Below are 110,250 nucleotides of genomic sequence, written 5' to 3' on the forward strand. Positions count from 1 at the left end.
ACGACGGCAACCTGGTCCTCACGATGATGGTCACCGTCACCTCGCTCCACGACACCCTGCGGATCGAGGTCACCGGTCACGCACTCGGCCCCGTCCACGGCCTGTTCACCACGAAGCCGAAGGCGAAGACCAAGGAGGTCGCCAAGACCGTCCGCTTCTGGGAGACGAAGGAGATCCAGCAGCCGCTGCTGACCACCAACGACATCGTGCGGCTCGCGGTGCGCGCCCCGCTCACCTGGTACCCGCCGGTCCTGGACTTCCTCGGCGGCAAGATGACGCTGCCCGAGCCCTTCGGCCTGCGGCACGTCTGGGCCGGGCCGCCCTGGAAGAACCGCTTCATGGCCGACGACGCCATCCGCATGGCCACGCCCGTGCTCCGCGCCGTCCACGCCGCGACGCTCAAGGTGCTCGACGAGCACAACGTGGACACGGAGCGCTTCACCAACCGCTCGCTGTTCCTCAGCGCCGGCGTCCAGGACCCGGGTCCGAAGAAGGCCGACGTCTACGACGCCTGACCCGGGTCCTCTCGTACGGCGCCCGGCGGGTCAGAGGGTGGCCGGCCAGGCGTCGGCCAGCATCTTCCGGGTGTCGGCGAGGAGCTGCGGCAGCACCTTGGTGTGGCCGACGACCGGCATGAAGTTGGTGTCCCCGCCCCAGCGGGGCACCAGGTGCTGGTGCAGGTGCGCGGCGATGCCGGCGCCCGCGACGGCCCCCTGGTTCATGCCGATGTTGAAGCCGTGCGCGCCGGACGCCGCCCGCAGCGCGACCATCGCGCGCTTGGTGAAGGCGGCGAGTTCGACCGTCTCCGCCTCGTCGAGGTCGGTGTAGTCGGCGACGTGCCGGTACGGAACGACCATCAGGTGACCGCCGTTGTACGGGTAGAGGTTGAGCACCGCGTACACGCTCTGGCCGCGTGCGATCACCAGCCCGTCCTCGTCGGACTTCGACGGAATGGAGCAGAACGGACAACCGTCCTCGGCCCCTGGCCCGGTCGGCTTGTTCTCGCCCTGGATGTAGGCCATCCGGTGAGGCGTCCACAGGCGCTGGAACGCGTCCTGCGTCCCCACTCCGATCTGCTGTTCCGGCTCAGTCGTCATGCTGAGCAGCATATTGCGTCGTCCGTTCGGAACGTGTCGCCGGGGCGGAAGATCCACGCAGCGGCCATGCTGATCCGATGAGAGAGAGGCCGCTGATCCCGCCCGCGCAGGAACGCTGGGACGACCGGATGGAGATCCCCCTGACGGTGACGGCCCTGGTCTATCTCGCCGCCTACGCGGTGCGGATCCTCGGCCACGGCCTGGCGGGGCCCCTGCGCGACCTGTGCCTCGCGCTCACGTACGCGGCGTGGGCGGTCTTCATCGTCGACTATGTCGTACGGGTCAGGCTGAGCGGTCTCGGCCTGTTCCGCTTCATGCGCCATCACTTCCTCGACACGGTGGTCGTGGTGCTGCCGCTGCTGCGCCCGCTCCGGGTGGTGAGCGTGTACGACCGGGTGCAGCGCCGCCACGACAAGCCCCGGCTCACGCTCTACGCCCGGGTCATGGCGTACGCGGGGATGACGGCGAGCCTGCTGGGCTTCGCGGGGGCGCTGACCGTCTACCACTACGAGTACGGCGCCCCGGGCGCGACGATCCGCACCTTCGGGGACGCGGTGTGGTGGGCGTGCGCGACGCTGGCGACGGTGGGGTACGGGGACGTGACCCCGGTGACGCCGATGGGCCGCCTGACGGCGGTGGGCATGATGGGCGTGGGGCTTGCCCTGCTCGGCGCGGTGACGGGTTCGTTCTCGTCCTGGCTGATCCAGGCGTTCACCCGGGAGGACGAGAGGGAGGACGGGAAGAGGCCCCCGGGGGGTTCCCCGGGGGCCTCCTGAAGGCTCAGGCCGTCAGACCTGGACGCGGTCCTCGACGACCTTGGCGAGCTTGGCGATCGCCTCGTCGACGGGGATGCCGTTCTCCTGCGAGCCGTCGCGGTAGCGGAAGGAGACGGCACCGGCGGCCATGTCCTCGTCACCCGCGATGATCATGAACGGGACCTTCTGCTTCTGCGCGTTCCGGATCTTCTTCTGCATCCGGTCCGAGGAGGAGTCGACCTCCACGCGCAGGCCCTGCTTCTTCGCCTTGGCGGCGAACTCGTGCAGGTAGTCGACGTGCGCGTCGCCGATCGGGATGCCGGTCGCCTGGACCGGGGCCAGCCACGGCGGCATGGCGCCCGCGTAGTGCTCCAGGAGCACGGCGAAGAACCGCTCGATGGAACCGAACAGCGCGCGGTGGATCATGACCGGGCGCTGCTTGGTGCCGTCCGGCGCGGTGTACTCCAGGTCGAAGCGCTCCGGCAGGTTGAAGTCGAGCTGCACGGTCGACATCTGCCAGGTGCGGCCGATGGCGTCCCGCGCCTGCACGGAGATCTTCGGGCCGTAGAACGCGGCGCCGCCCGGGTCGGGGGTCAGCGGGAGGCCCTGCTTCTCGGCGACCTGCTGGAGGACCGCGGTGGCCTCCTCCCACACCTCGTCCGAGCCGACGAACTTCTCCGGGTCCTTGGTCGACAGCTCCAGGTAGAAGTCGGTCAGACCGTAGTCGCGGAGCAGGTTCAGGACGAAGGTGAGGGTCTTGTCGAGCTCCTCCGCCATCTGCTCGCGGGTGCAGTAGATGTGCGCGTCGTCCTGGGTGAAGCCGCGGGCCCGGGTCAGGCCGTGGACGACGCCGGACTTCTCGTACCGGTACACGGTGCCGAACTCGAACAGGCGCAGCGGCAGCTCACGGTAGGAGCGCCCGCGCGCGTCGAAGATCAGGTTGTGCATCGGGCAGTTCATGGGCTTGAGGTAGTAGTCCACACCCTCGTCGAGCTGCATGGGGGGGTACATGCCCTCGGCGTACCAGTCCAGGTGGCCCGACTTCTCGAACAGCTTGCCCTTGGTGGCGTGCGGCGAGTAGACGAACTCGTAGCCCTCCTCCTCGTGGCGCTTGCGCGAGTAGTCCTCCATGACCCGGCGGATGATGCCGCCCTTGGGGTGGAAGACCGCGAGGCCGGAGCCGATCTCGTCCGGGATGGAGAAGAGGTCCAGCTCGTTGCCGAGCTTGCGGTGGTCGCGCTTCTCGGCCTCGGCCAGGAAGTCGAGGTGCGCCTTCAGCTCGTCCTTCGACGGCCAGGCGGTGCCGTAGATGCGCTGGAGCATCGGGTTCTTCTCGCTGCCGCGCCAGTAGGCGGCCGCGTTGCGCATCAGCTTGAACGCCGGGATGTTCCGGGTGGTGGGCAGGTGCGGACCGCGGCAGAGGTCCTTCCAGCACAGCTCGCCGGTCTTGGCGTCGAGGTTGTCGTAGATGGTCAGCTCGCCGCCGCCCACCTCGACGTTCGCCCCGTCGTCGGTCGACGCGGAGCCCTTGATGCCGATGAGCTCCAGCTTGTACGGCTCGTCCGCGAGCTCCTCGCGGGCGGCCTCGTCGGTCACCACGCGGCGGGCGAAGCGCTGGCCGCGCTTCTGGATCTCCTGCATCTTCTTCTCGATGACCTTGAGGTCCTCGGGAGTGAAGGGCTTCTCGACGTCGAAGTCGTAGTAGAAGCCGTCCCGGACCGGCGGGCCGATGCCCAGCTTGGCCTCGGGGAAGAGCTCCTGCACGGCCTGGGCCATGACGTGCGCGGTCGAGTGGCGCAGGATGTCGAGACCGTCCGGGGAGGAGATCTCGACGCCCTCGACGACATCGCCGTCGCGGAGCTCGTACGACAGGTCCTTCAGCTCGCCGCCCACGCGGGCGGCGATGACGGTGCGGTCGTCGGCGAACAGGGCGCCGGCGGTGGTGCCCGCGCTCACCGCCCTCTCCTCTGCCTCCGAGGCGGACTGGACGGTCACACGGACATCAGACACGGGTACTCCATACATAAGGGCGCAGGCAGACACGAGGTGCCGGCGCCGGCGACGCGCGGCAGAGACGAGGTGCCGCGTCGTCACCGATCTTACCGAGCGGTTCGCGCCGCCCGCGAAAGGGTTTCGCCCCGTGGTGCGCTCAGCCCCGTGGTGTGCCCGCCCCGTGCTGTGCTCACTCCTCCTCCGGGCCGCATGCCTCCTCGAAGAAGTCGAGGTTCTCGTGGAGGGCCTTGAGCAGCCGGTCCCGTTCCGTCTCGTCGACCTGGACGGGGACGACCCCGGAGGCGTCGGTGAGGCGGCGGAAGCCGCCCCGGCTCTCCAGGCGGCCCACCACCCGGATCGGGAGGCCGACGAGGTGGGCGTGGCCGGCCGTGCGGTACGCCTCCTCGTCGAGGGCGACCCGGACGTGCGGGACCTCCGCGCCGCCGAGCACCCGGAGCCGTACGATCCCCTCCCCGCGCGGCCCGGAGCGGCGCATGCGGACCACGGCGCCGGTGAGCCGGACGGGGACGGAGGGCTCGTCGGTCAGGTAGCGGGCGCTCGCCTCCCGCAGCGCGGGCAGGTCGCCGGGCGAGAACTCGACCGGTTCGGGCCGGGCGGCGCAGCCCTCGGGCGCCCCGGCGGCCGGGGCCCACTCCAGGGCGACGCGGGCGCCCTCGCTGCCCCGGACGAGGGCGACGAGCGCCTCGGTGAGCTCGCGGCTGACGCCCGCCTCGACGGCGGTGTCGAAGGCCTCCATGCCGCCGGTGGCCCGCTGGTAGTCGACGGCCTCGCGGGCCGCGTACAGCGCGTGGTAGAGCCGGACGGCGATCGGGCGGCCCGGTTCGACCGGCAGGAAGGCGGTGAGGCCGCGCCCGCCGGGCGCCGCGCCGACGACGACGGTCTCCAGGGAGGCCTGGGCGGCGCGCCGGTGCCGGGCGCCGTAGTAGCCGGCCCGGCCGCGCACGGCGAGCGCGCCGGCCAGGAGGAGCTGGCGGGCGGCGGACCTGAGCTGTTCCTGCACGGTCCAGGGGACGGTGCCAGCCGGGCCCGGGGGCACGTCGCGCCACCAGCGGATCTCGTCGCTGGGCACGGACAGGCCGGTGAGGACCTCGCGGGCGGAGGGCGTGGCGCTGCGGGCGAGGGCGGTGAGCGCCTCGCCGAGCAGGTCGTCGCAGTCCGGGAAGGCGCGGCTCTCCGGGACGAGGAGGCTCGTGCCGGTGCCGCTGCCGGGCGGGGTCCAGCGGCTGTAGCGGCCGACGGCGCCGCCGCGCCGGCGCCAGCCGTGGCGGGCGAGCAGGGCGCCGAGGACCCGCGGGTCGACCCTGCCCGGGTCGGGCTCGCCCTGGGTGTCGGCCCAGGGTCCGATGGGCGGGGCGGGGATGCCGGTCCAGGGTCCGGGGGTCTCGCCGGGCGCCGGGTGGGGCCGGTAGGGCGGGGGGACGGGGCCGCGCGCGGCCCCGTCCCCCTCGTCCCCGAACCCGGGTTCGTCGATCGGTCGGTGCATCAAGGTCTCCCTCCCACGCCGACCCGGGTCATGATCTCGCAGAGCGCCCGGTCGTCGAAGATCCGCGCCGTCGGGATGCGCACGGTGGTCCGGCGCCGTCCCGTGACCGGGTGTCCGGCCAGGTTGATCCAGTAGCAGCAGTGCCGCAGGTCCAGCCGGTCGTGGCTCGCTCTCAGCCAGTCCTCCTGCGACCTCGGGACGAGCATCACGACCAGGATCTTGTGCACGGACACCGGCGTCCGGGCGAGTTTCACCAGGTGGTCGTTGTCGAGGGTGAAGGAGAACGCGCTGCCCGGCGGGCGCGGCGGTATCTGGTAGGTGCACTTGAGCTGCACCTTGATGGTCACTTCGTCGTCGACGGTGTGCCCGGGAGCGCTGTGGCTCACGTGCCAGTCGATGCCGTTGTCCGGAAAGGGCTGGGACAGCGAGCAGCCGGCCGCGGCGGCGACGGCGTGCAGGTATCCCACCTGAAGGGTCTCCATGCAGGCGGTGGTGGCGAGTGAGCCGCGCGTCGGTGCCGTCCGCTGGGGCGGCAGCCCTCCCGACTCGGGCTGGGCGAGCGCCATGTCTTCTTCCTTCCCCGTCCCTTGTGTTGTGACCGGTCCGCGTACGACGCAAACAGTCCGGGTATCACCGTTTCGGGGCAGGGGGTTGGCCATCTGCCGCGGGTGTGCAGGGAGTTCGGGGATGTCGATGCACTGGTACGAAGGGCCCCTGGCCGCTTTCGACACGGAGACCACGGGAGTTGACGTCGAGGAGGACCGGATCGTCTCGGCCGCCCTCGTCGTCCAGGACGCGGAGGGGGCGCGTCCGCGGGTGACGCGCTGGCTGGTCAACCCCGGCATACCGGTGCCGGAGGGGGCCACGGCGGTCCACGGCCTGACGGACGAGCACCTCCAGCGGAACGGCCGGTGGCCGGCGCCCGTGATGGAGGAGCTGGCGCGCGCGCTGGCCGAGCAGTCGGCGGCGGGGCGGCCGCTGGTGGTGATGAACGCGCCGTTCGACCTGACGATCCTGGACCGCGAGCTGCGCCGGCACCGGGCCTCGTCGCTGGGGAACTACACGGCGGGCAGCCCCCTGACGGTGCTCGACCCGCGGGTCCTGGACAAGCACCTGGACCGCTACCGCAAGGGCCGCAGGACGCTGACGGACCTGTGCGCGCACTACGAGGTGGAGCTGGCGGGCGCGCACGACGCGGCGGCGGACGCGGCGGCGGCGATGGACGTCGTACGGGCGGTGGCGCGGCGCTTCTCGTCCCGTCTGGAGCGGCTGACGCCCGGAGAGCTCCACACGCTCCAGGCGGTGTGGCACGCGGCGCAGGCGCGGGGGCTCCAGGCCTGGTTCACCCGGCAGGGGACACCGGAGACGGTGGACCCGTCATGGCCGCTGCGGCCGGAGCTGCGCACGGCGGCGTGAGGGCCGGGAATGCGGAAGGCCGGTCCGTCTTTCGACGGACCGGCCTCTCCCGGTGGGCGATACTGGGATCGAACCAGTGACCCCTTCGGTGTGAACGAAGTGCTCTCCCGCTGAGCTAATCGCCCGGGAACGGGTTGAACAATACAGGTCTTCGCGCCTCTGGTTCAAACCGCGCGCAGGTGGGCCGCCAGTCCCCGCCGTCCGCCGCGCATCATCAGGGCGTGGTTGGCGCGGAAGACGGGCCGTCCGGGGACGGCGAGGGCCCGCAGGAGCCGGGCCCTGACCTCGACCTCCTGCTCGTACAGGGCGTGGGTGCCGGCCCCTTCGGGGGTGAGGGTCCAGCGGGCCCATCCCTCCAGGTCCCCGCCGAGGCCGATCTCCAGGACGCGGGCGGCCGGGTCGTGGCGCAGGGCCCGGGCGGTGACGACGAGGTCGTACGGGAGGAGGGAGCGGAAGCGGGCGGTGCCGGTGGTGGCGTCGAAGGGGACGACCTCCCGGACCTGGGGCCACCAGCGGGGGTACTCCTCGGCGCGTTCGAGGACCGCGTAGACGGTGTCGGGCGGGGCGGCGAGCCGCCAGACGCAGCGGAAGCGGTACCGGCACCAGTCCATGCCCCCAGTGTGGACGTACTCAGGCGGGAATCGCGGGAATCTGAGTACCGGGACGCATTCCCGGCCGCTGTGGCCGGAGCCACACTCCGGGTATGGACAACTCCCTGCCGCCCGCCGACGAGCTGGTGCTCGTCGACCGTGAGCTGGCGCAACTCGACGCTCGTCGGGCCCAGTTGCTGGCCCGTCGCGCCTGGCTGATCCAGGTCCTGTACCGGCCGGTCGCGGCGGCGGCTCCGCTTCCCCCGCGTCCGCCGGTCGCGGACTCGACGCCCAGGAGCGCGCAGAACGTGCTCCTGACGCTCGGCGGCACCCTGCTGACGATCGCGGCGGTCGCCTTCACCCTGGTCAGCTGGGGCTCGATGGGGATCGGCGCCCGCGCGACGGTCCTGGCCGTGGTGACCGGCGCGGCGCTCGCGGCGCCGGTGGCGCTGCTGCGCAAGGGCCTGGTGTCGACGGCCGAGTCGGTGGCGGCGCTCGGTCTCGCCCTGATGGTGCTCGACGCGTACGCGCTGCACCGGGTGGCGCTGCCGGGCACGGACGGCCTGGGGTACTCGGCGGTGGCGTCGGCGGTCCTCGCGGGCGCGTGGACGGCGTACGGCTCGGCACTGTCCCGGCTGCGGATCCCGCGCCCGGTGGCCGTGGTCGCGGCGCAGCTGCCGCTTCCGCTCGGGGTGCTCGCGGCCGGCGGCGGGTCGACGGCCTTCGCGTGGGCCGCGCTCCTCACGGCGACGGCCGACGCGGCGGTCGCCCTGTGGACCCGCCCGGCCGCGATCCGGATCACGGCGGGCACGGCCGGGGCCGCCCTGGGCGGCTGGGCCCTGCTGACGGGCGGCGCGCTCTCCCTCGCCTCCCCCTGGAGCGGCGCTCCGCTCCTCCTGACGGGCGCGGCGGTGATCCTTTGCGTGGCCTGGCGCGTCCCTTCGTTCGCGACTGCGGCTTCCGCGCTCGCGGGCCTGGCCGCCCTCGCGGCCAACGGCGGCCTCCTCCGCACGGCGCTCCCCGCCGACTGGGCGATACCGGGGTACGTGCTGTGCGCGCTGGCCCTGGCCTCGGTGTGGCGCCTGCCGGACGGCACGCTCCTGCCGCGTGGGATCCGACTCGGGCTCGCCTGCGCGGGTGCCGGTGTCGTGGGGCTCGGGGTCGTGTGGGCGCTGCCGCCGGTGATGGCGGGAGCCCTCGGGCCGGTGGCCCGGACGACGGGCGTCTGGTCGGGCGAGCACACCGCGCCCGCCCTGGCCTCGTACCCGGCGACGGCCGTCCCGGTCCTGGCGGTCGCCGTCGCCGCGCTCGCGGCCCTCCCCCGGCTCTGGGCCCGGTGCGGTGCCCTCGTCCTGGCCTGGGCCCTCCTCACGGCCCTGCCGGTCGCGTTCGCGCTCCCGTACGCGGCGACGCTCGTCCTCCAGCTGCTCACGACGGCGGCGGCCCTGTGGCTCGCGGTCCGCCCGGGCCCGCTGACGCGCGGCCTGCGGGCGGCCACGGCTCCGGCCGCCCCGCCGGTCGCCGGGCCCGCGGTGCCCTGGCCCGGGTGGGCGCCCCGGCCTCCGGTGCGGGCCGCCGCGCCGGTGCCCGGGGTGGTGCTCGGGTGGGTCGCGTACGCCGGTGGTCTCGCGTCCGCCGTCGGGGCGATCGGCCTCGCTCTGGACGTCCGGGGGGCCACGTTCGCCGTGCTCGGCGTGGTGCTCGCGCTGCTGGCCGGGGTCGCGGTGCTCGGGGCGGACGGGCGGCGGGTGGTCTCCGCCACGGGGGCGGTGCTCGTGGCGACGGGGCTCGTGTGCGCCGTGGCGGCCGCCGGCGGGTTCGCGGACCAGTGGACGGCGCTCGCGCTGCTGCTCGTCCCGGCGGCGACCGCCGCCGTCGGGTCCAGGGCGCCGCGCCCGGTGGCCCTGGCGGTCGAGGTCACGGGCGGGACCGTGGGGCTGCTCGCCCTGGGGATCGCCGCGTCCCGTCCCGCGTTCCTCGCGCTCGCGCTGGCCCTCGGCGGGGTGATCGCGGCGGCGACGGCCGTGCGGCCCGAGCGGCGGCGGTTCGCCTCGTGGACGGCGGCGGCGCTGTTCCTGCTGGCCACGTGGGTGCGACTGGCGGTCTGGGACGTCACGGCCCCGGAGGCGTACACGCTCCCGGTGACGGTGCCCGCGCTGGCCGTCGGGTTCCTGCGGCGGCGCCGGGACCCGGAGGCCTCGTCCTGGACGGCGTACGGCCCCGGTCTCGCGGTGACGCTGCTGCCGGCCCTGCTGGCGGCCTGGACGGACCCGGAGTGGGCGCGGCCGCTGGCCCTGGGGGTGGCGGCGCTCGTGGTGACGCTGCTCGGCGCGCGGTTCCGGCTCCAGGCGCTGCTGGTGCTCGGCGGCGCGGTGCTCGCCCTGGACGGGCTGCACGAGCTGGCGCCGTACGTGGTGCAGGCGGTGGGCGCGCTGCCGCGCTGGCTGCCGCCGGCCCTGGCGGGGCTGCTGCTGCTCGGGGTGGGCGCCACGTACGAGCAGCGGCTGCGGGACGCCCGCAGGCTGCGGGAGCGGCTCGGGCGGATGCGGTGAGACGCCGAAGGCCCGGAGACGGAATCCGTCTCCGGGCCTTCGGGCCGGGTGGTGGGCGATACTGGGATCGAACCAGTGACCCCTTCGGTGTGAACGAAGTGCTCTCCCGCTGAGCTAATCGCCCCGGCGCACCGCAAACATTACCGCATGTCAGCGGTGGTTCCGAACCACCGGAAGGTCACTCGTCGATCTTCCACGGCATGACGAAGCCGAACTTCCAGAAGTAGACGGCGAGCACTGCCGCGACGATCACCAGTCCGATGGCGGTGAGGATGATGTTCCGGCGGCGGACCTTGGGGTCGAGGGCACGCTGGGCGGCCTCCGTGACCTTGCGCTTGGTCCAGCGGAGCACGAGCTGGGCCCAGACGAACTCGGTCGCCCAGATCGCCATGCCGGCGAAGATGACCAGCCAGCCGGGGCCGGGGAGCGGGAGCATCACCACTCCGGCGCCGACCACGGCGAGTCCCACGATGAAGACGCCGACCTGCCAGCTCAGATGCAGGCCTCGCCGGGACTTGATGAACTCCGGTGCGCGGGATCCCAGTTCGGCTTCCTGGCCGTCTGCGGACTCCCCGGCGCGCTCGTCACTCTCCGCATTCATGCCCCCAACCTACCGGACGGGAAGCCCCCACCGGAATGGCGGTATTACCGCAGGTCACACGCGTCCGTACGAGCTACCTGAACAATCACAAAACAGACAGAGGGGTTTACAACGACACCGGAGGTGGCATGTCGATTTCGCCGACGTGCGAATCCCCGAGCGCACACTGAGCGAAAGGCCCTGGCGCTTATGAACACCACGGTCAGCTGCGAGCTGCACCTGCGCCTCGTTGTGTCGAGCGAGTCATCACTGCCTGTACCCGCGGGCCTGCGGTATGACACGGCCGATCCGTATGCCGTGCACGCCACCTTCCACACCGGAGCCGAAGAGACGGTCGAGTGGGTCTTCGCCCGCGACCTTCTCGCCGAGGGGCTGCACCGGCCCACCGGCACGGGCGACGTCCGCGTCTGGCCGTCCCGCAGCCACGGTCAGGGAGTCGTCTGCATCGCGTTGAGCTCCCCCGAGGGAGAAGCCCTGCTCGAAGCCCCGGCGAGGGCCCTGGAGTCGTTCCTGAAGAGGACCGACGCCGCGGTGCCACCGGGCACCGAGCACCGGCACTTCGATCTCGACACGGAGCTCTCCCACATCCTGGCCGACAGCTGAGCCAGGCCGAGAGCCGCACGGCGCCGTCCGACTCGGGGAGACGGCGCCGCGCGGACAGTCACATAGGCACGAGATCCGGCGCTCCCACCGCGCAGCCGGCGCGGTGGCGGGCGCCGGTGGCGTTTTCCGGGGCGCGCTAAAGTCAGCGCCATTCCGCGGGCGCCCGCCCGCGGCCGGCCAGGGAGCGAATCGTGCTGATCCCCCACGACACCCGGATCGCCCTCGACACCGTCGTCGATCTGATGAACACCGCGCCCCAGGGCGAGCGGGCCGACGAGCTCGCGGACGTCCAGGAGCTCCATGCCTTCCTGGAGGCGCACGAGGTCAGCGGTGTGGGCGACCTCGGGCCCGAGGACCTGCGTGCCGTGCGCGGGGTGCGTGAGAAGTTCGCGGCGGTCTTCTCCGCCCCCGAGGCCCGGATCGCGGCCCTCCTGATCAACCAGCTGGTGGCGGGTGCGGGCACCACTCCCCAGCTCACCGACCACGACGGCTACGACTGGCACGTGCACTACTTCGCGCCGGGCGCCTCGGTGGCGGACCACCTCGCGGCCGACTGCGGCATGGCCCTCGCGTTCATCGTGGTGGCGGGTGAGCAGGAGCGGCTGCGGCGCTGCGAGGCGCCGGACTGCGGCCGGGCCTTCGTGGACCTCTCCCGCAACCGCTCGCGCCGCTACTGCGACAGCCGCACCTGCGGCAACCGCCTGCACGTGGCCGCGTACCGGGCACGCCGCAAGGAGGCCGCGGGCTGACCCGCCCCGTCACAGGACGAAGAGATCGTGCACCGCGGCCATCAGCAGCAGACAGCCGATCACCCCGAGGAAGATCATCAGCGGTGGCTGGGAGAGCGCGAACAGGCAGCCGCGCGGCTCCTCGGCGGGGGTGACGGGGGCTTCGGTGGCGGCGGGGACGGGCTCCCGCGAGGTATCCAGCATCTCGGGGGGATGATGGCGCACACCGCACCGGACGAATCCCGCAACACACCCGACCGCGGGGGCCGTTCACCCCTTCCCGTGGATCACGGAACGAGGACGGACACCGGAATCGCCAGAAGTGATCAGATTCCGTGCTTCTTCAGAATCGCCTCGATGTCGCTGAAGTCCTCGCCGGCCGGCTGACCGGCCTTCGGCTTCGCCGTCACGGCGCGCGAGGGCGCCGACGCGGCCGGGGCCATGGCTCTCTGCTCGGCTCCCCCGGCCGTCACCTCACGGCCGGCCCGGCGCCGCTCCACGGCCCGGGTGGACAGGAAGAGCAGCCAGGCGACGCCGAGGACTCCGAAGCCGGCCCAGGCCACGGGGCTGAAGGCCGTGTCGGCGACCCATTCCACCGCACCCGTCATCACCAGGCCGAGCGGCACCAGCGCGTAGGCCGCGATCCGGGCGGCGGACAGGAACTTCTTCCGGTACGCCGAAATCGCGGCGATGCCCAGGCCCGCCGCGGACACCGCGGAAAAGATGGTCTCGGCGAGCATGCGATCCTCCAGGTGCCGGGCGATACGTCCCTTCCATCCTGCACCGCCGGGCCCGGCCGGGGCCATGTCCCGAGGCCCGTCTCAGGGAGATCTCCGGGTCGTCCCGGCCGGGATCTCCTCCCCAGGTCGGGGTGAGGGAGACTGCTCGCATGAACGACTCCACCACCGCACCCTCCTCCCCCGTCGTCCTGGAGGCGTGGTTCGACCTCCAGTGCCCCGACTGCTTCCAGGCCCTCGACGACGTCCGCGCCCTCCGCGAGAAGTACGGCGACCGGCTCGACGTACAGCTGCGCCACTTCCCGCTGGCCAAGCACAAGCACGCGTATGCCGCCGCCCAGGCCGCCGAGGAGGCCTTCGAGCAGGGCAAGGGCTGGCCGTACGCGGAGGCGCTGCTCGCCAGGACCGCCGAGCTCGGCGACCGGGGCGAGCCGGTCCTCCTGGAGGCGGCGGCCGAACTGGGCCTGGACGCCGAGGAGTTCGACACCGCCCTGATCGACGGCCGGCACCTGCTGACCGTGGACGCCGACGAGGCCGAGGGCAAGGCGATCAAGGTCACCGGCACCCCGACCTACGTCATCGGCGGCGAGCGCCTGGACGGCGGCCAGAGCCAGGAGGGCCTGCGGGAGCGGATCGAGCAGATCGCCGACCGACTGCTGGCCACGACCTGACCCACCGCCGAAGCCCCCGGCCCGAGGCCCGCGGCGCCGCCGGTCCGGCCTGGGCAGCCGCCGGTCCGGCCTGGGCCGCCGCCGATCCGACCCGGGCGCCGGTCCGACCCGGGACGCCGCCGGTCCGGCCTGGGCGCCGGTCCGACCCGAGCAGCCGTCGGTCCGGCCTGGGCCGCCGCCGATCCGACCCGGGCGCCGGTCCGACCCAGGCAGCCGCCGGTCCATCCCGGTCCGACCCAGGCAACCGCCGGTCCGACCCGGGCAGCCGCCCGGGTCCTACACCAGCGGCTTCGCGCTGTTGACGAGCGTCGTGCGGTAGCCGAGCGACTCGTAGAGCCGGATCGCCGGGGTGTTGCCCGCGAACACGTGCAGTTCGATCAGGCGCTCCCCGGCCTCCAGGGCGTGCTGTTCGGCGAGCAGCATCAGGGCCCGGCCGTACCCCTTGCCGCGCTCCCCCTCGACGACCTCGACCTCGAAGACGAAGCCGGTCCCCTTTCCGGGCTCGCGCTCCAGCCGGCCCACCCACAGGTAGCCGACGACCTGCCCGTCGCGCGTGCCGACGGAGACGGTGACGCCCGGGGTCGCGAGGCCCTGCGGGAGGAAGCGGCGGCCGGACTCCTCGGCCTTGGCGAGCGCCTGCTCCTCGGGGACGCCCCGGTCGATCCAGCTCTGCGCGAAGGCGGCCCGGGACTTCGCCGACCACGTCTCGAACTCCGGCTCGGTCGCCGGCCGGTGCGCGAAGCCCTCCGGCAGCCGCGGAGGCTCGGTCGGCAGCTCCTTGACCATGTTCCGGCTGCGCTCGGTGTACCCGAGCGAGCGGGCCATCCGCAGCGCGGCCTCCGCCTCGGCGGGCACGGAGACCTGCACCTCGCCGCAGCCCCAGCCGCGGAGCACCTCCTCCGCGGCGAGCGCCGCCACCGTGCCCCGGCCGCGTCCCCGGTCGGGCGCGTCGACCAGGAGGCTTTCGATCAGGCCGGAGGAGGCGCCGAAGGCCTGGTCGGTGGCGAGGTGGACGGAGCCGACCCGGCGGCTGTTCACGCAGATGTCGAAGGTGCGGGAACGGCCGCCGTCGGCGGACTGCTGAAGCGGCTCGGTCGGCCGCAGGGTGGTGGTCATCATGGGTGTTCTACCCAGCCGAGCACCGCCCGTCATCCGGATTTACGCGAGCCCGGGGTCCCGGTCCGCGGCCGCCCGCTCGTCGAAGACCCGCATCGCCTTGGCGGTGACGGGGCCGGGCGCGCCCGGGAGCTCCCGCCCGTCGACCCGGTGCACGGCCTGGACGTCGCGCAGGGTCGAGGTCAGGAAGATCTCGTCGGCGCTCTCCAGGACGTCCAGCGGCAGGTCGGTCTCCTCGGCGCCGGTCCACTCCACGGCGAGCGCGCGCGTGATGCCCGCGAGGCAGCCGGAGGAGACGGGCGGGGTGAGGATCCTGCCGCCGACCACGACGAAGACGTTGGAGCCGGTGCCCTCGCAGAGCTGCCCCACGGTGTTGGCGAAGAGCGCCTCGGAGGCCCCCTGCTCGCGCGCCCTGGCGAGGGCGACGACGTTCTCGGCGTACGAGGTGGTCTTGAGGCCGGTGAGGGCGCCGCGCTCGTTGCGGGTCCAGGGGACGGTGATCACGGCGGTGGAGTCGGGGCGTCGGCTCGTCTCGCCGAGGGCGACGACCAGGCTCGTCCCGGCGTCGCCGCGCTCGGAGCCGAGCGGGGAGAGGCCGCCGGTGTACGTGATGCGGAGCCGCCCGAGCTCCATCGGGTTCGCCTCCAGGACGGCGGCGCAGGCGCGGCGGACCTCGTCGAGGTCCGGGTCGGGCAGGCCGAGGCCGCGGGCGGAGCGGGTGAGCCGCTCCAGGTGGAGGGTGAGAGCAAACGTTTCGCCGCGCTCGGCCTTCACCGTCTCGAAGATGCCGTCGCCGACGGTCAGTCCGTGGTCCAGTACGGAGACCCGGGCGGTCTCCGCGTCGTGCAGCCCGCCGTTGACCCAGAGTTTCATCGAGAAGTGGCCTTTCCGCTCGCCGCAATGGCGCCTGACTCGTAGGCGCCCGACGCTATCGCGACCAGCCGGTCCGCCTTCAGCTCGGTCTCCTCCCACTCGCGCTCCGGGTCGGAGCCCCAGGTGATCCCGGCGCCCGTGCCGAAGCGGAGCACGCCCTCGGGGCGGTCGATCCAGAAGGTGCGTATGCCGACGGCCAGCTCGGCGGTGCCCGCGTCGGCGTCGACCCAGCCGATGCCTCCGCAGTACGGGCCCCGGGGCGCGGTCTCCAGGGCCTCGATGATCCGCAGCGCGCTGGACTTGGGCGCGCCGGTGACGGAGCCGGGCGGGAAGGTGGCGGCGAGCAGCTCGGGCCAGCCGGCGTCCTCGCGCAGGACGCCGGTGACCGTGGAGACGAGGTGGACGAGGCCGGGGTGCTCCTCGACGGCGCAGAGCTCGGGGACGGCGACGGTGCCGGTCTCGCTGACGCGGCCCAGGTCGTTGCGGACCAGGTCGACGATCATCACGTTCTCCGCGTGGTCCTTGGGGAGGAGGTCGGCGGCGGTGCGGCCGGTCCCCTTGATGGGCCCCGAGGAGATCAGGGTCCCCTCCCTGCGCAAATACAGCTCGGGAGAGGCGGTGGCGATCTCCACGCCGTGCGCGGGCAGGCGGATCGTCCCGGCGTACGGGGCGGGGTTGCCCCGGGCGAGGAGCGCGGTGAGGGCGTCGACGTCGGCGGCGGCCGGGTCCGGCAGCGGCGCGGTCAGCACCCGGCAGAGGTTCGCCTGGTAGACCTCGCCGCGCGCGATGTGCTCGCGCACGCGCCGTACGCCCGCGACGTACGCGGTGCGGTCGAGCGAGGACGTCCAGTCACCGGCGGCGGGTCCGCGCCAGGCGCCCGGGACGGGCAGGGGGACCGGGTCGGGCCGGACATCCCCGAAACGCGCGCAGGTGAGGCGCCCTTCGAAGTCCGCGCAGACGGCCCAGAAGCCTGCGGAGTCCAGTGCCTCGGGATCGTGGGTGACGTCCCGGAGGTCGGTCGCGACGAGGCCGCCGAAGCGGGCCAGAGGAGCAAGGTCGTACACGCATCGAGTCTAGGTCGGGTGCGGAAGGGGTGTGAGGGGCGCGAGGGGCGGGGTCTCCCCGCGACCCCGGGGACACGGCGAGTGAACGCCACGCGAACGCTCCGGGAGGCCCGGCCGGGCACCGGGAAGGGCGTGCAGGTCAGCACGCTGCGGAAACGCGTTTTTGTACTGGCCCAGGAATCCGCTAGAGTTCAACACGTCGCCGGGACGCGCAAGCGAAACGGAAACGACAAGCGGACGTGGCTCAGTTGGTAGAGCATCACCTTGCCAAGGTGAGGGTCGCGAGTTCGAATCTCGTCGTCCGCTCGATGTGGGGGATCTTCCCGAACCCCCGTTATCACTCCTGGTGGAGTGGCCGAGAGGCGAGGCAACGGCCTGCAAAGCCGTCTACACGGGTTCAAATCCCGTCTCCACCTCCAAGGACGATTAGCTCAGCGGGAGAGCGCTTCCCTGACACGGAAGAGGTCACTGGTTCAATCCCAGTATCGTCCACTGGATCTCCGGATCCCGGATCCTCGGATCCCCCGCGCGATTAGCTCAGCGGGAGAGCGCTTCCCTGACACGGAAGAGGTCACTGGTTCAATCCCAGTATCGCGCACCACACTTCACGCACCCCTCGGGTGCACCCGCGCGATTAGCTCAGCGGGAGAGCGCTTCCCTGACACGGAAGAGGTCACTGGTTCAATCCCAGTATCGCGCACGCAGTACAGGCACCCTTCGGGTGCACCCGCGCGATTAGCTCAGCGGGAGAGCGCTTCCCTGACACGGAAGAGGTCACTGGTTCAATCCCAGTATCGCGCACCACCAGGAAGCCCCCGGTCGCAGCTCGCGGCCGGGGGCTTCTTCGTGCCCCGGTTTCGTGATCCCGGTTTCGTGCCCCGGCAGGACCGGGGCACGGTCGGTCAGGAGGAGAAGAGCAGCCGACCGAAGCCGCCCTTGTGGTGGTGGCCGCCGTGGTGACCACCGTGGTGGCCGCCGTGGTGCGGGGCGCCCCAGGCCGGCGCGGCGGGCTGCACCGGGTAGGCCGGCGGGGCGGGCGGGGCCTGCTGGACCCACTGGGCCTCCAGGCGGGTCAGCGCCTCCAGCTCGCCGTAGTCCAGGAATATGCCCCGGCAACCGCTGCACTGCTCGATCTGGACACCGTTGCGGTTGTACGTGTGCATGGCCGCATGGCACTTGGGACACTGCATGCTGGGCTCAACTCCCTGACATCGCCGTTCGAATGGTGCTTCACCTTACGTGGACGCCGGAAGGACCTACCCGGTTCGCCGCCCGGCGATGCGGGCACAGGTGTCGATCATCACGTCCTCCACCTCGTCGAGCGGCCGGCGCTCGGCCGTGGACTTGGCGAGGGCCAGGGCGGCGGTCTGGACCGTCAGGGCCCGCGCGGGCACGTCGAGCCGCTCCCACGGGTCCGCGCCCACGGCGGGGCCGCCCGCCTCCTGGTACGCCCCGAGGAAACGGGACCAGATCCCGGGCGGCAGGAGCCCGGCGGCGAACCACGCGGCGGGCCGGGCCAGATCCCAGGCGGGGTCGCCCAGGCCCAGGTCGTCGATGTCGATGAGCCGCCAGGGCGCGTGGGTCCCCTCGCGGGGAGCCCTGACCAGCTGGCCCAGGTGGAAGTCGCCGTGGCAGAGGAACCGGTACGCCGCGGGGGCCTCCGGGACCGTCCGCCAGGCCTCCAGGACGGTGGCCGTCGCCGGGTGGTCCGGAGCCGCGCGGCGCATCCGGTCCACGGCGAGCGCCGCCTTCACGGGGGCCCGCATCTCCGGGAGGCGACCGGCACGGCCGGGCGGGGGCGGGGTCCGGTGCAGCAGGGCGAGGAGCCGCGCCGCGTCCTCCCACGGTGCGGCGTCGGGGTCCTCCGGGTCCACGGGCGGGCCGTACGGCCAGACGGTCACCGGGCGGCCGTCGAGCTCCTGGGGGCCGGACCGCAGCAGCGGGAGGGGCGGCAGGAAGACGCCCCCGACGTCCTGGTGCGCGGCCAGCGCGAGCCGCGCGCGATGGGCCTCCGGGTCGGTGCCGGGCGCATGCGCCTTGGCGACCAGTCCCCCGTGCCGTACGACGGTCCCGTCGGCCCGGTCGGCCAGCACCCCGACCAGACCGCTCGCGCAGCGGCAGGGCGCTTCCGCCTCGTGGGCCGCCGCGCGGGCGAGGGCCGCGAGGCGGTCGAGCGGGCCTTCGGGAGAGGAAAGCGGCGGGGTGGGTGTCCGGGGTGCTGAGTCCACTCCCGGAGGGTACGGGGTGCCCGGCTCGCTCCTGGAGCCGTACGGGGTATCTGGTTCGCTCCCGGAGCTGTACGGGGTGCCCAGCTCGCTCTCGAAGCCGTACGGGGTATCTGGTTCGCTCCCGAAGCCGTACGGGGTGCCCGGCTCGCTCCCGGAGCCGTACTGACCGTCCCCGGCGCCGGGCCCGGCGGTCAGGGAATGCGCGAGGGCCGGTCAGCTCCCCAGCTGACCGGCCCCACGCTGCCGTCCGCCGCACCCCCGTCCCCACGGGGTTGATGGCCGGATGTCCCGACCCGGGCCGCTCTCCCGGGTCCGGGGCGCCTCTCAGCGCCCCAGCATCACGCCCACGGACGACGCCTGTGTGACCACCGCGTCCCAGCCGCCGAAGACGACCACGAGCAGGGCCGCGAGAGGGAGGACCATGGCCGTGGCCACCAGGGGGTGACGGCGGCTCGAAGGCCGGGGGGTCGTCCGGTGCGCCGTGTAGGCCATGGTTCCTCTCCTGTCGCGTCTGTAGCGGCGGGTGCGTGACCTCGGGGGACGAGTGCCGCACCCGCCGCTTGACCTCAACACTAGGGAGCGGGAAGGCCCGGGACGTCATGCCCGCGTACCGACTTCCGGGCCTCCCGGAGGATGACGCCCGCCCCTGCGGCGTACTCCCCTGGGTGGAGACGGACGCCCGGAACCCTGGGTCTTCCCTGAGGGACGGCCCGGAGAGGGCGTGGCGGCGTGACGTAGCTCACCTCCCTGGGTGCCGTACGGGCGGGCATCGTCCCGGCGGCCCCGGGACCCGCCCTCCGGGCTGCCCGGCCGCGTCGGAACCGCTCGTCAAGTGGGTTTCCGGGGGCGGGGGTTGGGGGTCGGATCCGTTGCCTCCGGTCCCCCGGTGTCCCCCTCAGTACTGACAATCGATCCCGGTGCGAGGGCGCGGCCTATGAGCGCGTACGGGCGCCACTACGTAAGCTGTGCCACGTCGAACGGACGAGGGGACGGACATGGCGATGATGCGGCTCCGACGCGAGGATCCGCGGATCGTCGGGTCGTTCCGACTCCACCGCAGGCTGGGGGCCGGCGGGATGGGCGTCGTGTACCTGGGGTCCGACCGGCGCGGCCAGCGGGTCGCGCTGAAGGTGATCCGGCCCGATCTGGCCGAGGACCAGGAGTTCCGCTCGCGGTTCGCGCGCGAGGTGTCCGCCGCGCGGCGGATCCGGGGCGGCTGCACCGCGCGGCTCGTCGCCGCCGACCTGGAGGCCGACCGTCCCTGGTTCGCCACCCAGTACGTGCCCGGCCCCTCGCTGCACGACCGGGTCGCCGAGGAGGGCGCGCTGCGCGCCGCCGACGTGGCCTCGATCGGGGCGGCGCTCTCGGAGGGCCTGGTGGCCGTCCACGAGGCCGGTGTGGTCCATCGCGACCTCAAGCCCTCGAACATCCTGCTGTCGCCCAAGGGGCCCCGGATCATCGACTTCGGGATCGCCTGGGCGACCGGGGCCAGCACCTTGACCCATGTCGGCACCGCCGTCGGATCGCCCGGCTTCCTCGCGCCCGAGCAGGTGCGTGGCGCCGCCGTGACCCCGGCCACCGACGTCTTCTCGCTCGGCGCCACCCTGGCGTACGCGGCGATGGCCGACTCCCCCTTCGGGCACGGCAGTTCCGAGGTCATGCTCTACCGCGTCGTGCACGAGGAGCCGCAGCTCCACGGGGTTCCGGACGCGCTCGCGCCGTTGATCCGGGCCTGCCTCGCGAAGGACCCCGAGGACCGTCCCAGCACGCTCCAGCTGTCGATGCGGCTCAAGGAGATCGCGGCGCGCGAGGCCCAGGGGCTGCCGGTCTCCCGGCCGCCCGTGCAGCGGGAGCGGGCCGAGGAGCGCAACACCGTCCGGCCCACCGAGCGGTACACCGAGCGGGACGTTCCCGGCCGTGCCCCGGAGCGGGCCTCCGAGCGCGGTGGGGAGCGGGGGCGTGGGCCCGGTCCCTCGTCGCGGCCCTCGGCCGGGCCCAGGACCGGTGGTTCGCGGGGACCGCAGTCCCAGTCCCGGGCCGGGACCCGGCCCGGCGCCCGCTCCACGTCGACGGGCCGCCGCCCCGCCAATCCCCGGCTGCTGCGGCAGCGGCTCTTCGTCTTCGTGGTCGTGACCCTGGTGGTGGCCCTGGGCATCGCCGCCGCGCAGGCCCTCCAGGGGTAATCCCGGAGGGGGCGGTGCCGTAGGGGCTAGGGCTGCAAGGGCTAGGGCCGTACGGGCTCAGGACTCCGGGCGGCCCGTCGCCACCGCGTAGAACGCGACGGCCGCCGCCGCGCCCACGTTGAGCGAGTCGACGCCGTGGGCCATCGGGATGCGGACCCACTCGTCGGCGGCGCGCAGGGCCTGCGTGGACAGTCCGTCGCCCTCCGCGCCGAGCATCAGCGCCACCCGGTCCAGGCGGTGCGGGGCGGCCTCGTCGATCGAGGTCGCCTTCTCCGCCGGGGTGAGCGCCAGGAGCTTGAAGCCCGCCTCCCGTACCGTCTCCAGGCCTCGGGGCCAGGAGTCCAGGCGGGCGTACGGGACGGAGAACACCGCGCCCATCGAGACCTTCACCGAGCGGCGGTACAGCGGGTCCGCGCAGTCCGGGGACAGCAGGACCGCGTCCATGCCGAGGGCGGCGGCGGAGCGGAAGATGGCGCCGATGTTCGTGTGGTCGTTCACCGACTCCATGATCACCACGCGGCGGGCGCCCGCCAGGAGCTCGCCCGCCTCCGGGAGCGGCTTGCGCTGCATGGAGGCGAGGGCCCCGCGGTGCACGTGGTAGCCGGTGACGCGTTCCGCCAGGTCCGGCTGGATCGCGTACACCGGTGCCGGGACCTCGTCGATGACGTCGCGCATGACGTCGACCCACTTGGCGGAGAGCAGCATCGACCGCATCTCGTACCCGGCCTGCTTCGCGCGGCGGATGACCTTCTCGCCCTCCGCGATGAACAGGCCCTCGGCCGGCTCGCGCCTGCGGCGGAGCTCGACGTCGGTCAGGCCGGTGTAGTCGCGCAGGCGCGGGTCGTCGGGGTCGTCGATCGTGATGAGTTCGGCCACGAGGTGATACTGCCTTGTCCGGGGTGTGGTGCCAATGCGTGGGGCGGGGCGGGCCCGCCGCGCGTGGGGTGGGGTGGTGTTACTTCGTCGGCTTGTCGGGACCCTCGGTGACCACGTCGCCGATGACGATGACCGCCGGCGGGCGGACCTCCTGCGCCTTGACGGTCTCCGCGACCGTCGCCAGCGTGGCGTCCACGCGGCGCTGGGCCGCCGTCGTGCCTTCCTGGACCAGGGCCAGGGGGGTGTCGGGGCTCTTGCCGTGGGCGATGAGCGCCTCGGCGATCTTGCCGATCTTGTCCACGCCCATGAGGATCACCAGGGTTCCCGTGAGCTTGGCGAGGGACGCCCAGTCCACGAGGGAGCGCGGGTCGTCCGGCGCCACGTGGCCGCTGACCACCGTGAACTCGTGGGCCACCCCGCGGTGCGTCACCGGGATGCCGGCCGCCCCGGGGACCGAGATCGAGCTGGAGATGCCCGGGACCACCGTGCAGGCGATGCCCTCGGCCGCGAGTGCCTGGGCCTCCTCCATGCCGCGGCCGAAGACGAACGGGTCGCCGCCCTTGAGGCGGACGACCGACTTGCCCGCCTTCGCGTGCTCGATCAGTGCGTTGTTGATGGCCTCCTGGGCCATGAAGCGGCCGTACGGGATCTTCGCCGCGTCGATCACCTCGACGTGCGGCGGCAGCTCGTCCAGGAGGTCGCGGGGGCCGAGCCGGTCCGCGATGACCACGTCCGCCTCCGCGAGCAGCCGACGGCCCCGGACGGTGATCAGGTCCGGGTCGCCGGGGCCGCCGCCCACCAGGGCGACGAAGGGGGTGCGGGAGCGGTGCGCCGGTGCGGCGATCGAGCCGTCGCGGAGGCCCTCGACGATCGCGTCCCGTACGGCGGCGGAGCGGCGGGGGTCGTGGCCCGTGAGCACGGCCACCGTGACGCCCGCGTCACGGCCGGTCGCCGGGGTCCAGGCCGTGGCGGCTTCGGCGTCGTCCGCTCGTACGCACCAGGTTCGGGTGCGTTCGGCCTCGGCCGATGCCTCGGCGTTCGCCTTCGCGTCCGTGGTGGCCACCAGCACGTACCAGGCGTCGGCGAGGTCGCCTGCTTCGTACCGCCGCTTGATCCAGGTGATCTCGCCCGTCTCCGCCATCGCGTCCACGGACGGGGTCGCGGAGGGGGAGATCAGGGTGATCTCCGCGCCCGCGGCGATCAGGGCCGGGAGGCGGCGCTGGGCGACCTGGCCTCCGCCGAGGACGACGACGCGGCGGCCGGCGAGGCGCAGGCCGACGGGGTAGGCGGGGTGCTCGGCGTTCTCTGCCATGTCTGCCATGGGTGAGCGGCTCCTCGGAGAGCGTGCGGTGGTGCGGTGCGGGCGAGGGTGCCGCTGCGGCGGTGGAGCGGCTTGTACACCGTCACGATAGCTGTGACCTGGGGGTTGCCGGGTGTGACGGATGTCCCCCGGCCGGTGCGTTCGGGTCGTGGGGGACGCTCCGGAACCGGGTTCGGGACTGCATGATTTACGGCGCCTGCGGGGTCGGCGGATGCCTGGCGTTTCTTACGCGCCACAAATCACGCTTTACGTCCCGAACCCGGTTCCTGCGCGTCCCCCACTCCCGTGGGTGGGTCGGGGGACGCGCTGATGTGCTACTTCTCGGTGACTCCCGCCGAGTCGAACGTGGCCACCTCGTGCATCGCGCGTGCCGCGCTCTGGACCAGGGGGAGGGCCAGGAGGGCGCCCGTGCCTTCGCCGAGGCGGAGGTCGAGGTCGACCAGCGGGCGCAGGCCCAGCTTGTTGAGGGCGGCCACGTGGCCCGGCTCGGCGCTGCGGTGGCCCGCGATGCATGCCGCGAGGGACTCCGGGGCGATGGCGCGGGCGACGAGGGCCGCCGCGCCTGTGGAGACGCCGTCGAGGATGACCGGGGTGCGGAGCGAGGCCGCGCCCAGGATCAGGCCCACGAGGGCCGCGTGCTCCAGGCCGCCGACCGCCGACAGGACGCCGATCGGGTCCGCCGGGTCCGGCTTGTGCAGGTCGAGGGCGCGGCGGACGACGTCCACCTTGCGGGCGTGCGTCTCGTCGTTGATGCCGGTGCCCCGGCCCGTGACCTCGGCCGCGTCCACCCCGGTGTAGACCGAGATCAGTGCCGCCGATGCCGTGGTGTTCGCGATGCCCATCTCGCCCGTGAGGAGGGCCTTGTTGCCCGCCGCCACGAGGTCGCGGGCCGTTTCGATGCCCACCTCGATCGCGGCCAGGACCTCTTCGCGGGTCATCGCCGGGCCCGTGGTGAAGTCGGCCGTGCCCGGGCGGACCTTGCGGGGCAGGAGGCCCGGCGTGGCCGGGAGTTCGGCCGCCACGCCCACGTCGATGACGCAGACCTCGGCGCCGACCTGGTTCGCGAAGGCGTTGCAGACCGCTCCCCCGCCGAGGAAGTTGGCCACCATCTGGCCCGTGACCTCCTGCGGCCACGGGGTGACGCCCTGGGCGTGGACGCCGTGGTCGCCGGCGAAGATCGCCACGGCGGCCGGCTCCGGGATCGGGGGCGGGCAGACCCGGGAGAGGCCCGAGAGCTGGGCCGAGATGATCTCCAGCATCCCCAGGGCCCCGGCGGGCTTCGTCATGCGCTTCTGGCGTTCCCACGCCTCGCCGAGCGCCTTCGCGTCCAGCGGGCGGATGTTCGCCACGGTCTCCTGGAGGAGGTCGTGCGGCTCCTCGCCGGGCAGCGCGCGGCGGCCGTACGTCTCCTCGTGGACGACCCAGGCCAGCGGGCGGCGCTTGGACCAGCCCGCCTGCATCAGCTCGGGCTCGTCCGGGAACTCGTCGACGTAACCCACGCAGAGGTACGCGACCACTTCGAGGTGCTCGGGGAGGCCGAGGGTACGGACCATCTCGCGCTCGTCGAAGAAGCTGACCCAGCCGACGCCGAGGCCCTCGGCACGGGCCGCCAGCCAGAGGTTCTCGACGGCGAGCGCCGAGGAGTACGGGGCCATCTGCGGCTGCGTGTAGCGGCCGAGCGTGTGGCGGCCGCCCCGGGTGGGGTCGGCGGTCACGACGATGTTCACCGGGGTGTCGAGGATGGCCTCGATCTTCAGTTCCTTGAACTGCTTCGCCCGGGCCTTCGGCAGCGACTTGGCGTAGGCCTCGCGCTGACGCTGCGCCAGCTCGTGCATCGTCTGCCGGGTCTCGGCCGAGCGGATGACGACGAAGTCCCACGGCTGCGAGTGGCCCACGCTGGGCGCGGTGTGTGCCGCCTCCAGGACGCGGAGCAGCACCTCGTGCGGGATCGGGTCGCTGCGGAAGCCGTTGCGGATGTCGCGGCGCTCGCGCATCACGCGGAGCACCGCCTCGCGCTCGGCGTCGTCGTAGCCGGGGGCCGGAGCGGATTCCGGGGCCTGGGATTCGGGCGCCGGCTCGGATTCCTGCGTCTCGGATCCAGGGGCCTGCGGCTCGGGGGCCGACTCGGATTCCGGAGCCTGCGGTTCGAGGGCCGAGTCCGGTTCCGGGGCCGGCGCGGATTCCGGCGCCTCGGATTCGGGCGCCTCGGATTCGGGCGCCTCGGATTCGGGCGCCTCCGTGACGGGCGCCTCGGTGACGGGCGCCTGCGCGTCGGTGGTCTCGGTGGCGGGAGCCTGGGTTTCCGGCTGCGCCTCGACCGGGGCCTCGGTGGCGGCCTGGACCTCCGGCTCGGGGGCCGGCTCGACCGGGGCCTCGGCGACGGCGGGGGCCTCGACGGCCACGGCCTCCACCGGCGCCTCGGCCGGGAGTTCCACGGGGGCCTCGACGGGCGCGGGCTCCGTGAGGGCCTCGGGCTGCGGCTCCGCGACGGCCTCCGCCGTCTCGGGGGCGGTCTCGGCCGGGACCTCGGCGGGCACGGCTTCGGTGAGCTCGGCCTCGACGGGCTGCGCCGGGGCGGGCTCCTCCACGGGCTGCGCGGCCTCGGGGGCCGGCTCGGCCGGGACCTCGGCGGCGGGCTCGGCCGCCTGCGGCTCGGCCTCCGGGGCCGGCGCGGCCGTCTCGGCGGCGGGCTCGGCCTCGCGCGGGGCGGGGATCGTCTCCTCGGGGGCCGGGGCGGCCTCCGGGGCCGGCTCCTGGACGGCCTCGGGCGTCGTCTGCGGCTCGGCGGGTTCCGGTGCCTCGGGGGCCTCCGCCGCCGGGACCGGGGCCAGGTGCGGGGTCGTCGGGACGGAGCCCTCGACCTGGACGAACTGGCCCTGCGGCGGGACGACCGTTTCTGCGGGTGCCTGCGGTGCGACGGGCTCCTGCGGCTGCGCGACCCACGGCTCGGCGCCCTGCGGGGCGAGCTGCTGGTCCTGCGCGATCTCGAAGTACTCGGGGCCGGTGGTCGGCGGGCCCGGGTTCCGCGCCGGGATCGGGGCGGGGGCCGTGGCCACGACCGGCTCGGGCGCAGGCTCGGGCGCCGGGGCGGGCTGCGGGGCCGGGGCGGGCGCGGCGGCGGCCGGGCCCCGGTCGGCGAGGGAGAGCACGACGCCGCCGGTGGCGTCGGGCACCGGCGGGCCCATGTGAAGCGGGCGCCGGGGCTGCTGCGGGGCCTGGGCCTGGGCGGGCGGGGGCACGCGGACGCCGCCGAGGTCGACGGAGCCGGTGTCGCGGCCGGCCGCCTCGTGGGCACCGGTGTCGAGGATGCCGGGCTCGTAGCCGTGCTCGGTGAGGACCGGCTCCTGCGGGGCCGCGGGGACGCCGTGCGCCGGGGTGCCGAAGGGCACGCCCTGCGGCGGGGTGTGGCCCTGAGGGGCGGTCAGCACGTCGGCGAGCGCGACCCCGTCGGGGAGCGGGCCCGTGAGCGGGTCCGGCAGCGGGTCGGTGAGCGGGTCGCCCATCGGGGCCGGGGCCTCCGGGGCGGCCTCGTGCGGCATGCCCTGGTTCGGGACGGCCGGCGGCGGCACCGCGACCGGAGGCGCGGGCACGAAGCCCGGCGGGTGCTCGCTCCAGGCGCCCTGGGCGCCCGGCATCAGCAGGATGTCGTCGTCCTCGGTGTGCTCGGAGGGGTCCAGGAAGGTGTACGCGCCCGGAGCGGGGATGCCCGGCTGCTCCACCATGCCTGCGTTCTCCGGCAGCCCCTCGCCCGGGACCTGGCCGGTGTCCGTCATGCGTACCCCTCGCCCATCGCTTGTGTTCCTTCAGACCTGCGCCCGTCGACAAGAACGAGCGCGCGCGCCGCGCGGCACGAAGCACGCGCGAACACCCACACATTGTCGCGGCCCTCGGCCATCGTGGCAGGAAGATTCGCCACGGTGCGCTGTGGACTGCGCCACGTCGCGCCGTCCCCCTTGTCGCGTACCACGTGGGGGACGCAAAGCGGCCACCCATTCGGGACATTGACGAACAGACCGCCGAACATCCCGGTGCGGTACAACAATCGGCCAGCCTACCCTGCCCCGGTGGGGCGGCCGGGTCACGGGGCGCGGTCGATCCTGCGTCCGGACAGCAGGAACACGACCGAACGCTCGCGTTCCGTCCAGTCGGCGGGGTCGAGTCCGACGGTCTGGAGGAGGAGGCTCTCGACGGCGTAGCCGCCGTCGGCGAGGGCGGCGCCGATCGCCTCGGCCTCGTCGCGGGTGGAGGCGTGGGCGACGATCCGCTCCGGGCGCCGGTCGGTGCAGGCGGTGACGACGGGGACGCCGCCGGCCGCGATCCGTACGACGTCGGGTTCGGGCAGGCTCTCCAGGACGTGCGGGGCGCGGCCCGGGACGGCCTGGAGGGGCACTCCGTGGCGGCGCGCGGCCCGCTCGGTGCGGGCGCAGGCGGCCGGGTCGGCGTCCACGGCGATGACGGCGGCGCCGAAGCGGGCGGCCTCGACGGAGAAGGCGCCGCCCGCGCAGCCGATGTCCCAGACGAGGTCGCCGGTGCGGGGCCCGAGACGGGCCAGTTGGGCGGCCCGGAGGGCGGGGTCCGCGCCCGCGCCGGTGTGCGCCGGTCCGGTTCCGGGGCCTTCGCCCTCGGAGTCGTACTCCTCGGTGGGCAGGCCCCAGCCGCGGACCGTCCGTGCGGCCGGGTCCTGGCCCGTCAGCCAGGGGGCGGTGGGGACACCGCCGGTCGCTCCGCCGATGACGAGGACGACGTTCGGGTCGCGCCAGCTGTGGTCGGCGGCCTTGTCTGAGGTGAGGACGGAGACCTGTTCGCGGTCGGTGCCGAGCTCCTCGCAGACGACGAAGGTGCGGTGGACGCCTTCGAGGAGGAGGGCGAGTTCGGCGGGTCCGGCGCCCGGCGAGGTGAGGACGGCGACCTTGGGGTGGGCGCGGCAGACGTTGACGGCGCGGCGCAGGGTGCGCTGGTGGGCGACGACGATCCGGGCGTCCTCCCAGGGCATTCCGGCCCGTGCGAAGGCGGCGGCGACGGAGGAGACGGCGGGGACGACCTCGACCTCGAGGCCGTGCTCGGGGGCGCGCAGGGTGCGGACGACGCCGAAGAAGCCGGGGTCGCCGTCGGCGAGGACGACGGCGGTGCCGCGGTGTCCCGCGATGCGGCGGGCGGCGAGGTCGACGCTGCCGAGGCGGATGCGTTCGGCGCCGGGCGGCACCTCGGGCAGCGCCAGGTGGTGGGCGGCGCCGGCCACGAGGGTGGCGGCGGAGAGCGCGGAGCGGGCCGCCGCGGTGAGGGGCGAGCCGTCCCAGCCGATCACCGTGACGCGGTCGGCCATCGTGGTCTGTCTCCCTGTGGTGTTGTCGCAGGTCGGGGGCGTGCCGAGCGTACCCCGGGATCGTCGCGGGGGCTCAGCTCCAGTCGGTGTACGAGGAGTAGCCGGCCTCGGCCATCTGGTCGGCGACGCCGTCGAGGTCCTCGGGGAGGAGGCCCCAGACGATGAAGTCGGTGCGCAGTTCGGTCCAGGCGCCGTCCTCGGTGCGGGTGCGGGCTATGCAGGCGTTGCGCAGGACGCCCTCGCTGATGCAGCCGATCTTCTGGGCGACCTGCTGGGAGGCGGTGTTGTCGGCGGCGGTGCGCAGTTCCAGGCGTTCGAACTTCTGGTCGCCGAAGAGCCACTGGGCGGTGGCGAGGGCGGCTTCGGAGGCGTAGCCCTCGCCGCGGGCCCAGGGGGCGATGATGTACGACATCTCGGTGGAGCGGACCCGCCAGTCGGTGTTGCTCAGCTGGACGATGCCGACGAGGCGCTGGGTGAGGAACTCGGTGACGGCGAGGTCGAGGCCCCGGCCGGCGCCGCGTTCGGTGGGGGCGTACTCGGTGATCCAGCCGCGGGCGGCTTCCTCGGTGTAGGGCTGGGGCACGGCCGTCCAGGCGGCGACCATCTCGTCGTTCATCATCTCGGCGAGGGCGGGGGCGTCCGCCTCTTCGAGCGCGCGCAGCACCAGCCGGTCCGTGTTGATGGAGATGTCCGGAAAGGTGGTAGTCATGCTCAGCTCCATGCCGTGGACCGTCCGAATCGACCGTGAACGCACAGCATGCAGCATGCGGGCGCGGTGCGCATGGCCGGGTGGGATGTCGGGCGGGGGTGTGGCGAAGGCCCCGCGCACCGGACGGGGTGCGGGGGCCTTCTGCTCAAGGACTGTACGGGGGAACCGGTCTGACGGTCCCTCGGGTGCCGGACCTTACTTCGCGGCGCCGAAGGCCGGGATGACCGAGCCCTTGTAGGTGTCCTCGATGTACTTCTTCACCTCGGGCGAGTTGAGGAGCTTGGCGAGCTTCTGCACGCGGGCGTCCTTCTCGTTGCCGGCCTTGACGGCGAGGAAGTTGGCGTACGGGTTGCCCTCCGACTTCTCCAGGACGAGGGCGTCCTTCGCCGGGGAGAGCTTGGCCTCGATGGCGTAGTTGCCGTTGATGACGGCGGCGTCCACGTCGTTCAGGGCGCGGGGCACGGTGGCGGCCTCCAGCTCCTTGAACTCCAGGCCCTTCTTGTCGGTGATGTCGGAGAGCTTGGCGTCGGTGCCGACGCCGTCCTTGAGGGTGATGAGGCCGTTCTCGGCGAGGAGGTGGAGCGCGCGGCCCTCGTTGGTGGTGTCGTTGGGGACGGCGACGGTCTGGCCGGCCTTGATGTCCTTCACCGACTTGAGGCTCTTGGAGTAGAGACCCAGCGGCTCCAGGTGGACGTTGACCACCGGGACGATGTGGGTGCCGTTCTTCTTGTTGAAGTCGTCGAGGTACGGCTTGTGCTGGAAGAAGTTGGCGTCGACCTGGCCGGTCTCGGTGGCGGTGTTCGGCAGGACGTAGTCCGTGAACTCCTTCACCTCCAGCTTCAGGCCGGCCTTCGCGGCCAGGTTGTCCTTGACGAAGTTGAGGATGTCGGCGTGCGGCGTCGGGGACGCGGCGACGACGAGGGGCTTGTCGGCGGCGCCGGCCGAGTCCTTGGTGGAGGACGGGTCCGAGGAGGTGCCGCAGGCGGTGAGGCCGAGGGCCAGGGCTGCGGTGGCGGCGATACCGGCGGTGAGCTTGATGTTCTTGCGCACGAAGAGTGCCTCTTTCCGGTGGAGCGGTGGACGCCTGGACAACAAGTCCGGGCTGTTCTTCGAAGGACGAAGTCCTGGGAGGGGGTTACGCGGTGCGGCCCCGGCGGGCGAGGAGTCGGACGACTCCGTCGCCGATGAGCTGGACGATGGTCACGACGGCGACCAGGACGACGACGGTGACCAGCATGAACGTGGTGTCGAAGCGCTGGTATCCGTAGGTGACGGCCTTGGAGCCGAGGCCTTCGCCGCCGACCGCGCCGGCCATCGCCGAGTACCCGATGAGCACGATCACGGTGGTGGTGACGGCGGAGACGAGGGACGGCAGGGCCTGCGGGAGCAGGACCTTGCGGACGATGGTGGGGATGCCGCCGCCCATGGCCTGGACGGCTTCGACGAGTCCGTGGTCGACCTCGCGGATCGCGGTCTCGACGAGGCGCGCGAAGAAGGGGATGGCGCCGATGGCGAGCGGCACGATCATCGCGGTCGGGCCGATGAAGGTGCCGACGACGAAGGTCGTGAAGGGGATCAGGGCGATCAGCAGGATGATGAACGGCAGCGAACGACCGATGTTCACGATCGCACCGACGACCTTGTTCACCGGCCGGTTCTGCACCAGTCCGCCCTTGTCCGTGAGGACGAGGAGGATGCCGAGCGGCAGGCCGCCGACGATGGTGACGACGGTGGCCCACAGGACCATGTAGAGGGTGTCGACGGTGCCCTGCTCCAGGAGGGGCTGCATCTCCGACCAGGTCACTTGGCACCTTCCTTCACCAGCACGTGCGCGGTGTCCGCGACGGGCTCTTCGTCTTCCACGAGTTCGACCTGGAGGCCCTGCTCGCGCAGGAAGCCGACCGGGACGACGTTCTCCTCGTACCGTCCGGGCAGTTCGATCCGCATCCGGCCGATCTGCTTCCCGCCGACGGTGTCCATCGCCGCCCCGAGGATCGAGATGTCGATGTTGTACGTGCGGGAGAGCTGGGAGATCACCGGCTGGGTCGCGGCCTCGCCGTGGAAGGTGACGTCGACGACCGTGCGGTCGGGGCCCGTGGGGGCGCCGCCGACCGGGAACAGTTCGGCCGCCAGCTGGGAGCCGGGGGTGGCGAGCAGTTCGCCGACGGTGCCGGACTCGACGACGCGGCCGTGCTGCATGAGGGCGGCGGAGTCGCAGATCGTCTTGACGACGTCCATCTCGTGCGTGATGAGCAGGACGGTGAGGCCGAGCTGCTGGTTGAGGTCGCGCAGGAGCTGGAGGATGGAGCGGGTGGTCTCCGGGTCGAGGGCGCTGGTGGCCTCGTCGGAGAGCAGGACCTTGGGGTTGCCGGCGAGGGCGCGGGCGATGCCGACGCGCTGCTTCTGACCGCCGGAGAGCTGGCCGGGGTAGGACTTCGCCTTGTCGGCGAGGCCGACGAGGTCGAGGAGTTCCAGGGCGCGGCGGGAGCGCTCGGTGCCGGAGACGCCGAGGATCTCCAGGGGGAGTTCGATGTTGTCCTTCACCGTGCGGGAGGACAGCAGGTTGAAGTGCTGGAAGACCATGCCGATGCTGCTGCGCGCCCGGCGCAGGTCCTTCCCGGCGCGGCGGCTCTTTCCGGCGAGGGCGGTGAGGTCGACGCCGTCGACGGTCACCGTGCCGGAGGTGGGGCGCTCCAGGAGGTTGACGCAGCGGATGAGCGAGGACTTGCCGGCGCCGCTCTGGCCGATCACGCCGAACACCTCGCCCTCGCGGACGTGGAGGTCGACGCCGTCCAGAGCGGTGACCTGCCGGCCGCGCGACTCGTAGACCTTGGTCAGGCCCGAAGTGGTGATCACAGGGGTTTCCGTCACTGTCGAGTGCGCGACGCGGGGTCCGTCGTGCACGGGGCATTCGTCATTTCGGACAGTCAGGCGCACGGGGAGGCTGCTCCGGCTGGTGGCCGGGCGGCAGCGGTGCGCGGGGCAGGCACGGTCCGCGCCGGATGGCGGTCGGATCGGCTCGGCCGTCGGGGTCTCGCTTCGGGGCGCGAGGCTCAGGCGGGGGCCCTCAGAAGGCGCACATTCGACACATACAACGAGCACCGGGCGTCGTGGTCGCCTCGGTCGCAAGGGTGCGGCTGCTCGTCGTGGTCATGTCTGCAAGTTAAACATGCGCAGCTGCGAAGGGAAGGGGGCTGTCCGAATAGCGGACGTCGTTGAGACGCCATGCGGACGCGGTGGGGGCGGCGATCGGCGCGCCTTTCCGTGTGTGGCCTGGAGGGACGCGCCTTCGGGTCCGGGCCCGGCGGGGAGGGTGGTCCGGTACGGGATGTGGCCAAGGCCACGCGGGCGACGGGCTCCCGGAGAGGTGGGGGGTGAGCGCATCGGGCCATTCGGACCGTAATACCCTCGGGCGCATGCTTGACGCCCTGACGGTCGCGGTCTCCGTGGCCGCGCTCGCCCTCGCCGCCTGGTGCGGCTTCGCCGCCTTCCGGGACCAGCCGACCAAGGACTGGCACTTCATCGGCATGGCCGTGGTGACCTTCCTGGTCCTGGTCCAGCTGATCGTCGGCATCGTGCAGCTGGCGCGCGGCGAGAAGGCCGAGGAGGGCACGACGATCTTCGTCGCCTATCTGCTCGGCGCGCTGTGCGCGGTGCCCATCGCCGGTTTCATGTCGCTCGCGGAGCGCAGCCGGTGGGGTTCGGCGACGGTGGCGGCCGGCGCGGTCGTCCTGGCCGTGCTCGAAGTGCGTCTCTACGACATCTGGACGGTGGGCTGACCATGACCGCGACCGAGACCCCGACCCCGGGGAAGGCCCGTCTCGTCACGGGTCCGGGCATGTTGCTCGTCTGGCTGTACGGCGTGATGTCGGTCGGCGCGGTCTCCCGCTCGATCTACCAGATCACGAGCGAGTTCGACCGCGCGCCGCTGGCGTACGGCCTGTCGGCGGTGGCGGCGGTCGTCTACGTCTTCATCACGTACACGCTGGTGCGCGGCGGGGAGAAGGCCCGCAGGGCGGCGCTGGTGTGCTGCGCCGCCGAGCTCGCGGGCGTGCTGATCGTGGGGACCTGGACGCTGGTGGAGCCGTCCGCCTTCCCGGACGCGACGGTCTGGTCGGACTTCGGCTTCGGCTACGTCTTCATCCCGGTGCTGCTTCCGCTGACCGGCATCTGGTGGCTGCGGAAGGCGGCCAAGGCCGCCTGAGGGCTGCTCTAGGCGGCCTTCTCCAGGGTCACCAGGGTGAGCTTCGGGCCGACCTCGCGGGTGTCGACCTGCGCGTACCCCCTGCTGCGGTAGAGGCGCAGGTTGCCCTCGCTGCGATGGCCGGTGAAGAGCTGGAAGCGCTTGGCGGGCGCCGGCTCCTCGGCCTCCGCGGCGAAGTGGCGCTCGATGCCGTCGAGGAGGCGACCGCCGAGGCCGTGCCGCCGCATGCGCGGGTGGACGATCAGCTTGGCGATCCGCACCGTGCCGTCCTCGTCGAGGCGGGCCCGCACGGAGGCGACGACCTCGTCGCCGAGCCGGGCCACCAGCCCGTACCCCTCGTCCAGTTCGGCGCGCAGGGCGTCGAGCGACTGGGTGAGCGGCTCGATGGACCAGTCCCCGTACAGCTCCGCCTCGCTCTGGTAGCAGAGGTACTGCAGCTTCAGGATGTGCTCCGCGTCCTGCGCGTCCGCCGCTGAGATGGTCACACTCAGGCCCATGTGTGCACGCCTCCCGCTCATCTGGTCGATCATCGGTTTACCGCACCCTTCCCCGTCGACCCGGGGCGGGAACCTCTGCAGCCAGCATTCTGCGCAAACATCCCAGGCAACGGGAACGCATCGGCCCCAGACTGCCCTGTGAGATACCCAACTCTCCTGCGATTTCCCGGTAGGTGGGGTCCTCCGGGTCGAGCATCGCGGTGAGCACCTTCGGGCAGCGGCCGGGGGTCCTGGTGACGGCGGCGCGCAGGGTGCGGCGGCCCTCGGCGACGAGGAGCGAGTACTCCGGCTCGGCGCCGTCCGGCCCGTGGGCGGGTTCGTCCCGGTAGGGGCGTTCCCGGTCGTGGGTCCTGCGGGCGCGGCGCGCCTCCGCGCGGACGGCGCGGCGCAGCCATTCGGCGGGCCGCTCGGGGGCGGTGCCGGTCTCCCGGAGCTGCTCCAGGAGGCGGAGCCAGACGGCCTGTTCGAGGTCGCCCGGGTCGACGCCGGCGGTCGGCGCCTCGGCGTCGGACTCGGCGGAGAGCAGCGGGGCGAGGGCGGCGAGGAGGTCGGGGGCCGGGGCTTCGGGGGTCCGCTTTTCCAGGGTCTGCTTTTCCAGGGTCCACTTTTCCGGAGTCTGCTTTTCCGGGGCGGGGGTGATCTCGGGGGTGGCCTCGGGGGTGGTCATGACCGGCACGATGCCGGGGTGCGCGGCCGTGGTTGCGGTGCCGGGCGTAAACCACCCGGGAGGGGGTCGTGCGGACCGTACGACCCCCTCCTTCGGGCCGGTCGGGTCAGTCGCGGGCGGTGAGGTCCGCGGCGGCGAGCCGGGCGGTGTCCGGGTTGTCGGAGAAGATGCCGTCGATCCCCGTCTCCAGGTACCGCTTGAGGGCTCCGAAGGCGTCGCCGTACGCCGTCGGGTCCGTGCCCCTGCGGAAGTCCGCGGGCAGGAAGGTGTTCTCGTTGCGGTGCGTGTACGGGTGGAGGACCAGCCCCTCGGCATGCGCGTCGCGGACCAGGGTGGTCGGGGTGCCGAGCCGGCCGCTCGCGTCCTTGGGGATGACCAGGTCGAGGGTGGGGCCGATGCCCTTGGCGTACGAGGCGATCCAGCTCAGGCCCTCGGGCGTGACCAGGTCGGCGACGGTGCGCGGGTCACCGGCCTCGACGAAGTCCCAGGGGCGGCTGCTCGGGCCGGAGAGCAGGACGACGCCCGGGGCGTCCACCAGCTCGGCCAGGCGCTGGATGCTGCTGGGCTCGAAGGACTGGAGGAAGACCGGGGAGTTCGCGCGGTGGCGTCCGTACCGGCGCAGGAGCTTCGCGAGGCGCTCCTCCAGGCCGAGGCCGAGGGAGCGGAAGTAGCTGGGGTGCTTGGTCTCGACGTGGAGCCAGATCTCGCGGCCCCGGCGACGGCCCTCCTCCTCGGCCCAGTCGAGGACCTCCTCGAAGGTGGGGACCGTCCAGCGGCCGTCGTAGAGGGTGTTCTCCTGGCGGGTGGCGGGGATGCGCTCCTTGGCCCGCAGGGTCTTGAGCTCGGCGAGCGTGAAGTCCTCGGTGAACCAGCCGGTGATCGTGACCCCGTCGACGGTCTTGGTGGTCCTCCGGGAGGCGAACTCGGGGTGGTCGGCGACGTCGGTGGTGCCGCTGATGTCGTTCTCGTGGCGGCAGACCAGGTGTCCGTCCCGGGTGGGGACGAGGTCCTGCTCGACGACGTGGGCGCCGATGTCGAGGGCGTGCCGGTAGGAGCCGAGGGTGTGCTCGGGGCGGTAGCCGGCGGCGCCCCGGTGGCCGATGACGATCGGGACGGGGAGGGAGCGGTAGCCGTGGCCGCGGCCGGGCGTGCCGCCCTGGGCGGCGGCCTGCGCGGTGCCGGTGCCGGCCGCGAGGGTCGTGGAGGCGCCGAGGACGGTGGCGCCCGCCGCTCCGAGAACCGTGCGCCGTGCCGGGGTCCGGCGTTCGCCCTGGGTCATGGGGGATCCTCCTGTGTGTACCGCGGTGTGATGTCCCGCACCTGCCAACTGTTGTCCCCGACGCTAGGCAGCGGGCCCCTACGGGCGGCAGACCTCGGCCGAACATGGCGGAAACACGCGTCAACACTGCGTATCCACTCGGTGAACCCGATGTGCGCGTGGGGGTGACCCGCGAGTATCGTCACGAGCTGCAACCGTCGGCTCGCCCGCTCGTCCGACCCGCTTCCCACCGGAGGAACAGTTGTCCCGTCATGCGATCATCAAGGCAGTGCTCGGGCCGGTCATGCGCCTGATGTTCCGCCCCCGCGTGGAGGGCGCCGAGAACATCCCGGGGACGGGCCCCGTGATCCTCGCGGGCAACCACCTGACCTTCATCGACTCGATGATCATGCCGATCTGCCTGGACCGCCCGGTCTACTTCATCGGCAAGGACGAGTACGTGACGGGCAAGGGCGTCAAGGGCCGGGCGATGGCCTGGTTCTTCACCAGCGTCGGCATGATCCCGGTGGACCGGGACGGCGGCCGCGGTGGTGTGGCGGCGCTGATGACGGGCCGCCGTGTCCTCGAAGAGGGCAAGATCTTCTCGATCTACCCGGAGGGCACCCGCTCCCCCGACGGCCGGCTGTACCGGGGCCGTACGGGCATCGCGCGGCTGACCCTGATGACCGGGGCGCCGGTGGTGCCGTTCGCGATGATCGGCACCGACAAGATCCAGCCGGGCGGCGCGGGCTTCCCGCGCCCGGGTAAGGTGACGGTGCGCTTCGGCGAGGCGATGGAGTTCTCGCGGTACGACGGCATGGACCGCGACCGGTACGTGCTGCGCGCGGTGACGGACTCGGTGATGGCCGAGGTGATGCGGCTTTCCGGGCAGGAGTACGTGGACATGTACGCCACCAAGGCGAAGGCGGCGTAACTCCGCCCCTCCACGCGGAAGTGCCCCGTACGGCCGTCGGCCGTACGGGGCACTTCCGCGTGTGCCGGGTGCGTCAGTGCTCGACGCCCTCCTCCAGCTTCTGGCCCTTCAGGAGGAACCAGGCGGCGACGGCGGTCGCGAGGAGGACCGCCGCGCCGACGCCGGCCGCGATCCGCAGGCCGTCGACGAAGGCCTCCTGGGCGGAGGACACCAGGGCGGTCGCCGTCTCGGGGGCGAGGCCGCCGGAGGCCTGGACCGCGCCGCCGAGCGACTCGTGGGCGGCCGACGCGATGCCCGAGGGGACACCGGCCGGGGTGGCGAAGCCCTGGTAGACGCCGGTCACGATGGAGCCGAGGATGGCGATGCCGAGCGCGGCGCCCAGTTCGTACGCGGTCTCGGAGACGGCGGAGGCGGCTCCGGCCTGCTCCTTCGGGACGCTGGAGAGGATCACGTCGGCGGTCACCGTGAAGGAGAAGCCGGCGCCCACGCCGACGACGAGCAGGGCGGCGCCGAGGAGCGGGTAGCCGGTGTGCTGGTCGAGCGTCATCAGGACGGCGAGCGAGAGGCCGACCGCCGCGAGACCGCCGGCCACCACGGACCGTACGGAGAAGCGGCGGGCCACGAGGCCGGCGGCGAGACCGGCCGTGACCGAGCCGATCGCGGCGGGCAGTTCGGCGAGTCCGGCCTCCAGCGGGTCACGGCCCTGGACCAGCTGGAAGAACTGGGACAGGAAGAACACCAGGCCGGAGAGGCCGAGGACGGTCAGCAGGTCGGCGAGGACGGCACCGGAGAAGCCGCGGTTGCGGAAGAGCCGCATGTCCAGGAGCGGCGCGGGCAGGGTCAGCTGTCGGCGGACGAACCAGGCCAGGGCGGCGGCACCGACGAGGGCGGCGGCACCGGCGTCGAGGGAGGGTCCGTGGGAGGCCAGTTCCTTGACCGCGTACACGATTCCGATGACGCCGACCAGGGAGAGGGCGACGCTGGGGAGGTCCCAGGGGCCCGGGTTCGGGTTCTTCGACTCGGGGATCAGCTTGGCGCCGACGAGGACCAGGACGGCCATGACGGGCAGGTTGATGAGGAAGACCGAGCCCCACCAGAAGTGCTCCAGGAGGAACCCGCCGACGACCGGCCCGACGGCGGCGCCGGCCGAGGCCATGGCACCCCAGATGCCGATGGCGAGGCTGCGCTCGCGCGGGTCGTGGAAGAGGTTGCGGATGAGCGCCAGGGTCGACGGCATCAGGGTCGCGCCGGCGACGCCGAGGAGGGCGCGGGCGACGATCATCATCTCGGGGCTGGTCGCGTAGGCGTTCAGGACCGAGACGGCGCCGAAGGCGGCGGCACCGATCAGCAGGAGCTTCTTGCGGCCGATGCGGTCGCCGAGGCTGCCCATGGAGACCAGGAGTCCGGCGATGACGAAGGAGTAGACGTCACCGATCCAGAGCAGCTGGGTGCCGGAGGGCTTGAGGTCCTCGGAGAGGAAGGGGGTGGCGAGGCCGAGCACCGTGGCGTCGACCGCTACGAGGAGGACGGCCAGGACGAGCACGGAGAGGGCGAGCCACCGGCCGGGCCGGTGCGCGCCCTCGATATGGCTCTCGGTCCTGATGCTGCTGATGGTCACTTCTCCACGCTCCTGCGCGCTCCGCCGAGCAGCAGCTCGACGATCATGTACTGGAAGTCCTTGGCGGCGACCCGGCCGTCCTGCACGGCCCAGGCGCCGGAACCGATGAGCCCGTAGAAGGCCTCGGTGAGCCAGGCGGGGGTCAGGTCGATGCGGAAGACGCCCTCTTCCTGGCCGCGCCGGAAGAGCGCGGAGACCCGGGCGTCGAGGCGTTCCCAGCCCTCGTTCTGCTGGTCGCCCTCGAAGAGCTGGTTCTCGGTGACGAGGAACGAGAGCAGCGGCGCCACGGGCTCGACCTCGCCGACGAGCCGCCGTACGGCCTCGTCCGCGGGCCCTTCGTCCGTACGCGCCCGGTCGTGCGCCGCCTCCAGCTCCTGCAGCCCGAGCTCTTCGAGCGCCCGCACCAGAGCGTCCCGCCCCGCGAAGTGCCGGTGCAGCGTGGCCCGCCCGATCCCGGCGGCCCGCGCGACCTCGTCCATGGTGGCGGTCGCCTTACGGGTGAGCAGGGCGGCGGCGGCACGGAGCACCTGGGTGCGATCGACTGACATGAGACAACCATACACCCGATGAGACATCAGTGTCTCATTCGGGACGACTACTGATAGTCGACTGACACAAGAGGAGCGCCGCCGTCCTCCGGAGGGGAGGACGGCGGCGCTGCGCCTTGCTCGCGAGGGCTACTTCTTCTTGGCCTCGGCCCAGGCGTGCTGGATGACCAGGTCCGCCTTGACCTCGATCAGCTGGGTGGCGACCGCCGAGGGGGCGGTGCCGCCGCGGCCGTTGCGGGAGGCGAGGGCGCCGGGGACGTTGAGGACGGTGCGGACCTCGGGGGTGAGGTGCTCGGAGATCTTGGCGAACTGCTCGTCCGTCAGCTCGTCGAGCTCCTTGCCCTCGGACTCGGCTACCTTCACGCACTCGCCGGCGACCTCGTGCGCCACCCGGAAGGGGACGCCCTGCTTGACCAGCCACTCGGCGATGTCGGTGGCGAGGGAGAAGCCGGCCGGGGCCAGTTCCTCCATGCGGTCGCGGTTGACCGTGAGGGTGGCCATCATGCCGGTGAAGGCCGGGAGCAGGATCTCCAGCTGGTCGCAGGAGTCGAAGACCGGCTCCTTGTCCTCCTGGAGGTCCCGGTTGTAGGCGAGCGGGAGGGCCTTGAGGGTGGCCATCAGGCCGGAGAGGTTGCCGATGAGGCGGCCGGACTTGCCCCGGGCCAGCTCGGCGATGTCGGGGTTCTTCTTCTGCGGCATGATCGACGAGCCGGTGGAGAAGGCGTCGTGCAGGGTCACGAAGGAGAACTCCTTCGTGTTCCAGATGATGATCTCCTCGGCGATCCGCGAGAGGTTGACGCCGATCATCGCCGTGATGAAGGCGAACTCGGCGACGAAGTCGCGGGAGGCCGTGCCGTCGATCGAGTTGCCGGCCGAGCCCCGCTCGAAGCCGAGGTCCTTCGCCACCGCCTCCGGGTCGAGCCCGAGGGAGGAGCCCGCCAGGGCGCCGGAGCCGTACGGGGAGACGGCCGTCCGGGTGTCCCACTGGCGCAGTCGCTCGGCGTCCCGGGAGAGGGACTGGGCGTGGGCGAGGACGTGGTGGGCGAAGAGCACCGGCTGGGCGTGCTGGAGGTGCGTACGACCGGGCATGGCGACGTCCGCGTGGGCCTCGGCGAGGCCGACCAGGGCGTCCTGGAGGTCGGCGATCAGACCGCCGATGATCCGGGCGTGGTCCCGCAGGTACATGCGGAAGAGGGTGGCGACCTGGTCGTTCCGGGACCGGCCGGCGCGGAGCTTGCCGCCGAGGTCGGCGCCGAGGCGCTCCAGGAGGCCCCGCTCCAGGGCGGTGTGGACGTCCTCGTCGGCGATGGTGCCGACGAAGGAGCCGTCCGCGACGTCCGCCTCCAGCTGGTCGAGCCCGGCGAGCATGCGGGTCAGCTCGTCCTCGGTGAGCAGCCCGGCCTTGTGCAGCACGCGCGCGTGGGCACGGGAGCCGGCGATGTCGTACGGCGCGAGACGCCAGTCGAAGTGGACCGAAGCGGAGAGCTTCGCCAGGGCCTCGGCGGGGCCGTCGGCGAACCGTCCGCCCCAGAGCCGGACGTCACCGTTGTTGCTGCTCACTGCTGCTCCTCGATCGAACGTGGGCGGATGACGCAAGGTCGACGTTGATAGGCATAACTATGCGGATGGCCGTATGTTTTGTCAATCGTGGTCGGTGGGCGGTGAAAACCAGGGGCGCCCCCCTCCACCCTGTCCCTACGCTCCGGCCATGGACGACACCCACACCGCGGCAGCCACCCGACTGGCCGGGGGAACCCCGCTCGCCTCGACCATCGACACCTCGGACGCCGCCGCCTGGACGGGTCTCGACCTCGCCGTGCGGGAGCTCGCCCGCACCCGCCCGTCCACGCTGCCCACCCACGCGTGGGCGACCGGCCGTCGTTTCCGGTGGCCGCGGGACGCGCCCTTGCCCCGCCTGGACCTGTCCCGCCGCCGAGAACCCGACGGGCCCGAACTCGCCCTCGCGCTCTGCCACCCCGACGGCCGGATACGCGAGGCGGCCCTCCGCCGCGCGGCCGGTCTTCCCGCTCCGGACCTGCGGCCACTGCTGCCCCTCGTGGCGATCCGCTGCGCGGACTGGGCGGAGCCCGTACGCGAACCGGCCCGCGACCTGCTGCGGGCCGCGCTTCCCGGTGCCGGGCCCGAGGCGGTCGCCGTCCTGGCGCCCGTCGTCCTGCGTGTCGCCGGGCGCCGACACGGGGAGGCCGCCCGGAACCTCCTCGAAGCGACGCTCCGGGAGAGCCCGGTGCCCGTCCTCGAAACCGCCCTCGTCCGCGACGACCGCGCGACCCGGCGTCTGGCGCACCGGATCGCGGTCGAGCGCCGACACTTCTCCCCCGAGCGGTTCGCGGCGGCCGCCGCCGCCGACCCGGACGTGGTGATCCAGGACATCTGCGCGGACGGCGCGGTCGCCGGGGTGGGGCCGGAGACCGGGGACGAGGTGCTCCTCCCGCTGCTGCGCTCCCCGCACTCCCGGGTGCGCGCGGCCGGTGTGACGGCGCTGCGCCGGGCCGGGCGCCCCGGGGAGGCCGAGGCGTTCCTCACGGACCGCTCGTCCATGGTCCGGGCGTGCGCGCGGTACGTGCTGCGGCAGTACGGGACCGATCCCGCCCCGCTCTACCGGACCCTGTGCACGGGCGGATCGGTGCCCCCGGCCGCGCCGCTCGGGCTCGCCGAGTGCGGCGCTCGCGAGGACGCCGCCCTGCTGTGGGGCCTCACGGAGCACCCGCACCCGGGCGTGCGCGCCCGCGCCGTGGCCGGATTGCGCGTCCTGGACGCGGTGGACGTGGCGCGTCTGATGCCGCTCCTCGACGATCCCGCGCCCGGGGTCGTACGGGAGGCGGTGGCCGCTCTCACTCCGTACACGGAGCGGCTGCCGGTGGCGGAGCTGCGGGCACGGCTCGGGACGGAGCACCCCCGGCACGTGCGCGTGGGGGCGTTCCGGCTGCTGGTCGCGCACGGCGGCCCGGACCTCCGGGAGGTCGCCTGGTCGCTGGTCGACGACGCCGAACCGAAGCTGCGCGCCAACTCCTGGGCGATGCTCAGGAGCTGACGCTCCCGACCGGCGAGACGCCTCCGTGGAGGACGTCGAGGAAGGGGATAATCAAGCCATGGGAAAAACGTATGAGCACATCGACGGGCGGCTTCGGGCCTTCATCGAGGACCAGCCGGTGTTCTTCACCGCGACCGCTCCCCTCGCCGGGGACGGTCACGTCAACCTCTCCCCCAAGGGTCGCAAGGGCACGCTCGTCGTGCTCGACGAACTGACCCTCGCCTACGTCGACTTCGGCGGCAGCAGCGCCGAGACGATCGCTCATCTGCGGGAGCCGGGGAACGGGCGGATCACCCTGATGTGGACCGCGTTCTCGGGGCCGCCGACCGTCGTGCGGGTGCACGGGACCGGCGAGGCCGTGCTGCGGGACGATCCGCGGTGGGGCGAGCTGTTCGCGCGGTTCCCGGCCGAGGCCGTCGAGGGGCAGGGCAGCGCGCGAGCGATCGTCCTCGTGCGCGCGCGGCGGGTCAGCGACGCCTGCGGGTTCGCCGTCCCGCTGATGGAGTACCAGGAGGACCGGTCGCTGCACGCCGAGTACTTCAACCGGAAGACGGACGAGGAGTTCAACGCGTACTGCGAGCGGAAGGACCACATCGGGAGCAGCCTCGACGGGCTGCCCGCGCTGCCGCTCCCGCTGCCGCCGCTGCCCGTCGAATAGGCCGTACGGCCCCCGTACGAGAGGCGGGGAGTCCCGTGCGGTCCTAGCGTCGCGGCCATGCGTACTCTGCTCGTCCTCGGCGCCGCCCTGCTCTCCCTGGGCGCCGCGCCCGCGCCCGTACCGCTGCCCGAGCGGATGGCCGACACCGGCGGGGGATCGCAGCTGATCACCGCCGAGGCCCCGGACGCGGATTCCACCACGGGGACGCTCACCTGGTGGGACCGGCGGGGCGGACGGTGGGTGGCGGTGGGGTCCGCGCCCGCGCGGTTCGGGGCGAGAGGGCTCACCGAGGGCGCCTCGCGCCGGCAGGGCACGTCCACCACGCCCACCGGGCTGTACCGGCTGCCGTACGCCTTCGGGGTGCGGGCCGGGCCCGGCGGGACCCGCTTCCCGTACGCCCGGGTCACCGACCGTTCCTGGTGGTGCCAGGACAACGCCTCCCGTGCGTACAACCGCTGGGTCGAGGGGCTGCCCCGGGACTGCCGGGCCGGCGAGTCCGAGCACCTCGCCTCGTACGGCACGCAGTACGCGTACGCGCTCGTCATCGGCTTCAACTACGAGCGTCCGGTGCGCGGGCGCGGGGCCGGGATCTTCCTGCACGTCAACGGGCGCGGGGCGACGGCCGGTTGCGTCTCCGTGCCGGCCGAAGCGATGCGCGCGGTCCTCGCCTGGGCGGATCCCGCGCGCCGACCGCACATCGCCGTCGGCACGCGGGGCGGTCCGACGGCGATCACGGCGTACTGAACTACTTCTGGGCCAGCTTCAGCAGGTGGTCGGCGAGTGCCTGGCCGCCCACCGGGTCGCGGCTGATGAGCAGCAGGGTGTCGTCACCCGCGATCGTGCCGAGGATGGCGTGGAGTTCGGCCTGGTCGATGGCCGACGCGAGGAACTGGGCGGCGCCCGGCGGGGTCCGCAGCACCACCAGGTTGGCGGAGGCCTCGGCGGAGATCAGCAGTTCGCCGGAGAGGCGGCGCATGCGCTCCTCCTTGGCGGACTCGCCCAGCGGCGCCTGCGGGGTGCGGAAGCCGCCCTCGCTGGGAACCGCGTAGATCAGCTCGCCGCCCGTGTTGCGGATCTTCACCGCGCCGAGCTCGTCGAGGTCGCGGCTGAGCGTCGCCTGCGTGACGCTCAGTCCGTCGTCCGCGAGGAGCTTGGCGAGCTGGCTCTGCGAGCGCACCGGCTGCCGGTTGAGGATGTCGACGATCCTGCGGTGGCGTGCGGTGCGGGTCTGCGGAACGGACGGCCCGCCGTGCTCGTTCTCCTGCGCGTCGGTCATCGTCGTCTCATTCTCCGGTTCGTCCTTGCCCGTTCGCCTCGTCCAGGACACCGGGCAGGGCCTGGAGGAAGGCGTCCGCCTCGGCGTCGGTGAGGACCAGCGGAGGCATGATCCGTACGACATCGGGGGCGGGCGCGTTCACCAGGAGACCGGCGTCCTGGGCCGCCTGCTGCACCTGGGGTGCGAGGGGCCCGGTGAGCACGATACCCAGCAGAAGGCCCGCACCACGGACGTGGGAGACCAGCGGGTGGCCCAGACCCTCGATCCCCTGGCGCAGCCGCTCCCCCACGGACTTCACGTGATCGAGGGCCGCGTCGGCGCCGAGGGTGTCCAGGACGGCCAGTCCGGCGGCGCAGGCGACCGGGTTCCCACCGAAGGTCGTGCCGTGGTGGCCGGGCGCGAAGAGCTCCGCGGCCTCGCCGAAGGCGACGGTCGCGCCGAGCGGCAGACCGCCGCCGAGGCCCTTGGCGAGGGTCACGACGTCCGGCTCGACGCCCTCGTGGGCCTGGTGCTCGAACCAGTGGCCGCAGCGGCCGATGCCGGTCTGCACCTCGTCGAGGACGAGGAGGGTGCCGGTGGCGCGGGTGATCTCCCGGGCGGCCTTCAGGTAGCCGGCGGGCGGGACGACGACGCCGTTCTCGCCCTGGACGGGCTCGATGATGACGAAGGCGGTGTCCTCGGTGACCGCGGCCCGCAGCGCCTCCACGTCCCCGTACGGCACATGGGTGACGTCGCCGGGCAGGGGCAGGAAGGGCGTCTGCTTGCCGGGCTGGCCGGTGAGCGCCAGGGAGCCCATGGTCCGGCCGTGGAAGCCGCCGTCGGTGGCGACCATGTGGGAGCGGCCGGTGAGCCGGCCGATCTTGAACGCGGCCTCGTTGGCCTCGGCGCCCGAATTGCAGAAGAAGACCTTGCCGGGGCGGCCGAAGAGGCCCAGGAGCCGCTCGGCGAGGGCGACGGGCGGTTCGGCGACGAAGAGGTTGGAGACGTGGCCGAGGGAGCCGATCTGCCGCGACACGGCCTCGACGATCGCCGGGTGGGCGTGGCCGAGGGCGTTGACGGCGATGCCGCCGACGAAGTCCAGGTACTCCTTGCCGTCGGCGTCCCAGACCTTGGCGCCCTCACCTCGGACGAGCGGCAGCCGGGGGGTGCCGTAGTTGTTCATGAGGGAGCCCTGCCACCGCTGGGTCAGCTCCGTGTTGCTCATCAGGACTCCCCCGTCGTCTTGTCGGGCACGACCATCGTGCCGATGCCCTCGTCCGTGAAGATCTCCAGCAGGATCGAGTGCTGGACCCGGCCGTCGATGACGCGGGCCGTGGTGACCCCGTTCCGTACGGCGTGCAGGCAGCCCTCCATCTTGGGGACCATGCCGCTGGAGAGCTCGGGCAGCAGCTTCTCCAGCTGGCTCGCGGTGAGCCTGCTGATGACCTCGTCGCTGTTCGGCCAGTCCTCGTAGAGGCCCTCGACGTCGGTCAGGACCATCAGGGTCTCGGCACCCAGCGCCGCAGCGAGTGCCGCAGCCGCCGTATCAGCATTGACGTTGTAGACATGTCCGTCGTCCTGGGAGCGGGCGATGGAGGAGATGACCGGGATCCGGCCGTCCTCCAGGAGCGCCTTGATGGCGCCGGTGTCGATGGCGGTGATCTCGCCGACGCGGCCGATGTCGATCGTCTCGCCGTTTATCACCGGCTGGTGCTTGGTGGCGGTCATGGTGTGGGCGTCCTCGCCGGTGAGACCGACGGCGAGCGGGCCGTGCTGGTTGAGCAGGCCGACGAGCTCGCGCTGGACCTGGCCCGCGAGCACCATCCGGACGACGTCCATCGCCTCGGGGGTGGTGACCCGCAGGCCCGCCTTGAACTCGCTGACCAGGCCCGCCTGGTCGAGGGCGGCGTTGATCTGGGGGCCGCCGCCGTGCACGACGACCGGCTTGAGACCGGCGTGGTGCAGGAAGACGATGTCCTGGGCGAAGGCGGCCTTGAGGTCCTCGTCGATCATGGCGTTGCCGCCGAACTTCACGACGACGGTCTTGCCGTGGTGGCGGGTGAGCCAGGGCAGGGCTTCGATGAGGGTCTGCGCCTTCGGGAGGGCGGTGTGTTTCCGCGCGGTGTTGCTCATGACGAGTACGCGCTGTTCTCGTGGACGTAGTCGGCGGTGAGGTCGTTCGCCCAGATGACGGCGGACTCCTCGCCGGCGGCGAGGTCGGCGGTGATGGTGACCTCCCGGTAGCGCATGTCGACGAGGTCGCGGTCCTCGCCGACGGAGCCGTTCTTGCAGACCCAGACGCCGTTGATGGCGACGTTGAGCCGGTCGGGCTCGAAGGCGGCCTGCGTGGTGCCGATGGCGGAGAGCACCCGGCCCCAGTTGGGGTCCTCGCCGTGGATGGCGCACTTGAGGAGGTTGTTGCGGGCGATGGAGCGGCCCACCTCGACGGCGTCGTCCTCGGTCGCGGCGTTGATCACCTCGATGCGGATGTCCTTGCTGGCGCCCTCGGCGTCGCCGATGAGCTGGCGGGCGAGGTCGTCGCAGACGGTCCGTACGGCCTCGGCGAACTCGTCCTGCGCGGGGGTGACGCCGGCGGCGCCGGAGGCGAGGAGGAGGACGGTGTCGTTGGTGGACATGCAGCCGTCGGAGTCGACCCGGTCGAAGGTGAGCCGGGTGGCGGTCCGCAGGGCGGCGTCGAGGCCCTTGGCGTCGACGTCGGCGTCGGTGGTGAGGACGACGAGCATGGTGGCGAGGCCCGGGGCGAGCATGCCCGCGCCCTTGGCCATGCCGCCGACCGTCCAGCCGTCCTTGGTGACCACGGAGGTCTTGTGGACGGTGTCGGTGGTCTTGATGGCGATGGCGGCCTTCTCGCCGCCGTGCTCGGAGAGTTCGGCGGCGGCCGCCTCGACGCCCGGGAGCAGCTTGTCCATGGGGAGCAGGACGCCGATGAGGCCGGTGGAGGCGACGGCGACCTCGCCCGCGCCGACGCCGAGGACGTCCGCCGCCTTCTCGGCGGTGGCGTGGGTGTCCTGGAAGCCCTGCGGGCCGGTGCAGGCGTTGGCGCCGCCGGAGTTGAGGACGACGGCCGTCAGCTCGCCGTCGGCGATGACCTGCTGCGACCAGAGGACGGGCGCGGCCTTGACGCGGTTGGAGGTGAAGACTCCCGCGGCGGCGCGGCGGGGCCCGGTGTTGACCACGAGGGCCAGGTCCGGGTTGCCGTTCGACTTGATCCCGGCGGCGATGCCCGCCGCCGTGAATCCCTTCGCTGCGGTGACGCTCACGGAGCGACTCCAATCGTGGAAAGTCCGGTGGTCTCGGGGAGACCGAGGGCGATGTTCATGCTCTGGACCGCGCCGCCGGCAGTGCCCTTGGTGAGGTTGTCGATGGCGCTGATGGCGATGATCCGGTTCGCGTTGGCGTCGTACGCGACCTGCACCTGAACGGCGTTGGAACCGTAGACGGACGCCGTGGCGGGCCACTGCCCCTCGGGGAGCAGGTGGACGAAGGGCTCGTCCGCGTAGGCCTTCTCGTACGCGGCCCGCAGGCTCTCGGCGGTGACGCCGGGCTTCGCGGTGGCGGTGCAGGTGGCGAGGATGCCGCGGGGCATCGGGGCCAGGGTGGGCGTGAAGGAGACGGTGACCCGCTCCCCCGCCGGTCCGCTGAGGTTCTGGATCATCTCGGGCGTGTGGCGGTGGCCGCCGCCGACGCCGTACGGGGACATGTTGCCCATGACCTCGCTGCCGAGCAGGTGCGGCTTGGCGGCCTTGCCGGCGCCGGAGGTGCCGGAGGCGGCGACGATCACGGCCTCGGGCTCGGCGAGCCGGGCCGCGTACGCCGGGAAGAGGGCGAGCGAGACGGCCGTCGGGTAGCAGCCGGGGACCGCGACGCGCTTGGACCCCTCCAACGCGGCGCGGGCACCCGGCAGTTCGGGGAGGCCGTAGGGCCAGGTCCCGGCGTGCGGGGAGCCGTAGTACGTCTCCCAGTCGGCCGGGTCCTCGAGGCGGAAGTCGGCGCCCATGTCGACGACGAGGACGTCGGGCCCGAGCTGCTCGGCGACGGCGGCGGACTGGCCGTGCGGCAGCGCGAGGAAGACCACGTCGTGCCCGGCGAGCTCCTCGGCGGCGGTGGGCGCGAGGACGCGGTCGGCGAGCGGGAGCAGGTGGGGTTGGAGGGCTCCGAGTCGCTGGCCGGCGTTGGAGTGGCCGGTCAGCGTGCCGATCTCCACGTGGGGGTGGGCGACGAGGAGACGCAGGAGCTCTCCGCCCGCGTATCCGCTCGCACCCGCCACTGCTACTCGTACCGTCATCGAAACCCTCCTCATGGATGGCATGACTATACGTCCCGCCGAACTTTTATGCAACGATCCTCGGGTGGGCGCGTCCGGTCCCCCTGTGACCGAGCGTTCCACTCGGCCGGGGGGGCGTGCGAATCGGCCGGGCGGGCGCGGCCCCGAGGGCCGGCTCGGCACCCTGCGGCGGGCGCGGGACGCGCGCGAGGATCCGGACGCTCCGCGGCGTTGCGCGCGGACCGCGCACACCTGGCCGCGCCTACCGACCGCGAGCCTCGCCGCGCGGTTCGCGGACGCGCCGGATCCCCGGGCCCGCGCGTCGGCCCTGCGCGATCCGGGCGCGACGCCCGCGCTCGCCGAGCGGCCGAGCCGGGACCCGGCGGCGCGGGTGCGGGAGGCGGCCGCCCCCGATCGGCGGCTTCCGGTGGCCCGACCGCTGGGACTGCTGGAGGATCCGGAAATGGAGGCGGCCGCGGCCTGCAATCCGGCTCTGCCGGTGGCGGGGACGCGAGCCCTGTTGGACCGGGCGAGTACTCCCGGCCTCTGAGCGGCGAGCGCCTCGACCCCTGAACGGCGGGCGCGGCCGGGCCGGGCGGGCATCCCCGACCTCTGGGCGGGGGTGCCGCCGGACCGGGCGGACGCCAAGGCCGCCCGGCGGCCGGGAGACGCGTCCGAGCGACCGGGAGACGCGCCGGAGCGGCCGGGAGACGCGTCGGAGAACCACCCCTTTGCATGACCATGCGCAATGATGCATACTCTTCCCATGTCCAAGGTCCTCACCTCCCTGCCCGCCGGCGAGCGCGTCGGCATCGCCTTCTCCGGCGGCCTCGACACCTCCGTCGCGGTCGCATGGATGCGCGACAAGGGCGCCATCCCCTGCACCTACACCGCCGACATCGGCCAGTACGACGAGCCCGACATCGCCTCGGTGCCCGGCCGCGCGAAGACCTACGGTGCCGAGATCGCACGCCTGGTCGACTGCCGCGCCGCGCTGGTCGAGGAAGGCCTGGCCGCGCTCACCTGCGGCGCGTTCCACATCCGCTCGGGCGGCCGCGCCTACTTCAACACCACCCCGCTCGGCCGCGCCGTCACCGGCACCCTGCTGGTCCGCGCGATGCTGGAGGACAACGTCCAGATCTGGGGCGACGGCTCGACCTTCAAGGGCAACGACATCGAGCGGTTCTACCGCTACGGCCTGCTCGCCAACCCGCACCTGCGGATCTACAAGCCCTGGCTGGACGCGGACTTCGTGACCGAGCTCGGCGGCCGCAAGGAGATGTCGGAGTGGCTGCTCGCCCACGACCTCCCCTACCGGGACAGCACCGAGAAGGCGTACTCCACCGACGCCAACATCTGGGGCGCCACGCACGAGGCCAAGACCCTGGAGCACCTGGACACGGGCGTCGAGACGGTCGACCCGATCATGGGTGTGAAGTTCTGGGACCCGTCGGTCGAGATCGCCACCGAGGACGTCACCATCGGCTTCGAGCAGGGCCGCCCGGTGACGATCAACGGCAAGGAGTTCCACTCGGCCGTCGACCTGGTCATGGAGGCCAACGCCATCGGCGGCCGCCACGGCATGGGCATGTCCGACCAGATCGAGAACCGGATCATCGAGGCCAAGAGCCGCGGCATCTACGAGGCCCCCGGGATGGCGCTGCTGCATGCCGCGTACGAGCGCCTGGTCAACGCGATCCACAACGAGGACACCCTCGCCCAGTACCACAACGAGGGCCGCCGCCTCGGCCGGCTCATGTACGAGGGCCGGTGGCTGGACCCGCAGGCCCTCATGGTCCGCGAGTCCCTCCAGCGCTGGGTCGGCGCCGCCATCACCGGCGAGGTGACGCTGCGGCTGCGGCGCGGCGAGGACTACTCGATCCTCGACACCACGGGCCCGGCGTTCAGCTACCACCCGGACAAGCTGTCCATGGAGCGCACCGAGGACTCGGCCTTCGGCCCGGTGGACCGGATCGGCCAGCTCACCATGCGCAACCTCGACATCGCCGACTCGCGCGCCAAGCTGGAGCAGTACGCCGGCCTCGGCCTGATCGGCACCGGCAGCCCCGCCATCGGTGCCGCCCAGGCGGCCGCCACCGGGCTCATCGGCACCATGCCGCAGATGCCCGAGGGCGGCGCCGAGGCCATCGCCTCCCGCGGCGAGGTCTCCGAGGACGAGGAGATGCTGGACCGGGCCGCGATGGAGTTCGGCACGGACTGACGCACAGCGCCACGCCTGGGGAAGGCCGGTTCGACACCTTTGTGTCGGACCGGCCTTTTCGCTGGTCGAAGTGGTTCGCGACGGCCGCCGCGGGCCCGCTACCGTCTGCCCGAAACGGAATGGGGCGCGCCGTCCGAGCGCGCCCGGGGTGGGGAGTACGGAATGACGGAGACGGCACACGCGGCCCGGACGGCGGAGAGGGACTGCCCCGAGTGCGGGGAGCCCGTGGCCGAGGGCGGGAAGTACGTCACCTGGTGCGCCGCATGCGACTGGAACGTCGACCCGGGGTTGGAGGACGAGGAGACGCCGGGGCGGATCGAGCGCGTACGGCGGCGCCTCGCACAGCGGTACGGGGAGCAGCTCCTCGCCGACCTCGCCGACCTCGCGGACCCGGCCGCAGGGGCCGAGCCCGGGGCGGCGGCGGACGGCGCCCGGCCGGGGACCCGGCGCGGGGTGGCCGGCTGGTGCGCGACGGCGCTCGCGGTGGCGGTCCACGGCGTGACCGTCGCCCTGCTCGCCGGCGGGCTGTGGCTGCTCGTCGGCTGCTGGGGCAGGGGCGCCCTGCCCGTACTCGGAGGTCTCCTGATCGGTGTCGCCGTCGTGCTCCGGCCCCGGTTCGCCCGCCTCCCGAAGGACGAGGGCCACCGGGCGGTCCTGCGCCCGGCGGACGCGCCCCGGCTCTTCGCCCTGCTCGACGAGGTCGCCGCGACCGTCGGCACGACGGGCGTACGGGCCGTGGTGATCGACGCCGGCTTCAACGCCTCGGTCAGCGCGTACGGCATCCGGCAGCACCGCGTGCTCCGCATCGGCCTCAGCCTCTGGGAGGTCCTGTCCCCGCAGGAGCGGATCGCCCTCCTCGGCCACGAGTTCGGGCACTACGCCCACGGGGACACCCGCCACTCCCTGCTCGTCGGCGGCGCCTTCCAGTCCCTCGACACCTGGCGCTACACGCTGGCCCCGGCGCCCGCCCACAGCCTGGTCGAGGACTTCGCGAACCTGATGACCGCCCTGCCCCGGCTGCTCGTCGACGGCCTGCTCGTCCTGCTCGAACACCTGACCCTGCGCCAGTCGCAGCGTGCCGAGTACCTCGCCGACTCGACCGCCGCCCGCACCGCGGGCGCGGAGGCGGCGGCCGGGCTGATGGACCGGCTCCTCATCGGCGAGTCCGTCGCCGGCGCGCTCCGCCGGGAGTCCGTGGCGGCCCGGACCCGGATCGGCGGCGCGGCGCGCCGTGAGGATCCGGCCGAGGGCCTGTGGGAGCGGCTCACCGCGCACGCCGCGTCGGTTCCGGAGCACGAGTACGAGCGGCTGCGCCGGGTCGCGGAGCGCCGCGGTCACCAGGTGGACTCGACGCACCCGCCCACCCATCTGCGGCACCGGCGGCTGACGCGGGGCGCCCCGGGCGGGGCCCTGATCGTCCTGGACGCGGCGAGGGCGGCCGAGGTCGACGCGGACCTGGCCGAGGCGAGGCGGAGCGTGGCGCGGGAGCTCGTACGGGGCTGATCCCGGGTACGGCAGGGGCGGCGGCTGTCACATCCCGGCGGGTCCTCGCGTCAACGCGGTGACGGAACCGACGAGGAGTGAGGCGCCATGCACGACGACACCTTTCTGACCGCCCTGACCGGGCGTTTCGACGCCCACGAGGAGCGACTGCGGGCCGTCGCCCTGCAGATCACGGGGTCGCCCGCGGAGGCCGAGGAGGCGCTCGCCGAGGCCCGGGCGGGCCTCGGGCGGGACGAGGACGCGACGGTGCGCGCCTGGCTGACGGCGGCCGTGGGCCGGGCCTGCGTGCGGAAGGTCCAGGAGCGGAAGGTCCAGGAGCGGGGGGCGGAGGGGCGGTGGCGCGGACGGGGTGACGGGGCGTTGGGGGACGGGGGGCCTGAGTGGGACGGGGGGCCTGAGTGGGACGGGGACAACAGGGGCGGCAGGGGCGACTGGGGCGGCGGAAGCAACGGAGGTGACGGGAGCGACGGGGTCGAGTCCCTGTGGCTGATGCTGCTCGTGGTGTTGGAGAGGCTCGGGGGTGAGGAGCGGCTCGCGTATGTCCTGCACGACGTGTTCGGGCTGCCGGCGCACGAGACCGCCCGGGTCCTCGGCGGCTCCCCCGAGGCGGCGGCGCGGCTGGCCCGGCGGGCCCGGGAGCGGATCCGGGGCGGCGGAGTGGCCGGTGCCGAGGGCGAGCGGGAACGGCAGCGCGTGGTGGTGGCCCGGTTCCTGGCGGCCGCATGCGCGCGTGACGTCCGCGCGCTGGTGGCCGTCCTCGACCCGGAGGTCGTCGCGTACTCCGAGGGGGGCCCGGTCCACGGGGTCGCCGCGGTCGCCGAGACGGCCGCCGCCTTCGCCCGGAGGGCGGAGGTGTCCCGGCCGGCGCTGGTCGAGGGGGCCGTGGGCGCGGTCGGGTTCGTGGCCGGCCAGCCGGTCTCGGCGCTCGCGGCCGCCCTGCGCCGGGACCGGATCGTCGCGCTCTCCCTCACCACCGGGGAGGACCGGGTACGCGCGCTCGACCTGGCCTTCCCCGACTGCTGACGGCCGGTGAGGTACGGGCGGTGCTCGGCGCGTTCCTTTCCGGGGTCGCGGCCGTGAACCCTGCCCCGCGCGTCAGGGTCGGGTCCGGGGCGGGGAGGGGTGATCCCCGAGGACCGCCGACCCGGGGCGTCCTAGCCTTGACGCATGATCATCGATGCGAAAACCCATGTACGGGTCGCCCGCCCTTCGCGGGACCTCGCCGCCGCCGAGCGGTTCTACGTCGACGGGCTCGGCCTCGTGGTGCAGTGGCGGACCACCGAGCGGGTGCCCGGGAAGCACGACCTGCTCATGGTCGGCCCCCGGGACGGGGGCTGGCACTTCGAGCTGGCCTTCGATCCCGAGCACCCGGTGGAGCCCACGCCGACCGTCGAGGACCTGTTCGTCGTCTACCTCGGCGCGCCCGTCGAGGAGGAGCAGGTGGAGCGGCTGCTCGCCGCCGGAGGGACCCGGGTGACCTCGCACAATCCGTACTGGGACGAGTACGGCGTCACCGTCGCCGACCCCGACGGGTACCGGCTCGTCCTGTGCTCCCGCTCCTGGGGCATATGACCCAGGGGCTGTACGACCCCGGTCCGCCGGACCGGCCCTAGTCCCTGCGGACCGCCCGCAGGACCACGAACTTCCGGTCGCTCGCGACGAGTTCGCTGTTGCCGAAGATGCGGCGGAGCGTGACGTGGTAGCCGAGGTGGCGGTTGCCGATGACCCACAGTTCGCCGCCGGTCCGCAGGGCGCGCCGCGCGTCCGTGAACATGCGGCGGGCGGTGCGGTCGGTGGTGGCCTGGTGGCTGTGGAACGGCGGGTTGTTGAGGACGAGGTCCACCGAGCCGGGGGCGAGTTCGGTGAGGCCGTCGCCGACGAGGAACTTCGCCTTGCGGTCCGTGCCCAGGTGGGTGCGGAAGTTCTCCCGGGCCGAGGCGACCGCCTGGTACGACTCGTCGGTGAAGACGAGTTCCGCGTCGGGTTCGTGGAGGGCGATGGCGAGGCCGACGACGCCGTTGCCGCAGCCGAGGTCGGCGACGCGGGCGCGGCCGAGACCACCGGGGAGGTTCGCGAGGAAGAAGCGGGTGCCGATGTCGAGGCGGTCGGCGCAGAAGACGCCGGCGTGGTTGGTGACGGGCAGTCCGGGGAGACCGGGCGCGGGGGTGTCCGCCGGGAGCTCGTACGTGTGGGGCCACGGGTTCGGCCCGGGCTTGAGGGCCGGGTCGGGGGTGGTGTGGATGAGCCGGGCCTTCTTCACCGCGAGCGAGGTGCGGGTGGGGCCGAGGATCCGCTCGAAGAGCCTGAGCGTGGAGGTGTGGATGTCCTTGACCATGCCCGTGCCGACGATCACGGTGTCCTCGTGCACGGCGGGGGCGAGCCGGTGCAGCTGGTCCTCCAGGAGCGCGAGGCTCTTGGGGACGCGGACGAGGAGCACGTCGATCCGCTCGGGCGGCGGGTCCTGGGTGGTGAGCAGCCGGACGGCGTCCGGGGCTGCTCCGGCGCGCGCGAGGTTGGCCCGGGTCGCCTGCTCGCCGAGGTACGAGTCGGTGATCTGGACGAGTTCGCGGGGTTTCGCGGCCTGCAGCGCGGTGACGAGGGCTCCCCAGCGGTCGCCGAGGACGGCGACGCTGCCGGAGAGGTCGGTCCCGGCCTCGGCGAGGTGCCCGAGGAGGTACTCGTCGGAGGCGTCCCAGGCGCGGAGCTGGTCGCGCGGGTCCTCGGGGAATCGGGTCAGCGTGAAGGCGCCCCATGACGTGCTCAAACGGTTCATCGTGCTCTCAGGCTAGCCGGTCGGGAGCCCGGCCGCCGTCAGTGCGCGGCGGCGGTGAGGTGGAGGTGCCAGAGGCCGGGGCGTCCGGTGAGGGTGAGGGTGGAGAGGGGGCGGACATCGACGTTCCAGTAGGTGGCGGGCGGGGCCTTGAGGGCGTACACGAGGGCGGCGCGTACGACGGAGGGTTCGGCGACGGCGACGATGGAGCCGTCCTCGGCGGGGCGGGTGTCGAGCCAGTGCCCTATCCGGGCGATGAAGGCGAGGAGCGGTTCGCCGCCGTGCGGGGCCGTGCGGGCGTCGGTGAGCCAGGCGTCGACGGCGGCCGGTTCGAGGGCGGCGACCTCGGCAAGGGTCAGGCCCCGCCAGCGGCCCATGTCGCAGTCGCGCAGCGCGGGCTGGGCGAGCGGGGCGTAGCCGAGGGCGGTGCCGGTGGCGCGGCTGCGCGGGGTCGGGGAGCAGTAGCGCAGTTCGGCCGCGCCGAGCGGGATGAGCGCGGGCGCGGCCTGCTGCACCTCGTACCAGCCGGCCTCGTCGAGCGGCCGGTCGTCGTCGAAGCGTTCGGCGAGCAGGGAGGAGCTGCGTGCCGCCGTGACGAGCGTCACCCGAAGACTCATGGCCGCGATCGTGAGGCCGGTGACCCCGCTGGTCAAGGGGTCATATGCCGGGGTCGATGGGGGCGGGGTTCACTGCTGCCCGAGAGACATCCACTTGTCCGGATTCTGCAGTGGCGTGAAACCGACCTTCTCGTACACGCCGTGCGCGTCGGCGGTGGCGAGCATGATGCGGCGCAGTCCGTACGGTGCAAGGTGGTCGCGGACGGCGGTGACGAGCGCGGTGCCGAGGCCGGTGCCGCGGGCCGGGCGGTCGACGTAGACGTCGCAGAGCCAGGCGAAGGTGGCGTAGTCGGTGACGACGCGCGCGTAGGCGCTCATCTCGCCGGTCTCGCGGTGGTAGGCGCCGAGGTTCAGCGAGCCCGCGATGGCGCTGTCCTGCTTCTCCCGAGGTCGGCCGAGCGCCCAGTAGGCGTCGGTGGAGAGCCAGTGGTGGACGCGGGCGGCGTCGATGCGGGCGGGGTCGGCTGAGATCTCGTACGCCCCGTGCATGACGGGGGTGCCGGGAGTGTCGGGGGTCGTGCTGTCGCTCATGGGCGAAGGCTTCCAGGGGCGGGCGGGGCTTGTCAGGCGAATTTGCCCCGGGCCGGGGACGGGGCGGGGCCGCGCGGGGCGCGGTGCGGCCCCGTCCCGGGGTCAGCCGGTGAGCTCGTCCACGGCCGTCCGCAGGCGCCGCACGCCCTCGGCGATCTCCGTGGGGCCGGCGACACCCGCGAAACTCAGCCGGATGTGACCGGCGGGGGGTTCGGCGCAGAAGTAGGGGCGGCCGGGGGCGGCGGCGACCCCGGCGCGCAGGCCGGCGGCGAGGAGGGAGGCCTCGGGGAGGGTGTCGGGGAGGCGCAGCCAGAGGTGGTAGCCGCCGGAGGGGATGGAGGGCAGGGCGAGTTCGGGGAGGTGGCGGGTGAGGGCCGCGGTCATGACGTCCCGGCGGTTCTTGAGCTCCTGGGCGACGGCGCGGAGGTGGCGGGGCCAGGCCGGGGAGCCGACGAGTTCGAGCGCGGCCTCCTGGAGGGGCCGGGGGACGAAGAAGCTGTCGACGACCTGGATGGCGCGCAGTCGTTCCAGGACGGGTCCGCGGGCGGCGAGGGCGCCGACGCGGAGGCTCGCCGAGGTGATCTTGGTGAGGGAGTGGATGTGGACGACGACGCCGTCGGGGTCGTCGGCGACGAGCGGCGCGGGGAGCGGCCCCGCGTCCTCGTGGACGAGGCGGCGGGCGAAGTCGTCCTCGACGACGAAGGCCCCGGCGGCGCGGGCGATGCGGACGACCTCCCGGCGGCGCTCGGGGGGCAGCGCGGTGCCGGTGGGGTTCTGGAAGAGCGGCTGGCAGACGAAGACGCGGGCACCGGTAGCACGGAAGGCGGCTTCGAGGAGGTCCGGGCGCACTCCGTCGGCGTCGGTCGGCACGGGGACGGGTCGGAGTCCGGCGGCGCGGGCGACGGCGAGCATCCCGGGGTAGGTGGGCGACTCGACGAGGACGGGGGTGCCCGGCGGGGCGAGGGCGCGCAGCGCGGTGCTGATGGCGGACTGGCCGCCGGCGGTGACGAGGACCTCGGCGGCGGTGATGCTGCCGCCGATCTCGCGGGCGAACCATTCGCGCAGTTCGGGAAGGCCGTCGGTGGGCGGTCTGCCCCAGGCGCCGGGGCGGCGGCCGGCCCGGGCGAGGGCGGCGGCGAGGGCGCTCTCGGGCTGGAGGGAGGGGTGGAGGTAGCCGCCGTTGAACTCGATCACGCCGGGCGGGGGCGCGGAGAGGGTGACGAGTACGCCGGAGGCGTCGACGGCCCGGGGGACGAGTTCGGTGGCGGTGTCCGCGCTGAGGGCGACCTCCTGCCAGGAGGTGTCCCCGGCGACGGGGGTGGGGGGGCGGGGTTCGGCGCGGAAGGCGCCGGCGCCGGGGCGGGTGACGACGAGCCCTTCGGCGGCGAGCTGGGCGAGGGCCCGGGTGACGGTGACCGGGGAGACGCGGTAGCGCTCGACGAGTGCCCGGCTCGATGGCAGTTTTCCACCGGGAGAGTAGCGGTTCAGCTCCGCTTTCAGGGTTTTCGCCAGTTCAGCGACACTGCTACGCTCATGCATGAGAGCACACGATAGCGCTACTACCCCGACGACGATAGCGGTCGCCTCCACCGGATCACCGCGCACCGGATCACCGCGCACCGGGTCCGCCCGCGCCGCCGACCTCCGGACGAGCGGCACGCTGCTCGCCGGTCTCGGCGTGGTCTCCTTCTCGCTCACCTTCCCGTCGACCGTCTGGGGCCTGGAGAGCTTCGGCCCCTGGTCGCTGGTGGCCGTGCGCTCCACCCTCGCCGCGCTCATCGCGGGCACCTTCCTCCTCGCGGGCCGGGTGCCGCCGCCCGAGCGCCGCCACTGGGCGGGCCTCGCGGTGGTCGCCTGCGGTGTCGTCATCGGCTTCCCGCTCCTGACCACGCTGGCCCTGCAGACCTCCACCACCTCGCATGCCGCCGTGGTCGTGGGCCTCCTGCCGCTCACCACCGCCACCCTCGCCGCCGTGCGGACCGGGCGGCGGCCGTCCCGCGCCTTCTGGTTCGCGGCCGTCTCCGGCGCCCTGGTGGTGCTGGGCTTCACCCTCCAGCAGAGCGGCGGATCGTTCTCCACGGGCGACCTGTACCTCTTCGGGGCACTGCTCGTGTGCGCGGCCGGCTACACCGAGGGCGGCAGGCTCGCCGCGCTCATGCCGGGCTGGCAGGTCATCGGCTGGGCCCTGGTCCTCTGCCTGCCGCTGATGGCGGTCGCCTCGGCCGTCGCGCTGTCGATCGAGCCGGTCCGCCTGACCGCCCACGGCGTCATCGGCCTCGCCTGGGTCGCCGCCGGGTCCACCTTCTTCGGTCTGTACGTCTGGTACCGGGGCATGGCCGCGATCGGCATCCCCAAGGCCAGCCAGCTCCAGCTCGCCCAGCCGCTCCTCACCCTCTTCTGGTCGGTCTTCCTGCTGGGCGAGACCCTGCCCCTGGCCGCCCCGGTCGCCGCGGTGGCGGTGCTGGTCTGCATCGCCGTCACCCAGCGGGCGAAGAGCTGACGCGACGAATCCGGACGAAGCGGGTCACAATGACAGGGAGAGGCCCTGCGCAGTACGGACAGGACAAGCCCGGTCGCGAGGAGGTCAGCCCGATGCAGGCGAGCAAGGGCGACAAGCTGCTGGTACACGGCCGGACCGTCGGTCACCACGACCGCACGGCCGAGGTCCTTCAGGTACTGGGGGAGAACGGCTCTCCCCCGTACCGCGTGAAGTTCGACGACGACGGCCACGAGGCCCTGATGTCGCCGGGCCCCGACACCGTCGTACGTCACAAGCCGGAGCCGGGGATCGGCTGATTCCCTACCTCGGCGGGCGGGCCCCGGTCGGGTAGTGGTCGGCCACCACGGCGGTCATCGCCCCGATCGGGTCCGCGGCCACCTCCTTCGCGGAGAAGAAGCAGTGCCCGCCGACCGAGGGGTACGCACGGGCCAGCTCCAGGTGGCGCGAGAGCTCCCCCGGGTCCTGCCAGGCCGCGGGCTGGGCGGGGTCGCCCGCCTTGTAGAGCGCCTCGCCGATGTAGAGGCCGACGCCGGTGTCCCGGACCACCGCGTCCCACCAGGGCAGCAGCTTGGCGTAGTCCGCCGCCGGGAGCCCGATGTTCCAGTACAGCTGGGGGATCACGTAGTCGATCCAGCCCTCCCTGATCCACTTCCGGGTGTCGGCGTGGAGGTCGTCGTACGTCTGGACCCCGGCGCGGGTGTCCGAGCCCTCCGGGTCGGTGGCGATGTTCCGCCACACCCCGAAGGGGCTGATGCCGAAGGCCGTGTGCCTCCTGGTCTCCGCGATCCGGGCGGACATCTCGGAGACCAGCAGGTCGGTGTTGTCGCGCCGCCAGGAGGCCTTGTCCGGGAAGTCCCCGCCGTACCGCGCGTACGCCTCGTCGTCGGCGAAGACCTGCCCGGCCACCGGGTACGGATAGAAGTAGTCGTCCCAGTGCACGGCGTCGATGTCGTAGCGGCGCACCGCGTCCAGCATCGCGTCCTGGACGAAGCTCCGGACCTCGGGCAGCCCCGGGTTGTAGTAGAGCTTCCCGCCGTAGGGCAGCACCCATTCCGGGTGGAGCCGGGCCGGATGACCGGCGGCGAGCCTGCTCGGGTCCGTGTGGTTCGCCACGCGGTACGGGTTGAACCAGGCATGCAGTTCGAGCCCCCGCGCGTGGGCCTCCTCGACCGCCGTGCCCAGCGGGTCCCAGCCGGGGTCGCGGCCCTGCGTGCCCGTCAGGTACTGCGCCCACGGCTCGTACGGCGAGGGCCACAGCGCGTCGGCGGTCGGCCTGACCTGGAGGACCACCGTGTTGAGCCGGCGTTCGACCGCCGTGTCCAGGTGGCCGAGGAGCTCCTCGCGCTGCCGTTCGGCGCTCAGCCCGGCGCGGGAGGGCCAGTCGCGGTTGGCGACCGTCGCCAGCCACATGCCGCGGAACTCCCGCTTCCGGTGCGGCTTCCCGCGCACCGGCGGCGCGGCGCCGGCCGCAGGTGCGCCTGTCGTTCCCGTCACGGCGAGCGCCGCTCCGCCGACGCCGGCCACGAACCCTCTTCTGCCGATAGGCCGCACTTGTACCCCTCCTGTGTCGGATACGTCACACGCACCCGGACAGCATGCCCGCCCCGGACGATCGATCATCGGTTAATGAGCGGTAACGTCTTGGGGGTAGAGGCGGACGCACCCGGAATCACACGGGCCCCCGCCGCCGAGAAGAGCGAGAGGCACGAGGTGACGGACTCCATGGCCGACATTGAGCGCGTCGGAGTGGTGGGCTGCGGCCAGATGGGCGCGGGCATCGCGGAGGTGTGTGCCCGGAGCGGGCTTGAGGTGAAGGTCGCCGAGACCACCGGCGAGGCGCTGGAGATCGGCCGCGCACGGCTCTACAACTCGCTGGCGAAGGCCGCCGAACGCGGCAAGATCAGCGAGGAGGAGCGGGACGCGACGCTCGCCCGCCTCAGCTTCACCACCGACCTGGGCGAGTTCGCCGACCGCGACCTCGTCATCGAGGCGGTCGTCGAGAACGAGCAGGTCAAGACCGAGATCTTCCAGGTCCTCGACCAGGTGATCACCCGGCCGGACGCCATCCTGGCCTCGAACACCTCCTCCATCCCGCTGGTGAAGCTGGCGGTGGCGACCTCCCGCCCCGACCAGATCATCGGCATCCACTTCTTCAACCCGGCCCCGGTGCAGAAGCTCGTCGAGCTGATCCCGGCCCTCACCACCTCCGAGGGCACGATCAGCCGGGCGCAGGCCTTCGCGGAGAAGGTCCTCGGCAAGCACGCCATCCGCGCCCAGGACCGCTCCGGCTTCGTGGTGAACGCGCTGCTCGTGCCGTACCTGCTCTCGGCGATCCGGATGTTCGAGTCGGGCATCGCGAGCCGCGAGGACATCGACAACGGCATGGAGTTCGGCTGCGCCCACCCGATGGGCCCGCTGAAGCTCTCCGACCTGATCGGTCTGGACACGATCGCGTCGATCGCCGACTCGATGTACTCCGAGTTCAAGGAGCCGCTGTACGCCGCTCCCCCGCTGCTCCAGCGCATGGTGGACGCGGGCCGTCTCGGCCGGAAGACGGGCTCGGGCTTCTACCCGTACTCCTGAACGACCGCCACCCCCCAGACACGGAGTCCGGCGTCCGACCCCTGACGCCGAGCTCCGGCCGGACGGCCCGCATCCCCGCACAGGTACGGGCCGTCCGGCACATCCCGCTCCCCGTCTCAGCCGAGGCGCAGATGGTGGAGCATCAGCAGTCCGGCAGCCATGTTGGCCGCCGGGATCTCGCCCCGGGCGATCATGTCGGGGATCTGTTTCAGCGGGATCCAGGCCCGCCGCGAGGACTCGAACGCGTCCTCGGGCGGTCCTGTGTAGGTGGCCCGTTCCGCCCAGTAGAGGTGGTGGCGGGCGTCGGTGAGGCCGTTCGAGGGTTCGACGGTGAGGAGATGGCGCAGCGGCCCCGGCCGCCAGCCGGTCTCCTCCTCCATCTCGCGGGCGGCGGCGGCCTCGACGTCCTCGCCGTCCTCGACGACTCCGGCGGCCAGTTCCCAGCCCCAGCTGTCGGTGATGAAGCGGTGGCGCCAGAGCATCAGAACTTCGTCGGCCTCGTTGACGGCCGTCGCGACGGCGACCGGGCGGAGCCGGATCAGATAGTGGTCGAGGTGGCGGCCGTCCGGGAGTTCGACGTCCGCGAGGTTCACTCGGAACCAGCGATTCTCATAGACAGAGCGTTCGCTCAGTTTCGTCCACTGCACGTTCTTGCCACCTTCCGATCGGTCGGTGCTTGTTTGGTGGCAATATCGCAGCAGCTGACGGCTCACAGGGGAACGCGCAGCGCACCGTCGATGAGAGCGGCGGCCTCCCGGGCCTCCCCGCCGCCGCTCGCGAGGAGATGCTCCCGGACCTGTGTCAGCCGGTCCCGCACCCGCCGCGAGTCCATCCCCCGTGCCTGCTCCGTCATCTCCACCGCCGTGCGCGCCGCCCCGTCTGCCTCCCCCTGCCGCAGTTCGATCTGGCACAGCATGGCGAGCCGGTGCACCCGCCCCCGGTCGTGCGAGGGCATCCCGACCGCCGCCGACGCGTGCTCGTGGGCCGCCGCGAGTTCACCCAGACCGAGGAGGGCCTCGGCGACCTGCACGTTGACGAGCCCCGGCTGGACGTAGCCCGTCTCGACCGGCTCCTCCCCCGGACTGATCCGCTCCGCCGCCGCCTCGGCCCGCCGGATGCAGGCCAGCGCGGCCGCCCCGTCGCCCAGATGCGCGTACGCCTTCGCCTGCATCGCCGTCAGATCGGCGGCCAGCGCCGGGGTGATCCGCCGTCCCCCCGCCCGCAGCGCCGCCTCCGCGAACGCCACCGCCTGCCGGTACTCCCCCAGGAACAGCGACTGGTTGACGAGGAGCGCGACCACGTACGCGCCGAGCCCCCGGTCCCCGCTCGCCTTCGCGAGCCGCAGCGCCTGGTGGAAGTAGCGCTGGGCCAGCCCGTGCGCGTCGGCGTCGTACGCGCAGATCCCGGCCACCGCGACCAGCCCGCCGGTCGCCCGGTGCAGCCGCCGCCCCAGCGCGTCGCCGTACGCGCCCCGGAGCAGCGGCGCGGTCTCGGTGTGGAGGAAGCCGACGATCCGGGCCCGGGTCGCGATGCCGCCGGCCCTGCGGTACATCTGCTCGTAGTGCGACCGGGCGGCGACCAGGACGGCGATGTCGGCCGCCGAGACCGTCGTCCGACCCGTACGGGAGACGTCCGCGTCCTCCGGCGGGTTCTCCCACTCCCACACCGGCATCACCGCCGGGGTGCCGGTCACGGCGGCCGCGGCGGTGAGGTGCGGCCGCTGCTGCTCGTCGGAACGCCACAGCGCGGCAGCCCGCTCCACGAAGACGGAGAGCGGCGAACCGGCCGCCGGCGGCGGGCCGCCCGGCACCCCGAGGCCGATGTCGTCCAGGGTCACCTGCCGGTGCAGCCGGGCGGCCAGCACCTCGCAGATCAGGTCCGGCACCTGGCCGCGCGGCCGCTGTCCCTTCAACCAGCGGGCCACCGCGGTGTGTTCGTACCGCAGGGCGAGTCCCCTGGCCCGGCCCGCCCGGTTCACATGGGCGGCCAGGCCGGCGTTCGAGACGCCCGCCTCGTCGAGCAGGGCGTCGAGCAGGGTGTTGGGCTGCATGGCCGCTCCGGTGGCTCGCATGGCCGCTCCGCTCGCTCGGTGAACTCAGCGTAGCGGCGGCCGATTTCGCACGGGGTGTGAACGAAGTACCCGTTCTCCCGGTCCGCGTACTCTGCCACGCTCGTCCCGGCCCCGGTTGACTGTGCTTCTCGCCGCAAGGCGACGACCGGGCCGCCGGCTCCCCCTCGTACAGTGCGGCCGCCCGGTCCGCGCCGCCCGCCCCGCTGATCTGCCCGACACTCCGTGGCGGGGCGGGCGGCGCCGGCCCAGGCCCCCTCCGCTCAGCAGTGCGAGGAGGGGGCGGGCCGGGGACGGCGCAGCCCGGGTTCGGCGGGCTGCGCCGGCACCCGGACACGGTCGTTGCGTACGACGAGCAGCGCGATGTCGTCGGCGGGCCGGCCGCCCGTGTGCTCCAGCAGCGCCGCGTGGACCCGGCGGACCACGGCGGCGGGCGCCTCGCCGGGCATCGCGGCCAGGGCCGCGTCCAGCGCGAAGAAGCGGCCCCGGTGGTCACGGGCCTCCTCCGCGCCGTCGGTGTGCAGGACCAGCGTCTCGCCGGGCAGCAGCCGGGCCGCCGCGTACGGCACGAGCGCGGCGGGCAGCGGAAGCACCCCCAGCGGGGGCAGCGGGTCCCCGAGCGGCAGCCGCTCCACCCGGTGTCCGAGGCGGTACGGGCCGGGGTGACCGCAGTTGAGGACGGCGAGGCGCCCGTCGGCGCGGACCTCCAGGAGCAGCAGGGTGACGAACTCCTCCGCTGCCGGGTGCTCGGGCTCCGCCCCGGCCCGCGCCGGGTGCTCGTCCCGCGCCCGCTCCCGCAGATGCCGCTCCAGGGCCCGCTCCAGGCGCCGCAGCACCCCGGCGAGTTCGGGCTCGTCGTGGGCGGCCTCGCGGAAGCTGCCGAGCACCGCGGCCACCGCGCCGAGCGCGGGAAGCCCGTGGCCCCGGACGTCCCCGATGACGATCCGCACCCCGTACGGGGTGGCCACCGCCTCGTACAGGTCTCCGCCGACGGACGCGCCCCGGGAGGCGGACAGCTGCCCGGCGGCCAGTGCGAGACCGTCGAGCCGGGCCGGCAGCGGGCGCAGCAGGACCCGCTGGGCGGCGGCCGCGACGGCCCGGACCCGGTCCAGCTCCCGCACGAGCCCGCGGCGGAGGCCCAGCACCATGCCGAGGCCCACGGTGACGAAGACGACGCTGGTGGCGATCCGCATGGGCAGCCCCGGCTGCCGGGCCAGCGGACAGCCGAACTTCCACGCCACGGCCACGGCACCCCACGCGGCGGGAAGAGCGAGCGGGGCCAGCCGGCGAAGCCGGGAGCCATCGGCGGGCAACGACCTGGTACGGATCATGCACGGCCCTTCCCGAGCCACGACAGCGCCCGAAGGCCCTGCGGCACACAGGTCCGCGCCTGCGGCCGCGTCGATTCTGCCGACCCCGCGGTCCACCACGGAACACCCCCTGGCGATCTCACCCGAAGGAGTGAGCACCCCTGCCGCGCCGCCCTCCGCCAGGGCTCCGCCACGGGCGCGGGCGGTCGAAACCCGTGCGGGCGTACGGATAGAAGGCCCCGTCGAGCGGGGTTCACGGTCCGCCGGACGGCGGAGGGCCGCCCCGGGGAAATCCCCGGGGCGGCCCTCCTGGTGCCGCTGCCGTGCCGGTCAGGCGCCGCGCAGGACGGCGCCCGTGCGCTCGGTGGCCAGGGCGACCGCGGCGTCGCGGGCCGCGCTGGCCTCGTCGACGGTCAGGGTGCGGTCCGGGGCGCGGAACTTCAGCGCGTACGCCAGGGACTTGCTGCCCTCGCCGAGCTGGTCGCCGGTGTAGACGTCGAACAGCCGGATGGACTCCAGGAGTTCACCTGCGCCCTCGGTGAGGGCGGCCTCGACGTCGGCGGCCGGGACGCCGGCGTCGACGACCAGGGCGACGTCCTGGGTGGCGACCGGGAAGGAGGAGATCCGGGGGGCCTTCACGGGGCCCTCGTTCGCCTTCTCCAGGAGGTCCAGGTCGATCTCCATCGCGCAGGCGCGGGCCGGGAGGCCGAACGCCTTCACCACGCGCGGGTGGAGCTCGCCGGCGTGGCCGACGAGGACCTTCTCGCCGTCCACCTCGACGTGGAACGCGGCGCAGCGGCCCGGGTGCCAGGGCGCGTGCTGGTCGGCGCTGATGATCAGCTCGACCCCGGCCTCGGCGGCCACGGTCCGGCCGGCCTCGATCGCGTCCGCCCAGTCGGACGGGCGGCCCTTGCCCCACCAGCCGGCCTGCTCGCGCGCGCCGGCGAGGACGACGGCGGCGCGGCGCGGCTGCTCGGGCAGCGCGGCGTTGACGCGGGCGATCTCCTCGTCGGACGGGCGGCCGTCGACGCCCAGGCGGACGGCGACGCCCGGCTGGCCCTCGGTCGGGCGGAAGACCAGACCGGTCTCGAAGAGCGCCAGGTCGTGGCTGCCGCGGCTGTCGTTGCGGCGGAGCGCGCCGAGCAGGCCCGGGAGCAGCGTCGTACGGAGCGCGGGCTCCTCGTCGGAGAGCGGGTTGACCAGCTTCACGAGGCGGCGACGGGCGTCGTCCGCGTCGAGACCGAGGTGGTCGAGGGCCTGCTCGCCGATGAACGGGTAGTTCAGCGCCTCGACGTAGCCGGCGCCGGCCAGGGCGCGGCCCACGCGGCGGTGGGTGCGCTGGCGCTCGGTGAGCCCGCGGCCGGCCGGGGGCTTCGGCAGCGTGGAGGGCAGGTTCTCGTAGCCCTCCAGGCGGATGACCTCTTCGGCCAGGTCGTTCGGCACGTAGAGGTCGGGACGCCACGACGGGACGGTGACGACGAGCTCGTCCTGGCCGTAGACGTCGCAGCCGACCTCCTGGAGGCGGCGGACGACGATCTCGCGGCCGTAGTCGACGCCCGCGACCTTGTCGGGGTGGTTCGCCGACATGGTGATGGTGTGCGGCGCGGAGGGGGCGGCGATCTCGGTGACGCCGGCCTCGGCGGTGCCGCCCGCGAGGAGCACGAGCAGGTCGACCGTGCGCTGCGCGGCAGCGGCGGCGGCCTGCGGGTCGACACCGCGCTCGAAGCGCTTGGACGCCTCGGAGGCCAGCTTGTGGCGGCGGGCCGTGCGGGCGATCGAGATCGCGTCGAAGTGCGCGGCCTCGATGACGACCTCGGTGGTGCCGGTGACGATGCCGGTCTCCGGGTCGGTGACCGGCTCGGCGATCTCCGTGTTGGCACCGCCCATGACACCGGCGAGGCCGATCGGCCCGCGGTTGTCGGTGATGACCAGGTCCCCGGAGTCGAGGACGCGCGCGGTGCCGTCGAGGGTGGTGAACTTCTCGCCGGCGGCGGCGCGGCGGACCCCGATGGGGCCGTCGATCCGGCTGCGGTCGTAGGCGTGCAGCGGCTGGCCGAGCTCGATCATCACGTAGTTGGTGATGTCGACGGCGAGCGAGATCGGGCGCATGCCGACCTTCTGCAGGCGGCGCTGCAGCCAGATCGGGCTGCGGGCCTCGGGGTCGAGGCCGACGACCGTACGGGCGGTGAAGCGGTCGCAGCCGATCGGGTCCGCGATCTGCACCGGGTAGCCGAACGCGTTGGGCGCGGGCACGTCGAGCAGCGCCGGGTCGCGCAGCGGCAGGCCGTAGGCGGTGGCCGTCTCGCGGGCGACGCCGCGGATCGAGAGGCAGTAGCCGCGGTCCGGGGTGACGGCGATGTCGAGGACCTCGTCGAACAGCTCCAGGAGGACCGTGGCGTCGGTGCCGACCTCGTGCTCCGGCGGCAGCACGATGATGCCGTGCGTGCCGTCGTCGCCCATGCCGAGCTCGTCGCCGGAGCAGATCATGCCCCGGGAGACGCGGCCGTACGTCTTGCGCTCGGCGATCCGGAAGTCCCCGGGGAGCACGGCGCCGGGCAGGGCCACGACGACCTTGTCGCCCACGGCGAAGTTCCGGGCGCCGCAGATGATCTCCTGGGGCTCACCGGTGCCGTTGGCCTGGCCGACGTCGACGGTGCAGAAGCGGATGGGCTTCTTGAACTCCGTCAGCTCCTCGATGGTGAGGACCTTGCCGACCACCAGCGGGCCGGTCAGGCCGGCGCCGAGCTGCTCGACGGTCTCGACCTCGAGGCCTGCCGAAATGAGCTTGGCCTGGACGTCGCGGCCGGTGGTGGTCTCCGGCAGGTCGACGTACTCCCGCAGCCAAGAAAGCGGGACCCGCATCAGATCTCCATCCCGAACGGCCGGGTGAAACGGACGTCACCTTCGACCATGTCTCGCATGTCTTCGACGTTGTGGCGGAACATCAGCATCCGCTCGATGCCGAACCCGAAGGCGAATCCGCTGTACTTCTCGGGGTCCACACCGCAGGCGACGAGCACCTTCGGGTTGACCATGCCGCAGCCGCCGAGCTCGATCCAGCCCTCGCTGCCGCAGGTGCGGCAGGGACGGTCCGGGTTGCCGACGGACTCGCCGCGGCAGACGTAGCAGAGCATGTCCATCTCGGCGGACGGCTCGGTGAAGGGGAAGAAGTTCGGCCGCAGCCGGGTCTTCATGTCCGGGCCGAAGAGCGCCTGGACCATGTGGTCGAGGGTGCCCTTGAGGTCGGCCATGGTGAGGCCCTCGTCGACGGCGAGCAGCTCGATCTGGTGGAAGACCGGGGTGTGCGTGGCGTCGAGCTCGTCGGTGCGGTAGACGCGGCCGGGGCACACGACGTAGACCGGGGGCTCCCGGTCGATGAGCGTGCGGGCCTGGACCGGCGAGGTGTGCGTGCGGAGCACGACGCCGGACTCGTCGCCCGTGGTGCCCTCGGGGCCCTGGACGAAGAAGGTGTCCTGCATCTGCCGGGCCGGGTGGTCCGGGACGAAGTTGAGGGCGTCGAAGTTGAACCACTCCGCCTCGACCTCGGGGCCCTCGGCGACCTCGTAGCCCATCGACACGAAGACGTCGGCGACGCGCTCCATGAGGGTGGTCAGCGGGTGCCGGGCACCGGCCGGGACGCGGTCGTACGGCAGGGTGACGTCGACGGCCTCCTCGACGAGGACGCGGGCGTCGCGCTCGGCCTCCAGCTCGGCCTGGCGGGCGGCGAGCGCCTTGGAGACGAGACCGCGGGCCTGGCCCACGATCTTGCCCGCGGCGGCCTTGGCCTGCGGGGGCAGGGCACCGATCTCCCGGTTGGCGAGCGCCAGCGGCGAGGTGCCACCGGTGTGCGCGGTCTTCGCGTGTGCGAGCTCGTCGAGGTCGCCCGCGGCGGCGAAGGCGGCGAGCGCCTCGTCCCGCATGCGCTCGATCTCTTCCGGTTTCAGTGCCTCGACCTCAACCGGGTCGTACGACTTATTGGGTGCGGACATCTCTTCCCGTGCTTCCGTTGGCTGGCTGGGCGGCCCCGCTCGACGTCAAGGGCGCAAACGTGCCAAAGGACGAGTCTAACGGGGCGTGGGGACGCGAATGAGCCCGTGGGCAGGCCGGGCGGCTCCCGAACTCGTGCGGTCTCGGCTGCTGAGACGTCAGAGAAGGTGGGCCGGGGTGCCGACGGGCAGGATAAATCGGAACTCGGCCCCGCCACGGGGGGCCCGTCCGACGGTGATGGTGCCGCCGTGTGCCTCGACGACGCCCTTGACGATGTAGAGGCCGAGGCCCGTGCCGCCGCGCTTGCTGCCCCGCCAGAAGCGGGTGAAGACGCGGCTCATCGACGCTTCGGGGATGCCGGGTCCCTCGTCCCGCACGGTGACCTCCGTCCCCTCTTCTCCGTCGTCGCCCAGTGTGGTGGGTGCCACCTCGATGGTGACGGTTCCGTCGCCGTGGCGCACCGCGTTTTCCAGGAGGTTCCCGAGGATCTGGTCGATCTTGTCGGGGTCGGCCCAGAGCGCGGGCAGCTGTGGCCTGATCCGTACGAAGAAACGGTCCGGGGACTGGCCGCCGGTGATGTGCACCTGGACGTGCCGGCCGACGGCGGCGGCGATGTCGACGGGCTGGCGGCGCACTTCGAGGCGACCGGAGTCGATCCGGGAGATGTCGAGGAGTTCCGCGATGAGCCGCTTGATGCGGCCCGCGTCGGCGTCGACGGTCTCCAGCATGAGCCGCTTCTGCTCGTCGTTGAACCGCTCCCACTTGTCGAGGAGGGTGGCGGTGAAGCCCTTCACGGAGGTGAGCGGGGAGCGCAGTTCGTGGGCGACGGTGGCGATCAGCTCGGCGTGGCTGCGCTCGGTGCGGCGGCGGGCCTCGGTGCCGCGCAGGGAGACCACGACCCGGCGGACGGGTCCGGTGGGGTGCTCGCGGACGTACCGGGCGGAGACGAGGACCTCTCGGCCGCCGGGGAGCAGCAGATTGCGCTCGGGCTGGCCGCGGCGGGTGGCGAGGCCGCCGTACGGATCGGTCAGCGCCCACCAGCGGCGCCCCTTGAGGTCCTCCAGGGGCAGCGCCTCGTCGAGGGGGAGGCCGAGGGCCCGGTCGGCGGGGACGGCGGTGATGCGGCCCGCGGCGGCGTTGAAGCAGACGACGCGGCCGGTCTCGTCGGCGATGACGAGCCCGTCGGGCAGGTCGTCGGGGCCGACTCCGGCGAAGCCGAGGGGTGGTGCCGGGACGTGCGGCGCGGCGCTCCGTGCCTGTGCGGGACTGTCCGTGCCGACCGTCATCCCCGTTCCCCACCCCTCCGTGCAGTGCAGTGGGCCCGCCCCCGAGTGCGTCACTCTACTGGGCGGGGAGGGCGGAATGGACCCCTCAGGCGGAGGTTCGGGGGCGCTGGGCGCGGGCGGAGGCGTACAGGCAGACCGCGGCGGCGGTGGCGAGGTTGAGGCTCTCGGCCTTGCCGTGGATGGGGACGCGGACGACGGCGTCGGCGAGCGCCCGGGTCTCCTCGGGCAGGCCCCAGGCCTCGTTGCCGAAGATCCAGGCGGTGGGCCCGCCCATGGTGCCGGCGTCGAGCTCGTCGTCGAGGTCGTCCTGTCCGGCCCCGTCGGCGGCGAGGATCCGTACGCCCGCGCTCTTGAGCCCGGCGACGGCCTGCTCGACGGGGACGCCGACGGCCACCGGCAGGTGGAAGAGGGAGCCGACGGAGGCACGGACCGACTTGGGGTTGTAGAGGTCGACGGAGGCGTCGGTGAGGACGACGGCGTCGGCGCCGGCCGCGTCGGCGCAGCGCAGCACGGTGCCCGCGTTCCCGGGGTCGCGGACGTGCGCGAGGACGGCGACCAGCTTGGGCTTGGCGGCGATGATGTCCTCGAACGGCGAGTCGAGGAAGCGGCAGACGCCGACGAGGCCCTGCGGGGTGACGGTCTGGGAGACCTCGGCGAGGACGGCGTCGGAGGCGAAGTGGACGCGGGCGCCGGCGGCGCGGGCGGCGTCGACGATCGCGGCGTAGCGCTCGGCGGCCTCGACGGTGGTGAACAGCTCGACGAGGGTGGGCTCGCCGCCGGCGCCCCGGTGCTCGACGGCCTCGCGGACGGCCTGCGGGCCCTCGGCGATGAAGAGGCGGTCCTTGCCCCGGAAGTTGCGCTTGGCGAGCCGCCGGGCGGCGACGACGCGCGGGGAACGCGGGGAGATCAGCTCGGGGGTGGACATGTGCCTGCGGCTCTCTGACTCGTCGGTGGGCTGGAGGGGGCGGTCAACGCGCCGGACCCGCAGGCGCGGGGCCTGCGGGTCCGGGCAGAAGTACTGCGGCCTGGAAGATCAGGCGGCGGCCTTCGGGGCGTTGACGTCGGCCGGGAGGGCCTTCTGCGCGACCTCGACCAGCGCGGCGAACGCGTTGATGTCGTTGACGGCCAGCTCGGCGAGGATCTTGCGGTCCACCTCGATGTTGGCGGCCTTCAGACCCTGGATGAGGCGGTTGTACGTCATGCCGTTCTGGCGGGCAGCGGCGTTGATGCGCTGGATCCACAGCTGACGGAAGTCGCCCTTGCGCTTCTTGCGGTCGTTGTAGTTGTAGACCAGCGAGTGGGTGACCTGCTCCTTGGCCTTGCGGTACAGGCGCGAACGCTGACCGCGGTAGCCGGAGGCCTGCTCGAGGATCGCCCGGCGCTTCTTGTGGGCGTTGACTGCCCGCTTGACGCGTGCCACTTCTTAACTCCTTGTAGCGGGGTCGCGGTGGTCCTCACACGACCCGAAAAACGGATGGGTCCCGGTCTGTGCCGGATGCCCTCGTCGCCGAGGGCGGGAGATCAACTCAGATGCCCAGCATCTTCTTGATCTTGGCGGTGTCACCCGGGGCCATCTCGGCGTTGCCGCTGAGGCGACGCGTCAGCTTGGACGACTTGTGCTCGAGCAGGTGGCGCTTACCGGCGCGCTCGCGCAGGATCTTGCCGGAGCCGGTGACCTTGAAGCGCTTCTTGGCACCGGAGTGCGTCTTGTTCTTCGGCATAGCGCCGTTCTCTCCTCGTCAGTGGCGCTCCCCCGGTGCGGGCACCGGTCGACCGGGAGCGTCATTCTTCGATTGGGTGGGACCGGACGGAATCCGGGGGCTGCCGGAGGGCAGCCCCCGTGGATCACGCCTCGGCGTTCTCGGCCGGGGTCTCGGTCGAGGTCTCCTCGGCAGCGGCGGCGGGGGCCTCGGGCGTACCGCCCTGGCGCTCCGCCTTGCGCGCGGCCTGGGCCTCGCGAGCCTCGGCCATGGCCTCGGTCTTCTTCTTGTGCGGACCGAGAACCATGATCATGTTCCGGCCGTCCTGCTTCGGGTTGGACTCGATGAACCCAAGCTCCTGGACGTCCTCGGCGAGGCGCTGCAGAAGTCGGTAACCGAGCTCCGGGCGGGACTGCTCACGACCACGGAACATGATCGTGATCTTGACCTTGTCGCCCTGCTTGAGGAACCGGACGACGTGACCCTTCTTGGTGTCATAGTCGTGCGGGTCGATCTTCGGCCGGAGCTTCATCTCCTTGATGACCGTGTGCGCCTGGTTCTTGCGCGCCTCACGGGCCTTCATGGCCGACTCGTACTTGAACTTCCCGTAGTCCATGAGCTTGCACACGGGCGGGCGGGCGTTCGCCGCGACCTCGACCAGGTCGAGGTCGTACTCCTGAGCGAGCTCCAGGGCCTTGGCAAGGGGGACGATGCCCACCTGCTCGCCGCTGGGGCCGACAAGACGCACCTCGGGAACGCGAATCCGCTCGTTGATGCGGGGCTCGGCGCTGATGGATCCTCCTCGGTAGCACCACGCGACCGCCTTGGCGGACGGACACGTCACGTGAAACAGTTGAGACCAACCGGGCCGGTACATGAAAAATGCCCCGGACGGTACACAGGCGGGGCTCCACGGAAAACCGGAGCACCACCACGGTGAACCGCGGGGCGCACATCGGGCGGCTCCATCGTCCGTACGGAACGATGGGCGCCACCTGACCGGTGACCCGCCACCCGTGAGGGTGGTCAGGTGGGAGTACGGAGCCTCCACTTGTGGGCCGGACACAGAGATGTCCGGCCGGTCGTTACACAAGGTTAGCAGGACCCGGCGGTCGGCGCGAACCGTACGTCCGCTTATCGTGTGGGCATGAGCGAGACGCCCCAGAACGAGTCCACGGACTCCCCCGACTTCGAATCCATGACCCGCGACATCGCGGAGGTCCCGGCGGTCGAGGTGATCGTGACGGTCGCCGTCAACCTGATGAGCGCCGCCGCGGTGAAGCTCGGGCTCACCGAGGAGGGCGACAAGTACAAGGACCTCGACGAGGCGCGCAAGCTGATCCACGCGCTCGCCGGTCTCCTGGACGCCGGCGCGACGGAGGTCTCCTCCTTCCACGCGGCCCCCCTGCGGGACGGCCTCAAGTCCCTCCAGCTCGCCTTCCGCGAGGCCTCCCTGATCCCGGACGAGCCGGGCCAGGGACCGGGCGAGAAGTACACGGGGCCGGTGTACGGCTAGGGCCTGATCGTTTTCCGGGGGTACGGGGGTCGCCCCCGGAAGACAGCAGCCACGGGACCGGTGTACGGCTAGGGCCTGATCGTTTTCCGGGGGTACGGGGGTCGCCCCCCGGAAGACAGCAGCCACGGGACCGGTGTACGGCTAGGAGATCACTGCTTTACGTAGAAGGGCTCGCCCGGAGGCGTGGCCGAGGCCGGCAGGAGTGCCAGGTCGAGGCCCCGCACCAGGCGGGCCCTCAGTGTTTCGTCGGCGGCCAGGGCGCGGGCCACGCGCTGGGCGGCCTCCGCCGGGGAGGCGTCGGCATCGAGGACCAGGGCGAGGGTGCCGTCGGCGGTGCCGGGGCCCAGGTGGGCGCGGAGCACCGCGGGCTCGGCGGCGACGAGGGCGCGCACGGCGTCCCGTACGGCCGGGTCGTCGAGCGGGTCGGTGCTGGTGCGGCCCTCGGCGAGGGCGAGCAGCGCGGAGCCGGTCACCTGGTACGGCACCGGGCCCGCCAGGTCCAGGACCAGGGTGTCGGCCTTCTCGTGGACGAGCGCGGCGAGCGCCTGCCGGGTGGGGACGGCCACGGGGCGGGCCGCCGGGTCCCAGAGGGCGAGCGAGGCGATCGAGGTGAAGGCCGGCAGGGCCCGCCGGTCGCCGGCCGTGAGGGTGGGGACGGCCATGTCGCTCGTCTTCTCCTGCTTCAGGCCCGTCTCGGGGTCGATCTCGACCTCGCCGAGGACGGCGACCACGGGGACGAGCAGCCGGGCCTCCTTCAGGGCTTCGAGGACCGGGCCGTGGGCGGTCCGGTCCTCCGCCCAGGCCGCGAGGGCCGCGGCGAGCCGCGGGTCGGCGGTGCCGTCGTCTTCGGAGAAACCGGGGTCAGGGATGTTCTTGAGCGCCACGTACCGAGCCTAACCGCCGCCCTCCGGGCTCCCGCTAGGAGGTCCGGTGGGCGCGCCGGAGCATCACGGCGGTGAGCAGCAGCAGGGCTCCGAGTCCGCCGGCGACGGGGGCGAGCAGGCCGAGGGGGCGGCTCTCCTCGGCGGCGGGGACGGGGCCGGGCCCGAAGTACCGGCCCCGGTATCCGGAGGCGACGGCCTTGGGGTCGCCGCCCTTGATCCGGCCCCCGGCGGCGATCGCGGCGGCGGGGTCGACCGTCCCGTACCCCTTGGCGTCGCTGCGGCCGCCCTTCGGCCGGTTGCGGGCGGTGTCGACGAGCAGCCGCTTGATCTGGGCGGGGGTGAGGTCGGGGTGCGCGGAGCGGACGAGGGCGACGGAGCCGGAGACGAACGCGGCGGCGGCGCTGGTGCCCCAGCCCTCGTAGTAGCGGCGGTCGGGGTCGGCGATGACGATGTCGTCGCCGGGGGCGCTGACGGTGGCGTACCAGCGGCGGGTGGAGAAGGATGCGTGGGTGCCGTAGCGGTCGACGGCGGCGACGGCGATGACGCCGGGGTAGGCCGCGGGGTAGGAGATGTGGTCGCCCTTCTCGCCGCCGTTGCCGGCGGAGGCGACGACGGAGACGCCCTTGGCGAGGGCGTACTGGACGGCGGCGTCCTCGCCCGCGTCGGGGTGGGCGGACTTGGAGTCGTCGCCGAGGGAGAGGTTGATGACGTCGGCGCCGTGGTCGGCGGCCCAGCGGATGCCTTCGGCGAGGGCGGCGCCCCGGGTCTTGCGGGCCTTGTCGCGGGCCTTGTCGGTGGACTCCAGGATGACCCGTACGGGGAGGATCCGGACGTCCGGGGCGACGCCCAGCACACCGTCCTGGGCGCCCGGGCCGTGGCCGTGCCCGGCGATGATGCCGGCCATGGCGGTGCCGTGCCGGGCCCAGGCGCGGTCGCCCCGGGACGCCCCGAAGCCGATGAGGTCGCGTCCGGTGAGGACCGAGCCCGCGAGGTCGGGGTGTTCGGCGTCGACGCCGGTGTCGAGGACGGCGACGGTGATGCCCTTGCCCTTGGTGGTGCGCCAGGCCTCCGTGGTGTGGAGGGCTTCGAGGCCCCATTGGCGGGCCCGGATGGTGTCGGCGTGCGCGGGGGCGGTGGTGGCGGGCAGGACGGAGAAGGCGGCGGCGAGCAGCGCGGCCGCGGCGCCGCGGGTGCGGCGGTGGGCGGGTCGGGTCACCGGGCGTTCTTCTCCTCGACGGCCTTCACCGAGGCCATGCCCAGCACGTAGACGAAGCGTTCGGTGATGCCCTTGGCCTCGTGGCCGAGGCCGGACTGCGCGGTGGCGTCGGTACGGTTCGGGGTCATGGCCCGGTCGGCGGGGACGGGTCCGCCGTCGACGGTCCGGCCGTCGGCGAAGCCGGAGACGGCGGTGACGACGACGGGGAGGTCGTCGGGGGCGTTCAGCCACCAGGCGGCGCGCTGGGCCGGTCCGAAGCGCTCGGCGACGGTGCCGGGTCCGGCGAGGGCCGGGGGGACGTCCGTACCGAGGCGGGTGGTGAGGTCCTTGCCGAGGGTGCGCTGGGCGGCGGAGTCGGCGCGGGTGAAGACGAGGCCGACGGTGATCACGCTGCTGGAGGTGGCGTCGGTGTACGTGGCGCGCAGGACGCGCTCGCAGCCGAGCGGCCGGACGGTGGCGAGGAGGCCCTTGGCGAGGACGGCGGGGGTGCAGGGGGCGTCCGGGGCGACGACGATCCGGGTCCAGGTGCGGGCCGCGCCGCCGGGGCCGGCGACGGGGCCGGTCAGGGTCCGGGGGAAGAGGGTGTCGACGGGGGCGTCGTGCCAGAGGTCCTTGGCCTCGGTGTAGCCGAGGGGTTCGACGGGCCTGTCCTGCTCTGCGGCGGCCAGCCACACACCGGCGAGGGCCCCGCCGATGAGTCCGAACCCGAGCACGGCACACACCGCCACGGCCACGGTCCGCCCGGCGCGCCGCCGCTCCCGCACGGGCCGCAGCCGCGTGGTGACCTCACCGAACGCCTCGGGCGGCATCGCGCCGGAACCGTAGGGGTGGTGGTCGTACGGGGGGAGGGGACGCGACGGTACGGACGCGGGGGCCGCGGGCGCGTGCGGGGCTCCGGCGGGGCGCCCGGCCTCGGGGCCGACGGGCTTGTGGGGCTCGCGCGGGGACCCTGCGGGGCGTCCGGCAGCCGGGTCGACGGGCTCGTACGCGGCCCCGGCGGAGCGCCCGGCCTCGGAGCCGGCGGGGGTTGCCGTGGGCCGAGCAGGGGTGGCGCCGGGGTCGGCCGGCCCGGCGGGCGCGGCCTCGGGCCTGATGGGCTTGCCGGTGGTCTCGCCCTGGGGGGACGCGGGCCAGGCGGGGGCGGACGTCGGCCGCGTCGGGGCGTCCGTGGCCCCTGCGGGAGCGGGCATCGGCCCGGCAGAGGCCGACGCGGAACCTGCCAGGACGGACGCCGAGCGGGCGGAAGCGGGCACCGCCCCGGCAGGAGCCGACGCGGGCCGGGCGGAAGCGGACGCCGAGCGGGCCGGAGCGGGCACCGCCCCGGCAGGAGCCGACGCGGGCCGGGCGGAAGCGGACGCCGAGCGGGCCGGAGCGGGCATCGGTCCAGCAGGGGCCGACGCGGGCCGGGGCGGTGGAGGCGTGGTGTCGGCGGGGGCGCTCGTGCGTCCGGTCGGGGTGGGCGCGGACGGTGTGGTCGGCGGACCCGCCGCCGGGGCGGGTGGCGCGGCCGTCGGTCCGGGCGGCGGAGGCGTCGGCGTGCGGGGCGGCGCGGGCGGCGTCGGGGGGACCGGGCGGAGGCGGGTCGTCGTCTCGGTGGGCGGGGGGTCAGCCGGGAGGAGGGCGTCGGTGATGCGGGAGGGCGTGGGGCGGTGCTCGCCGGTCATCCCCGTCCCCCTGCTCATGTCGACAATGCCCGCCACTCTACGGGCTGTTCCCCCGGGCACGGGAACCCAGGGGCTACCCACCCGTAAACCTGTCTGGCAAGCTCGGGCCATGACTCCCCGTGCCGCTGACCGGGCCCGCTACGACCGGGCCACCGCTCACCTCGACGCGCCCGTGGCGATCGTCGACCTGGAGGCCTTCGACGCCAACGCCGCGGACCTCGTGCGCCGCGCCGGGGGCAAGCCGATCCGGGTGGCGAGCAAGTCCGTGCGGTGCCGGGCGCTGCTCGAACGGGTCCTCGCGCGGGACGGGTTCGCCGGGATCATGTCGTTCACGCTCGACGAGTCGTTGTGGCTGGCGCGGGCCGGGTTCGAGGACGTGCTGCTCGCGTATCCGTCGGCCGACCGGTCCGGGTTCGGGGAGCTCGCGCGGGATCCGAAGCTCGCCGCCGCCGTGACCGTGATGGTGGACGACGTGGCGCAGCTCGATCTGATCGACGCCGCCCGCGCGGGCGGGACGGAGGAGGTGCGGGTCTGTCTGGAGCTGGACACCGCGCTGCGGCTGCTCGGCGGCCGGGTACGGGTCGGGGCGCGGCGCTCGCCGCTGCGGGAGCCCGCCGAGCTGGCCGAGCTGGCCCGCTCCGTGGTGCGGCGTCCCGGTTTCCGGCTGGTCGGGATCATGGCGTACGAGGGGCATGTCGCCGGGGTCGGGGACGCGGTCGCGGGCCGGCCGCTGCGCTCGCGGGCGATCCGGCTGATGCAGGCCGCGGCCCGTAAGGAGCTCGCCGAGCGCCGGGCCGCCGTGGTGCGGGCCGTCCGGGCGGTGGCGCCGGAGCTGGAGTTCGTGAACGGCGGCGGCACCGGCAGCGTGCAGCACACGGCCGCCGAGGACGCGGTGACGGAGATCGCGGCGGGTTCGGGGCTGTTCGTGCCGCGTCTGTTCGACAACTACACGTCCTTCAGCGGGCGCCCGGCCGCGCTCTTCGCGCAGCCCGTCGTCCGCCGCCCCGGGGTGGGCGTGGTCACCGTGCTCGGCGGCGGCTACCCGGCGTCGGGGGCCGCGGGCCCGGACCGGCTGCCCGTGCCGTACCTGCCGGAGGGGCTCCGGTACGACCCGCAGGAGGGTGCCGGCGAGGTGCAGACCCCGCTGCTCGGCTCCCCCGCCGACGACCTGCGGATCGGTGACAAGGTCTGGTTCCGGCACGCGAAGGCCGGGGAGCTGTGCGAGCGGTTCGAGAGCCTGCACCTGGTCGAGGGCGATCGCGTCACGGCGACCGTGCCCACGTACCGCGGGGAGGGCATGACCTTCCTCTGACACATCTGACGCACGCGCCCGGGGGTCAGTCCCCCGGGATGTGGGCGAGCATGCGCTCCATGCCGCCCACCCAGTTGGCCCGCAGCATGGTGATGGCTCCCGGCAGGTCGTCTTCCAGGAGTCTGCGGGCGATCTCGCAGTGCTCCTCCGACTCGCGGGCCACCGGCTCGTCCTCGGCGACGACCAGGTTCTCGTAGCGCCGCATCCCGCCCTTGACCCGGGCGAGCAGGTCGAGGAGCCGTTCGTTGGTGCAGCCGCTGAGCAGCAGGCCGTGCCATTCGTCGTCGCGCCGGTCGACCGTCTCGTGCGCGGCGACCTGGTCGGGGAAGCCCTGAGCCAGGTCGAGGAGGCGCGGGGCGATGCTCCGCAGGTGGTCCGGGTCCGAGGACTCCAGGGCCAGGGCCTCCAGGGCCGCGACGATGGCCACGAGTTCGCGGAACTCCTGGCGGCTGACGGGCGCGAAGCGGAAGCCGCGCCCCTGGCTGCTCTCCAGCACTCCTTCGCCCGCCATCGCGATCAGGGCCTCGCGCAGCGGTGTGCGGCTGACGCCCAGCTCGGCGGCGAGCGCCGCTTCGTTGACATCGGAACCCGCGCTGAACTCGCCGCGGGTGAGGCGGTCCATGAGCTCGTCGCGGATCTGCTCGCGCAGTGGGCGGCGTTCGATCGCCATCAAGGTCCCCAATCCCCAATCTCTTCCGATCTCCAGCGTACCCCTTGACCGTATGCAGAGTACTGAACTAAGTATTTTGAATACAAAACACCGGACGGGGTCCCCGACCCCGGAGGAGGCGGGACATGGGCGGCCTGACGCGGGTTCCGGGACTGCTGTTCGGAGGCGACTACAACCCCGAGCAGTGGCCGGACGAGGTCTGGCAGGAGGACGTCCGGCTGATGGCCGAGGCCGGCGTCAACCTGGTCACCGTCGCCGTCTTCTCCTGGTCCCGGCTCGAACCCTTCCCCGGCGCCTACGCGTTCGACTGGCTCGACCGCGTCCTCGACCTGCTCCACGCGCACGGCATCGCCGTCGACCTCGCCACCGCGACGGCGACCCCGCCGCCCTGGCTGGTCCGGAACCACCCCGGGATCCAGCCCGTCGACGCCGCCGGCACCCGGCTGGAGTTCGGCTCGCGACAGGGCTACTGCCCGTCCTCGCCGGTCTTCCGCGCCGCGACCGTCCGACTGGCCCGGGCCATGGCCGAGCGCTACCGGGAGCACCCCGCGCTCGCCCTGTGGCACATCGGCAACGAGTACGCCGACCACACCGCCGAGTGCTTCTGCGAGGAGTCGGCCCGTGACTTCCGGCGGTGGCTACGGCACCGCCACGGCACCCTCGCCGGGCTCAACTCCGCCTGGGGGACGTCCTGCTGGGGCCAGCACTACACCGACTGGGAGCAGATCGAACCGCCCCGCAAGGCCCCCGGACCGGTCAACCCCACCCAGCTCCTCGACTGGCGCCGGTTCTCCAGCGACGCGCTGCTGGCCTGCTTCGAGGCCGAGCGCGAGGTCCTCAAGGAGGTCACCCCGGACGTCCCGGTGACCACCAACTTCATGAGCGTCCTGCGCGAGCTCGACTACTGGAAGTGGGCCGCCGCCGAGGACCTCGTCAGCGACGACGCCTACCCCGACCCCGCCGACCCCCGCTCCCCCGTGAAGGCCGCGCTCGGCTACGACCTGATGCGCTCGCTGAAGCGCGGGCCGTGGCTGCTCCTCGAATCCGCGCCGAGCGCGGTCAGCTGGCGCCCGGTCAACGTCCCCAAGGACCCGGGCGTGATGCGCCTGCACAGCCTCCAGGCCCTGGCGCACGGCTCGGACGGCGTCATGTTCTTCCAGTGGCGCCAGGCCAGGTACGGGCCGGAGAAGTTCCACTCGGCGATGCTCCCGCACGGCGGCACCCGGACCCGCCAGTGGCGGGAGACGGTCGCCCTGGGCGCGGACGTCCGCCGGCTGGCCGAGATCGCGGGCAGCACCACCGAGGCCGAGGTCGCCCTGCTCCTCGACTGGGACAGCTGGTGGGGGCTCGAAGCCCCCGAGTCCATGCCCTCCGACCGGCTGCGGCTGCACGAGCTCCTGCTCGCCTGGTACGCGCCGCTGCATGCCCGCGGCATCGCCGTCGACCTGGCCCCGCCGGACCGCGACCTCTCCTCGTACCGGCTGGTCATCGCCCCGAACCTCTATCTGTGCACCGCCGAGCGGGCCGCCGCTCTGGCCGCCTTCCGCGGGCAGCTGGTGGTGGGCCCGTTCAGCGGGGTCGTCGACGCCGACGACCAGGTCCACGAGGGCGGCGCCCCCGGCCCGCTGCGCGAACTGCTCGGCGTACGGGTGGAGGAGTGGCGGCCGATCCCCGACGGCGGGAGCCAGGAGGTGGTGACGGCGGACGGCACCCGGCTGCGCGCCCGCACCTGGAGCGAGTGGCTGTCCACGGACGACGGCGACGCCGACGACACCGAGACACCGGACGTGGAGGTACTGGCGCGCTACTCCGGCGGGCCGCTGGACGGCCGCCCGGCCGCCACCCGGCGCGGCACCGCCACCTACCTGAGCTTCCTGCCCGAGGACCCGGCGCCGCTGCTCGACCGGATGCTGGCCGCCGCCGGGATCACCGGGGTGACCGGGCAGGGCCTTCCCGAGGGGGTCGAGGCCTGCCGCCGGGGCCCGTACCTGTTCCTGCTCAACCACGGGACCGAACCGGCGACCGTCCCGCTGCCGGCGCTCGCCGCGGCCCACGGCGGCACCCCGCCCACCGACCTGCTGACCGGCCGTCCGCTGCCGGCCGGCCCCGTCGTCCTCGCGCCACGCGACGCCGTGGTCCTGAAGTCCTGACCGAAGCCCTGCCCGACCGAAGCCCTGACCGAGGAGTGCCAGTGGCCCATCCCTACATCCCCAACGCGGGGCCCGAGGCGCGGGCGGCGATGCTCGCCGAGATCGGCGCCCCCGACGTCGCCGAGTTCTACGGCGACATCCCCGCCGACCTGCGGCTCGCCCGCCCGCTCGACCTGCCCGCGCCGTACGCCGACGAGCAGGGCCTGGTCCGGCACGTCCGCGGCCTGCTGGCCCGGAACACCGACCCGGCGCGGCTGCTGAGCTTCCTCGGCCACGGCTGCTATCCGCACCACGTCCCGGCGGTCTGCGACGAGGTCAACGGGCGCAGCGAGTTCCTGACCGCCTACGCGGGCGAGCCGTACGAGGACCACGGCCGCTTCCAGGCCCTCTTCGAGTACGTCTCGATGATGGCCGAGCTGCTTGAGATGGACGTCGTCAACGTCCCCACGTACGACGGCTTCCAGGCCGCCGGTACGGCGCTGCGGATGGCCGCGCGCCGCACCGGCCGGAACCGGGTGCTGGTCAGCGGGGCGATCGCGGCCGACAAGCTGGCCAAGATCCGCGACTACCTCGCCCCGGACGTCGAGGTGCTGCTCGCCCCGGTGGCCGACTCGGGCGAGATGGGCGAGGTCCGGCTGGACGAGGGCTTCGCCGCCCTCTACCTGGAGACGCCCACCGTCCACGGCGTCGTCGAGACCCGCGGCCGCGAACTGGCGGAGCTGGCGCATGCGGCGGGCGCCCTGCTGGTCGTCGGCACCGACCCGATCTCGCTCGGTGTGCTCGCCCCGCCCGCCTCCTACGGCGCCGACCTGGTCTGCGGCGACATCCAGTCGCTCGGGATGCACCCGCAGTACGGCGGCGGCCAGGCCGGGTTCATCGCCTCCCACGACGAGGAGCGCCTGGTCGCGGAGTTCCCGTCCCGGCTGTTCGGCATCGCGCCGACCGCCGTCCCCGGCGAGTACGGCTTCGGTGACGTCTTCTACGACCGGACCTCCTTCGCGCTGCGCGAGGAGGGCAAGGAGTGGGTCGGCACCGCCGCCGCCCTGTGGGGCATCACCGCCGGCGTCTACCTCGCCCTGATGGGCCCTCGGGGGATGCGGGAGATCGGCGAGACGATCCTCGCCCGCACCCGGTACGCCATGCGGGCGCTGGCCGCCGCCGGCGCCGTGGTCCGCCATCAGGAGGCCGTCCACTTCCGGGAGTTCGCCGTCGAGGTGCCGGACGCCGACGCCCTGCTCGACGCCCTGCACCGCCGGGGGATCCTCGGCGGCGTGCGGCTCGGCCCCCGGGAGGTGCTGGTCTGCGTCACCGAGACCCACTCCATCGCCGACATCGACACCCTCGCCGCGGCCGTCAAGGACGCCCTCTCCGCCCTCGGAGGCACCGCATGAGCGCGCACGGAGCGCCCGAACCCTTCGCCACCCTGCCGGTCGCGCCCAAGCCCGCGCTGCGGCGGTTCCACCAGGCCCGCTGGGACGAGGAGGTCGTCTTCGAGCTGTCCCGCCCCGGACGGCGCGGAGTCGGCGTCCCCGCCCCGGACGCGCCCCTGGTGGAGCTGCCCGAGGGCGTCGCCCGCCGCACCCCGCCCGCGCTGCCCGAGCTGTCGCAGAACCAGGTGGTCCGGCACTATCTGCGGCTCTCCCAGGAGACGCTGGGCGCCGATCTGAACATCGACGTCGGCCAGGGCACCTGCACGATGAAGTACAGCCCCAAGGTCAACGACGCCTTCGCCCGCGACCCGAGGGTCGCCGACCTGCACCCGCTCCAGCCCGAGTCCACCGTGCAGGGCGTGCTGGAGATCTACTGGCGTCTGGAGCAGATCCTCAAGGAGATCTCCGGCATGGCGCGGGTCTCGCTCCAGCCCGGCGCGGGTTCCTCGGCGATCTACGCCAACATCGCGATGATCCGCGCCCACCACGCCTCCAGGGGCGAGGGGGAGCAGCGCGACCAGGTGATCACCACGATGTTCTCGCACCCCTCGAACGCGGCCTGCGCCAAGGTCGCCGGGTACGAGGTCATCACCCTGATGCCGGACGCCGAGGGCCTGCCCGACATCGAGGCGCTGCGGGCGGCGGTCGGCCCGCGCACCGCCGCGCTGATGATCACCAATCCGGAGGACACCGGGATCTTCAACCCGCGGATCCGCGAGTTCGTCGACCTGGTCCACGCGGCCGGCGGTCTGGCCTGCTACGACCAGGCCAACGCCAACGGCATCCTCGGCATCACCCGGGCCCGGGACGCGGGCTTCGACCTGTGCCACTTCAACCTGCACAAGACCTTCTCCACGCCGCATGCCTGCGGCGGTCCGGCGGCCGGCGCGTGCGGGGTCTCCGAGGCGCTGGTGCCGTTCCTGCCCGGCCCGGTCGTCGACCGCGTGACCGACGGCGACCACGAGACCGTGTCCGGCGGGGGTACGTACACGCTGACCGTGCCGGAGCGGTCGGTCGGCAAGATCCGGCCGTTCCTCGGGGTCACGCCCAATGTCGTCAGGGCCTACGCCTGGGTGATGGCGCTCGGCGCGGAGGGCCTGCGCGAGGTCGCCGAGACCGCCGTGCTCAACAACAACTACCTGATGAGCAAGGTCCTGCGGATCCCCGGCGCCTCCGTCCCCTGGGCCCGGCGGCGGCGGGTCGAGCAGGTCCGCTACTCCTGGGCGGAGCTCACCGAGGAGACCGGTGTGCACTCGGAGGAGATCGGCGTCCGGGCGGCCGACTTCGGCGTGCACTACTGGACCAGCCACCACCCGTACGTGGTGCCGGAGCCGTTCACCCTGGAGCCCACCGAGTCCTACTCCCGGGAGGACCTCGACGAGTACGCGGCGATCCTCGCCCATGTCGCCGGCGAGGCCCGGGAGGACGCCGACTTCGTGCGGAACGCGCCCTACCGGCAGACCGTGCACCGGATCGACGCCTCCTCGCTCGACGACCCGGCGCAGTGGTCGCCCAGCTGGCGCGCCTACCTGCGGAAGCACGGCGGGCGGCGCGAGGGCGCGCGGGGCGGGACGCGGCAGGAATGATCGTCGGCCTGATCGTGAACCCGGTCGCGGGTCTCGGCGGCGCCGTCGCCCTCAAGGGCAGCGACGGGCCCGGCGTCCAGGCCAGGGCGCTGGCCCTGGGCGCCGTCCCCCGGGCGGGCGAGCGGGCGGCCGCCGCGCTGCGGGCCCTGCGGGCCCGGCGCCCCGGGCTGCGGGTCCGCACGGTGGCCGGCCCGATGGGCGAGGACAGCGCGCTGGCCGCCGGCGTCCCGTACGAGATCGCCCACCGGCCCCGGGCCGGGGCCGCCACCGGTGCCGGGGACACCCGCGCGGCGGTGGCGGCGCTCGGCGCGGTGGACCTGCTGCTGTTCGCGGGCGGCGACGGCACGGCGCGGGACGTGCTGGACGCCGGGCCGCGCCCGCCGGTGCTCGGCGTGCCGGCCGGGGTGAAGGTCTACTCGGGCTGTTTCGCCCTCAGCCCGTTCGCGGCCGGGGCGACCGCCGCCGGGTTCGACGGGAGCACCGTCGAGGCCGAGGTCGTCGACCTGGACGAGGAGGCGTACCGGTCGGGGCGGGTCGGTGCCCGGCTGTACGGGACCCTGCGGGTGCCGGCGGCGCGGGCGCGGCTCAGCGGCCGCAAGACCGGCTCCTCGGCGGAGCCGCCGGGCACGGCCGATTCCGTCGCCCGCGCGGTGGTGGCGGCCATGCGCCCCGGCGTCGCCTACGCGCTCGGGCCCGGTGCGACCACGCTCGCCGTCGGGCGCGCGCTCGGCCTCGTGCTGACGCCGCTGGGCGTGGACGTCGTCCGGGACGGCGTCCTGCTCGCCTCCGATGTGACGGAGCGGCAGCTGCACACCTGTGCCATGTCACAGGTGACGCAGGGCGTCCTGTCGGTCATCGGCGGGCAGGGCTTCGTGATCGGGCGCGGCAACCAGCAGTTCAGCCCGCGTGTGCTGGCCGCGCTCGCCGGGCTCGTCGTCCTCGCCACCCCGCAGAAGCTCGCCGCGCTCGGCGGGCGGCCGCTGCTCGTGGACAGCGGCGACCCGGCGGCCGACGCCGCGTTCGCCGGCCACGTCCGGGTCGTCACCGGCCACCGCGCATCCGTGTTCTACCGCATCCAGTCCGCCAGTGAGGAGCTCCCATGAACACCCTGAGCAGCAAGGTCGCCATCGTCACCGGCGGCGCCTCCGGCATCGGCCGGGCCACCGCCGAGCTGTTCGCCGCCGAGGGCGCCTCCGTGGTCGTCGCCGACCTCGCGGACGCCGGCGGGACCGTCCGGGGGATCGAGGCCGCCGGCGGCCGGGCGGTGGCGGTGCGGGCCGACGTCTCCGCGGAGGCCGACTGCGAGCGGATCGTCGCCACCGCGGTCGAGACCTTCGGCGGCCTGCACGTCCTGTTCAACAACGCCGGGATCATCCGGCGCCGGACCGCCCTGGAGACCTCCGTCGAGGAGTGGGACCGGGTGATGGCCGTCAACGTCCGCTCCGTCTACCTGATGTGCCGCTTCGCCGTCCCGGCGATGACGGAGGGCGGCTCGATCGTCAACACCGGCTCCGGCTGGGGGCTCAAGGGCGGCGGCAACGCGCTCTCCTACTGCGCCTCCAAGGCCGCGGTCGTCAACATGACGCGGGCCCTGGCCATCGACCACGCCGCCGCCGGCATCCGGGTCAACTCGGTCAACCCGGGCGACACCATGACCCCGATGCTCCGCGACGAGGCCCGCCAGCTCCAGGAGGAGTGGGCGGCCTTCGAGAAGGACGCCGCCGACCGGCCGATGGGCCGGGCCGGATCGCCCCGGGAGATCGCCGCCGCCGTGCTCTTCCTCGCGAGCGACGCGAGCAGCTACATGACCGGCTCCGCCCTGGTCGTCGACGGCGGCGGCCTCGCCTGACCCCGCACCCGCACCGCCCCTCCCCCTCTCCCTCCCCTCACGAAAGCCCAGGAGGCACCCGTTGTCCGCTTTCACGAGAAGAACAGCTTTCACGAGAAGAACCACCCTGCTCACCCTCGCGATGGCCCTCGCCACCACCGTCTCCGCGTGCAGCGGCGCCGGCGCGGGGGCGGAGGGGAAGGACGGCAAGATGACCCTGCGGTGGGCGACCTGGGGTTCGGCCGAGGACGCCGCGGTGTTCAAGGCGTTCACCGACGAGTTCGCCAGGAAGCACCCGGACATCACCCTCAAGCTGGAGCAGGTCTCCTCCTACGAGGACTACCACCCCAAGCTGATCACCCAGTTCACCTCGAAGACCGCCCCCGACGTGGTCTACGTCGGCGACGACTACATCGGCAAGCTCGTCGCCGACGGCGTGCTCGCCCCGCTCGACGAGCGGCTCGCCGGACCGGGGAGCCACAGCAGGCCCGAGGACTTCTTCGAGGGCATCTACGGCGGCGCGAAGAAGGACGGCGTCACCTACGGCGTCCCGAACGACACCAACCCCGAGGTCCTCTGGTTCGACAAGAAGGCCCTCGCCGAGGCCGGGATCACGGAGGACCCGGCCGAACTGAACGAGGCCGGCCGGTGGACCATGGCCACGTTCCTGGAGATGAACGCCAAGCTCAAGGCGGCGGGCAAGTACGGCTCCGTCTTCTGGAACTGGTACGGCGCCAACTACAGCATGGTCAACGGCTTCGGCGGCAAGGTCTGGGAGAACGGCAGGTTCGTCGCCCCGTCCGATCCCAAGGCCCGGCAGGCGTTCAAGACCCTCGCCGACGGCTACCGGGACAAGACCTTCGCCTCCGCCGACCTGCTGCCCGAGGGCAACAGCGCCGGCACCCAGTTCGTCAAGCACAAGGCGGGCTTCTACGCCGGCGGCCGCTGGGTCATCGAGAACATCGACAAGGGCGGGTCCCGCGAGGGCTACGACGTCGTGCCGTTCCCCTCCGAGTCCGGGAAGCCGATCCCGGGCGCCGTCGCCGCCTCGTACCTGGCGATCAACAAGGACAGCAGGCACCAGAAGGAGGCCTTCGCCTTCCTCACCGAGTTCGTGGGCAAGGAGGGCCAGAAGCTGCGCCTCAAGGGAGGCAGCGCCGTCCCCTCCGTCAAGGGCGCCGAGAACCTCGTGACCGACGGCGGCTACCCGGCACACGCCAAGACCTTCCTCGACGTGCGCGACCGCGGCTTCGCCAACTACCCCGACGAGGTCGCCGTCCCGGGCCTGACCAAGGCGATCAACGACCAGCTGATGAAGATCTGGGAGGGCAAGGTCGGCTTCGACGAGGGCATGACCCGGCTCCAGACCCTCGTCGACGACATGAAGGGCAAGCAGGGGTGAGCGCCCTCACCCCGTCGGCGGTCCGGCGGCGGAAGACCTCCGCCGCCGGACCGGCCCCCGCCGCCCCGGCCGCCGGACGCGAGCCGCTCTGGCGGCGCCGCGACCGCCGGTGGGCCCTGTTCTTCCTCGCCCCCCAGCTGCTCGGCCTGCTGGTCTTCCTGGTCGGCCCGCTCGGCTTCGCCGTCGTGCTCTCCTTCATGCGCTGGGACGGCCTCGGCGACTCCACCTGGATCGGCCTGGACAACTTCCGCGCCCTGCTGACCGACCCGGAGTTCGGCCGCGCGGTCTGGAACACCGTCAAGATCGGTCTGATCACCGTCCCGGGCGGGCTCGCCCTGGCCCTGCTCATCGCGCTGGCCCTGCACAACGTCCGCGGCCGGACCGCCTACCGGGTGGTCTACTTCCTCCCGGTCGTGACCAGCTCCGTCGCGGTGTCGGTGATCTGGCAGATGATCCTCGGCGGCGGCGCCGACGGCATCCTCAACGGCACCGTGCACGACCTGCTCGGGATCACCCCGCCCGACTGGCTGGCCGACCCGGACTGGGTGGTCGTCGCCGTCGGCGTGGTGACGATCTGGTCCTCGCTCGGGCTCAACGTCGTCATCTTCCTGGCCGGGCTCTCCACCGTCCCGCCGAACCTGCTCGAAGCCGCGCGGATCGACGGCGCCGGACCGTGGCAGACGCTGCGCTCGGTCACCCTCCCGCTGCTCTCCCCCACCGTCTTCTTCACCGTGGTGGTGTCGGTGATCAGCTCGTTCCAGGCCTTCGACCTCGTGTACGTCCTGGTCAACCCGGACCACAACGAGGGCGCCCAGACCATCGTCTACAAGGTCTACCAGCAGGGCTTCCGCGAGTTCCGCTTCGGCCTGTCGAGCGCCGCCGCGCTGCTCCTGCTGCTGATGACCCTGGTGGTCACCGCGGTCCAGTTCAAGGCGCAGAAGCGCTTCGTCCACTACGAGTCCTGAGGCGCCCCCATGACCGTTCGGCACACGACCGCCCCCGGCCGGCTCCTCCTGCACACCGGCCTCGCCGCCGGTGGCCTGCTCATGCTGTTCCCGTTCGTCTGGATGGTCCTGACCTCCTTCAAGGGCGCCGGCCAGATGATCCACGAGCCGCTGTCCTGGCTCCCCTCCCCCTGGCGCCCCCGGAACTACCCCGACGTGTTCGACGGGGTCCCGATCGGCCGGGCCTACTGGAACAGCCTCTACATCGCGGCGATCACCGTCGCCGCCACCCTGCTCACCGGCGCGATGGCCGCGTACGCCTTCGCCCGCATCCCGTTCCGCGGCTCCGGGCCGCTCTTCGGCCTCTTCCTCGCCACCCAGATGGTCCCGGCCCAGGTCATCATCGTGCCGCTGTACGTCATGCTGGCCGAGCTGCACCTGATCGACTCGCACCTGGCGCTGATCCTGCCCGCCGTCGCCAACCCCTTCGCGGTCTTCCTGCTGCGCCAGTTCATCCGGGCCGTCCCGGTCGAACTGGAGGAGGCGGCCAGGATCGACGGCGCCGGCCGCTGGACCGTCTTCTGGCGGATCATCCTGCCCAACATCCGGCCCGGCCTGTGGACGCTCGGCATCATCGTCTTCCTGGCCAGCTGGAACAGCTACTTCTTCCCCCTGGTGTTCCTGAACACCTCGGAGCTCTTCACCGTCCCACTGCTGCTCGACTCCTTCAACTCCCAGCGCGGCGGCATCGACTACGGACTCACCGCCGCGCTCTCCGCGATGACCGTGGTGCCGATGCTGATCGCCTTCCTGATCGGGCAGCGCAAGATCCTCAACAGCATGGCCTCCTCGGGCCTGGGAGGACGCTGATGTCCCCTTCGTACGACGTGCCGCTCGACCTGGTCGAGCGGCCGTTCACCGACCGCGGCTCGCGGCTCCTCGTCACCGCCGGGCCGGACGGCCTGCGGGTCGCCAGGGCGGAGTACGAGACCCCGCTCGACGAGACCACCGAACTCTCCGCGCTCGTCGTGCGCGACCCGGCCGGACGGCCGCTGCCCGTCCGTACGGCCACGCCCGTCGAAGTCGCCTTCGAGGGCGGGGTGTCGCTGCTGTTCGCCGATCCCGCGACCCTGGTGCTCGCCGGACACGGGGCCTCGGCGTCCTGGCGGCTGCCCGACGGGACCGGGCGGACGCTCGCGCTCGACGGCTGCCACGTCCTGACCGGTCCGCCGGGCGCGTGGTCGGCCCCGGCCGTGCGCGCCGCCGCCGAGGCCCGCTGGACCGAGTGGTTCGACCGCATGCCGCCGGTCCGGTCCGACCTCGCGGAACGCGCCCGGACTGCCTGGTGGACGCTGGCCGTCAACCTGCTGCCGATCGCCGGCCGCGAGGGGCTCGTCCCGTCCAAGTACGGCTACGTCGGCGTCTGGAACTGGGACGCCCTCTTCCACGCCGTCGCCCTGCGGCACGCCTCCCCCGCGCTCGCCCGCGAGCAGATCCTGTTCTTCCTCGACCACCAGCTCCCGGACGGCCGGCTCCCCGACGTCGTCCACGACCACGGCGTGCTCGCCGACACCACCGACCTGCCCCGTGCGGACCACGCCCGACTGGCCGAGCACGTCGGCAGCGCCAACGGCAGTCGGCCCACCCGCGCTCCGGTGCCGGTGACCAAGCCGCCGCTGGCCGCCTGGGCGGTCTGGAAGGTCCACGAGACCGACCCGGACACCGACTTCCTCGCCGCCGTCCACCCGAAGCTCGTCCGGGCGCACGAGTGGTGGTTCGCCGCCTCCGACCCGGACGGCGACGGCCTCCCCGAGTATCTGCACCCCTACTCGTCCGGCCTCGACGACAGCCCGATCTGGGACTACGGCCCCCGCGCCGAGCCTCCGGACCTCAACTCCTACCTGGTCCTGGAGGCCGACCGGCTGGCCGACATCGCCGAGGCCCTCGGCCGGCCCGCCGAGGCCGCCCACTGGCGCTCGCGCGCCGCCGCGCACGCCGCGCTCCTGGTCGCCCGGCGCTGGGACGGCGCCCGCTTCACCACCCTGGCGGCCGGTGCCCCCGTCCCCGTGCGCACCGCGCTCGACCTCATGCCGCTGTTCACCGGCCGGCTGCCCGCCGGGGTCGCCGCGGCCCTGGAGCGGGACCTCCGCTCCCCCGCCTTCTGGGGCGAGCGCCCGGTCCCCACCGTGGCCTTCGACGACCCCGCCTTCGACCCGGACGCGATGTGGCGCGGCCCGGTCTGGCTCAACGTCAACTACCTCCTCGTGGAGGGCCTGCGCCGCTCCGGTTTCCCGGACACGGCCGCCGAGCTGCGCGAGCGCACCCTCGCCATGGTCCGCGACGCCGGCGGCCTCTACGAGTACTGGAACCCGCTGACCGGGGCCCGGGCGGCCCGCGCCACCTCGGGCTTCGGCTGGTCGGCCGCGCTCTTCCTGGACCTCGCCGCCGAGCGGTGAGCGGTGATCGGCACAAGGACGCTCAGGGGAAGACCGTGTCCAGCTGGTCCGGGACGATGCTGCCGTCGACGCGCCGGACCGGCTGGGCCGTGCCGTCGCCCGCCGTGTAGCCGGTGGTCGAGCAGGGGTACGGGCTCGTCTTCCGCTTCTTCGGCTCGATGAACATGGGGTTGACGAGCCAGCGGCCGTCGCCGTTCTCGTACGCCCGGCACATGAGTTCGTTCTTGTTGCGGTTGAGGACCAGGCGCAGTCCGGTGGCGTCCCGCAGGAAGGAGACGTCGGTGTCGGAGTCGCCGGCGGCGAAGACCTGGCGGCGGGCGGCGGGCTGGACGCGCTCGGCGGCGGGGCCCCGGACGCCGAAGATCTCCTGGTTGATCCAGCAGCGCTTGCCGTCGATGTAGGTGATCATCGCGTCCTCGCCGTCCCGGACGGTGCCGCAGCCCTTGAGGTGGCTGGTGAGGCGGCCGTGGGCGGTGGTGTTGCGGATGCCGAGGGCGTGGGAGGGGTCGACGCCGACGCCCTTCGCCCAGACGTCGACGACGGGTTCGGGCGAGGCGGAGACGATCCAGACGTCGAAGCCGCCGTCCTTCAGGGCGCGGATCAGGTCCCGCTGCTGGTCGTAGTAGCGGACCCAGCCGGTGACCTTCGCGGTGCCGACCTGCTGGGTGGCGCCCTGCGGGGCGGCGAGGTTCTCGGCGCGGGCGGCGGCCGCGAAGGAGGCGGCCTGGCGGGTGGTCCAGCCGTGCAGGAGCTGGGCGAGCCAGGCGTACTGCGGCTCCATGCGGCGGCGGTCGTGGCCGGCGAAGGCGGTCTTCCCGCCGGTGGTGGTGCCGGAGCCGTAGACGGAGAGGAGTTCGTCGGCGCAGCGGGTGTCGGTGGCGGTGGGGAGGGTGCGGACGCCGGTGGGGCAGGCCTCGCCGAGGGCGGTGGCGGCCTCGGGGGTGAGGTAGCGGCTGGTGGTGGACCAGTCGCCGTCCTTCGGGGGCCGGACGCGGTCGTTGCGCAGGAGCCAGTAGAAGGTGGCGTCGCCGACGTCGTTCTTGATGACGGTGTTGTCCCAGTCGAAGACCGCGACCGGCTTCCGGCCCCCCTTGTCCCCGCAGTGGTCGGCGAGCAGGGCGTCGACGCGGGCCTCGTTGTCGCCGTACCAGCCCTCGGAGATCTTCAGGGTGGGGCACTCGGCGGACTTCGCCTCCGCGCTCGGCGCCGGGAGGAGACCGGTGGCGGCGAGGGCGAGGGCGGCCGCCGCGGCGGAGGTGCGGAGCTTGTCGTTCATGATCACCCTCCTGGGTGTACGCAGGACAGCCGGGCGCCTTGTGACGCCCGGCTGTCGGGTGGGGGGATTCGAGGTGAACGGTTAGAGCGGGGTGACGTACGCCCCGGAGATCCCGCCGTCGACGAGGAAGTCGCTGGCGTTGACGAAGGAGGAGTCGTCGCTCGCGAGGAAGGCGACGGCGGCGGCGATCTCCTCGGCCTCGGCGAAGCGGCCGACGGGGATGTGGACGAGGCGGCGCGCGGCCCGCTCGGGGTCCTTCGCGAACAGCTCCTGGAGGAGCGGGGTGTTGACCGGCCCCGGGCAGAGGGCGTTGACGCGGATGCCCTCGCGGGCGAACTGGACGCCCAGCTCGCGGGACATGGCGAGGACGCCGCCCTTGGACGCGGTGTACGAGATCTGGCTGGTGGCGGCGCCCATGATGGCGACGAAGGAGGCGGTGTTGATGATGGAGCCCTTGCCCTGGCGGCGCATGTAGGGCAGGGCGGCCTTGCAGCAGAGGTAGACGGAGGTGAGGTTGACGTCCTGGACGCGCTTCCAGGCCTCCAGGCCGGTCTCCAGGATGGAGTCGTCGTCGGGCGGCGAGATGCCGGCGTTGTTGAAGGCGATGTCGACGGAGCCGTACGTGTCGAAGGCGACCTTGAAGAGGTTCTCGACCTGCTCGGGGTCGGTGACGTCGGCCTGGACGAAGGTGCCGCCGACCTCCTCGGCCGCGGCCTTGCCGGCGGTCTCGTCGATGTCGCCGCAGACGACGTGGGCGCCCTCGGAGGCGAGGCGGCGGGCGGTGGCGAGGCCGATGCCGCTGCCCGCTCCGGTGATGACGGCGGTACGGCCGACGAGGCGGCGGCAGATGATCTCGTTGCTCACAGTGCGGGGCCCTCCGTGCTGATGAAGACGTTCTTGGTTTCGGTGAAGGCGGTCAGGGCGTCGGGGCCGAGTTCGCGGCCGAGGCCGGACTGCTGGTAGCCGCCGAACGGGGTCCAGTAGCGGACGCTGGAGTGGGAGTTGACGGAGAGGTTGCCGGCCCGGACGGCGCGGGAGGCGCGCAGGGCGCGGCCGACGTCGCGGGTCCAGATGGAGCCGGAGAGGCCGTACTCGGTGGCGTTGGCGAGGCGGATCGCGTCGGCCTCGTCCTCGAAGGGGAGGACGACGGCGACGGGTCCGAAGACCTCCTCGACGGCGCAGGGGGCGTCCTCGGGGAGTCCGGTGAGGACGGTCGGCGGGAACCAGAAGCCGGGGCCCTCGGGGGCCTTGCCCCGGATCCCTTCGAGGTCCTCGGTGACGTAACCGCGGACGCGGTCGAGCTGGGCGCGGGAGATGAGCGGGCCCATCTGGGTGCGCTCGTCGAGGGGGTCGCCGACGACGATCTCCTCGACGGCGGGGGTGAGGAGCTCCAGGAAGCGGTCGTACGCGCTGCGCTGGACGAGGATGCGGGTGCGGGCGCAGCAGTCCTGGCCGCTGTTGTCCAGGAAGGCCATCGGCGCTGCGGCGGCGGCCGCCTCCAGGTCCGCGTCGGCGAAGACGATGTTGGGGCTCTTGCCGCCGAGTTCGAGGGTGACCCGCTTCACCTGGTCGGCGCACTTCGCCATGATCGACTTTCCGACGCGGGTGGAGCCGGTGAAGACGATCTTGGCGATGCCGGGGTGTTCGACGAGGGCGTTCCCGGCGACGGGGCCGGTGCCGGGCAGGACCTGGAAGAGGCCTTCGGGGAGGCCCGCCTCCAGGGCGAGTTCGGCGAGGCGGAGCGCGGTGAGGGGGGTGGTCTCGGCCGGCTTGAGGATCACGGCGTTGCCGGCGGCGAGGGCGGGCGCGGTGGCCCAGGCGGCGATCGGCATGGGGAAGTTCCAGGGGGCGATGACGCCGACGACCCCGAGCGGTTCGAGGATCGTGATGTCGAGGCCGCCGGGGACGGGGATCTGGCGGCCGTTGAGGCGCTCGACTCCCCCGGCGGCGTAGTCGAGCAGGTCGCGGACGTTGCCGGCCTCCCAGCGGGCGTTGCCGAGGGTGTGGCCGGCCTCGGTGACCTCCAGGCGGGCCAGTTCCTCGTTGTGCTCGTCGACGACGGCGGCGAAGCGGCGGAGCAGCCGGGCCCGGTCGACGGGCGCGGCGGCGGCCCAGCCGCGCTGGGCGGCGGTGGCGCGGGTGACGGCGGCGTCGACGTCGGCGGGGGTGGCGGCGGGGACGGTGGCGACGAGTTCCTCGGTCGCCGGGTTCAGTACCTGGAGCAACTCAATCCTCTCGGAAGCGGTTCAGAGGCGTTCGAAGGAGCGGCGCAGCTCCCAGTCGGTCACCGCCGCGTCGAAGGCGTCGAGCTCGACGCGGGCCATGTTGCGGTAGTGGGCGACGACCTCGGCGCCGAAGGCGGCCTTGGCGATCTCGCTGGTCTCCCAGAGTTCGGCGGCCTCGCGCAGGGTGGTGGGGACGTGCGCGTACTCGCCGGCGTACGCGTTCCCGGTGCAGGGCGCGGGCAGTTCGAGCCGCTGCTCGATGCCGTGCAGGCCGGCGGCGATCAGGCCGGCGACGGCGAGGTACGGGTTGACGTCGCCGCCGGGGAGGCGGTTCTCGAAGCGGGTGGAGCGGCCGTGGCCGACGACCCGGAGGGCGCAGGTGCGGTTGTCGTGGCCCCAGGCGACGGCGGTGGGCGCGAAGGAGCCGGGCTGGAACCGCTTGTAGGAGTTGATGTTGGGGGCGTAGAGGAGGGAGAAGTCGCGGAGGGCGGCGAGCTGTCCGGCGAGGAAGTGCCGCATGGTCTCGGACATGCCGTGCTGGTCGTCCCCGGCCATCACGTTGTGTCCCTCGGCGTCCTGGAGGGAGAGGTGGATGTGGCAGGAGTTGCCCTCGCGCTCGTTGTACTTCGCCATGAAGGTGAGCGAGCAGCCCTCCTGGGCGGCGATCTCCTTGGCGCCCGTCTTGTAGACGGCGTGCTGGTCGCAGGTGACGAGGGCCTCGTCGTACTTGAAGGCGATCTCGTGCTGTCCGGGGTTGCACTCGCCCTTGGCGGACTCGACGGTGAGTCCGGCGCCGGTCATCTCGTTGCGGATGCGGCGCAGGAGGGGTTCGATGCGTCCGGTACCGAGGACGGAGTAGTCGATGTTGTACTGGTTGGCGGGGGTGAGGCCGCGGTAGTTCGCGTCCCAGGCCTGCTCGTAGCTGTCCCTGAAGACGATGAACTCCAGCTCGGTGCCGACGTGCGCCGTGAGGCCGAGCTCCGCGAGGCGCTCCAGCTGGCGGCGGAGGATCTGGCGGGGCGCGGCGACGACCGGGGTGCCGTCGGCCCAGGCGAGGTCGGCGGTCACCATGGCGGTGGCGTCGTTCCAGGGGAGGCGGCGGAGGGTGGTGAGGTCGGGGTGCATCGCGAAGTCGCCGTAACCGCGGTCCCAGGAGGACATCTCGTAGCCGTCGACGGTGTTCATCTCGGTGTCGACGGCGAGGAGGTAGTTGCAGCCCTCGGTGCCGTGGCCGAGGACCTCGTCCAGGAAGAACGGTGCGGCGAACCGCTTGCCCTGGAGGCGTCCCTGCATGTCGGGGAAGGCCAGGACGACGGTGTCGATCTCGCCGCTCGCGACGAGGGCGCGGAGCTCCTCGACGGTGAGCGGGGGTGTGCGGTCTGCCACGGGATTGCTCCTCCTTCGGCGTGCCGGGAGCCATAAGGTATTGCGGAAGACCATTGCTTGGGAAGTGCTGGAGAGAGGAAAACGAGAACGTGGCCAGTACGAGTGAACCGGCGGACCGGCTGACGCCCGTGCTGCGGCCGGTGCGGGCGGGCAACGGGTTCGAGGAGGCCCTGGAGCAGATCCTCCAGGTGGTGCGCCTCGGACTCGTGCCCGGCGGGGAGCGGCTGCCCGCCGAGCGGGAGCTCGCCGACCGGATGGGGATCAGCCGGGTGACCCTGCGCGAGGTCCTCAAGGTCCTCCAGGAGCAGGGGCTCGTGGAGAGCCGGCGGGGCAGGTACGGCGGGACGTTCGTGCTGCCCCGGACGCAGACGGCCGACGAGGACGAGCTGCGGCGCCGGATCGCCACGGTCGACATGGAGGACACCCTGCGCTTCCGTGAGGTCCTTGAGGTGGGGGCCGCCGGGCTCTGCGCGGCCCACGGCCTCGACGCGGCGGGCGCCGAGCGGCTGCGGACGGCCGTGGCGGCGACGCACGACGCCCCGCTGGCCGATTACCGCCGCCAGGACACCCTGCTCCACCTCACGCTCGCGGAGCTCTCCGGCTCGCCGACGCTGACCGCGCAGTACGCCGCCGTCCGGGCGACGGTGAACGACCTCCTGGACTGCATCCCCCTGCTCGTACGCAATCTGGAGCACTCCCAGCACCAGCACGCCGCCCTGGTGGAGGCGGTCCTCGACGGGGACGCGGACGCGGCGCGCGAGGTGATGCGGGAGCACTGCGCGGGCACGGCGGCGCTGCTGCGGGGCTTCCTGACGTGACCGGAGGGCATACGGCGGCGTAACCCGAAAGTAACGCACGGGGGTTGCGCTCCCCCGTCGGCCACCGCAAAGGTATGGATCCATTCCATTGGGCCCGTTGCAGGGAGCTGACGCTGCCATGACGCTCGAAGACACCACACCGGCGAAGGACGACTATCTGGAGCGCCGGGCACTGCGCCGCGGCAGCGCCGGCTGGCTGCTGCTGACCGGCCTCGGCGTGGCGTACGTCGTGTCCGGGGACTTCTCCGGCTGGAACATCGGCCTGTCGAAGGGCGGCTTCGGCGGGCTCGCCGTCGCCACCGTCCTGATGGGCGCGATGTACGCCTGCCTGGTCTTCGCGCTCGCGGAGCTCTCCGCCATCCTGCCCACCGCGGGCGGCGGCTACGGCTTCGCGCGCCGGGCGCTGGGCACCTGGGGCGGCTTCCTCACCGGCACCGCGATCCTCATCGAGTACATCCTCGCCCCGGCGGCGATCTCCATCTTCATCGGCGACTACGTGGAGTCGCTCGGGCTCTTCGGCCTGGAGTCCGGCTGGCCCGTCTACCTGGTCTGCTTCGCACTCTTCATCGGCATCCACCTGTGGGGCGTGGGCGAGGCGCTGCGCTTCAGCCTGATCGTCACGGCGGTCGCGGTCGCGGCCCTGGTCGTCTTCGCGCTCGGCGCGTTCACCGACTTCCACGTGGACGGCCTGAACGACATCCCGGTCGACGGGGAGGCCTTCGGGTCGAACTCCTGGCTGCCCTTCGGACTGCTCGGGATCTGGGCCGCGTTCCCCTTCGGCATGTGGTTCTTCCTCGGCGTCGAGGGCGTGCCGCTGGCCGCCGAGGAGGCCAAGGACCCGGTGCGGTCGATGCCGAGGGCGCTCGCGATCGCGATGGGCATCCTGGTGCTGCTCGCCGTCATGACCTTCTTCGCGGCCACCGGGGCGCGCGGTTCCGCCGCCGTCCAGGAGGCCGGCAATCCGCTGGTCGTGGCGCTCCAGGGCGACGGGGAGCCGACCGCGCTCAGCCGCTTCGTGAACTACGCGGGCCTCGCGGGCCTGGTCGCCTCCTTCTTCTCCCTCATCTTCGCCGGCTCGCGCCAGCTGTTCGCCCTCTCCCGGGCGGGCTACCTGCCCCGCTTCCTCTCCCTGACCAGCCGCCGCAAGTCGCCGTACCTGGGGCTCCTCATCCCGGGCGCCCTCGGCTTCGCGCTCGCCGCCGGCACCGGGAACGGGGCGCGGATGCTGAACATCGCGGTCTTCGGCGCCACCATCTCGTACGCCCTGATGGCGCTCTCCCACATCGTGCTCCGCCGCCGCGAGCCGGGTCTGCACCGGCCGTACCGCACGCCCGGCGGGATCGTGACCTCGTCGGTGGCCTTCGTCCTGGCCCTGTCGGCGCTTGTCGCGACCTTCCTGGTGGACCGGACGGCGGCCTTCATGGCGCTCGGGGTGTACGTGATCGCCCTCGCCTACTTCGCGTTCTACAGTCGGCACCATCTGGTGGCCAGGGCGCCCGAGGAGGAGTTCGCGGCGCTCGCCGCGGCCGAGGCCGAACTCGAACGCGACTGATGCCCCTTCCCTTCCTGGAGGAAGTTCCGTGACCAAGCCGCTCATCGGCGTGACCACCTACCTGGACCAGGCGCGCTGGAGGGTGTGGGACATGACCGCCGCGCTGCTCCCCGCCCAGTACCCCCGTCTCGTACGGGAGAGCGGGGGCCTCGCGGTCATGCTCCCGCCGGACGGGCCCGAGGCCGCGGCCGCGATGGTGGCCCGGCTCGACGGCCTCGTCGTCGCGGGCGGGGCGGACGTCGAGCCCGGGCGCTACGGGGCCGAGCCCGACCCCCGTACCGGCCCGCCGGCCCGCGAGCGGGACTCCTGGGAGCTGGCCCTGATCGACGCCGCCCTGGCCTCCGGCACCCCGCTGCTCGGCATCTGCCGGGGCATGCAGCTGCTGAACGTGGCGCTCGGCGGCACGCTCGTCCAGCACATGGACGGGCACGTGGAGGCGGTCGGGGTGATCGGCCGGCACGCGGTGAAGCCGGTGCCGGGCACGCGGTACGCCTCCCTCGTGCCCGAGCTCACCGAGGTGCCCACCTACCACCACCAGGCCGTGGACCGGCTGGGCACGGGGCTCACGGCCTCGGCCCACGCGGAGGACGGCACGGTGGAGGCGGTGGAGACGGACGGACCGGCGTGGGTCCTCGGCGTGCAGTGGCACCCGGAGATGGGCGAGGACCTGCGGGTGATGCGGGGCCTCGTGGAGGCGGCGGGGCGGTAGCCCCGGGGGAAAGGGGTGCGGGGCGGCCGGGGTGGGCATCCGGCCGCCCCGCGGTTCGGGGAGGAGGGGCGGCTTCCGCCGCCCGTCCGGTCAGAGGCTCGTCGCCGCCACCGCGCGACGGCCGAGGAGCGCGTACAGGCCCGCGGCGACGACCATGCCGACCGGCATGGAGAGGTCGATCCCGCCGAGCGCCGACGCGACCGGGCCGGTGTAGACCGTGTTCACGCAGAGGGCGGCCGAGGCCACGCCCGCGAGCAGGGAGAGCGCGCCCGCCCGGTTGACGCCGCCGGTGAACCAGAAGGGGCTGCCGGGGGTCTCGTCCGAGAGCGCGCGGCCGTCGTAGCGGTTGCGGCGCAGCACGATGTCGGTGGCGTACACGGCCATGAGCGGGCCGATCAGGACCACGATCACCTGGAGGGCGTTGCTGACGGTGTCCAGGAAGTTGGAGACCAGCAGCCCGTAGAGGGTGGCGGCGACGGCGACGGTGCCGTCGAAGAGGACGCTGACGGTGCGTCGGATGCGCAGGCCGACGGCCTGGAGGGCGAGGCCGGCGCTGTAGGCGGTCAGGGCGTTGATGGAGATCGTGCCGAGGACGAGCGCGAGCAGGAAGACGGGCACGAACCAGCCCGGCAGGATCTCCTGGAGCGCGTTCTGGGGGTCGGTCATGTCGACGGCGGTCGCGGCGAAGGCGCCGAGCGAGCCGACGACGACGCTGGGCACGAAGGCGCCGAGCGCGGTCCAGCCGGCGATCGCCTTCGGCGAGGCCGTACGGGGCAGGTAGCGGGAGAAGTCGGCGCTCGTCGTGTACGAGAGCGGGCCCGAGGCGACCATCGCGGTACCCGCGATGATCACGGCCCAGAGGTCGGTACCGGTCGGCGGTTCGGCCGGCGCGTACGAGAAGTCGGCGTGCCGGAAGACCGAGAGGGCGACGACGGTGAACGCTCCCGCCAGGGCCAGGGTGAGGGGCAGGTACAGCTTGATGATCAGGGCGTGGCCGTAGACGCTGATGGCCAGCGTGAGGGCGGCGATCACCACGACGACGGCCACCTTGACGGGGGTGGTGGCGGTGACGCCGGCCTTCTCGACGAGCGCGAACGCGGCGGTCGCTGCGGCGGCGAGGTTGAGCGCGAAGTAGCAGACGGAGACCAGCCAGCCGCCGATCGCGTTGTTCACCCGGTTGCCGATGACGCCGTACAGGGCCCGGGTGATCACCTCGCTGGGCGCACCGGCGGCGGGGCCGGAGACGGCGAGGAGCCCGGTCAGCATCCAGAAGAGGTTGCCCACGACGGTCACGGCCACGGCCTGCCACAGGCTCAGGCCCATCAGGACGAGGGCGCCGCCGATGACGAGGCTGAGGTAGTTGACGTTGGCCGCGGCCCAGACGGAGAACAGCTCGCGGGGGTGCCCGTGGCGCTCCGCGTCGGGGATGTGATCGATGCCGTGGGCCTCGATGCGGCCGGGGTGGTCGGCCGGCGGGGTGACCTCGGCGCGGGCGGCGCCGTGGTCGGGGATCGTGGAAGCCATGCGGCCCTCCGGATGCTGTCGTGCCCACCTGGTTGCTTATTGGTCGCACACTCAATAGCATCGCCGGTATGCCGTCAAGCGTCCAGCGCAAGAGAATTCGGAAAACTCCCGAGGCCCGTAGGGCGGAGATCGTGGAGACCGCGGCCCGGGTCGCCCTGACCGAGGGCCTGGAGTGCGTCACGCTCCGGCGCATCGCCGAGGAGCTCGCCGTGCGCCCCGGTCTGATCAGCCACTACTTCCCGTCGGCGGAGGATCTGGTGGCCGAGGCGTTCAGCGTCGCGTCCACCGGTGAGCTCGACGCGCTGCTGCCGGCGGACCGCCCGGACGGGACCCCGACCCAGTACCTCGCGCGCTACTTCGCCCTCTCGGCCGGAGAGGCGTACGACGACATCAGCCGCCTGTGGATCAACGCCCGGCACCTCAGCCGCTACCGGCCCGTCCTGCGCGACCGGGTCGCCGAGCAGGAGCTCGCCTCCGACGACCGCCTCGAAGGCCTCATCCGCGAGGGCGTCGAGCGGGGCGAGTTCCGGACGGACGACCCGCGCGCGGCGGCCATCCAGATCCTGGTGGTCCTCGACGGCCTCGCCGCCCACGCCAACACGGACCGGAGCAACCGGCCGGAGGCGGTGACGCGGATGGCGGTGACGACGGCGGAACGCGAACTGGGCCTGCCGCACGGCGCGCTGACGGACGTACCGCTCCCGGGGGACGGACCGACTCCCCCACCCCCCTCCGCCTGACCCTCCGATCCCGCACCCGTACCGCCCCCTTCGCACCCTCCCTGGAGCCACCCGTGCGCACCCGACTCGTCCTGCTCTCCGCCCGTCTGCTCGACCCCGGCACGGGGGCCTTCCTGCCGGAGACCGCGCTCGCCGCCTCCGAGGACGGCCGGATCTCCGCCCTGGGCGACGACCGCGAGATCCGGGCGCTGGCCGGTCCGGGGACCACGGTCGTCGACCTCAAGGGGTCCGTCGTCACCCCCGGCCTCGTCGACGGCCACCTGCACCCGGTGTCCGGCGCCGAACTCACCCACGGCCTCGACCTGTCGTACTGCGCCGGCCTCGACGACGTACGGGAGGCGCTGGCCCGCGAGGTGCGGACCCTGGAACGCGGGCAGTGGCTGTTCGGCTGGGGCCTCGACCCGAACGTCTTCGGCGACCGGCCCGTCGGCACCGCCCCCTTCGACGCCGTGCTCGACGGCGTGCCGGCCTTCCTGCTGCTCTTCGACGCCCACTCGGCGCTGGCCAGCCGCCGGGCCCTCGAACTCGCCGGGGTCGACGGCCCCCGCACCTTCGACCAGGCCTCCGCCGAGGTCGTCTGCGACGCCGACGGGCGGCCGACCGGGCTGCTCCAGGAGGACGCGGCCTGCGAGCTGGTCGAGCGGGTCGCCCCCAAGCCGACCCGCGAGGAGAGCCGGCGGCGGCTCGCGGCGGCGCTGCGGTCGATGGCGGCGGCGGGCCTCACCGGTGGCCACGCCATGGACGCCAACGGCGACAGCCTCGCCCTGTACGGGGAGCTCGACGCGGCCGGTGAGCTGCCGCTGCGGCTCCGGGTCGCGCCGTGGTGCCAGCCGGGCACGGACGAGCGGGGCGTACGGGAGCTGATCGACCTCCAGGGCACGGGCGGCGAGCTGTGGCGGGTCGCCGGCGTGAAGCTGTTCATGGACGGGACGATCGACAACGGCACGGCATGGCTGGAACGCCCCGACCGCCACGGCGAGTCCACGCACGCGTTCTGGCCGGACCCCGAGGCGTACACCCGGATCATCGGGGAGCTGCACCGGGCGGGCGTGGCGACGGCGACGCACGCGATCGGCGACGCGGCGGTACGGCACGTCCTGGACTCCGTCGAGAAGGCGCGCACGGCCGGGGGCGCCGGGGTGCGGCACCGGGTCGAGCACATCGAGACCGTGCCGGACGACACGCTGCGGCGCTTCGCGGAGCTGGGCGTCCTGGCGTCCATGCAGCCCACCCACTGCTGCGACTTCACGCGCGCCGACCACACCGACAACTGGTCGCGGCGGCTCGGCGAGGAGCGCGCCGCGCGCGCGTGGCGCTGCCGCGACCTGTCGGACTCGGGTGCCACCGTGCTCCTCGGCTCCGACTGGCCGATCGCGCCGTTCCCGCCGCTCGGCGTGATGGCCGGGGCCCGGCACCGGCGCCCGACCCGCGACCTCGCCCAGGCCCCGCACGGACCGGAGCAGGCGCTCACGGCCCTGGAGGCCCTGCGGGGCATGACGACGGCGCCCGCCTACGCGGCGGGCGAGGAGCACGAGGCCGGCCGTCTCGCGGTCGGCCACCGCGCCGACCTCACGGTCCTGGCCGCCGACCCCCTGACGACCCCGTCGACGGAGCTCCCGGACGTCCCGGTCCGCCTGACGACGGTCTCGGGCCGGGTGACGTTCCGCGCGGCGGACGTCTGACGGGCCCCGTCAGCCCCGGGTCAGGGACAGGAGGTCCCGTGCCGGGCCCGTGGGCCGGTGTCCCGCCGGCCAGACCGCGCGGAGGTCGCGCCGGAGGAGCACCCCCTCCACCGGGATGGCGACCAGGCGGCGCGACGCCAGTTCCTCCGCGATCGCGAGCTCGCTGAGGACGGCGGGCCCTGCCCCGCTCACCGCCGCGGCCTTGACGGCGGTGGTGGAGGCGAGTTCGAGGAGGGGCTGGGCGAGGCCGCCGTGCGCGGAGAGGGCGGCGTCGAGGACCTGCCGGGTGCCCGAGCCGCGTTCCCGCAGGACCAGCGGGGTCGCGGCGAGCTCCGCGGGGTCGAGCGGGGCGCGGCGCCGGGCCCACGGGTGCGAGGGCGCGGCGACGAGCGCGAGCCGGTCGTGCGCGACGACGACCCCGTCGAGGCCGTCCGGCACGGCGAGCCCCTCGACGAAGCCGACGTCCGCCTCACCGGCGAAGAGCCGTTCCGCGACGGCCGCCGAGTTCCCGGCCTGGAGCGACACGGCGGTGTCGGGACGCTGGGCGCGCAGCGCGATCAGCCAGCCCGGCAGCAGGTACTCGGCGATCGTCATGGACGCGGCCACCCGCAGCCGCGAGTCCCGCCGGCCGCGCAGCGCCTGCGCGCCCGCGTCGAAGGCCTCCGCGGCCTCGACGATCCGCCGCGCCCAGTCGGTGACGAGGGCGCCCGCGTCGGTGAGCCGGGAGCCGCGCGGCGAGCGGTCGAGGAGGGCGACGCCGAGCTGCCGTTCCATCGAGCGGATCCGGCTGCTGGCGGCGGGCTGGGTGATGCCGACCTCGCGGGCGGCCGCGCCGAGGCTGCCGTGCCGGGCGACGGCGAGGAGCAGTTCGAGCGCGCCGAGGTCGGGGACCCGGTGGGAGAGGCCCCGGTGGGACAGGGGGTGCGACTCACTGCTCATAAAGTCAGCTTATGGCCTCATAGCGACAAGATCCCTGGTGGGGGCGGTTCCGGCGCGAAACGATCGAGCCATGGCAAGCCACGCACCTTCCCTCCCCGCCCTCCGCGCGAGCGCGGGCGCCACCACCCCCGGCGCCCGGGCGAACCGCTCCGTCCGTCACCTCGGACCCAACTGGTACGCCTCCGTGATGGGCACCGCCATCGTCGCCAACGCGGGCGCCGCCCTCCCGGTGGACGTCCCCGGCCTCCGTACGGCCTGCGCCGCGGTCTGGGCGCTGTCGCTCGCGATGCTGCTCGCCCTGGCCGCCGCCCGTACCGCGCACTGGGCCCGCCACCGGGACCAGGCCCGCGCCCACCTCATGGACCCGGCCATGGCGCCGTTCTACGGCTGTCTGTCGATGGCGCTGCTCGCGGTCGGCGGCGGGGCCGTGATCGTGGGCCGGGACTGGATCGGACTCCCGGCGGCCGTCGCCCTGGACACCGTCCTGTTCACGGCGGGCACGGTGATCGGCCTGGTGGCCGCGGTGACCGTCCCGTACCTCATGATCGTGCACCACCGGATCGAGAACGCCTCGCCGGTCTGGCTGCTTCCGGTCGTCGCCCCCATGGTCTCGGCCGCGCTGGGCCCGCTGTTCGTGCCCCATCTGCCCGCCGGGCAGGCACAGCAGACCCTGCTGATCGGCTGCTACGCGCTGTTCGGCGTCAGTCTGCTCGCCACCCTGGTCATGCTGCCGCTGGTCTTCGGGCGGCTCGTCGTGGACGGCCCGCTGCCGCTCGCGCTCACCCCCACCCTCTTCCTGGTCCTCGGCCCCCTCGGCCAGTCGACGACCGCCGCGAGCAAGTTCGCCGACGCGGCCGAGGGCGTGCTGCCCGCCCCGTACGCGCACGGCTTCGCCGCCTTCGCCGTCCTCTACGGGGTGCCCGTGACGGGCTTCGCGCTGCTGTGGCTGGCGCTCGCCGGGGCGATGGTGCTGCGGGCCCGGCGGCGGGGCATGGGTTTCGCGATGACCTTCTGGGCGTTCACGTTCCCCGTCGGAACCTGTGTGACCGGTGCCGAGGGCCTGGCCCAGCACACCGGCCTGCCCGCGTTCCGCTGGCTCGCCACCGGCCTGTACGTCCTGCTCCTGGCGGCCTGGCTGGTGGCCGGCGTCCACACCGCGCGCGGACTGTTCAGCGGCGCCCTGCTCGCGGGACCCGGTCCGGCGACGGCCCGCACCAGGTGAGCACGGGCGGCGGGCGCCGCAATGGTCTCCGTCAGGGACGGAACCAGCAGGGCGACGCGCACCCCGTCCTACTCCTCCTCGGCCTCGACGTGGTCGCCGACGGCGACGACGAGGAGCCGGGTGCCGGGCTCGGTGGCGCGCCAGCGGTGCCGCACGCCGCCGGAGAGGTAGAGCGTGTCGCCGCGGCCGAGCCGGTGGGCGCGGCCCTCGGCCTCGACCTCGGCGGCGCCGTCGGCGACGTACAGCAGCTCGTCGTTCCGGTGCTGGAACTCGCGTCCCGCGTCCTGCTCGCCGGTGAACTCCACCGCGTGCAGCTGGTGGCGGCCGCGGACCAGCGACCGGACGCCCGGGGGCAGGCCCGGGGAGCGCTCCCCGGACCGTACGACGTCGACGGTGCGGGAGGCCTCGGCGGCGGCGAGGAGCTCGCCGGCCGTGGTCTCCAGGGCCTCGGCGACGAGTTCGAGGGAGCGGCGGCTGGGCCGGGCGCGCTCGTTCTCGACCTGGCTGAGGAAGGGCACGGAGAGGCCGCTGCGGGAGGCGACGACGGCCAGGGTGAGCTGGAGCGCTCTGCGACGCCTCTTGACGGCCGCGCCCACGCGGGGCGCTTCCTTCTCGTCCATGTCGGCTCCCTCCCTCTGCTCGTACCCGTTCGTACTCGTCGGTTACCTGAACCTTACGCAGCTTTGGGGCGGGGTTTCGCGTCGTGACGAAAAGGGGTGGCCGCCGAACACGTTCGGCGACCACCCCTTTTCAGCCAGTGAGGAGAAGGCGGGTCACTGCGGGGTGAGCTTCTCCGCGAGGCCGGGGTTGCGGTCCAGCCAGTCGCGGACGGCCTGCTGCTCCTTGCCCTTGCCGGTCTTCTGGATGACGGCTTCGAGGTCCGTGAGCTGCTTCTCGGTCAGCGAGAAGTTCTTCAGCCAGGCGCCGACCTGGGGGTTCTCGGCGGCGAAGCCCTTGCGGGCGAGGGTGTGGACGCCGTCGCCCCTGCCCCAGGCGCCCTTGGGGTCCTTGAGCTTCTTCAGGTCGTGGGCGGAGTAGGCCCAGTGCGGGGACCAGAGGGTGACGACGACGGGTTCCCTGCGGTCGTACGCGCGCTTGAGCTCCGCGAGCATCCCGGGCGTGGAGCCGTCGACGACCTCGTACTCGCCCTCCAGGCCGTACTCCTTGAGGACCTTGTCCTTGAGGAGGCCCATCATTCCGGCGCTGGGCTCGATGCCGACGATGCGGCCCTTGAACTGCCCGGCCTTCCCCTTGAGGTCGGCGAGGGAGTCGACGCCCTTGACGTACGAGGGGACGGAGAGCTCCAGGGAGGTGGGGCCGTACCAGGAGCCGAGGTCCTCCAGCTTGTTCCTGTACTTCTCCCAGTACTGGGCGTGGGTGACGGGGAGCCAGGCGTCGGTCTGGAAGTCGAGCTGTCCGCCGGCCAGGCCCGTGTAGAGGGCGCCGGCCTCCAGCTGCTTGGTCTCGACCTCGTAGCCGCGGCGCTCCAGGAGCTCCTTCCACAGGTACGTGGAGGCGATGCCCTCGTCCCAGGGGATGTAGCCGATGCTGACCTTCTTGCCGTGGCCGCCGTTCGGGCCGGAGGCGGCGGCGGAGCCCGTGCCGCCGCTGCCGCCGAGGAAGCCCGTGCCGCCGGCGGCGAGGGCGAGGACGACGACGCCGACGAGGGCGGTGACGGGCTGCGGGCGGTGGGCCCGGAGCTTCGCCGCGGGCCGCTTGGCGCTCAGCGCGGCGCGGGCCTTGGCGGCGGCGCGGCGGCCCAGCGGGGAGACCTGGCGGCCGAGGGCGCCGGTCATCCGGTCGAGGTACATGGCGAGGACGACGATGGAGACGCCGGCCTCGAAGCCGAGGCCGATGTCGACGTTGCCGATGGCGCGGTAGACGGCGCCGCCGAGTCCGCCGCCGCCGACCATGCCGGCGATGACGACCATGGAGAGGCCGAGCATGATGACCTGGTTGACGCCGGCCATGATCGTCGGCAGGGCGAGCGGGAGCTGCACGCGCAGCAGGGTGTTGCGCGGGGTGGTGCCGAACGCCTCGGCGGCCTCGACGAGTTCGCCGTCGACCTGGCGGATGCCGAGCTCGGTCATGCGCACGCCCGGGGCCAGCGCGAAGACGATGGTGGCGAAGATGCCGGGGACGACGCCGACGCCGAAGAAGATGATGCCGGGGATGAGGTAGACCATCGCCGGCATGGTCTGCATGAAGTCGAGGACGGGCCGCAGGACGGTGCTGACGGTCCTGGAGCGGGCCGCCCAGATGCCGAGGGGGACGGCGATCACCAGGGTGACGAGGGTGGCGACGAGGACGAGGGAGAGCGTCGCCATGGCCTCGTCCCACAGCTGGACCGAGTCGACGAGCGCGAGGCCCGCGAAGGCGAGGACACCGGCGGCGAGGCCGCGCAGCCACCAGGCGACGACGGCGAGGATGCCGGCGAGGAGCAGCGGCTGGGGCGCGGACAGGACGGCGTCGACGCCGTCGTAGAGGCCGGTGACGCCGGTGCTGACGGCGTCGAACAGCCAGGAGAACCGGGCCTGGAGCCAGTCGACGGAGCTGTCGACCCACTGGCCGAGGGGGAGCCTAGGCACGGGCGCTCACCTCCTGGGCCGCCGGTCCGCCCAGCACGGCGAGAAGCCTTTCCTTCCGTACGACTCCGAGGGTGGAGCCGCCGGAGTCCTGGACGACCACCGGGTGCGGGCCCCCGGCGGCGAGGGCGCACAGGTCCACGAGGGGCGTGTCGGGGCCGACGGCCGGGGCGTCCGGGGCGACGGGCCCGTCGGACGCGGTCATGACGGCGGCGGCGGTGAGCACCCGGGAGCGGTCGACGTCCTGGATGAAGGAGGCGACGTAGTCGTCGGCGGGGCGGACGAGGATGTCCTCGGCGGTGCCCTGCTGGACGATCCTGCCGTCGCGCATGACGGCGACGCGGTCGCCGAGGCGCATGGCCTCGTTGAGGTCGTGGGTGATGAAGACGATGGTCTTCCTCAACCGCTGCTGGAGCACGAGGAGCTGGTCCTGCATGTCGCGGCGGATCAGCGGGTCGAGCGCGCTGAAGGACTCGTCCATCAGGAGCAGGTCGGCGTCGGTGGCGAGGGCGCGGGCCAGGCCCACGCGCTGCTGCATGCCGCCGGAGAGCTCGTCGGGCCAGGACTTCTCCCAGCCGGCGAGGCCGCACAGGCCGAGGGCCTCGGCTGCGCGGGTCTCGCGCTCGGCGCGGGGCACGCCCTGGACCTCCAGGCCGTAGGCGGCGTTCTCCAGGACGTTTCGGTGCGGGAAGAGCGCGAAGTGCTGGAAGACCATGCTGATCTTCCTGGAGCGGACCTCGCGCAGTTCGCGGGGGGAGAGCGCGGTGAGGTCGCGGCCGTCGTGGAGGACCCGGCCCGCGGTGGGTTCGAGCAGGCCGTTGAGCATGCGGAGGAGGGTGGACTTCCCGGAGCCGGACAGGCCCATCACGACGAAGATCTGGCCGGGATCGACGGTGAAGCAGGCGTCGGCGACGGCGGCGGTCGTCCCTTCGGCGCGCAGTTCCTCGCGGTCGGCGCCGTCGGCGAGCCTGCGGACGGCTTCGTCGGGTCGTCTGCCGAACACCTTGTACAGATGGTCGGCCTGGAGCCTGGACACATACACCTCACGGGTAGGAACGAAGAACGGCCTCACCACCCCCGCGCGGCAGGCCGTGGAGCGGGCGGGATCGGCCCGCGGGCCCGTCGCGTACGGGACTCCCTTTCGTTGAATCCCGTACCGGGTTCCGCTCCGGGCCCGCGCCTGCCCGGCTTCACAGGATGCAAACGCAAAGGTGACGGGGGTCACGGGAGAGGTCCGAAGGGCCCCTCGCGCGGAAGGCCGGGGCCTGTCGGTGGGGTGCGGCATGATCGGGGGGTGACGCGACGCCTGATGCTCCTCGATACCGCCAGCCTCTACTTCCGCGCGTACTTCGGCGTGCCGGACTCCGTCCGGGCGCCGGACGGCACCCCGGTGAACGCCGTGCGCGGGCTGCTCGACTTCATCACCCGACTCGTCCAGGACCACCGCCCCGACGATCTGGTGGCCTGCTGGGACGAGGACTGGCGGCCGCAGTGGCGGGTGGACCTGATCCCGTCGTACAAGGCGCACCGGGTGGCCGTGGAGACGGAGACGGGCCCGGACGAGGAGGAGGTCCCGGACACGCTGTCCCCGCAGGTGCCGGTGATCGAGGAGGTCCTCGCGGCACTGGGCATCGCCCGGGTCGGCGCGGCGGGGTACGAGGCGGACGACGTGATCGGGACGCTCGCGGGCCGCGCCGGGGGTCCGGTGGACATCGTCACGGGCGACCGCGACCTGTTCCAGCTGGTCGACGACGCCCGGGGCGTGCGCGTGCTGTACCCGCGCAAGGGCGTCGGCGACTGCGACCTGGTGGACGCCGAGCTGATCCGCACGAAGTACGGGGTGCGGCCCGACCAGTACGCGGACTTCGCGGCGCTGCGCGGGGACACCAGCGACGGGCTGCCCGGGGTGAAGGGCATCGGCGAGAAGACGGCGGCGCAGCTGATCACGGAGTACGGGGATCTGGCGGGCGTCCGGGCGGCGGCGGAGGACCCCGCCTCGAAGCTGACGCCGGCGAAGCGGCGCGGGATCGTGGAGGCGGCGGCGTACCTGGACGTGGCGCCGACGGTGGTGCGGGTCGCCGCCGACGTGCCGCTCCCGGAGTTCGACCCGGCCCTGCCGGCCGCTCCGCGCGATCCGGCCGCCCTGGAGGCGCTGGTGAAGCGCTGGAACCTGGGGGGCGCGGTGGGGCGCCTGCTGCCGGTCCTGGAGCGCTGACGGGGACGACCCCGAACCGGGCGGAACACGGGCGGTCCGTGTGCGGTCCATCACCGCTCGAGCCGCCTCTTGCCACGGGATGCTAGCTTAGGCATACCTAAGTACGCAGAGTCAGGAGAGCCCGTCGTGGCAGAGCAGCCGGCCCGCAAGGCACCGAAGGCCACCGAAGCGCGCGTGGTGCACACCGAGCGGATCACCCCGCACATGGTGCGGGTCGTGCTGGGAGGCCCCGGGCTCGACGGCTTCGCGGCGGACACGTACACCGACCACTACGTGAAGCTGCTCTTCGCCCCGGAGGGCGTCTCCTACCCGGAGCCGTTCGACATGGAGCGGATCCGGGCGGAGTTCCCCCGGGAGCAGTGGCCGACGACCCGGACGTACACGGTGCGGGCCTGGGACCCGGTCCAGCGCGAGCTGACGATCGACTTCGTGGTCCACGGCGACGAGGGCCTGGCGGGCCCGTGGGCGGCGCGCGCCCAGGCGGGCGAGACGGTGCGCTTCCTCGGCCCCGGCGGCGGCTACGCGCCGGACCCGGCGGCGGACTGGCACCTGCTCGTGGGCGACGAGAGCGCGCTGCCGGCGATCGCGGCGGCCCTGGAGCAGCTGCCCGCCGGCGCGCGGGCGCACGTCCTCGTCGAGGTCGCGGACGCGACCGAGGAGCAGAAGCTGGCGGCGACCGCGGGCATCGAGCTCACGTGGCTGCACCGGGGCGACCGCCCGGTGGGCGCGGCGCTGGTCGAGGCGGTCACGGCCCTGGACTTCCCGGCGGGCGACGTGCACGCCTTCGTCCACGGCGAGGCGGGCTTCGTGAAGGAGCTGCGCCGCCACCTGCGACTCGACCGGGGCGTGGCGCGCGAGCGCCTGTCGATCTCGGGCTACTGGCGCCTGGGCAAGACGGACGAGGGCTGGCGCGCGATGAAGCGCGAGTGGAACGACCAGGTGGAGCGCGAGCAGGAGAGCTGACGAACTCGCCGGCTCACGAGCTACCGAGCTGACGAGCGGGAGAACCGAGACGAGGGGCCCGGGGCGGCGAAAGCCCCGGGCCCCTTCGTCACCCCTCCCCGCCACTTCTCCCCGTCCCCCCTCCCGTCACTCCTCTCCCCCGCTCCCCACCGCCTGGCCGAACGTGCTTTCCGAGGCGTCCGTGTGGGCCAGGCGGCGCAGCGCGGAGAGCATCGCGTCGCCGAGCACGGTGCCGACGACCGCGCTCTCCACGAGCTCTTCCCGCGCCACATGGTGCGCCACGTAGTCCAGATCGGCCCGCGCCACCTTCTCCGCCGCCTCCGCGTACGCGTCCAGGACCTCGGCGAACCGCCCGTGCCCGAGTT

At 73.2% G+C, this 110,250-nt stretch carries 103 protein-coding genes and 8 tRNA genes (2 of these 111 only partly in view); 47 read left to right on the forward strand and 64 right to left on the reverse strand.

Features of this window, described 5'->3' with window-relative positions:
• Positions 1 to 515: the end of a hypothetical protein gene (locus ACH4TP_RS25605; RefSeq protein ID WP_389238245.1), read on the forward strand. 1,141 nt of this gene lie to the left of the window's left edge; the window shows 515 of its 1,656 coding nt (coding positions 1,142-1,656); its start codon lies off the left edge, out of view; it ends in the stop codon at positions 513 to 515.
• Between the two features lie 30 nt (positions 516 to 545).
• Here the strand turns inward: ACH4TP_RS25605 and ACH4TP_RS25610 are convergent, their stop codons facing one another.
• Positions 546 to 1,109 carry an HIT family protein gene (locus tag ACH4TP_RS25610; protein ID WP_388852161.1) on the reverse strand — a complete coding sequence of 188 codons (564 nt, stop codon included), beginning with the start codon at positions 1,107 to 1,109 and terminating at the stop codon, positions 546 to 548.
• A gap of 65 nt (positions 1,110 to 1,174) precedes the next feature.
• Between ACH4TP_RS25610 and ACH4TP_RS25615 the strand changes: the two genes are divergently transcribed.
• Positions 1,175 to 1,873: a potassium channel family protein gene (locus tag ACH4TP_RS25615; RefSeq protein WP_389238243.1), complete on the forward strand. Its 699-nt coding sequence runs from the start codon at positions 1,175 to 1,177 to the stop codon at positions 1,871 to 1,873.
• A gap of 12 nt (positions 1,874 to 1,885) precedes the next feature.
• Here ACH4TP_RS25615 and thrS read toward each other — a convergent pair whose 3' ends face one another.
• The 3 genes from thrS to ACH4TP_RS25630 all read right to left on the reverse strand — a co-directional run bounded on the left by thrS (position 1,886) and on the right by ACH4TP_RS25630 (position 5,914).
• Positions 1,886 to 3,862 carry a threonine--tRNA ligase gene (gene thrS / locus ACH4TP_RS25620; protein WP_389238241.1) on the reverse strand — a complete coding sequence of 659 codons (1,977 nt, stop codon included), beginning with the start codon at positions 3,860 to 3,862 and terminating at the stop codon, positions 1,886 to 1,888.
• Positions 3,863 to 4,034: 172 nt separating this feature from the next.
• A complete protein-coding gene (locus ACH4TP_RS25625) occupies positions 4,035 to 5,348 on the reverse strand; it encodes a hypothetical protein (RefSeq protein WP_398439254.1) in 1,314 nt (437 codons plus the stop codon).
• Entirely contained in the window at positions 5,348 to 5,914 is a 567-nt protein-coding gene (locus tag ACH4TP_RS25630; protein ID WP_389228087.1) for a DUF4365 domain-containing protein, read from the reverse strand. The genes ACH4TP_RS25625 and ACH4TP_RS25630 overlap by 1 nt, the downstream gene beginning before the upstream one ends.
• Positions 5,915 to 6,035: 121 nt before the next feature.
• Between ACH4TP_RS25630 and ACH4TP_RS25635 the strand changes: the two genes are divergently transcribed.
• Entirely contained in the window at positions 6,036 to 6,764 is a 729-nt protein-coding gene (locus ACH4TP_RS25635; RefSeq protein WP_389228090.1) for a 3'-5' exonuclease, read from the forward strand.
• 53 nt (positions 6,765 to 6,817) lie between these two features.
• Here the strand turns inward: ACH4TP_RS25635 and ACH4TP_RS25640 are convergent.
• Together ACH4TP_RS25640 and ACH4TP_RS25645 are read right to left on the reverse strand one after the other, a co-directional pair.
• Positions 6,818 to 6,889: transfer RNA gene (locus ACH4TP_RS25640), tRNA-Val, on the reverse strand.
• Between the two features lie 39 nt (positions 6,890 to 6,928).
• Positions 6,929 to 7,375: an SRPBCC family protein gene (locus tag ACH4TP_RS25645; protein WP_389228093.1), complete on the reverse strand. Its 447-nt coding sequence runs from the start codon at positions 7,373 to 7,375 to the stop codon at positions 6,929 to 6,931.
• A gap of 92 nt (positions 7,376 to 7,467) precedes the next feature.
• Between ACH4TP_RS25645 and ACH4TP_RS25650 the strand changes: the two genes are divergently transcribed.
• Positions 7,468 to 9,906 carry an SCO7613 C-terminal domain-containing membrane protein gene (locus ACH4TP_RS25650; protein WP_398439255.1) on the forward strand — a complete coding sequence of 813 codons (2,439 nt, stop codon included), beginning with the start codon at positions 7,468 to 7,470 and terminating at the stop codon, positions 9,904 to 9,906.
• A 49-nt stretch (positions 9,907 to 9,955) separates the two neighbouring features.
• On the opposite strand, the gene ACH4TP_RS25655 is transcribed toward ACH4TP_RS25650, so the two are convergent.
• Positions 9,956 to 10,030 (reverse strand) — tRNA-Val (locus ACH4TP_RS25655).
• A gap of 54 nt (positions 10,031 to 10,084) precedes the next feature.
• Positions 10,085 to 10,507, reverse strand: coding sequence for a TIGR02611 family protein (locus tag ACH4TP_RS25660; protein ID WP_389228099.1), 423 nt, complete (start codon positions 10,505 to 10,507; stop codon positions 10,085 to 10,087).
• 189 nt (positions 10,508 to 10,696) lie between these two features.
• Between ACH4TP_RS25660 and ACH4TP_RS25665 the strand changes: the two genes are divergently transcribed.
• Both ACH4TP_RS25665 and ACH4TP_RS25670 read left to right on the forward strand, forming a co-directional pair.
• Positions 10,697 to 11,110 carry an SsgA family sporulation/cell division regulator gene (locus ACH4TP_RS25665; protein ID WP_015032345.1) on the forward strand — a complete coding sequence of 138 codons (414 nt, stop codon included), beginning with the start codon at positions 10,697 to 10,699 and terminating at the stop codon, positions 11,108 to 11,110.
• A 191-nt stretch (positions 11,111 to 11,301) separates the two neighbouring features.
• Positions 11,302 to 11,859 (forward strand): CGNR zinc finger domain-containing protein, encoded by a 558-nt coding sequence (locus ACH4TP_RS25670; RefSeq protein WP_389228102.1) that lies wholly within the window; start codon positions 11,302 to 11,304, stop codon positions 11,857 to 11,859.
• Between the two features lie 9 nt (positions 11,860 to 11,868).
• Here the strand turns inward: ACH4TP_RS25670 and ACH4TP_RS25675 are convergent, their stop codons facing one another.
• Positions 11,869 to 12,042, reverse strand: coding sequence for a hypothetical protein (locus tag ACH4TP_RS25675; RefSeq protein WP_389228105.1), 174 nt, complete (start codon positions 12,040 to 12,042; stop codon positions 11,869 to 11,871).
• Positions 12,043 to 12,164: 122 nt separating this feature from the next.
• Entirely contained in the window at positions 12,165 to 12,578 is a 414-nt protein-coding gene (locus tag ACH4TP_RS25680) for a hypothetical protein (protein WP_398439256.1), read from the reverse strand.
• A 149-nt stretch (positions 12,579 to 12,727) separates the two neighbouring features.
• Here ACH4TP_RS25680 and ACH4TP_RS25685 point away from each other — a divergent pair, with 149 nt between their 5' ends.
• A complete protein-coding gene (locus tag ACH4TP_RS25685) occupies positions 12,728 to 13,246 on the forward strand; it encodes a DsbA family protein (protein WP_389228111.1) in 519 nt (172 codons plus the stop codon).
• Positions 13,247 to 13,522: 276 nt separating this feature from the next.
• Here ACH4TP_RS25685 and ACH4TP_RS25690 read toward each other — a convergent pair whose 3' ends face one another.
• From ACH4TP_RS25690 to ACH4TP_RS25700, 3 genes are read right to left on the reverse strand one after another with little or no spacing between them, the layout of a single operon-like run.
• Positions 13,523 to 14,362: a GNAT family N-acetyltransferase gene (locus tag ACH4TP_RS25690; protein ID WP_398439371.1), complete on the reverse strand. Its 840-nt coding sequence runs from the start codon at positions 14,360 to 14,362 to the stop codon at positions 13,523 to 13,525.
• A 42-nt stretch (positions 14,363 to 14,404) separates the two neighbouring features.
• Positions 14,405 to 15,235 carry an aminotransferase class IV gene (locus tag ACH4TP_RS25695; RefSeq protein ID WP_398439257.1) on the reverse strand — a complete coding sequence of 277 codons (831 nt, stop codon included), beginning with the start codon at positions 15,233 to 15,235 and terminating at the stop codon, positions 14,405 to 14,407.
• Positions 15,232 to 16,299, reverse strand: coding sequence for a chorismate-binding protein (locus ACH4TP_RS25700; RefSeq protein ID WP_398186488.1), 1,068 nt, complete (start codon positions 16,297 to 16,299; stop codon positions 15,232 to 15,234). Before ACH4TP_RS25700 ends, ACH4TP_RS25695 begins: the two co-directional genes overlap by 4 nt.
• A 233-nt stretch (positions 16,300 to 16,532) precedes the next feature.
• Between ACH4TP_RS25700 and ACH4TP_RS25705 the strand changes: the two genes are divergently transcribed.
• The 6 genes from ACH4TP_RS25705 to ACH4TP_RS25730 all read left to right on the forward strand — a co-directional run bounded on the left by ACH4TP_RS25705 (position 16,533) and on the right by ACH4TP_RS25730 (position 17,103).
• Positions 16,533 to 16,605: transfer RNA gene (locus ACH4TP_RS25705), tRNA-Gly, on the forward strand.
• Between the two features lie 39 nt (positions 16,606 to 16,644).
• Positions 16,645 to 16,718: transfer RNA gene (locus ACH4TP_RS25710), tRNA-Cys, on the forward strand.
• A gap of 1 nt (position 16,719) precedes the next feature.
• A tRNA-Val gene (locus ACH4TP_RS25715) sits at positions 16,720 to 16,791 on the forward strand.
• Between the two features lie 34 nt (positions 16,792 to 16,825).
• Positions 16,826 to 16,900, forward strand: a tRNA-Val gene (locus tag ACH4TP_RS25720).
• Positions 16,901 to 16,927: 27 nt separating this feature from the next.
• Positions 16,928 to 16,999 (forward strand) — tRNA-Val (locus ACH4TP_RS25725).
• Positions 17,000 to 17,028: 29 nt separating this feature from the next.
• A tRNA-Val gene (locus tag ACH4TP_RS25730) sits at positions 17,029 to 17,103 on the forward strand.
• A gap of 98 nt (positions 17,104 to 17,201) precedes the next feature.
• On the opposite strand, the gene ACH4TP_RS25735 is transcribed toward ACH4TP_RS25730, so the two are convergent.
• Positions 17,202 to 17,489, reverse strand: a complete 288-nt coding sequence (locus tag ACH4TP_RS25735) for a zf-TFIIB domain-containing protein (RefSeq protein ID WP_389228120.1) — start codon at positions 17,487 to 17,489, stop codon at positions 17,202 to 17,204.
• Between the two features lie 66 nt (positions 17,490 to 17,555).
• A complete protein-coding gene (locus ACH4TP_RS25740) occupies positions 17,556 to 18,527 on the reverse strand; it encodes a phosphotransferase family protein (protein ID WP_398439259.1) in 972 nt (323 codons plus the stop codon).
• 16 nt (positions 18,528 to 18,543) lie between these two features.
• Between ACH4TP_RS25740 and ACH4TP_RS25745 the strand changes: the two genes are divergently transcribed.
• Positions 18,544 to 18,693, forward strand: coding sequence for a hypothetical protein (locus ACH4TP_RS25745; protein WP_398439260.1), 150 nt, complete (start codon positions 18,544 to 18,546; stop codon positions 18,691 to 18,693).
• Positions 18,694 to 18,851: 158 nt separating this feature from the next.
• Here the strand turns inward: ACH4TP_RS25745 and ACH4TP_RS25750 are convergent, their stop codons facing one another.
• On the reverse strand, positions 18,852 to 19,019 hold the full coding sequence (locus ACH4TP_RS25750) for a hypothetical protein (RefSeq protein WP_389228129.1): 168 nt from the start codon (positions 19,017 to 19,019) through the stop codon (positions 18,852 to 18,854).
• 503 nt (positions 19,020 to 19,522) lie between these two features.
• Between ACH4TP_RS25750 and ACH4TP_RS25755 the strand changes: the two genes are divergently transcribed.
• Positions 19,523 to 20,710 carry a serine/threonine-protein kinase gene (locus tag ACH4TP_RS25755; RefSeq protein WP_398186479.1) on the forward strand — a complete coding sequence of 396 codons (1,188 nt, stop codon included), beginning with the start codon at positions 19,523 to 19,525 and terminating at the stop codon, positions 20,708 to 20,710.
• A 57-nt stretch (positions 20,711 to 20,767) separates the two neighbouring features.
• Here ACH4TP_RS25755 and ACH4TP_RS25760 read toward each other — a convergent pair whose 3' ends face one another.
• From ACH4TP_RS25760 to ACH4TP_RS25795, 8 genes are all read right to left on the reverse strand, one after another.
• Entirely contained in the window at positions 20,768 to 21,586 is an 819-nt protein-coding gene (locus tag ACH4TP_RS25760) for a TrmH family RNA methyltransferase (RefSeq protein ID WP_389228134.1), read from the reverse strand.
• A 79-nt stretch (positions 21,587 to 21,665) separates the two neighbouring features.
• A complete protein-coding gene (gene cobA / locus ACH4TP_RS25765; RefSeq protein WP_398439372.1) occupies positions 21,666 to 22,898 on the reverse strand; it encodes a uroporphyrinogen-III C-methyltransferase in 1,233 nt (410 codons plus the stop codon).
• A gap of 323 nt (positions 22,899 to 23,221) precedes the next feature.
• On the reverse strand, positions 23,222 to 26,680 hold the full coding sequence (gene cobT, locus ACH4TP_RS25770) for a nicotinate-nucleotide--dimethylbenzimidazole phosphoribosyltransferase (RefSeq protein WP_398439261.1): 3,459 nt from the start codon (positions 26,678 to 26,680) through the stop codon (positions 23,222 to 23,224).
• 305 nt (positions 26,681 to 26,985) lie between these two features.
• Positions 26,986 to 28,230 carry a precorrin-6y C5,15-methyltransferase (decarboxylating) subunit CbiE gene (cbiE, locus tag ACH4TP_RS25775; RefSeq protein ID WP_398186471.1) on the reverse strand — a complete coding sequence of 415 codons (1,245 nt, stop codon included), beginning with the start codon at positions 28,228 to 28,230 and terminating at the stop codon, positions 26,986 to 26,988.
• Between the two features lie 73 nt (positions 28,231 to 28,303).
• Entirely contained in the window at positions 28,304 to 28,939 is a 636-nt protein-coding gene (locus ACH4TP_RS25780; protein ID WP_389228143.1) for a GNAT family N-acetyltransferase, read from the reverse strand.
• Positions 28,940 to 29,134: 195 nt separating this feature from the next.
• The gene (locus ACH4TP_RS25785) at positions 29,135 to 29,989 is read right to left on the reverse strand and encodes a MetQ/NlpA family ABC transporter substrate-binding protein (RefSeq protein WP_398186467.1); all 855 of its coding nucleotides are present in this window, start codon (positions 29,987 to 29,989) and stop codon (positions 29,135 to 29,137) included.
• Between the two features lie 85 nt (positions 29,990 to 30,074).
• Positions 30,075 to 30,743 (reverse strand): methionine ABC transporter permease, encoded by a 669-nt coding sequence (locus ACH4TP_RS25790; protein WP_398439262.1) that lies wholly within the window; start codon positions 30,741 to 30,743, stop codon positions 30,075 to 30,077.
• Complete coding sequence (locus ACH4TP_RS25795) at positions 30,740 to 31,795, reverse strand: methionine ABC transporter ATP-binding protein (protein ID WP_389228152.1); 1,056 nt, start codon at positions 31,793 to 31,795, stop codon at positions 30,740 to 30,742. The genes ACH4TP_RS25790 and ACH4TP_RS25795 overlap by 4 nt, the downstream gene beginning before the upstream one ends.
• A gap of 560 nt (positions 31,796 to 32,355) precedes the next feature.
• On the opposite strand from ACH4TP_RS25795, the gene ACH4TP_RS25800 reads away from it, so the two are divergent.
• Positions 32,356 to 32,718, forward strand: a complete 363-nt coding sequence (locus tag ACH4TP_RS25800; protein ID WP_389228155.1) for a hypothetical protein — start codon at positions 32,356 to 32,358, stop codon at positions 32,716 to 32,718.
• Between the two features lie 2 nt (positions 32,719 to 32,720).
• Positions 32,721 to 33,143 carry a hypothetical protein gene (locus ACH4TP_RS25805; protein ID WP_389228158.1) on the forward strand — a complete coding sequence of 141 codons (423 nt, stop codon included), beginning with the start codon at positions 32,721 to 32,723 and terminating at the stop codon, positions 33,141 to 33,143.
• An 8-nt stretch (positions 33,144 to 33,151) separates the two neighbouring features.
• On the opposite strand, the gene ACH4TP_RS25810 is transcribed toward ACH4TP_RS25805, so the two are convergent.
• From ACH4TP_RS25810 to ACH4TP_RS25820, 3 genes are all read right to left on the reverse strand, one after another.
• Entirely contained in the window at positions 33,152 to 33,640 is a 489-nt protein-coding gene (locus tag ACH4TP_RS25810; RefSeq protein ID WP_389228871.1) for a GNAT family N-acetyltransferase, read from the reverse strand.
• 37 nt (positions 33,641 to 33,677) lie between these two features.
• Complete coding sequence (locus ACH4TP_RS25815; RefSeq protein ID WP_398439263.1) at positions 33,678 to 34,307, reverse strand: sigma-70 family RNA polymerase sigma factor; 630 nt, start codon at positions 34,305 to 34,307, stop codon at positions 33,678 to 33,680.
• 106 nt (positions 34,308 to 34,413) lie between these two features.
• A complete protein-coding gene (locus ACH4TP_RS25820; RefSeq protein ID WP_398439264.1) occupies positions 34,414 to 35,586 on the reverse strand; it encodes a glycerophosphodiester phosphodiesterase in 1,173 nt (390 codons plus the stop codon).
• Positions 35,587 to 35,827: 241 nt separating this feature from the next.
• Between ACH4TP_RS25820 and ACH4TP_RS25825 the strand changes: the two genes are divergently transcribed.
• The gene (locus ACH4TP_RS25825; RefSeq protein ID WP_389228168.1) at positions 35,828 to 36,499 is read left to right on the forward strand and encodes a lysophospholipid acyltransferase family protein; all 672 of its coding nucleotides are present in this window, start codon (positions 35,828 to 35,830) and stop codon (positions 36,497 to 36,499) included.
• A 73-nt stretch (positions 36,500 to 36,572) separates the two neighbouring features.
• Here the strand turns inward: ACH4TP_RS25825 and ACH4TP_RS25830 are convergent, their stop codons facing one another.
• The 3 genes from ACH4TP_RS25830 to argH form a co-directional block, all read right to left on the reverse strand.
• Positions 36,573 to 38,111: an MFS transporter gene (locus ACH4TP_RS25830; RefSeq protein ID WP_398439373.1), complete on the reverse strand. Its 1,539-nt coding sequence runs from the start codon at positions 38,109 to 38,111 to the stop codon at positions 36,573 to 36,575.
• A 2-nt stretch (positions 38,112 to 38,113) separates the two neighbouring features.
• Positions 38,114 to 38,665 carry a TetR/AcrR family transcriptional regulator gene (locus ACH4TP_RS25835; protein ID WP_389228171.1) on the reverse strand — a complete coding sequence of 184 codons (552 nt, stop codon included), beginning with the start codon at positions 38,663 to 38,665 and terminating at the stop codon, positions 38,114 to 38,116.
• Between the two features lie 129 nt (positions 38,666 to 38,794).
• Positions 38,795 to 40,225, reverse strand: coding sequence for an argininosuccinate lyase (argH, locus tag ACH4TP_RS25840; RefSeq protein WP_398186454.1), 1,431 nt, complete (start codon positions 40,223 to 40,225; stop codon positions 38,795 to 38,797).
• A 148-nt stretch (positions 40,226 to 40,373) separates the two neighbouring features.
• On the opposite strand from argH, the gene ACH4TP_RS25845 reads away from it, so the two are divergent.
• The 3 genes from ACH4TP_RS25845 to ACH4TP_RS25855 are packed head-to-tail and all read left to right on the forward strand — an operon-like array spanning position 40,374 to position 43,119.
• Positions 40,374 to 41,717, forward strand: a complete 1,344-nt coding sequence (locus tag ACH4TP_RS25845; protein WP_398439265.1) for a hypothetical protein — start codon at positions 40,374 to 40,376, stop codon at positions 41,715 to 41,717.
• A 58-nt stretch (positions 41,718 to 41,775) separates the two neighbouring features.
• Complete coding sequence (locus tag ACH4TP_RS25850) at positions 41,776 to 42,375, forward strand: pyridoxamine 5'-phosphate oxidase family protein (RefSeq protein WP_389228180.1); 600 nt, start codon at positions 41,776 to 41,778, stop codon at positions 42,373 to 42,375.
• Between the two features lie 57 nt (positions 42,376 to 42,432).
• Entirely contained in the window at positions 42,433 to 43,119 is a 687-nt protein-coding gene (locus ACH4TP_RS25855) for a L,D-transpeptidase (RefSeq protein ID WP_398439266.1), read from the forward strand.
• 1 nt (position 43,120) lies between these two features.
• Here ACH4TP_RS25855 and ACH4TP_RS25860 read toward each other — a convergent pair whose 3' ends face one another.
• The 5 genes from ACH4TP_RS25860 to argC are packed head-to-tail and all read right to left on the reverse strand — an operon-like array spanning position 43,121 to position 47,936.
• Positions 43,121 to 43,651, reverse strand: a complete 531-nt coding sequence (locus ACH4TP_RS25860) for an arginine repressor (protein ID WP_030214728.1) — start codon at positions 43,649 to 43,651, stop codon at positions 43,121 to 43,123.
• Between the two features lie 7 nt (positions 43,652 to 43,658).
• Positions 43,659 to 44,855 carry an acetylornithine transaminase gene (locus ACH4TP_RS25865; RefSeq protein ID WP_398186442.1) on the reverse strand — a complete coding sequence of 399 codons (1,197 nt, stop codon included), beginning with the start codon at positions 44,853 to 44,855 and terminating at the stop codon, positions 43,659 to 43,661.
• Positions 44,855 to 45,763 (reverse strand): acetylglutamate kinase, encoded by a 909-nt coding sequence (gene argB, locus ACH4TP_RS25870; protein WP_389228188.1) that lies wholly within the window; start codon positions 45,761 to 45,763, stop codon positions 44,855 to 44,857. The genes ACH4TP_RS25865 and argB overlap by 1 nt, the downstream gene beginning before the upstream one ends.
• Positions 45,760 to 46,911 carry a bifunctional glutamate N-acetyltransferase/amino-acid acetyltransferase ArgJ gene (gene argJ / locus ACH4TP_RS25875; protein WP_389228191.1) on the reverse strand — a complete coding sequence of 384 codons (1,152 nt, stop codon included), beginning with the start codon at positions 46,909 to 46,911 and terminating at the stop codon, positions 45,760 to 45,762. Before argJ ends, argB begins: the two co-directional genes overlap by 4 nt.
• A complete protein-coding gene (gene argC / locus ACH4TP_RS25880; RefSeq protein ID WP_389228194.1) occupies positions 46,908 to 47,936 on the reverse strand; it encodes an N-acetyl-gamma-glutamyl-phosphate reductase in 1,029 nt (342 codons plus the stop codon). The genes argJ and argC overlap by 4 nt, the downstream gene beginning before the upstream one ends.
• A gap of 745 nt (positions 47,937 to 48,681) precedes the next feature.
• On the opposite strand from argC, the gene argG reads away from it, so the two are divergent.
• From argG to ACH4TP_RS25900, 4 genes are all read left to right on the forward strand, one after another.
• Positions 48,682 to 50,136: an argininosuccinate synthase gene (gene argG, locus ACH4TP_RS25885; protein ID WP_398186437.1), complete on the forward strand. Its 1,455-nt coding sequence runs from the start codon at positions 48,682 to 48,684 to the stop codon at positions 50,134 to 50,136.
• Positions 50,137 to 50,298: 162 nt separating this feature from the next.
• Positions 50,299 to 51,639, forward strand: coding sequence for a M48 family metalloprotease (locus ACH4TP_RS25890; protein ID WP_398439267.1), 1,341 nt, complete (start codon positions 50,299 to 50,301; stop codon positions 51,637 to 51,639).
• A gap of 87 nt (positions 51,640 to 51,726) precedes the next feature.
• Entirely contained in the window at positions 51,727 to 52,662 is a 936-nt protein-coding gene (locus ACH4TP_RS25895) for a sigma factor-like helix-turn-helix DNA-binding protein (RefSeq protein WP_398439268.1), read from the forward strand.
• 144 nt (positions 52,663 to 52,806) lie between these two features.
• Complete coding sequence (locus tag ACH4TP_RS25900) at positions 52,807 to 53,211, forward strand: VOC family protein (RefSeq protein WP_398186428.1); 405 nt, start codon at positions 52,807 to 52,809, stop codon at positions 53,209 to 53,211.
• 37 nt (positions 53,212 to 53,248) lie between these two features.
• Here ACH4TP_RS25900 and ACH4TP_RS25905 read toward each other — a convergent pair whose 3' ends face one another.
• The 4 genes from ACH4TP_RS25905 to ACH4TP_RS25920 form a co-directional block, all read right to left on the reverse strand.
• Positions 53,249 to 54,412, reverse strand: a complete 1,164-nt coding sequence (locus ACH4TP_RS25905; protein WP_389228208.1) for a methyltransferase — start codon at positions 54,410 to 54,412, stop codon at positions 53,249 to 53,251.
• 38 nt (positions 54,413 to 54,450) lie between these two features.
• Positions 54,451 to 55,026, reverse strand: coding sequence for a histidine phosphatase family protein (locus ACH4TP_RS25910; RefSeq protein WP_398186422.1), 576 nt, complete (start codon positions 55,024 to 55,026; stop codon positions 54,451 to 54,453).
• 69 nt (positions 55,027 to 55,095) lie between these two features.
• A complete protein-coding gene (locus tag ACH4TP_RS25915; RefSeq protein WP_398186420.1) occupies positions 55,096 to 55,557 on the reverse strand; it encodes a GNAT family N-acetyltransferase in 462 nt (153 codons plus the stop codon).
• Positions 55,558 to 55,659: 102 nt separating this feature from the next.
• On the reverse strand, positions 55,660 to 57,096 hold the full coding sequence (locus ACH4TP_RS25920; protein WP_398439269.1) for a PLP-dependent aminotransferase family protein: 1,437 nt from the start codon (positions 57,094 to 57,096) through the stop codon (positions 55,660 to 55,662).
• Here ACH4TP_RS25920 and ACH4TP_RS25925 point away from each other — a divergent pair.
• The gene (locus ACH4TP_RS25925) at positions 57,095 to 58,057 is read left to right on the forward strand and encodes a DMT family transporter (RefSeq protein ID WP_398439270.1); all 963 of its coding nucleotides are present in this window, start codon (positions 57,095 to 57,097) and stop codon (positions 58,055 to 58,057) included. The genes ACH4TP_RS25920 and ACH4TP_RS25925 overlap by 2 nt on opposite strands.
• A 92-nt stretch (positions 58,058 to 58,149) precedes the next feature.
• Positions 58,150 to 58,353: a DUF1918 domain-containing protein gene (locus ACH4TP_RS25930; protein ID WP_389228223.1), complete on the forward strand. Its 204-nt coding sequence runs from the start codon at positions 58,150 to 58,152 to the stop codon at positions 58,351 to 58,353.
• Positions 58,354 to 58,357: 4 nt separating this feature from the next.
• On the opposite strand, the gene ACH4TP_RS25935 is transcribed toward ACH4TP_RS25930, so the two are convergent.
• Positions 58,358 to 59,608 carry a glycoside hydrolase family 10 protein gene (locus tag ACH4TP_RS25935; RefSeq protein WP_389228226.1) on the reverse strand — a complete coding sequence of 417 codons (1,251 nt, stop codon included), beginning with the start codon at positions 59,606 to 59,608 and terminating at the stop codon, positions 58,358 to 58,360.
• 171 nt (positions 59,609 to 59,779) lie between these two features.
• Here ACH4TP_RS25935 and ACH4TP_RS25940 point away from each other — a divergent pair, with 171 nt between their 5' ends.
• Positions 59,780 to 60,640, forward strand: a complete 861-nt coding sequence (locus tag ACH4TP_RS25940; RefSeq protein ID WP_389228228.1) for a 3-hydroxybutyryl-CoA dehydrogenase — start codon at positions 59,780 to 59,782, stop codon at positions 60,638 to 60,640.
• Positions 60,641 to 60,756: 116 nt separating this feature from the next.
• Here the strand turns inward: ACH4TP_RS25940 and ACH4TP_RS25945 are convergent, their stop codons facing one another.
• From ACH4TP_RS25945 to infC, 10 genes are all read right to left on the reverse strand, one after another.
• Positions 60,757 to 61,287: an NUDIX hydrolase gene (locus ACH4TP_RS25945; RefSeq protein ID WP_369143242.1), complete on the reverse strand. Its 531-nt coding sequence runs from the start codon at positions 61,285 to 61,287 to the stop codon at positions 60,757 to 60,759.
• A 62-nt stretch (positions 61,288 to 61,349) separates the two neighbouring features.
• Positions 61,350 to 62,690 (reverse strand): transcriptional regulator, encoded by a 1,341-nt coding sequence (locus ACH4TP_RS25950; protein WP_398439374.1) that lies wholly within the window; start codon positions 62,688 to 62,690, stop codon positions 61,350 to 61,352.
• Between the two features lie 281 nt (positions 62,691 to 62,971).
• On the reverse strand, positions 62,972 to 64,039 hold the full coding sequence (locus ACH4TP_RS25955; protein WP_398439271.1) for a PP2C family protein-serine/threonine phosphatase: 1,068 nt from the start codon (positions 64,037 to 64,039) through the stop codon (positions 62,972 to 62,974).
• A gap of 309 nt (positions 64,040 to 64,348) precedes the next feature.
• On the reverse strand, positions 64,349 to 66,880 hold the full coding sequence (gene pheT, locus ACH4TP_RS25960; RefSeq protein ID WP_398439272.1) for a phenylalanine--tRNA ligase subunit beta: 2,532 nt from the start codon (positions 66,878 to 66,880) through the stop codon (positions 64,349 to 64,351).
• On the reverse strand, positions 66,880 to 68,007 hold the full coding sequence (pheS, locus tag ACH4TP_RS25965) for a phenylalanine--tRNA ligase subunit alpha (protein WP_389228242.1): 1,128 nt from the start codon (positions 68,005 to 68,007) through the stop codon (positions 66,880 to 66,882). Before pheS ends, pheT begins: the two co-directional genes overlap by 1 nt.
• Before the next feature lie 156 nt (positions 68,008 to 68,163).
• Complete coding sequence (locus ACH4TP_RS25970) at positions 68,164 to 69,291, reverse strand: ATP-binding protein (protein ID WP_398439273.1); 1,128 nt, start codon at positions 69,289 to 69,291, stop codon at positions 68,164 to 68,166.
• 85 nt (positions 69,292 to 69,376) lie between these two features.
• Positions 69,377 to 70,216 (reverse strand): TrmH family RNA methyltransferase, encoded by an 840-nt coding sequence (locus tag ACH4TP_RS25975; RefSeq protein WP_389228248.1) that lies wholly within the window; start codon positions 70,214 to 70,216, stop codon positions 69,377 to 69,379.
• 108 nt (positions 70,217 to 70,324) lie between these two features.
• Positions 70,325 to 70,711 carry a 50S ribosomal protein L20 gene (gene rplT, locus ACH4TP_RS25980; protein ID WP_030493496.1) on the reverse strand — a complete coding sequence of 129 codons (387 nt, stop codon included), beginning with the start codon at positions 70,709 to 70,711 and terminating at the stop codon, positions 70,325 to 70,327.
• Positions 70,712 to 70,817: 106 nt separating this feature from the next.
• On the reverse strand, positions 70,818 to 71,012 hold the full coding sequence (rpmI, locus tag ACH4TP_RS25985) for a 50S ribosomal protein L35 (RefSeq protein ID WP_389228251.1): 195 nt from the start codon (positions 71,010 to 71,012) through the stop codon (positions 70,818 to 70,820).
• 124 nt (positions 71,013 to 71,136) lie between these two features.
• Positions 71,137 to 71,868, reverse strand: coding sequence for a translation initiation factor IF-3 (gene infC, locus ACH4TP_RS25990; RefSeq protein WP_389228254.1), 732 nt, complete (start codon positions 71,866 to 71,868; stop codon positions 71,137 to 71,139).
• Positions 71,869 to 72,138: 270 nt separating this feature from the next.
• Between infC and ACH4TP_RS25995 the strand changes: the two genes are divergently transcribed.
• The gene (locus ACH4TP_RS25995) at positions 72,139 to 72,507 is read left to right on the forward strand and encodes a DUF1844 domain-containing protein (protein WP_388852350.1); all 369 of its coding nucleotides are present in this window, start codon (positions 72,139 to 72,141) and stop codon (positions 72,505 to 72,507) included.
• A gap of 149 nt (positions 72,508 to 72,656) precedes the next feature.
• Here the strand turns inward: ACH4TP_RS25995 and ACH4TP_RS26000 are convergent, their stop codons facing one another.
• From ACH4TP_RS26000 to ACH4TP_RS26010, 3 genes are read right to left on the reverse strand one after another with little or no spacing between them, the layout of a single operon-like run.
• A complete protein-coding gene (locus tag ACH4TP_RS26000) occupies positions 72,657 to 73,391 on the reverse strand; it encodes an SseB family protein (protein WP_389228257.1) in 735 nt (244 codons plus the stop codon).
• A 34-nt stretch (positions 73,392 to 73,425) separates the two neighbouring features.
• On the reverse strand, positions 73,426 to 74,607 hold the full coding sequence (gene mycP / locus ACH4TP_RS26005; protein ID WP_398439274.1) for a type VII secretion-associated serine protease mycosin: 1,182 nt from the start codon (positions 74,605 to 74,607) through the stop codon (positions 73,426 to 73,428).
• Positions 74,604 to 75,797, reverse strand: a complete 1,194-nt coding sequence (locus ACH4TP_RS26010; protein WP_398439275.1) for a hypothetical protein — start codon at positions 75,795 to 75,797, stop codon at positions 74,604 to 74,606. Before ACH4TP_RS26010 ends, mycP begins: the two co-directional genes overlap by 4 nt.
• 583 nt (positions 75,798 to 76,380) lie before the next feature.
• Here ACH4TP_RS26010 and ACH4TP_RS26015 point away from each other — a divergent pair.
• On the forward strand, positions 76,381 to 77,583 hold the full coding sequence (locus tag ACH4TP_RS26015) for an amino acid deaminase/aldolase (RefSeq protein WP_389228266.1): 1,203 nt from the start codon (positions 76,381 to 76,383) through the stop codon (positions 77,581 to 77,583).
• Between the two features lie 25 nt (positions 77,584 to 77,608).
• Here ACH4TP_RS26015 and ACH4TP_RS26020 read toward each other — a convergent pair whose 3' ends face one another.
• The gene (locus tag ACH4TP_RS26020; protein ID WP_398186388.1) at positions 77,609 to 78,253 is read right to left on the reverse strand and encodes a GntR family transcriptional regulator; all 645 of its coding nucleotides are present in this window, start codon (positions 78,251 to 78,253) and stop codon (positions 77,609 to 77,611) included.
• Positions 78,254 to 78,378: 125 nt separating this feature from the next.
• Here ACH4TP_RS26020 and ACH4TP_RS26025 point away from each other — a divergent pair, with 125 nt between their 5' ends.
• The 9 genes from ACH4TP_RS26025 to ACH4TP_RS26065 all read left to right on the forward strand — a co-directional run bounded on the left by ACH4TP_RS26025 (position 78,379) and on the right by ACH4TP_RS26065 (position 90,049).
• Positions 78,379 to 80,403, forward strand: coding sequence for a beta-galactosidase (locus tag ACH4TP_RS26025; RefSeq protein ID WP_398439276.1), 2,025 nt, complete (start codon positions 78,379 to 78,381; stop codon positions 80,401 to 80,403).
• Positions 80,404 to 80,444: 41 nt separating this feature from the next.
• Complete coding sequence (gene gcvPA / locus ACH4TP_RS26030; protein WP_398439277.1) at positions 80,445 to 81,794, forward strand: aminomethyl-transferring glycine dehydrogenase subunit GcvPA; 1,350 nt, start codon at positions 80,445 to 80,447, stop codon at positions 81,792 to 81,794.
• Positions 81,791 to 83,419, forward strand: a complete 1,629-nt coding sequence (gene gcvPB / locus ACH4TP_RS26035; protein ID WP_398186379.1) for an aminomethyl-transferring glycine dehydrogenase subunit GcvPB — start codon at positions 81,791 to 81,793, stop codon at positions 83,417 to 83,419. Before gcvPA ends, gcvPB begins: the two co-directional genes overlap by 4 nt.
• The gene (locus tag ACH4TP_RS26040; RefSeq protein ID WP_398439278.1) at positions 83,416 to 84,522 is read left to right on the forward strand and encodes an ATP-NAD kinase family protein; all 1,107 of its coding nucleotides are present in this window, start codon (positions 83,416 to 83,418) and stop codon (positions 84,520 to 84,522) included. The genes gcvPB and ACH4TP_RS26040 overlap by 4 nt, the downstream gene beginning before the upstream one ends.
• A complete protein-coding gene (locus ACH4TP_RS26045) occupies positions 84,519 to 85,268 on the forward strand; it encodes an SDR family NAD(P)-dependent oxidoreductase (RefSeq protein ID WP_389228284.1) in 750 nt (249 codons plus the stop codon). Before ACH4TP_RS26040 ends, ACH4TP_RS26045 begins: the two co-directional genes overlap by 4 nt.
• Before the next feature lie 61 nt (positions 85,269 to 85,329).
• Entirely contained in the window at positions 85,330 to 86,649 is a 1,320-nt protein-coding gene (locus ACH4TP_RS26050) for an ABC transporter substrate-binding protein (RefSeq protein WP_398439279.1), read from the forward strand.
• The gene (locus ACH4TP_RS26055) at positions 86,646 to 87,614 is read left to right on the forward strand and encodes a carbohydrate ABC transporter permease (protein ID WP_398439280.1); all 969 of its coding nucleotides are present in this window, start codon (positions 86,646 to 86,648) and stop codon (positions 87,612 to 87,614) included. The genes ACH4TP_RS26050 and ACH4TP_RS26055 overlap by 4 nt, the downstream gene beginning before the upstream one ends.
• 9 nt (positions 87,615 to 87,623) lie before the next feature.
• The gene (locus tag ACH4TP_RS26060; RefSeq protein ID WP_398186367.1) at positions 87,624 to 88,463 is read left to right on the forward strand and encodes a carbohydrate ABC transporter permease; all 840 of its coding nucleotides are present in this window, start codon (positions 87,624 to 87,626) and stop codon (positions 88,461 to 88,463) included.
• Entirely contained in the window at positions 88,463 to 90,049 is a 1,587-nt protein-coding gene (locus ACH4TP_RS26065; protein WP_398439281.1) for an amylo-alpha-1,6-glucosidase, read from the forward strand. Before ACH4TP_RS26060 ends, ACH4TP_RS26065 begins: the two co-directional genes overlap by 1 nt.
• Positions 90,050 to 90,071: 22 nt before the next feature.
• Here ACH4TP_RS26065 and ACH4TP_RS26070 read toward each other — a convergent pair whose 3' ends face one another.
• From ACH4TP_RS26070 to ACH4TP_RS26085, 4 genes are all read right to left on the reverse strand, one after another.
• Positions 90,072 to 91,325, reverse strand: coding sequence for a haloacid dehalogenase-like hydrolase (locus ACH4TP_RS26070; protein WP_398439283.1), 1,254 nt, complete (start codon positions 91,323 to 91,325; stop codon positions 90,072 to 90,074).
• Between the two features lie 81 nt (positions 91,326 to 91,406).
• Positions 91,407 to 92,189 (reverse strand): 3-oxoacyl-ACP reductase, encoded by a 783-nt coding sequence (locus tag ACH4TP_RS26075; RefSeq protein ID WP_398439284.1) that lies wholly within the window; start codon positions 92,187 to 92,189, stop codon positions 91,407 to 91,409.
• On the reverse strand, positions 92,186 to 93,550 hold the full coding sequence (locus ACH4TP_RS26080) for an aldehyde dehydrogenase family protein (protein WP_398439285.1): 1,365 nt from the start codon (positions 93,548 to 93,550) through the stop codon (positions 92,186 to 92,188). The genes ACH4TP_RS26075 and ACH4TP_RS26080 overlap by 4 nt, the downstream gene beginning before the upstream one ends.
• 21 nt (positions 93,551 to 93,571) lie before the next feature.
• The gene (locus ACH4TP_RS26085; protein WP_398439286.1) at positions 93,572 to 94,936 is read right to left on the reverse strand and encodes a glutamine synthetase family protein; all 1,365 of its coding nucleotides are present in this window, start codon (positions 94,934 to 94,936) and stop codon (positions 93,572 to 93,574) included.
• 89 nt (positions 94,937 to 95,025) lie between these two features.
• Here ACH4TP_RS26085 and ACH4TP_RS26090 point away from each other — a divergent pair, with 89 nt between their 5' ends.
• The 3 genes from ACH4TP_RS26090 (at position 95,026) to ACH4TP_RS26100 (ending at position 98,015) form a co-directional block, all read left to right on the forward strand.
• Positions 95,026 to 95,754: an FCD domain-containing protein gene (locus tag ACH4TP_RS26090; protein WP_362646975.1), complete on the forward strand. Its 729-nt coding sequence runs from the start codon at positions 95,026 to 95,028 to the stop codon at positions 95,752 to 95,754.
• A gap of 118 nt (positions 95,755 to 95,872) precedes the next feature.
• Positions 95,873 to 97,306, forward strand: coding sequence for an ethanolamine permease (gene eat / locus ACH4TP_RS26095; protein WP_389228312.1), 1,434 nt, complete (start codon positions 95,873 to 95,875; stop codon positions 97,304 to 97,306).
• A 28-nt stretch (positions 97,307 to 97,334) separates the two neighbouring features.
• Positions 97,335 to 98,015: a gamma-glutamyl-gamma-aminobutyrate hydrolase family protein gene (locus ACH4TP_RS26100; RefSeq protein WP_398439287.1), complete on the forward strand. Its 681-nt coding sequence runs from the start codon at positions 97,335 to 97,337 to the stop codon at positions 98,013 to 98,015.
• 90 nt (positions 98,016 to 98,105) lie between these two features.
• Here the strand turns inward: ACH4TP_RS26100 and ACH4TP_RS26105 are convergent, their stop codons facing one another.
• Positions 98,106 to 99,539: a purine-cytosine permease family protein gene (locus ACH4TP_RS26105; protein WP_398439288.1), complete on the reverse strand. Its 1,434-nt coding sequence runs from the start codon at positions 99,537 to 99,539 to the stop codon at positions 98,106 to 98,108.
• Between the two features lie 68 nt (positions 99,540 to 99,607).
• Between ACH4TP_RS26105 and ACH4TP_RS26110 the strand changes: the two genes are divergently transcribed.
• Together ACH4TP_RS26110 and ACH4TP_RS26115 are read left to right on the forward strand one after the other, a co-directional pair.
• Positions 99,608 to 100,279, forward strand: coding sequence for a TetR/AcrR family transcriptional regulator (locus tag ACH4TP_RS26110; protein ID WP_398186348.1), 672 nt, complete (start codon positions 99,608 to 99,610; stop codon positions 100,277 to 100,279).
• 53 nt (positions 100,280 to 100,332) lie between these two features.
• Positions 100,333 to 101,961 (forward strand): amidohydrolase, encoded by a 1,629-nt coding sequence (locus ACH4TP_RS26115; protein WP_398439289.1) that lies wholly within the window; start codon positions 100,333 to 100,335, stop codon positions 101,959 to 101,961.
• Between the two features lie 9 nt (positions 101,962 to 101,970).
• On the opposite strand, the gene ACH4TP_RS26120 is transcribed toward ACH4TP_RS26115, so the two are convergent.
• A complete protein-coding gene (locus ACH4TP_RS26120; protein ID WP_389228327.1) occupies positions 101,971 to 102,900 on the reverse strand; it encodes a LysR family transcriptional regulator in 930 nt (309 codons plus the stop codon).
• 70 nt (positions 102,901 to 102,970) lie between these two features.
• Here ACH4TP_RS26120 and ACH4TP_RS26125 point away from each other — a divergent pair, with 70 nt between their 5' ends.
• Positions 102,971 to 104,122 (forward strand): TDT family transporter, encoded by a 1,152-nt coding sequence (locus ACH4TP_RS26125; protein WP_389228330.1) that lies wholly within the window; start codon positions 102,971 to 102,973, stop codon positions 104,120 to 104,122.
• A 68-nt stretch (positions 104,123 to 104,190) separates the two neighbouring features.
• Here ACH4TP_RS26125 and ACH4TP_RS26130 read toward each other — a convergent pair whose 3' ends face one another.
• The 3 genes from ACH4TP_RS26130 to ACH4TP_RS26140 form a co-directional block, all read right to left on the reverse strand.
• Positions 104,191 to 104,742 carry a helix-turn-helix domain-containing protein gene (locus ACH4TP_RS26130; RefSeq protein ID WP_389228333.1) on the reverse strand — a complete coding sequence of 184 codons (552 nt, stop codon included), beginning with the start codon at positions 104,740 to 104,742 and terminating at the stop codon, positions 104,191 to 104,193.
• Positions 104,743 to 104,895: 153 nt separating this feature from the next.
• A complete protein-coding gene (locus ACH4TP_RS26135; RefSeq protein ID WP_398439290.1) occupies positions 104,896 to 106,710 on the reverse strand; it encodes an ABC transporter permease/substrate binding protein in 1,815 nt (604 codons plus the stop codon).
• Positions 106,703 to 107,743 carry a glycine betaine/L-proline ABC transporter ATP-binding protein gene (locus ACH4TP_RS26140; protein WP_389228339.1) on the reverse strand — a complete coding sequence of 347 codons (1,041 nt, stop codon included), beginning with the start codon at positions 107,741 to 107,743 and terminating at the stop codon, positions 106,703 to 106,705. Before ACH4TP_RS26140 ends, ACH4TP_RS26135 begins: the two co-directional genes overlap by 8 nt.
• A 273-nt stretch (positions 107,744 to 108,016) precedes the next feature.
• Between ACH4TP_RS26140 and ACH4TP_RS26145 the strand changes: the two genes are divergently transcribed.
• A complete protein-coding gene (locus tag ACH4TP_RS26145; RefSeq protein WP_389228880.1) occupies positions 108,017 to 108,922 on the forward strand; it encodes a 5'-3' exonuclease H3TH domain-containing protein in 906 nt (301 codons plus the stop codon).
• A 126-nt stretch (positions 108,923 to 109,048) separates the two neighbouring features.
• Positions 109,049 to 109,885, forward strand: coding sequence for a siderophore-interacting protein (locus ACH4TP_RS26150; protein WP_389228342.1), 837 nt, complete (start codon positions 109,049 to 109,051; stop codon positions 109,883 to 109,885).
• A 126-nt stretch (positions 109,886 to 110,011) separates the two neighbouring features.
• Here ACH4TP_RS26150 and ACH4TP_RS26155 read toward each other — a convergent pair whose 3' ends face one another.
• Positions 110,012 to 110,250 carry the end of a MerR family transcriptional regulator gene (locus ACH4TP_RS26155; protein WP_398186338.1) on the reverse strand. 412 nt of this gene lie beyond the right edge of the window, so only the last 239 of its 651 coding nucleotides appear in the window; the start codon falls outside the window, past its right edge — the gene reads right to left on this strand; the stop codon is at positions 110,012 to 110,014.

This window comes from Streptomyces sp. NPDC021012 (assembly GCF_044333355.1).
Classification (GTDB): Bacteria; Actinomycetota; Actinomycetes; order Streptomycetales; family Streptomycetaceae; genus Streptomyces.

What these genes read in the sequence shown, in the direction of transcription:
- ACH4TP_RS25750 (WP_389228129.1), bottom strand. Translation starts at nt 19,019, where the DNA reads ATGGCCTACACGGCGCACCGGACGACCCCCCGGCCTTCGAGCCGCCGT.
- pheS (WP_389228242.1), bottom strand. Translation starts at nt 68,007, where the DNA reads ATGTCCGCACCCAATAAGTCGTACGACCCGGTTGAGGTCGAGGCACTG.
- ACH4TP_RS26060 (WP_398186367.1), top strand. Translation starts at nt 87,624, where the DNA reads ATGACCGTTCGGCACACGACCGCCCCCGGCCGGCTCCTCCTGCACACC.
- ACH4TP_RS25695 (WP_398439257.1), bottom strand. Translation starts at nt 15,235, where the DNA reads ATGAAACTCTGGGTCAACGGCGGGCTGCACGACGCGGAGACCGCCCGG.
- ACH4TP_RS25690 (WP_398439371.1), bottom strand. Translation starts at nt 14,362, where the DNA reads ATGACCACCACCCTGCGGCCGACCGAGCCGCTTCAGCAGTCCGCCGAC.
- ACH4TP_RS26010 (WP_398439275.1), bottom strand. Translation starts at nt 75,797, where the DNA reads ATGCCCGCTCCCGCAGGGGCCACGGACGCCCCGACGCGGCCGACGTCC.
- argB (WP_389228188.1), bottom strand. Translation starts at nt 45,763, where the DNA reads ATGAGCAACACCGCGCGGAAACACACCGCCCTCCCGAAGGCGCAGACC.
- ACH4TP_RS26070 (WP_398439283.1), bottom strand. Translation starts at nt 91,325, where the DNA reads ATGAACGACAAGCTCCGCACCTCCGCCGCGGCGGCCGCCCTCGCCCTC.
- ACH4TP_RS26105 (WP_398439288.1), bottom strand. Translation starts at nt 99,539, where the DNA reads ATGGCTTCCACGATCCCCGACCACGGCGCCGCCCGCGCCGAGGTCACC.
- ACH4TP_RS26065 (WP_398439281.1), top strand. Translation starts at nt 88,463, where the DNA reads ATGTCCCCTTCGTACGACGTGCCGCTCGACCTGGTCGAGCGGCCGTTC.
- ACH4TP_RS26130 (WP_389228333.1), bottom strand. Translation starts at nt 104,742, where the DNA reads ATGGACGAGAAGGAAGCGCCCCGCGTGGGCGCGGCCGTCAAGAGGCGT.
- ACH4TP_RS26025 (WP_398439276.1), top strand. Translation starts at nt 78,379, where the DNA reads ATGGGCGGCCTGACGCGGGTTCCGGGACTGCTGTTCGGAGGCGACTAC.
- rpmI (WP_389228251.1), bottom strand. Translation starts at nt 71,012, where the DNA reads ATGCCGAAGAACAAGACGCACTCCGGTGCCAAGAAGCGCTTCAAGGTC.
- cbiE (WP_398186471.1), bottom strand. Translation starts at nt 28,230, where the DNA reads ATGGCCGACCGCGTCACGGTGATCGGCTGGGACGGCTCGCCCCTCACC.
- ACH4TP_RS25635 (WP_389228090.1), top strand. Translation starts at nt 6,036, where the DNA reads ATGTCGATGCACTGGTACGAAGGGCCCCTGGCCGCTTTCGACACGGAG.
- infC (WP_389228254.1), bottom strand. Translation starts at nt 71,868, where the DNA reads ATGTACCGGCCCGGTTGGTCTCAACTGTTTCACGTGACGTGTCCGTCC.
- ACH4TP_RS25645 (WP_389228093.1), bottom strand. Translation starts at nt 7,375, where the DNA reads ATGGACTGGTGCCGGTACCGCTTCCGCTGCGTCTGGCGGCTCGCCGCC.
- argC (WP_389228194.1), bottom strand. Translation starts at nt 47,936, where the DNA reads ATGACGGTACGAGTAGCAGTGGCGGGTGCGAGCGGATACGCGGGCGGA.
- ACH4TP_RS25925 (WP_398439270.1), top strand. Translation starts at nt 57,095, where the DNA reads ATGAGAGCACACGATAGCGCTACTACCCCGACGACGATAGCGGTCGCC.
- ACH4TP_RS25915 (WP_398186420.1), bottom strand. Translation starts at nt 55,557, where the DNA reads ATGAGCGACAGCACGACCCCCGACACTCCCGGCACCCCCGTCATGCAC.
- ACH4TP_RS25625 (WP_398439254.1), bottom strand. Translation starts at nt 5,348, where the DNA reads ATGCACCGACCGATCGACGAACCCGGGTTCGGGGACGAGGGGGACGGG.
- ACH4TP_RS26110 (WP_398186348.1), top strand. Translation starts at nt 99,608, where the DNA reads ATGCCGTCAAGCGTCCAGCGCAAGAGAATTCGGAAAACTCCCGAGGCC.
- ACH4TP_RS25845 (WP_398439265.1), top strand. Translation starts at nt 40,374, where the DNA reads ATGGACGACACCCACACCGCGGCAGCCACCCGACTGGCCGGGGGAACC.
- ACH4TP_RS25955 (WP_398439271.1), bottom strand. Translation starts at nt 64,039, where the DNA reads ATGATCCGTACCAGGTCGTTGCCCGCCGATGGCTCCCGGCTTCGCCGG.
- ACH4TP_RS26020 (WP_398186388.1), bottom strand. Translation starts at nt 78,253, where the DNA reads ATGGCGATCGAACGCCGCCCACTGCGCGAGCAGATCCGCGACGAGCTC.
- ACH4TP_RS25805 (WP_389228158.1), top strand. Translation starts at nt 32,721, where the DNA reads ATGACCGCGACCGAGACCCCGACCCCGGGGAAGGCCCGTCTCGTCACG.
- ACH4TP_RS25780 (WP_389228143.1), bottom strand. Translation starts at nt 28,939, where the DNA reads ATGACTACCACCTTTCCGGACATCTCCATCAACACGGACCGGCTGGTG.
- ACH4TP_RS25665 (WP_015032345.1), top strand. Translation starts at nt 10,697, where the DNA reads ATGAACACCACGGTCAGCTGCGAGCTGCACCTGCGCCTCGTTGTGTCG.
- ACH4TP_RS25920 (WP_398439269.1), bottom strand. Translation starts at nt 57,096, where the DNA reads ATGCATGAGCGTAGCAGTGTCGCTGAACTGGCGAAAACCCTGAAAGCG.
- ACH4TP_RS25905 (WP_389228208.1), bottom strand. Translation starts at nt 54,412, where the DNA reads ATGAACCGTTTGAGCACGTCATGGGGCGCCTTCACGCTGACCCGATTC.
- ACH4TP_RS25630 (WP_389228087.1), bottom strand. Translation starts at nt 5,914, where the DNA reads ATGGCGCTCGCCCAGCCCGAGTCGGGAGGGCTGCCGCCCCAGCGGACG.
- ACH4TP_RS26015 (WP_389228266.1), top strand. Translation starts at nt 76,381, where the DNA reads ATGACTCCCCGTGCCGCTGACCGGGCCCGCTACGACCGGGCCACCGCT.
- cobA (WP_398439372.1), bottom strand. Translation starts at nt 22,898, where the DNA reads ATGGCAGAGAACGCCGAGCACCCCGCCTACCCCGTCGGCCTGCGCCTC.
- ACH4TP_RS26145 (WP_389228880.1), top strand. Translation starts at nt 108,017, where the DNA reads ATGCTCCTCGATACCGCCAGCCTCTACTTCCGCGCGTACTTCGGCGTG.
- ACH4TP_RS25950 (WP_398439374.1), bottom strand. Translation starts at nt 62,690, where the DNA reads ATGCAGCCCAACACCCTGCTCGACGCCCTGCTCGACGAGGCGGGCGTC.
- ACH4TP_RS25865 (WP_398186442.1), bottom strand. Translation starts at nt 44,855, where the DNA reads ATGAGCAACACGGAGCTGACCCAGCGGTGGCAGGGCTCCCTCATGAAC.
- ACH4TP_RS25675 (WP_389228105.1), bottom strand. Translation starts at nt 12,042, where the DNA reads ATGCTGGATACCTCGCGGGAGCCCGTCCCCGCCGCCACCGAAGCCCCC.
- ACH4TP_RS25755 (WP_398186479.1), top strand. Translation starts at nt 19,523, where the DNA reads ATGGCGATGATGCGGCTCCGACGCGAGGATCCGCGGATCGTCGGGTCG.
- ACH4TP_RS25685 (WP_389228111.1), top strand. Translation starts at nt 12,728, where the DNA reads ATGAACGACTCCACCACCGCACCCTCCTCCCCCGTCGTCCTGGAGGCG.
- ACH4TP_RS25820 (WP_398439264.1), bottom strand. Translation starts at nt 35,586, where the DNA reads ATGACCCAGGGCGAACGCCGGACCCCGGCACGGCGCACGGTTCTCGGA.
- ACH4TP_RS25735 (WP_389228120.1), bottom strand. Translation starts at nt 17,489, where the DNA reads ATGCAGTGTCCCAAGTGCCATGCGGCCATGCACACGTACAACCGCAAC.
- ACH4TP_RS25890 (WP_398439267.1), top strand. Translation starts at nt 50,299, where the DNA reads ATGACGGAGACGGCACACGCGGCCCGGACGGCGGAGAGGGACTGCCCC.
- ACH4TP_RS25975 (WP_389228248.1), bottom strand. Translation starts at nt 70,216, where the DNA reads ATGTCCACCCCCGAGCTGATCTCCCCGCGTTCCCCGCGCGTCGTCGCC.
- ACH4TP_RS25835 (WP_389228171.1), bottom strand. Translation starts at nt 38,665, where the DNA reads ATGTCAGTCGATCGCACCCAGGTGCTCCGTGCCGCCGCCGCCCTGCTC.
- ACH4TP_RS25650 (WP_398439255.1), top strand. Translation starts at nt 7,468, where the DNA reads ATGGACAACTCCCTGCCGCCCGCCGACGAGCTGGTGCTCGTCGACCGT.
- ACH4TP_RS25940 (WP_389228228.1), top strand. Translation starts at nt 59,780, where the DNA reads ATGGCCGACATTGAGCGCGTCGGAGTGGTGGGCTGCGGCCAGATGGGC.
- pheT (WP_398439272.1), bottom strand. Translation starts at nt 66,880, where the DNA reads ATGCGGGTCCCGCTTTCTTGGCTGCGGGAGTACGTCGACCTGCCGGAG.
- ACH4TP_RS25660 (WP_389228099.1), bottom strand. Translation starts at nt 10,507, where the DNA reads ATGAATGCGGAGAGTGACGAGCGCGCCGGGGAGTCCGCAGACGGCCAG.
- ACH4TP_RS26045 (WP_389228284.1), top strand. Translation starts at nt 84,519, where the DNA reads ATGAACACCCTGAGCAGCAAGGTCGCCATCGTCACCGGCGGCGCCTCC.
- ACH4TP_RS25815 (WP_398439263.1), bottom strand. Translation starts at nt 34,307, where the DNA reads ATGACCACCCCCGAGGCCACCCCCGAGATCACCCCCGCCCCGGAAAAG.
- eat (WP_389228312.1), top strand. Translation starts at nt 95,873, where the DNA reads ATGACGCTCGAAGACACCACACCGGCGAAGGACGACTATCTGGAGCGC.
- ACH4TP_RS25850 (WP_389228180.1), top strand. Translation starts at nt 41,776, where the DNA reads ATGGGAAAAACGTATGAGCACATCGACGGGCGGCTTCGGGCCTTCATC.
- argG (WP_398186437.1), top strand. Translation starts at nt 48,682, where the DNA reads ATGTCCAAGGTCCTCACCTCCCTGCCCGCCGGCGAGCGCGTCGGCATC.
- ACH4TP_RS25900 (WP_398186428.1), top strand. Translation starts at nt 52,807, where the DNA reads ATGATCATCGATGCGAAAACCCATGTACGGGTCGCCCGCCCTTCGCGG.
- ACH4TP_RS25680 (WP_398439256.1), bottom strand. Translation starts at nt 12,578, where the DNA reads ATGCTCGCCGAGACCATCTTTTCCGCGGTGTCCGCGGCGGGCCTGGGC.
- gcvPB (WP_398186379.1), top strand. Translation starts at nt 81,791, where the DNA reads ATGAGCGCGCACGGAGCGCCCGAACCCTTCGCCACCCTGCCGGTCGCG.
- ACH4TP_RS26125 (WP_389228330.1), top strand. Translation starts at nt 102,971, where the DNA reads ATGGCAAGCCACGCACCTTCCCTCCCCGCCCTCCGCGCGAGCGCGGGC.
- cobT (WP_398439261.1), bottom strand. Translation starts at nt 26,680, where the DNA reads ATGACGGACACCGGCCAGGTCCCGGGCGAGGGGCTGCCGGAGAACGCA.
- ACH4TP_RS25895 (WP_398439268.1), top strand. Translation starts at nt 51,727, where the DNA reads ATGCACGACGACACCTTTCTGACCGCCCTGACCGGGCGTTTCGACGCC.
- ACH4TP_RS25995 (WP_388852350.1), top strand. Translation starts at nt 72,139, where the DNA reads ATGAGCGAGACGCCCCAGAACGAGTCCACGGACTCCCCCGACTTCGAA.
- ACH4TP_RS25610 (WP_388852161.1), bottom strand. Translation starts at nt 1,109, where the DNA reads ATGCTGCTCAGCATGACGACTGAGCCGGAACAGCAGATCGGAGTGGGG.
- ACH4TP_RS25860 (WP_030214728.1), bottom strand. Translation starts at nt 43,651, where the DNA reads ATGACCGACGCGCAGGAGAACGAGCACGGCGGGCCGTCCGTTCCGCAG.
- ACH4TP_RS25910 (WP_398186422.1), bottom strand. Translation starts at nt 55,026, where the DNA reads ATGAGTCTTCGGGTGACGCTCGTCACGGCGGCACGCAGCTCCTCCCTG.
- ACH4TP_RS25930 (WP_389228223.1), top strand. Translation starts at nt 58,150, where the DNA reads ATGCAGGCGAGCAAGGGCGACAAGCTGCTGGTACACGGCCGGACCGTC.
- ACH4TP_RS25800 (WP_389228155.1), top strand. Translation starts at nt 32,356, where the DNA reads ATGCTTGACGCCCTGACGGTCGCGGTCTCCGTGGCCGCGCTCGCCCTC.
- ACH4TP_RS25615 (WP_389238243.1), top strand. Translation starts at nt 1,175, where the DNA reads ATGAGAGAGAGGCCGCTGATCCCGCCCGCGCAGGAACGCTGGGACGAC.
- ACH4TP_RS25855 (WP_398439266.1), top strand. Translation starts at nt 42,433, where the DNA reads ATGCGTACTCTGCTCGTCCTCGGCGCCGCCCTGCTCTCCCTGGGCGCC.
- ACH4TP_RS26040 (WP_398439278.1), top strand. Translation starts at nt 83,416, where the DNA reads ATGATCGTCGGCCTGATCGTGAACCCGGTCGCGGGTCTCGGCGGCGCC.
- ACH4TP_RS25810 (WP_389228871.1), bottom strand. Translation starts at nt 33,640, where the DNA reads ATGGGCCTGAGTGTGACCATCTCAGCGGCGGACGCGCAGGACGCGGAG.
- ACH4TP_RS26120 (WP_389228327.1), bottom strand. Translation starts at nt 102,900, where the DNA reads ATGAGCAGTGAGTCGCACCCCCTGTCCCACCGGGGCCTCTCCCACCGG.
- ACH4TP_RS25970 (WP_398439273.1), bottom strand. Translation starts at nt 69,291, where the DNA reads ATGACGGTCGGCACGGACAGTCCCGCACAGGCACGGAGCGCCGCGCCG.